Raw genomic sequence first — 115,343 nt, 5'->3', positions numbered from 1 at the left:
AAGGAGACACCTGCCGACGCCGAGGTTATCAGCCATCAGCTGATGCTGCGCGCCGGGATGATCCGCAAGCTGGCCTCCGGGTTATACACCTGGCTGCCGACCGGCGTGCGCGTCCTGAAAAAAGTCGAGAACATCGTGCGTGAAGAGATGAATAACGCCGGTGCCATCGAGGTGTTAATGCCGGTAGTTCAGCCCTCTGAACTGTGGCAAGAGAGTGGTCGTTGGGAACAGTACGGCCCGGAACTGCTGCGCATTGCTGACCGTGGCGAACGTCCGTTCGTGCTCGGCCCGACTCATGAAGAAGTGATCACCGACCTGATTCGTAACGAGCTGAGCTCTTACAAACAGCTGCCGCTGAACTTCTATCAGATCCAGACCAAGTTCCGTGATGAAGTGCGCCCGCGTTTCGGCGTGATGCGTTCCCGTGAATTCCTGATGAAAGATGCTTACTCTTTCCATACTTCTCAGGAATCTCTGCAGGAGACCTACGACGCAATGTACGCCGCGTACAGCAAAATCTTCAGCCGTATGGGCCTGGATTTCCGCGCGGTACAGGCTGACACCGGTTCTATCGGCGGTAGCGCATCCCACGAATTCCAGGTGCTGGCGCAGAGCGGTGAAGATGACGTGATCTTCTCTGATTCTTCAGACTACGCGGCCAACATCGAGTTCGCCGAAGCCGTTGCGCCGAAAGAGCCGCGCGCTGCCGCTACTCAGGAAATGACCCTGGTCGATACGCCGAACGCCAAAACCATCGCCGAGCTGGTTGAGCAGTTCAATCTGCCGATTGAGAAAACGGTGAAAACCCTGCTGGTGAAAGCGGTAGAAGACAGCAAGTCTCCGCTGATTGCCCTGCTGGTTCGCGGCGATCATGAGCTGAACGAAGTTAAAGCGGAAAAGCTGCCGCAGGTCGCCAGCCCGCTAACCTTCGCCACCGAAGAAGAGATCCGCGCGCTGGTGCAGGCGGGCCCCGGTTCTCTGGGCCCGGTTAACATGCCGATTCCGGTAGTTATTGACCGTACCGTTGCCGCAATGAGCGATTTTGCCGCAGGCGCGAACATCGACGGTAAACACTACTTCGGCATCAACTGGGATCGCGATGTCGCGACCCCAGAAGTGGCTGATATCCGTAACGTGGTGGCGGGCGACCCGAGCCCGGACGGCAAAGGGACGCTGCTGATTAAACGCGGTATCGAAGTGGGCCACATCTTCCAACTGGGTACCAAGTACTCTGAAGCGATGAAAGCCTCTGTCCAGGGCGAAGATGGCCGTAACCAGATCCTGACCATGGGTTGCTACGGCATCGGGGTGACTCGCGTGGTGGCAGCAGCCATTGAGCAGAACTTTGACGATCGCGGGATCCTGTGGCCGGAAGCTATCGCCCCGTTCCAGGTTGCGATTCTGCCGATGAACATGCATAAATCCTACCGCGTACAGGAGCTGGCCGAGAAGCTGTATGCTGAGCTAACCGCGTTGGGTATCGACGTGCTGATGGACGACCGTAAAGAGCGTCCGGGCGTGATGTTCGCCGATATGGAGCTTATCGGTATTCCGCACACTATCGTGCTGGGCGACCGCAACCTCGACAACGACGATATCGAATATAAATATCGTCGCAGCGGCGAGAAGCAGCTGATTAAAACCGGTGATATCGTGAACTACCTGGTTAACGCTATCAAAGGTTAACAATCATCTTTGAATGCAAAAGGCCTCGCTTATGCGAGGCCTTTCTTTTTCCACGGGTAACCATTACTGATTACAGTCTTTGCCTGGAATAAATTTAATATTTTTATCCGCCATCAGCGTTTTTACCATCTCGCCGTTATCCGGATTCGCTTCCAGCGTAAAGTGCCCCTCGACCACTAGCAGCACCGGACGAGTATCCGTTCCGCGCGCCGCGGCATAATCACGCTCGAGCTGCGCATTATTCGCGACTGCCACCCGCTTGCCGGTTGCGCAATCGGTAAAGGTCGCGGCATCCGCCATATAAAAGTACATGCCGCGCATCGCCATCGGCGTGATGGGCAGGCTGGCTTTGACGGATTCCAGCGTATAGTTCAGCGTTGACTCGATGGGATTACCGTCGCGATCGAGCATTTCCAGCTTGTCGCCTTTCGCCCGATAGTAAGATTTCTCGCCTTTGCTGTCGGTCAGCACCAGCTTATCGGCCGTGCGCGCCCAGGTACCGTATGAAGCAAAAGAGGAGGGCTCGCGCCTGACGCCCTGGTATCGCTCATTCATCACCCAGGTGCCGTCTTTCTCAAGAAAGAGCGAGGTTTCGATACCTTCGCAGTCTGCGCACGGCAGCACGCCGCGCCAGCTCTGCTGCATCGGCTTTAGCTCTTCCATCGGCGCCGGTTGTAACGTTTCCATCTCCGCACGATGGTTGCAGCCGAATAACGCAAAAAGCGAACAGGCCGCCACGACTGAAAACACGATTTTCTTCACTGTAAATTCCTTATCATCCATTCCACCGGTTCGCCATGCCCTTAATGGCGAACTTTTCCACGCAGCGCTTTAACTGAAGATTTTTGCGCCTTTGAGGCAAGCCGGCGCTCTTTCGACGCTCTGGTCGGTCGCGTCTCCCGACGACTTTTCTGTACTGCGGTTAATTCTTGTATTAAGGCAACCAGGCGCGCAATCGCCGCTTCACGATTCATCTCCTGGCTGCGATATTCTTGAGCCTTAATGATAACCACACCATCGGCAGAAATTAAGTGATGGCTGGAAGTCAGCAGGCGTTCCTTATAAAACTCAGGCAGGCTCGATGCTTTAATATCAAAGCGCAAATGAATAGCCGTCGATGCCTTATTGACGTGCTGACCGCCCGCCCCCTGCGCGCGTATTCCGGAAAGTGAAACCTCATCATCCGCAATCATCACGCTGCGGCTAATCGTAATCATGCGGATGTTTGCCAGGCCGTTAAATGAATTTCAAGATTATTCTTAGCGTCTGATAACCAGATACCGCCGTCCTGAATAGTCGCCTGTAGCGACATCGTCCGATCGGCAAAAGCACTGAGCTGCGCCAGTTGAGTATCATCTAAATACCATACGGTCAGCTTTGAAAACTGTGCCATTTTACTTTTATTTTGCTGCCACCAGATTTCTGCCGCCCGACTATTATAGGCAAACAGCGCGACCTCTTGCGCCCGCGAGCAGGCTTTTTTAATCCGCCGCTCGTCCGGCAGCCCCAGTTCGATCCACAGATCAACGCCCAAATGATCGTTTAGCAGCCAGAGTTCAGCTTCATCATCGGAAGACAAACCGCGGGTAAACTGCAGACGCTCGTCGGCGTATTTAATCCACGCCAGCAAGCGCAGCATCATACGCTCCTGGGTTTCTGACGGATGCTGGGCAAGGGTCAAACTGACATCCAGAAACTGGTTGCGGTCCAGGTCGGCCACGTTCACCGTCGCTTTATAAATCGTCGCTTTCAGCGCCATGAGGAAACTCCTGATAAAAATGGCGTACATTGTAGCGAAACTGGCGGCAAAAGGCTGTCAGCAATCGCAGGATCCCCTTTCATCCTGCTGATATTGCTTAAATGACTATGGTATAGTCACCTTGCTAAACAGAGTTTATCTTCGTAGGCTTAAACTTACATCCCACGGTTAAGTCAGAACGCTGACAGGAGGGCATGTGGACAAATATTGTGAGTTAATACGCAAGCGGTATGCGGAAATAGCCAGCGGGGACCTTGGGTATATCCCGGATGCGCTAGGTTGCGTGTTGAAAGTATTGAATGAGGTTGCGGCGGATCAGGCCCTTGCTGAGTCAGTCAGGGAAAAGGCCGCATATGCGGCGGCAAACTTACTGGTGAGCGATTATGTCAATGAATGATACTTATCAACCCATCAATTGCGATGATTATGACAACCTCGAACTTGCCTGTCAGAACCATCTGGTCCTGGCGCTGGAGCTCAAAGATGGCGAACAGCTGCAAGCGAAGGCCAACGATCTTATCTCACGCAAAAATATCGAGTATCTGGTCGTGGAGCTCGCCGGCGACGTTCGCGAGGTGCGCCTGGATAAAATCGCCAGCTTCAGCCATCCGCAAATCGGTACGGTAGTGGTCAGCGAGTCCTGAAGCAAAACGGGTGGCTCAGCCGCCCGTTTTCATCCATATCAACTGCACGCCTTCACCTTCCTGAACTTTCCCATCGACGGTAATAAACAGACCATCGGCTGCGGCGATTAGCGTTTCGCCGTAAAACAGCAGCGGCGTGGTATCGCGCCGCCAGGGAGCAACGTTCAGCTCCTGCCAGATTTTCTTCAGCTTACGGCCACCGTGGCGACCGACGATATGCAGATGACCGCTAGCGCGAAAGCGAATGGTTACCGCTTCGTCCTGGCGCGGGCCGCGTAACGGGCCGCCGGGCAGGAACCTCAGTTCACCCAGGCCGCCGGGTAACGGCAGCGGCTTAGCGATATCGGGCCACGCCAGTACCGTTTCACTCTGGCCGGGGAGATATTTCACCCAGTACAGCCGCTGCTGGAAGCGACGGACGGTAAATTGCCCAAGCCGCAGGCAGGGAAAAGCATCCTCGCGCGCCATCGCCACTTCACGCCAGATACGCTCCGGCACCTCGCGCGAAGGCATTGGCGCATTGAATCCAGCCAGCCAGCGGCGCAGCAGCGCGGCCCGACGCGGAGCGCTCATGGCCGTCAACGGTTCGATAGCCAACGCGCCATCCTCAGCCACCAGCGTTGCCAGCTCCGCCGCCAGCATTTCATCCAACAGTCGTTCCTGTTCGCCGCACAGGCTGGCGCTGCGCGCCACGGCCTCGGCAAAGTGCGGCCAGCGGGCGTTAAGCAGCGGAACAATCCGCAGGCGGAGAAAATTGCGATCGTAGGCGTCGTCCTGGTTACTTTCGTCTTCAATCCAGCTGAGCTGATGGGCTATCGCCCAACGGTGCAGAGAGTCGCGACTTTCGTTAAGCAGCGGACGCAGCAGTTTCGTTCCGGCAAAATCGGACTCGCAGGCCATTGCCGAGAGCCCGGTGGGACCGCTCCCCCGCTTAAGCGCCAGCAGGAAGGTTTCACACTGATCGTCAAGATGCTGCGCGGTCACCAGCGCTTCGCCAGGCAGCAACGCTGAACGGAAAGCCTGATAGCGCGCTTGACGCGCATGGGCCTCAATCCCCAGCCCCTCATCGGCGAGGACCACCCGTTCAACCAAAAGCGGCACCTGCCACTGCTGACATATTAGCCGGCAGTGCGCCACCCAATCGTCAGCGTTCGCGCTGAGCCCGTGGTGAATATGCATCGCCCGCAGCTGAACGGTGGGATCCTGTTCGCGCCAGCGAACCAGGCGATATAAGAGCACGCTCGAATCCAGGCCGCCGCTAAAGGCCACTAAAAACTGGCGATGCGGTCGGAGCGTTTGCGCAATATCTGGGATCATCATCATGAGAGTACTAACTGAGGAAAGCGTGTCCGGCACGTTACCCGGCAGAACACGCTCTGACAAGAATTACTGCTGATAAATCTCCAGCGGTAGACCGTCCGGATCGTTAAAAAACGTGAATCGCTTACCGGTGAAGGGGTCGATACGAACGCCTTCACAGGCTACGCCATGCGCCTCAAGATGGGCAACGGCGGCATCAACATCGTCGACGCTAAACGCCAGATGGCGTAACCCGCAGGCTTCAGGGCGGCTCGGGCGCGCAGGAGGAAACGGGAAAGAAAACAGTTCAATAACATATTCGCCATTCAGCGCCAGATCGCCCTTCCATGAATCACGCTCTGCACGGTAAAACTCGCCCTGCAGGGTGAACCCCAGAATGTCGCAGTAGAACGCTTTACTCTTTGCATAATCCGTTGCAATGATGGCGATATGGTGAACCCGTTTTAAACCTAGCATGCTCAAACTCCTCCCGTTGAAGCCAACAACGTTACTCGTTCAGTTCGTTATTGCGCAAGCGCTTAGTCATTTTTTAAGACTCGAACCCAGTACACGCCATCTTCATCGCGTTTCGCGCCGTGGATATCGGTTTCGAAGCCTGGATAGTGGCGGCCGATGGAGCACAACATTAATAGAAAATTGAGCACCGCCCGGCTCTCCTCGACGATCATCTCACCGGGCATCAGCAGCGGCACGCCCGGCGGATACGGTAAGATCATATTCGCTGAAATACGCCCGACCAGATTCTCCAGTTCGATGGTTTCCACTTCGCCTTTAATCTGCCGCTGCCAGGCCTGATGCGGCGTCATTTTCATCTCCGGCAGAACGTCAAAGGCGCTCAGCATCAGCTGCGAGAGCTGGTGCTGGCGAATCAGGCGATGGATACCCTGCGCCAGATCCTGAATGCGCATGTTGCGGTAAAAATCAGGATCTTCAGCGTACAGATCCGGCAGCATGTTTTTCACCCGTAAATTGAGATCGTAAGAGCGTTTGAATTCGGTTAACCCGCGCAGCAGCCCCATCGCTCGGGTTTTATCAATGCCGATACTGAAAAGGAACAGCAGATTGTAGGGCCCGGTTTTCTCAACCACCACGCCGCGCTCATCCAGAAACTTCGCCACCAGCGCGGCCGGAATGCCTTCGCTATCCATGTTGCCCTGTTCGTCCATACCGGGCGTCAGAATGGTTACTTTCACCGGATCGAGGAACATATGGTCGTCATCGGCATCCTGAAAGCCATGCCATTGTTCACCGGGGGACACCGGCCAGCACTGTGCTTCCCCTACCTCTTCCGGCTGCCAGATATCAAAGAACCAGCCGTCAGACTCTTCGCGTAACCGCTGCACTTCTTTCCGAAAATCCAGCGCCCGTTCAATCGAACGCTGAATCAGCCGCCTACCGGAATTGCCGCGCAGCATCGCGGCAGCCGTTTCAATGGAGGCAACGATCGGGTAGCTCGGAGAAGTCGAGGTATGCATCATAAAGGCTTCATTGAAGGTGTCTTCATCGTAGCTGCCTTTAATATGAATCAGCGAAGCCTGCGATAGCGCGGCCAGCATTTTATGCGTCGACTGCGTTTCAAAGATCACTTTCCCCGGAATGCGATCGCCGCTCATCCCGCTTTTGCCCTGATAGATCGGATGAAAATGGGTGTAGGGCACCCAGGCGGAATCAAAGTGGATTGACGGTACGTCGAGGGTCTCTTTGATCCAGGTGGTGTTATACAGCAGCCCGTCATAGGTGGAGTTGGTGATCACCGCATGCACGGGCCACCCGGCGCCGCCTGTCGTATTCACCTTTTGCTGAATACTATCGCGGGTAAATTCGCGCTTAGGTATGCCGCCAAGGATCCCCAGCGCATTGCGCGTCGGTTTGAGCCACAGCGGCACCACATCGCTCATCATCAGTAAATGAGCCAACGATTTATGGCAGTTGCGATCGATAAGCAGGGTGCTGCCCGCCGGGGCGGAATACATCCCGACAATTTTATTCGACGTCGAGGTCCCGTTGGTCACCATATAGCTCTGTTCGGCGCCGAAGGCTCGGGCAATATACTCTTCAGCTTCCAGGTGCGGGCCACTATGATCGAGCAGCGACCCCAGTTCCGTCACGGATATGGAGACGTCGGCCTTTAAGGTATTCCCGCCAAAGAAATCGTAAAACAGACAGCCTACCGGGCTTTTTTGGTAAGCCGAGCCGCCCATATGCCCGGGGGTACAGAAGGTATATTTTCCTTCCTGCACATAGTTGAACAAGGCTTTGGTAAACGGCGGGGTAATGTTGTCGAGGTATTCGCGGGTGTATTGACCGATGCGGGTAGCGATCTCTTCCGCCAGCCCCAGCGCGTATTCAAAGAACCATAGCGTCATGCGCAGGTCCTGACTGCTGACGTCCATCGTCGAATGGGCGTTGATAAATGCGTAGAGCGGCAGGTATTCATTTAAGCGATTAATATCGCTGCACAGGTCAACGCTGTATTCATCCCAGTCGAAAATAACCCCACAGATCCGCGGATTATGCTCGATAAATTGCAAAAGATCGGCGCTATTTTGCGGCCAGATGGTCTGGAAGCCTTGCCGTTGCAGGGCGGCTTCCAGTTCTTTGATCGGTTCGTCTTTATAATAGACGCCGTGGGGACCCATGATCGCAATGATATTCACGCTTTCCTCCTGGAATTTACCTAAGGAAAGCATAATAGCACCCCGCCAGCGCTAAGCACTGGCGGATTTATCTCTATTACCGCGCTTTCCAGGCATCGCCCCAGGCTTAACGTGATCCCCTCGGACACGGCGCTTAACATGACAGTTTTATGCTATGCATATTTATCGTTGTTAAATGCCTGCCGGGTCGCAATACCTGGCCGTTGCTGCAGTTTCAGGGGAGACCGGCATCATCCGCTAATCACATTAGCTCTTGTCCCTCTCATCTCAGTCAACAATACATAAAAAAAGGGCCGGAAAATCCGGCCCTTAGAGATAAAAAATGAGATCGATAATCAGGCGTAGCCGTAGCTCATCAAACGCTGATAGCGTCGGTTCAGCAGCTCTTCCTCACTCAGAACGTCGAGATCAGCCAGATCGGCCAGCAGCTGCGCTTTCAGAGAGGCTGCCATCACTTCCGGATTACGATGCGCGCCGCCCAGCGGCTCAGGAATGATGGAGTCAATCAGCTTCAGCTCTTTCAGGCGCGGGGCAACAATACCCATCGCTTCGGCGGCCAGCGGCGCTTTATCGGCGCTTTTCCACAGAATGGACGCACAGCCTTCCGGGGAGATAACGGAATAGGTGCTGTACTGCAGCATATTCACTTTATCGCCCACGCCGATTGCCAGCGCGCCGCCGGAGCCGCCTTCACCGATAACGGTGCAGATAACCGGTACGCTCAGGCGCGACATTTCACGCAGGTTGCGCGCAATCGCTTCAGACTGGCCGCGCTCTTCCGCGCCAACGCCAGGATAAGCGCCAGGGGTGTCGATGAAGGTGATGATCGGCATTTTAAAGCGCTCGGCCATCTCCATCAGGCGCAGCGCCTTACGATAGCCTTCCGGCGCCGGCATACCGAAGTTGCGGCGAATTTTCTCTTTGGTTTCGCGCCCTTTCTGGTGGCCGATAATCATCACCGGACGCCCGTCCAGACGCGCAATGCCGCCAACGATAGCTTTATCGTCAGCATAGGCGCGGTCACCGGCCAGTTCGTCGAATTCGTCGAAAGCCAGGCGGACATAATCCAGGGTGTATGGGCGACGTGGATGGCGAGCCAGTTGCGCAACCTGCCATGCACCAAGATCGGCGAAGATCTTGCGCGTCAGCTCTACGCTTTTTTCACGCAGGCGATGCACTTCTTCATCGATGTTAATATCCAGTTTCTCATCCTGGCGGCTTACCGCTGTCAGAGAATCGATTTTCGCTTCCAGCTCTGCAATCGGCTGTTCAAAATCAAGGAAATTCAGACTCATAGTATTCCTGTATTAGTCAAACTCCAGTTCCACCTGCTCCGAGCCGATCAGGCCACGCAGATCGTTAAGTAAACGATCGCTCGGAGAGACGCGCCATGTTGCGCCAAAACGCAACCGCGCGCGTGCATCCGCCCTCTGATAATAGAGGTGTACTGGAATAGTTCCCGAACGGTGGGGTTCCAGAGACTGACGGAGTCGGTTTAAAAGCTGGTCATCAATTTGCCTGTCCGTCAGCGAGATAGCAAGCCCGCGAGCATATTTTTCCCGGGCTTCGTCAATGTCCATGACTTCACGGGCGGTCATTTTAAGCCCCCCGCTGAAGTCATCAAAGCTGACCTGTCCGCTGACGATAAGTATGCGGTCTTTTTCCAGCAATTGCTGGTATTTATCCAGGGCGTCGGTGAACAACATCACCTCCAGACGCCCGGAACGGTCATCCAGCGTACAGATGCCGATACGATTGCCGCGCTTGGTGACCATGACCCGCGCGGCAATAACGAGCCCGGCCGCCGTGGTCACTTTACCACGATCGGTCGGATGCATGTCTTTGAGTCGTACGCCGCCAACGTAGCGCTCGATCTCTTTCAAATACTGGTTAATCGGGTGCCCGGTCAGATACAGCCCCAGGGTCTCCCTTTCGCCATCCAGCACCACCTGTTCCGGCCACGGTTGACAGTTGGCGTAGGACTGCTCGATTTGCTCCGGCTCTTCCGCCAGCACGCCGAACATATCCGCCTGGCCGATGGCTTCGGCTTTGGCGTGCTGATCGGCGGCCTTCAGCGCATCGCCCAGTGAATTCATTAACGCCGCGCGATGTGGCCCGAGGCGGTCGAACGCCCCGGACATAATCAGTTTTTCCAGCACCCGGCGGTTGAGCTTTTTAATATCCGTTCGCGCGCAGAGATCAAACAGTTCGCGGAAATATCCGCCCTGATTACGGGCTTCAATGATCGCTTCTATCGGGCCTTCGCCGACGCCTTTGATCGCGCCGATACCATAAACGATTTCGCCATCGTCGTTAACGTGGAAATGATACAGGCCGGAGTTAATATCCGGCGGCAGGATTTTCAGCCCCATCCGCCAGCACTCATCCACCAGACCGACGACTTTCTCGGTGTTATCCATATCCGCGGTCATCACCGCAGCCATAAATTCGGCCGGATAGTGCGCCTTTAGCCACAGCGTCTGATAGGACACTAAAGCATAAGCGGCGGAGTGCGATTTGTTAAAGCCATAACCGGCGAATTTCTCCACCAGGTCAAAGATTTTGATCGCCAGCTCACCGTCTACACCGCGCTTCCTCGCCCCTTCTTCAAAGGTGCCGCGCTGCTTAGCCATCTCCTCCGGCTTTTTCTTACCCATCGCACGACGCAGCATATCCGCGCCGCCGAGGGTATAGCCGGAAAGCTCCTGGGCAATCTGCATGACCTGTTCCTGGTACAGGATGATGCCATAAGTTGGCTCCAGTACCGGTTTCAGGCATTCGTGCTGCCACTGCACGTCCGGATACGATATCTCTTCGCGACCGTGCTTACGGTCGATAAAGTTATCCACCATCCCCGACTGCAGCGGCCCCGGACGGAACAGGGCCACCAGCGCGATCATATCTTCGAAGCAGTCGGGCTGCAGACGCTTGATCAGATCCTTCATACCGCGCGATTCAAGCTGGAAAACGGCGGTGGTTTCCGAACGCTGCAGCATATCGAAGCTTTTTTTATCGTCGAGCGGGATCGCGGCGATATCCAGCGGCCCCTCGCCGTTCTTCTCGCGGCGGGCGTTGATCATCTCCAGCGCCCAGTTAATGATGGTGAGCGTACGCAGGCCGAGGAAGTCGAACTTCACCAGCCCGGCATATTCAACGTCGTTTTTATCAAACTGGGTAACCGGATGCTGGCCCGCTTCGTCGCAGTAAAGCGGGGCAAAATCGGTAATTTTAGTTGGCGCGATCACCACCCCACCCGCATGTTTACCGGCGTTACGGGTGACCCCTTCGAGCTTACGCGCCATGTCGATCAGCGCTTTAACCTCTTCGTCCGCCTCATAAATTTCCGGCAGCTGCGGCTCGGCTTCAAACGCTTTCGCCAGCGTCATACCCGGGTCAGGCGGCACCAGCTTGGAAATGCGGTCCACAAAGCCGTACGGATGGCCCAGCACACGGCCAACGTCGCGGATAACCGCTTTCGCCGCCATGGTACCGAAGGTAATAATCTGCGATACCGCATCGCGACCGTACATGTCCGCGACGTGTTCAATCACCTGGTCACGCTTCTCCATACAGAAGTCAACGTCGAAGTCGGGCATGGAGACACGTTCCGGGTTAAGGAAACGTTCGAACAGCAGGTCGAACTCCAGCGGATCGAGGTCGGTAATTTTTAGCGCATAGGCGACCAGCGATCCGGCGCCGGAGCCACGTCCCGGCCCTACCGGCACGCCGTTATCCTTCGACCACTGGATAAATTCCATAACGATCAGGAAGTAGCCAGGGAACCCCATCTGGTTAATTACCTGCAGCTCAATGTCCAGGCGTTCATCATATTCAGGGCGGCGTTTCGTCCGCTCATCCGGATCGGGGAACAGGAATTCCAGGCGCTCTTCCAGACCCTCTTTGGATTTCTTGACCAGATAATCTTCGGTGGTCATATCCCCGGTCGGGAACTGCGGCAGGAAGTACTCACCAAGGCGCACGGTCACGTTACAGCGTTTGGCGATCTCCACGGTGTTTTGCAGCGCTTCGGGAATATCGGAAAAGAGCTCGCACATTTCCTCTTCGCTGCGCATATACTGCTGCGGCGAGTAGTTGCGCGGGCGCTTAGGATCGTCGAGGGTAAAACCGTCATGGATAGCCACGCGGATTTCATGGGCGTCGAAGTCACCCGGCTCAAGGAAGCGAACATCGTTGGTCGCCACCACCGGTAAGCCCCGGGTTTCCGCCAGCCCCACCGCCGCATGCAGATAGGGCTCTTCATCCTGACGGCCGGTGCGAATCAGCTCAAGAAAATAGCAGTCAGGGAAATGTTGTTCATAAAAATCAACGCACTGATCCACCAGCGCCATGTTGCCGCGCAGCAGGCTACGACCCACGTCGCCCATACGCCCGCCGGAGAGCAAAATCAGCCCTTCTTTTAATTCGATCAGCCAGTCGCGATCGATAATCGGGCCCGCCGCGCCGTAGCCGCGCTGATAAGCTTTGGAGATCAGCAGCGTCAGATTCTGATAGCCAGCGTTGTTAGCGGCCAGTACCGTCAGCTGGCTCAGTTCATCGCCAAGCAGATCGCTCTGGACGTGGAAATCGGCCCCTACGATGGGTTTAATTCCGGCGCCGTGTCCCGCTCCGTAGAACTTCACCAGTCCGCAAAGGTTGGTAAAATCGGTGATCGCCAGCGCAGGCATGCCGAGCGCGGCCGCCTTTTTTACCAACGGTCCGGTTTTCGCCAGACCATCGATCATGGAATAGTCGCTGTGCACCCGCAGGTGTACGAAACGTGGTTCAGCCATCTTCAGATTCCGCGTTACTTAATTGCTTGCGTGTCGGTTCAGGACGCCAGGCCCAGCGCGCGCTTCACCGGGCCAAAGCTGCGCCGGTATTGCTCGATTACGCCATGTTCCAGCAGCTTTTGCAGATGAAAAGCGGTGGGATAACCTTTATGTTGCGCAAAGCCGTACTGCGGGAATTCCCGGTCCAGCACGGCCATTTCAGCATCTCGCGTCACTTTAGCCAGAATAGACGCGGCGCTGATTTCCGCCACTCGGCTGTCGCCTTTAACGACCGCCAGTGAAGGTACAGGCAGCGGCGGACAGCGGTTACCATCAATAAGAACAAACTCAGGGGAAATGCTCAAGCCCGCAACGGCGCGCTGCATGGCCAGCATGGTCGCATGTAGAATATTCAGCTCATCGATTTCATGCGGCTCCGCGCGACCGAGGCTCCAGCACAGCGCTTTTTCTTTGATCTCGTCGAATAGCGCAAGGCGCCGCTTTTCGCTGAGCTTTTTCGAGTCGGCAAGGCCCAAAATCGGCTTTGCCGGATCGAGAATAACCGCGGCAGTCACCACCGCGCCAACCAGCGGACCGCGCCCGACTTCATCGACTCCCGCAACCAGATGGGTATGCGGATAAACGAACTCCATCATTTTGCTAACTCCAGTACTGCATCCGCCGCCTGCTCATCAGCGTTGCAGCGGATCTGCTGATGCAGCGCGCGAAAGGTTTCATGCATATCGTGGCTGGTTTTACCGTCGGCCAGCAGCGGCTTCAGCGCCTCGGCCAGCGCCTGCGGCCGACATTCATCCTGCAGCAGTTCTTTAACCAGTTCACGCCCGGCCAGTAAATTCGGCAGCGATACATAGTCGGTTTTAACCAGCCGTTTCGCCAGCCAGAAGGTAAACGGCTTCATCCGATAGCCAACGACCATCGGACACTTAGCCAGCATACATTCCAGCGCAGCCGTTCCGGAAGCCAGCAGCGCGGCATCGCTGGCGATCATCGCATCGCGGGCCCGGCCATCCAGTAGATGTACGGCAAGATCCGGCGCCGTTTCCGCTTTGATACGCTCGAACTGTTCCCGCCGCTTCGCGTTGACCAGTGGGACCACCACTTCCAGATCGGGGTAATACTCTCGCAGGATCTGCGCCGTTTTCAGGAAATCGGCGCTGAGCATCTCAACTTCCGCCCCGCGGCTTCCCGGCAGTAGCGCCAGGCAGTGCACGTTACGATCGATTCCCAGACGGTCGCGCGCCGCGCCTTTGTCCGGATCCAGCGGCATCGCATCCGCCATCGTGTGGCCGATAAACCGGCAGGGAACGTTAAATTTGTCATAAAACGCTTTTTCGAAAGGCAGGAATGCCAGTACCAGATCGGTGGATCTGCCAATTTTGAAAACGCGTTTTTGCCGCCATGCCCATACCGACGGGCTAACGTAATGAATAGTTTTGATGCCCTGCTTCTTCAGATTACCTTCGAGGGTAATATTGAAGTCAGGCGCATCAATGCCGACGAACACGTCCGGCTTGAGCTCGGTCAATCGACGGGTGAGATCGGCGCGAATATGCAGCAGCCGACGCAGGCGACCAAGCACTTCCACAATGCCCATCACCGCCAGCTCTTCCATCTCATACCAGGCCTCGCAGCCTTCCGCCTGCATCAACGGCCCGGCAACGCCGACAAAGCGGGCATCAGGGATGCGGGCTTTGAGCGCGCGGATAAGACCGGCGCCAAGAATATCGCCGGAGGTTTCTCCGGCGACCAGGGCAATCGTCAGGGGACGCGATTCAGCCATTAACGAATCAGGCCGCGCGTGGAGCGGGCAAAAAAGTCGGTAAATGTCTGCACTTCAGGGTACTGCGCCGCCAGCTCGGCGATCTCAGCTTTCGCTTCGTCCAGCGTTTTACCGCTGCGGTACAGCAGCTTGTACGCGTTACGAATCGCTGTGATCGCCTCACGGCTGAAGCCGCGGCGTTTCAGCCCTTCGATGTTGACGCCAAATGGCGTCGCGTGGTTGCCCTGAGCAATCACGAACGGCGGAACGTCCTGCGCTACGCCTGAGCAGCCGCCAACCATTACGTGCGCGCCAATAATGCAGAACTGGTGCACGGCGGTCATGCCGCCGATGATAACAAAATCATCCAGCGAAACATGGCCCGCAAGGGTCGCGTTATTCGCCAGAATACAGCGGTCGCCCAGCGTACAATCGTGCGCCACGTGGGCGTTGATCATCAGCAGGTTATCGCTGCCCACCTTCGTTAATCCACCGCCCTGTACTGTGCCACGATGAATGGTGACGCTTTCGCGGATGCGGTTGCGATCGCCAATTTCCACACGGGTCGGTTCGCCAGCATATTTCAGATCCTGGTTAACTTCACCGATGGAAGCAAACTGATAGATCTCGTTATCGCGGCCAATTTTGGTATGCCCGTTAATGACAACGTGAGACTTCAGTACGGTACCTTCGCCGATTTCGACGTTAGCGCCAACAATACAAAACGGGCCAATGTGGACGTTAGCGCCAATAACGGCGCCATCTTCTACAATGGCGGAAGGATGAATAAAGGCGGTTTTATCAATCACGTATCAGGCCTCCCGGCTACGGGCACACATCATCGTTGCTTCGCAAACCACTTTTCCGTCAACCGTCGCAACGCCCTTGAAACGAGTCAGGCCGCGGCGGGTTTTCTCAAAAGTGACTTCCATAATCATCTGGTCGCCTGGCACGACCGGACGTTTGAAACGCGCTTCGTCAATCCCGGCAAAATAATACAGCTCGCCCGGTTCCAGTTTTCCAACGCTTTTGAATGCCAGAATACCGGTGGCCTGGGCCATGGCTTCGAGAATCAGTACGCCCGGTAAAATCGGCTTACCAGGGAAGTGTCCCTGGAAAAACGGCTCATTTACAGAAACATTTTTAACTGCGCGTAGAAAACGACCTTCTTCAAAATCCAGCACGCGATCGACCAGCAGGAACGGGTAACGGTGAGGCAGAAGTTCCAGAATCTCTTCAATGTGCAGAGTATGAGTGTCAGTAGTCAAAATACTCTTCCTGTCTAAATATCCTAAAAGGCAATAATAACACGGCCTGCGGCAATCTCATGAATGCAACAGGCCGAAAATTTAATGTGGCTGGATGAAGCACTAATCTTGCTGATTAACCTTGCGCTCAATGGCTTTGAGTCGCTTGCTCATATCATCAATATTCAGTACCAGCGCAGCGGTCTTACGCCAGACCTTATTCGGCTGCAGCGGGATACCTGAAGAGTAAACCCCTGGCTCGGTGATAGGACGCATAACCATCCCCATCCCCGTGACGGTGACTTTATCGCAGATTTCCATGTGACCGTTGATCACGCTGGCTCCGCCAATCATGCAGTAGCGGCCAATTTTCAGGCTGCCCGCCATGATGACGCCGCCAGCAACCGCAGTGTTGTCGCCAATCACTACGTTGTGCGCGATTTGACACTGGTTATCAATAATGACGCCATTTCCGATGACGGTGTCGTCCAGCGCACCGCGGTCAATGGTCGTACAAGCGCCAATCTCCACGCGATCGCCGATGATCACGCGACCCAGCTGCGGGATCTTCACCCAGTTGCCGCGATCGTTCGCATAGCCGAAGCCATCCGCGCCAATCACCGTGCTGGACTGGATCAGGCAATTCTCGCCGATCTCAATGTTGTGGTAAACGGTGACGTTGGCCCATAAACGCGAGCCAGCACCTATTTTCGTATTTTTCCCAACGAAGCAACCGGCGCCGATAACCACGTTATCACCGAGGATCGCGCCGGATTCGATAACGGCATTCGGGCCAATGGCGACGTGATTACCCAGCTTAGCCGTGGCATCGATGACCGCGCTGGGCGCGATATCCTGGGCCGGCTGCGGCGTGGTATCAAGAATTTGGGCCATGCGCGCGTAGGTCAGGTAGGGATTACGCACTACCAGCGCGGCGCTATGAGCAAAAGGCAAATCATCCTGCGTCATCACAACGGCAGATGCCTGGCAAACGGCCAGGTGTTCACGGTACTTAGGATTTACCATGAAGGTAATATCGCCCGCCTGTGCGGACTGCATGGACGCAACGCCGGTGATGACGATATCGCCATCACCGTGTAATTCTGCATCCAACTGCTGGGCTAAATCAGCCAGTCGAATTGAAGGCATTACTTATTTAACCTGTTTCAGCACATCAGCGGTGATGTCTTTTACATCGCTGCTGTTGTATGCGACGGCATTAGAGTCAACAACCAGATCGATGCTCTGATCTTTAGCCACGCTCTGCACGGCGCTCTGAATACGAGTCACCAGCTTGCCGCGCTCTTCGTTAGAACGACGTGCGCGATCCTGTTCGAAAGACTGCGCTTTCTGGGAGAAAGTCTGGCGCTGAGCCATAACGTCTTTTTCCAGTTTGGTACGGTCAGAGCCCGCTTTCATGGACTGCAGACGCTGCATTTTAGACTGCAGGTCGCCTTCCATACGCTGCAGCTCGCTCGCGCGGCCTTTAAACTCGTTTTCCAGCGTGTTAGAAACGCCTGTTTTCTGGGCAACCTGTTGGAACAGGCTGTTCATGTTAACCATTGCAATTTTATCTGCCGCCTGAGCGGAAGTAACCATTGCTAAACCCAGACCTGCAGCTAATAACCACTTTTTCACAATTAACTCCTTACCATCCCATGAGTACCCAGGGGTACCGTTATTTGCGTGGCCAGGCGATAACCTCAGTTATCGCCAATAGTCAGCGCTATACTGCAACTGCACTTACATTCCATTGTAGCCAACACCATTACCAGGTTTTACCGATGTTAAACTGGAACTGTTCGGCTTTGTCTCCATCGTACTTTTTAAACGGCTGAGCGTAGGAGAATACCAACGGCCCTAACGGCGACATCCACTGTACTGCGATACCCGCAGACATACGGATATTGCTTGGATCGCTGTAGTCCGGGTAACCGCCATATGCGGCTGAATCCCAGTGAGTATCCCACACGGTACCCATATCCCAGAAGAAGGAAGTACGTACCGAGTTCGCATATTTATCGCTAATAAACGGCGTTGGAGTGATCAGCTCAAGGCTGGCAACCGCCATGGCGTTACCGCCCACCGCATCATCAGACTTACACGGCGCAGATGCGCTGCTCTTACATTCGTTATCGTAGCTGTCGTCGTCGTCATGACGGCTGCTGGCCGGGAAGTAAACCGCTTTCGGACCGATAGTATTGGACTGGAAGCCACGCACGGTGCTTGAGCCGCCGGCGTAGAAGTTCTCATAGAACGGCATCTCTTTACCGCCCAGACCATCGCCATAACCAAAGCGGGTACGACCCAACATGACCCATTTATGATCGTCATCGATCGGTACATAGGTCGCGGTATCCAGCGTCGCTTTATAGTATTCGTTATCCGATCCCGGGATCGTCACTTTACCATTCAGGTTGACGCGTGAACCTTCCGTCGGGAAGAAGCCGCGGTCGAGCTTGTTGTACGTCCAGCCGTAGTTGAAGGTGAAGTCGTCAGCGCTGAACGAGTTTCTGTCGTTCGTGTTGTCCGGGTACTGCCCCATCGAATTCAGATAACGCCACATGGATACCTGAGGCTGCATATTGGACAGCTTGTTATGCACATAGCCCAGACCCGCGCGCAACGTATTGTATTCGTTGACCGGGAAGCCCAGCGTAATGTCTGTACCATAGCTTTTGTTGGTATAGTCAGACAGGTCCGCATCGTTAGCGTCGAAGTCGTTATAGAACACACGACCGCCGAGGCTGACGCCATCCACGGTAAAGTACGGGTTCGTCACCGACAGTTCAGTATAGGTCTGATAGTCGTTTTTGGTGCCGTTAATCCCAACGGAATAGCCGGTACCGAGCCAGTTATCCTGCTGAACGCCGGCCTGGAAGCTGACGCCGCTTTCCGTACCGTAACCGACGCCGAAGTTAAAGCTACCGGTGTTACGTTCTTTAACCTTGTAGACCACGTCAACCTGATCCGGGCTGCCCGGCACGCGCTGCGTATCGGTATCAACCGTCTCAAAGTAGCCTAAACGGTTCAGACGATCTTTACCCTGATCGACCAGGTCGCTACCCAGCCAGGCGCCTTCCATCTGACGCATTTCGCGACGCAGAACGGCATCTTTCGAGGTATCGTTGCCTTCGAAGCGAATTTTACGCACGTAGTAACGATTGCCCGCATCGACGTTAACGTGCAGCTTCACGGTCTTATCGGTATCGCTGATTTCCGGCTGGGACTGAACGCGCGGATAGGCATAGCCGTAGCGACCGAGGAGTTTCTTAATGTCATTCTCCATTTTGGTCACTTTGGTGCCGTTATACAGCTCGCCCGGCTCAACTTTGGTCAGCGCTTCGATTTCTGCCGAATGCCCCGCCAGGTCACCCGTCACCTGCACACCGGAAAGCTTGTACTGATCGCCTTCGGTAATGTTGATGGTGATGTAGATGCCTTTCTTGTCCGGCGTCAGGCTCACCTGCGTGGAGTCAATGTTGAAACGAGCATAGCCGCGATCCAGATAGTAGCTGCGCAGCGTTTCAAGGTCCCCTGCAAGCTTCTGTTTCTGATACTTACGATCGCCAACCACGTTCCACCACGGCACTTCATCGCGCAGCTGGAAGGTCGAAATCAGTTCATCGGTGCTGAATGCATGGTTGCCGACGATATTGATCTGCTGGATTTTCGCCGAGACGCCTTCCTGGAAGACAAGCTTCAGGTCGACACGGTTACGCGGCAGCGGCGTCACGACAGCTTTAACGCTGGCGCTGTACTTACCAACGCTGTAGTAGAAATCCTCCAGCCCCTTTTCGATATCAGCAAGCGTAGTGCGATCGAGGGATTCCCCTACGCGTACGCCGGATGCCTCAAGGTTTTGCTTGAGCATGTCATCTTTCACCGACTTGTTACCGGAGAAAGTGATGCTGGCAATCGTTGGACGCTCTTTCACCTGCACCAGCAGGGTATCACCATCGCGCAGGACGCGAACGTCCTCAAAGTTGCCGGTGGCAAACAGAGCACGGATGGTGTTACTGATATCATCATCGGTTACGGTATCGCCAGGACGCACTGGCATACTGAGGAGGGCCGCACCAACAGCGACACGCTGAAGGCCTTCGAAATGAATGTCCTTCACCACGAACCCGTCAGCACCGTATACGGTTGCGCTGCTAAACAGCAGCGACGCTATGAGCAACTTTTTCATCGCCATCGTTATTATGCGTTCTTCCTAACAAACTCTCTTACAACCGAGAGAAATCATTGAAAAGTGCAAGCCCCATTAACAGCACCAGCAATATTGAGCCAATGCGATAACTAAAGTCTTGAACTCGCTCGGATACCGGTCCGCCTTTCAGCTTTTCAATCGCCAAAAACAGCAGATGTCCCCCGTCAAGAACGGGAAGCGGGAACAGGTTGATTATTCCAAGGTTCACGCTGATCAGCGCAAGAAACATCAGATAATAAATCAGCCCAAATTCCGCTGACATCCCAGCCCCCTGGGCGATAGAAATCGGCCCGCTGAGGTTGTTCAGTTTGACATCACCGGTTATCAATTTGCCCAGCATCCTGACCGTTAACGACATCAGCTGCCAGGTTTTATCCGTGGCTTGAGCGATGGCGGCAAACGGCCCGTACTGACGCACTGTCTTATATTCATCAGGCAGCGGGATGACCTTAGGTACGACCCCTGCAAACCCCTCAGCTTTGCCTTTGGTAGACTTCGTGTCCGGCGTCAAGGTCACCGACAAGGGACTCCCCTGCCGCTCGATGTCCAGAACTAATGCCCTACCTGGATTATCACGCACCAGATTAACAAACGTCATCCACTGCGTTAACGGTTGACCATCGACTTTAACGATCCTGTCGCCCGCTTGCAAACCCGCCTTCTGCGCCGCCGAGCCAGATTGTACTTCAGCCAGGACGGTATCAATCTGCGCGCTGCGGGGTTGAATGCCCAATGAGGCAACCGGATCTTGTTTATCCGGCTCGAACGCCCAGTGCTGCAGATCGAGGATTTTATCCTGGCGTTGATTGGTCCCGAAAGGGGCGACGGTAACTATTGTTTGCCGATCGCCTATCTTCGCCACCAGCGCCATCCGTACTGCATCCCAATCAGGCGTTTCGATGCCATCTATCGCTTTAAGTTCCGTTCCTTTTGCAATTTGTGCTTGCGCGGCGATCGAGTTGGGCGTTATGTCGCCAACGACCGGACGAATGCCCGGGACGCCGATAATAAAGACCAGCCAGTAGGCAAAAATGGCAAAAAGGAAGTTCGCGATGGGCCCTGCGGCGATAACGGCGGCGCGCTGACCAACGGTTTTGTTGTTAAATGCGGCGTGACGCATCTCTGGCGCCACGGGCTCAACGCGTTCGTCGAGCATTTTGACGTAACCGCCCAACGGAATAAGGGCGATAATAAACTCCGTTCCCTGCTTATCAAAACGGCGCCAAAGCGCTTTACCAAAGCCGATAGAGAAACGCTCAACGCGGATACCACAGCGGCGAGCAACCCAGAAATGGCCAAATTCATGGACGGTAATCAGCACGCCCAGGGCAATAATAAAAGCAGCCAAATTCCAGAGAACGCTCAGCATAAAACCTTCCGTCAAATCGTCCTGAAAACCAACAAGAGTAGGCAAGCAAACACGGGCACCGCAGCGGTCAGGCTATCGATACGATCGAGAATACCGCCGTGTCCGGGGATCAGATTTCCGCTATCTTTAATGCCAGCTTCGCGTTTAAACATGCTCTCGGTCAGGTCGCCAAGTACCGAGGCCAGGGCCGCGACAATGGAACATACCAGCAGCACCATCGGCGTCACATCCAGATGAGCCCACCAGCCGTACGCCCAGGAGATAACCGCTGCCGTTAACAGACCGCCGAAAAAACCCTGCCAGGTTTTGCCCGGAGAAACCTTCGGCGCCAGCTTATGCTTACCGAACATTTTACCGAACATATAAGCGCCAGAATCCGCGCCCCAGACCAGAATCATCACGTACAGCAACCACAGCGCGCCGCTGTAATGGTCATCGGCGTAATGCCAGGCCCGAAGCGCCAGCATGCCCCAAAAAAACGGCACGATGGTCAGGACGCCAAAAATCAGACGTAGCGTTTTTGAATGGCGCCAGAAGGCCGCTGAAGCGGGATAGGTCAGCACCAGAAGCAGCGCGACGACCCACCAGCCAAATGATGCCCATAGCGCCCCCTCAACCAGCGGTTGATGAACGTCATAATGATATTCCGGCATCAGGAATAGCATCAGCGCCAGCAGCAGACCGCAAAGCACTGACAGCCAGACTCTCTGCGTCGTTGAAGTGAAGCCGCTAAATTGCCCCCACTCCCACGCGGCAAGCATGCAGACGACTAGCGTAACGATGGCAAAACCCGCGGGCGGCAGCAAAAAAAGCGCCGCTATCACCACGGGAATTAAGACGAAAGCAGAAATCAGGCGATACTTCAGCAAAAGTGACCCCCATCAGGCATTGTTGCCGCCCGGTTCAGTGCCGCCGAAGCGACGCTCTCGATTAACAAAGGCATGGAGTGCACCTTCAAAGTCCTGTTCAGCGAAATCGGGCCAAAGAACATCCGTAAAGTAAAGTTCGGCATAGGCAATTTGCCAAATCAAAAAATTACTAATGCGATGCTCTCCCCCGGTCCTAATAACTAAATCTACGGGAGCCAGTTCATGCATACAGACCTGCTGGCTCAGCATCTCTTCTGTGATTTGCTCGGGCTGAAGCAACCCGTCTTGTACCTGTTTGGCCAGATGACGTACGCCCTGAACGATATCCCAGCGGCCGCCATAGTTCGCAGCAATATTCAGGGTCAAACCGGTGTTGTTCTCCGTCAGCGCCTCGGCTTTGCGAATACGTTCCTGGAGACGCGCGTTGAAGCGCGTGGTCTCGCCAATGATACGCAGGCGCACATTATGCCTGTGCAGACTTTTCACTTCGCTATCCAGCGCCCAGACAAATAGCTCCATCAGCGCACTGACTTCCTGCGCCGGGCGATTCCAGTTTTCACTGCTGAACGCGTATAACGTCAACGCTTCAATACCATTATTCGCCGCGAAAGAAACGGCGCGACGAACAGATTTTGCGCCGGCTTTATGGCCAAAGGCGCGGATCTTTCCTTGCCGTTTTGCCCAACGCCCGTTGCCATCCATAATAATGGCCACATGACGGCACCCATGCGCAGGCAACATTTCGCTGACAGTTTGATTAGCAGACAACATAACGCGTTTTAAGTCCATAATAAGGATTAGCTAAGCTACTAAACACGGGCCACCGGTCAGCGCTGGATACGCATTTTTATCCGGTACCGGAGCTACGGCCAATCGCAGAGAACAACCAAAAGCTTTACGCAAAAAAGCCGTGTCTTGCCACGGCCACCGTAATCTTTCACAACAAAATGCAACGATCGGATGGCGCAGACTATATCACTGAAGCACAGCGCCCACAAATATCACAACGAGTATCAGAATTTGCGCCGCGCGGCCAGGAGCTGACCTGCGCTTACCCGGGCCATCGCATCAATAGCCAGTACTTCATCAATACTTTGCGGCTCATTTAGCGCCTGCAGATCCAGCACCGACTGGTTTATCGCCGCAATATCGGTAAAGCGAATATCACCGTTCAAAAACGCCGCGACCGACACTTCATTCGCCGCGTTCAGCGTCGTGGTCGCCGCCTGACCGACATCAAAAGCCTCCATGGCCAGCTTCAGGCAGGGATAGCGCCCATAATCCGGCGCCGAGAAGCTCAGGTGACTCAATTGACAGAAATCCAGCGGTTTCACCCCAGAATTAAGGCGTTTTGGCCAGCCCATCGTGTGGGCAATCGGCGTACGCATATCCGGCTCGCCAAGCTGGGCGAGGACGCTGCCGTCCTGATAGCGCACCATCGAATGAATCACCGATTGCGGATGGATCAGAACTTCCATTTGCTCCGCAGAGGCGTTAAACAGCCACCGGGCTTCGATATACTCCAGCCCCTTATTCATCATGGTGGCCGAATCGACAGATATTTTGCGCCCCATCGACCAGTTTGGATGCTTACATGCCCGATCGGGCGTCATCGCCGCCAGTTCAGAAATCGCCGTTTCCCGGAAAGGACCGCCGGAGCCGGTGAGCAGAATCGACGCCACGCCGTTCTGGGTTAAATCAGCGTATCCGAGATTATGTTGAATTGGTTCCGGCATACTCTGAAAAATCGCATTATGCTCGCTATCAACCGGTAACAATCGTGCGCCGTACTGCTGCACGGCCTCCATAAACAGACGACCGCAGGTCACCAGCGACTCTTTGTTCGCCAACAGTACCGTTTTACCCGCGCGGATGGCTGCAAGTGTCGGCACCAGGCCCGCTGCGCCGACAATCGCCGCCATCACCTGCTCAACCTCGTCCAGCGCCGCCACCTCAGCCGCCGCCTGCTGGCCGCTCATGACTTCCGTACGGCTACCCTGCTCGCGCAGTTTTGCCCGCAGCAGCTCCGCGCTGTGCGCATCGTCCATTACCGCGTAACGAGGGGAGAATTCCAGGCATTGTTCAACCATACGGTCGACATTTTTCCCGGCGACCAGCGCGGTGATAGAAAAGCTATCAGGATTATGGCGCACCACATCCAGCGTGCTGCAGCCGATAGAACCGGTCGAACCAAGAATGGTTAATTGCTTCATGAGGCGTCCAGAAAAATGAAGACAGGATAAAAAGCAAAACGCCGCCAGCAAACCCTTATGCATCAATTATCGGATAATAGAGCGGAGGCGCCGAGCCTTTGACTTGGCGCCAAAGGCTACAAGGCCAGTCGTCTAAACGCAATCCCGAAAATTGAGCGTACGGTCTCCTGTACGGCGTTTCAGATTTTACGCAGGGCAATGCTCAGACCTGCGTGTCGGCAGAGAATCAGAACTGCATCAGTTCCGCTTCTTTATCCGCCAGCGCCGCATCAACTTTCTTGATAGCAGCGTCAGTCATTTTCTGCACATCTTCCTGAGAGCGGCGATCGTCATCTTCGCTGATCTCTTTCTCTTTCAGAAGCGCCTTGACTTTATCGTTGGCATCGCGACGAACGTTACGTACGGCAACGCGCGCTTGTTCAGCTTCGCCACGCACGATTTTGGTCAGATCTTTACGACGTTCTTCGGTCAGCGGCGGCAGCGGAACGCGGATATCGCTACCCGCAGAGCTTGGGTTCAGACCGAGGTCGGAAGCCATAATCGCTTTTTCAACGGCCGGGCTCATGGAGCGATCGAAGACGTTGATCTTCAGAGTGCGGGAGTCTTCTACCGTTACGCTAGCCAGCTGACGCAGCGGGGTCGGCGTGCCGTAGTATTCCACGATAATGCCATCCAGCAGGCTGGGAGAAGCACGACCCGTGCGTATTTTGCTGATTTGGGTTTTGAACGCTTCGACGCATTTGTCCATGCGTACTTCAGCATCTTTTCTGATATCGCTAATCACGTTACGAATCCTTGAAAACTTGTCTCAGACAGACCAGACGGTCGCCCACTGCAAAAGTGAGCTAAGTATAGTCATGTTTATGCTCAACGTCTTTCAGGCTGCGGGTCAGCCGCAGCATTCCGTCCACAGAGCATGTTGAAAACCATCGGGTCATAAACCCGTAAAAGTAAGGCCGAATATTACCCGTATTTGACGCCGACGGGAATTACTCAGTAATTAATGTGCCTTCTTTTTCACCCATCACCACGCGACGCAGCGCGCCAGGCTTATTCATATTGAATACGCGAATCGGCAGTTTGTGGTCACGCGCCAGGGTAAAGGCCGCAAGATCCATCACTTTCAGCTCTTTATCCAGCACTTCGGTGTAGGTCAGCTGATCGTACATGGTCGCGGAAGGATCTTTGGCCGGGTCGGCGGTAAATACACCGTCAACTTTGGTTGCTTTCAGTACTACGTCGGCTTCAATTTCAATACCGCGCAGGCAGGCAGCAGAATCGGTAGTAAAGAATGGGTTACCGGTACCCGCGGAAAGAATGACCACGCGGTTGTTACGCAGCAGGCTGATAGCTTCCGCCCAGCTATAGTTATCGCACACGCCATTCAGCGGAATCGCTGACATCAGGCGGGCGTTCACATAGGCGCGATGGAGAGAATCACGCATTGCAAGGCCGTTCATGACCGTTGCCAGCATGCCCATGTGGTCGCCCACAACGCGGTTCATACCCGCTTTCGCCAGACCAGCTCCACGGAACAGGTTACCGCCACCAATCACTACGCCAACCTGAATACCCAGCTCAACCAGTTCTTTGATTTCCTGAGCCATGCGGTCAAGTATGCTCGCATCAATACCGAAGCCTTCTGAACCTTGCAGAGCTTCGCCACTTAACTTAAGCAGAATACGTTTGTAGACGGGTTTTGCATTGGTAGCCATGTTTCTTTCCTGAGACTGTCAACGAATGAGATGAGTTAATTCTGGCGACATTGTACGTCGCTTTTCAGCGTACCCACTATAGCGGTTGGCTGAATTTACACATTAGGCGCAAAAAGAAGCCGCCCTCAGGCGGCTCCTTTTGAAAATTAAGACTGCTTGGACATCGCAGCAACTTCTGCTGCAAAGTCAGTCTCAACTTTCTCAATGCCTTCGCCCACTTCAAAGCGGATGAAGCCAGTCACGTCAGCGTTGTGCTCTTTCAGCAGCTGAGCAACAGATTTGCTCGGGTCCATAACGAACGGCTGACCGGTCAGAGAAACTTCGCCGGTGAATTTCTTCATGCGGCCTTCAACCATTTTCTCTGCGATTTCTTTCGGCTTGCCAGACTGCATGGCGATATCCAGCTGAACCTGGTACTCTTTTTCTACCACTTCAGCGGAAACGTCTTCCGGCTTAACGAATTCAGGCTTGCTTGCAGCGATGTGCATAGCCAGCTGTTTAACCAGCTCTTCGCTCGCGCCTTTAGCCGCAACCAGAACGCCGATACGCGCGCCGTGCTGGTAAGAACCCAGAACTTCGCCTTCCAGAGAAGAAACGCGACGGATGTTGATGTTCTCACCGATTTTAGCAACCAGCGCAACGCGTTCTTCTTCGAACTGTGCTTTCAGAACTTCAACGTCAGTGATTTTGCCAGCAACAGCGGCGTCCAGAACTTTGTTAGCAAATGCCTGGAAACCACCATCTTTAGCAACGAAGTCAGTCTGGCAGTTAACTTCCAGAATGATGCCGTAGGTGCCATCGATTTTAGTAATGATCACGCCGTCAGCAGCAACGTTGCCTGCTTTTTTCGCTGCTTTAATAGCACCGGATTTACGCATGTTTTCGATTGCCAGCTCGATGTCGCCGTTCGCTTCAGTCAGCGCTTTTTTGCAATCCATCATGCCTGCGCCAGTACGCTCGCGCAGCTCTTTTACCAGGGATGCGGTAATTTCAGCCATTCTTTATTCCTCGGGAGATGTGATCTGCCCGGTTCCAGGAACCAGACAGATTTGAAAGTGAAAAAGGGGCCGCTAAGAGGCCCCTATTTATACACGGTACTAAATAAGGGTATGCCTTATTATTCAGCTTCTACGAAGCTTTCTTCCGCCTGAGAAGCCAGATCCTGAGAACGGCCTTCACGAACGGTAGCAGCAACAGCGCTCAGGTACAGGCTAACTGCACGGATTGCGTCGTCGTTACCCGGGATAACGAAGTCAACGCCGTCCGGATCGGAGTTAGTATCAACGATAGCAAATACCGGAATACCCAGGTTGTTTGCTTCTTTGATTGCGATGTGCTCGTGGTCAGCGTCGATAACGAACAGCGCGTCCGGCAGGCCGCCCATGTCTTTGATACCGCCCAGGCTGTTTTCCAGCTTGTCCAGCTCACGAGTGCGCATCAGCGCTTCTTTCTTGGTCAGCTTGTCGAAAGTACCGTCCTGGGACTGAGTTTCCAGGTCTTTCAGACGTTTGATAGACTGACGAACGGTTTTCCAGTTAGTCAGCATACCGCCCAGCCAGCGATGGTTCACGAAGAACTGGTCGCAGCTGTTAGCAGCGTCTTTTACCGCTTCGCTTGCAGCGCGCTTAGTACCAACGAAAAGGATTTTGCCTTTACGAGAAGAGATCTTGTTCAGTTCAGCCAGAGCTTCGTTGAACATCGGTACAGTTTTCTCAAGGTTGATGATGTGAACTTTGTTACGCGCGCCGAAGATGAAAGGCTTCATTTTCGGGTTCCAGTAACGGGTCTGGTGACCAAAGTGAACACCAGCCTTGAGCATGTCGCGCATGGAAACAGTTGCCATGTTTAAAACCTCTATAGATAAAAGTTGGGGTTATGCCTCCACGTATCCCATATTACCGACCCCAAAGGGCACCCCGGAATATGTGCCGATACGTGTGTGTTGTTACACAAAGTGAGATTTGTCGCTTCAGTCCATCTTGTGTATCTGAGAATGGAACAGAAGTCCGGCGCGCTTTATACCACAAAACAGGAGCGGAAACCAACTGTTGTTGACGTCGCGTGCTGTTAATGATTCTCAATTTGGCAGCAGGACGCCCGGACTGTTAACATTGTTCAGACATAATCTATTATTGTCGAAAAAATCGACACTGCTGGACACAATCCATGGCTATTTCTATCAAGACATCTGAAGACATCGAAAAAATGCGCGTTGCCGGCCGCTTGGCCGCTGAAGTGCTGGAAATGATCGAACCCTACGTAAAACCGGGCGTCAGCACCGGCGAACTGGACCGTATCTGCAACGATTATATCGTTAATGAACAAAAAGCCGTTTCCGCCTGCCTGGGCTACCACGGTTTTCCAAAATCGGTCTGCATCTCTATTAATGAAGTGGTGTGCCACGGGATCCCGGACGACGGCAAATTGCTGAAAGATGGCGATATCGTCAACATTGACGTCACCGTCATTAAAGATGATTTCCACGGCGATACCTCGAAGATGTTTATCGTCGGTAAACCGACCATTCTCGGCGAGCGCCTGTGCCGCATCACCCAGGAAAGCCTCTATCTGGCCCTCAAAATGGTCAAACCGGGGATTAATCTGCGCGCTATCGGCGCGGCTATTCAAAAATACGTCGAAGCCGAAGGTTTCTCCGTCGTGCGCGAGTACTGCGGCCACGGTATCGGCCGCGGTTTCCATGAAGAACCGCAGGTGCTGCATTACGACTCTCCGGAAACCAACGTGGTGCTCAAACCCGGCATGACCTTTACCATTGAGCCCATGGTCAACGCGGGTAAAAAAGAGATCCGCAGCATGAAAGACGGCTGGACGGTAAAAACCAAAGACCGGAGCTTGTCTGCGCAGTATGAGCATACTATTGTGGTGACAGATAACGGCTGCGAAATACTGACGTTACGCAAGGATGACACCATCCCGGCGATAATCTCGCACAACGAATGATGAAAAGCCGGCGCCAGCCGGCTTTTTTATGACGGGCGTCCTGCCCGTCCCCCCTTGGGCCGCCGCAGGCGACGTTAAAAATCGCTCCCGGCGATTTTTTATGGGCGATAGTTTTTTCTTATGGTGGCGCAATGAGCAACTCTTTATCTAATACTGTCCCCCCTGACCTGTCCGCTCAGCCAGAAAATCCGGGCGAGTGGCCAAAAAGTGATTTCAATTGCGCGACGATTAAGGCGCTTATCGACGCTTTTCAGCGCTGGCTGGGCGAGGCTTTTGATAGCGGTATTGCCGCGGAAAGATTGATTGAAGCACGTACCGAATTTATCGATCAGCTGCTCCAGCGGCTGTGGGTCGAGTACGGTTTCGGTTCCATTAACGACATCGCGCTGGTCGCCGTCGGCGGTTACGGCCGCGGCGAACTGCACCCGCTTTCTGATATCGATCTGCTGATATTGAGCCGCAAAAAGCTCCCCGATGAGCAGGCGCAAAAGGTCGGCGAGCTGCTGACGCTGCTGTGGGATATTAAACTGGAAGTCGGCCACAGCGTGCGCACCCTCGAAGAGTGCCTGCTGGAGGGGCTGTCGGACCTCAGCGTCGCCACCAATCTGATTGAATCGCGTCTGCTTATTGGCGACGTCGCGCTGTTCCTTGAACTACAAAAGCACATATTCAGCGACGGCTTCTGGCCATCGGAAAAGTTCTTTGCGGCAAAAGTTGAAGAGCAGAATGTACGCCATCAGCGCTATCACGGGACCAGCTACAACCTGGAGCCGGACGTGAAAAGCAGCCCGGGCGGCCTGCGCGATATCCACACCCTACAGTGGATCGCGCGCCGCCATTTCGGCGCCACCTCGCTTGATGAAATGGTCGGCTTCGGCTTTCTGACCGAAGCCGAACGCAACGAGCTTAACGAATGCCTGCATCAGCTCTGGCGCATTCGCTTTGCGCTACATCTTGAGCTCAACCGCTACGATAATCGCCTGCTGTTCGACAGGCAGTTCAGCGTCGCCCGCCGTCTGCGCTATGAAGGCGAAAGCAACCAGCCGATTGAGCATATGATGAAGGATTTCTTCCGCGTCACCCGTCGGGTGAGCGAGCTGAACCAAATGCTGATCCAGCTGTTCGAAGAAGCGATTCTCGCGCTCACCGAGGATGAGAAGCCGCGACCGATTGATGATGATTTTCAACTGCGCGGCACGCTTATCGATCTGCGCGATGACACGCTGTTTATCCGTGAACCGCAGGCCATTCTGCGCATGTTCTATACGATGGTGCGCAACAGCAGCATCACCGGCATTTACTCCACCACGCTTCGCCATCTGCGCCACGCCCGCCGTCATCTGACGCAGCCGCTTTGCTACATTCCGGAAGCGCGGACCCTGTTCCTCAGTATGCTGCGCCATCAGGGCGCGGTAAGCCGCGGGCTGCTGCCGATGCACCGCCATAGCGTGCTGTGGGCCTATATGCCGCAATGGTCGCATATTGTCGGCCAGATGCAGTTCGATCTGTTTCACGCCTATACCGTTGATGAACACACCATCCGCGTGCTGCTGAAGCTTGAGAGCTTCGCCAAAGAAGAGACCCGTAGCCGCCATCCGCTGTGCGTGGAACTGTGGCCGCGCCTGACGCATCCGGAGCTGATCCTTATCGCCGCCCTCTTTCACGATATCGCCAAAGGGCGCGGCGGCGACCATTCGATTCTCGGCGCGCAGGACGTACTGAAATTCGCCGAGCTTCACGGCCTTAACTCGCGCGAAACCCAACTGGTCGCCTGGCTGGTGCGCCATCATTTGCTGATGTCGGTTACCGCCCAGCGTCGCGATATTCAGGATCCGGAAGTGATCAAGCAGTTCGCCGAAGAGGTGCAAACGGAAAATCGTCTGCACTATCTGGTCTGTCTGACCGTCGCCGATATCTGTGCCACCAACGAAAACCTGTGGAACAGCTGGAAGCAGAGCCTGCTGCGCGAGCTCTATTTCGCCACCGAAAAACAGCTGCGCCGGGGGATGCAAAACACGCCGGATATGCGCGAGCGGGTGCGTCACCATCAGCTACAGGCGCTGGCGCTGCTGCGGATGGAAAATATCAATGAACAGGCGCTGCACCAAATCTGGAACCGCTGCCGCGCCAACTACTTTGTGCGCCATACGCCAAACCAGCTCGCCTGGCATGCGCGCAATCTACTGAAGCACGATCTCAGCAAGCCGATGATCCTGCTCAGTTCCCACGCCACGCGCGGCGGCACCGAGATTTTTATCTGGAGTCCGGACCGCCCTTACCTCTTTGCCGCCGTTTGCGGCGAGCTGGATCGCCGCAATCTTAGCGTTCACGATGCGCAGATCTTCACCACCCGCGACGGCATGGCGATGGATACCTTTATCGTTCTTGAGCCGGACGGCAGCCCGCTTTCCGCCGACAGGCACGAGATGATCCGCGTGGGCCTGGAACAGACCCTCAGCCAGCGCAGCTGGCAGCCACCGGCGCCCCGTCGTCAGGCGGCGAAGCTGAGGCATTTTTCCGTGCCGACGGAGGTGAATTTCCTGCCGACGCATACCGACCGGAAATCCTTTCTTGAGCTGATTGCTCTCGATCAGCCGGGTCTGTTAGCGCGCGTCGGCCAGGTGTTTGCCGACCTCGGCATTTCGCTCCACGGGGCGCGAATTACGACAATTGGTGAGCGAGTAGAAGATTTATTTATAATCGCCACCGCAGACCGGCGCGCCCTTAATAATGAGCTACAGCAAGAAGTGCAACAACGGTTGACAGAGGCCCTCAATCCAAACGATAAAGGGTAACGTATTTTTTTTAAGTAAATGGAAAGAGTAAACAATGCAGCAATTACAGAACGTTATTGAGTCCGCTTTTGAGCGTCGCGCCGACATCACCCCGGCAAACGTGGATACCGTGACCCGCGAAGCGGTTAACCAGGTGATTTCTCTGCTTGATTCCGGCGCGCTGCGTGTCGCTGAAAAAATTGACGGCCAGTGGGTCACCCATCAGTGGCTGAAGAAAGCGGTTCTGCTCTCTTTCCGTATTAACGATAACCAGGTTATCGATGGTGCGGAAAGCCGCTACTTCGATAAAGTCCCAATGAAGTTCGCGGATTATGATGAAGCGCGTTTCCAGAAAGAAGGGTTCCGCGTCGTTCCGCCAGCGGCCGTTCGTCAGGGGGCGTTTATCGCTCGTAATACGGTTCTGATGCCGTCCTATGTGAACATCGGCGCCTACGTTGACGAAGGCTCCATGGTGGATACCTGGGCGACCGTCGGTTCCTGCGCGCAGATCGGCAAAAACGTCCACCTGTCCGGCGGCGTCGGTATCGGTGGCGTACTGGAGCCGCTGCAGGCTAACCCGACCATTATCGAAGATAACTGCTTTATCGGCGCGCGTTCCGAAGTCGTTGAGGGCGTTATCGTCGAAGAGGGTTCCGTTATCTCTATGGGCGTGTACCTCGGCCAGAGCACCAAAATCTACGACCGCGAAACCGGTGAAGTGTTCTACGGCCGCGTTCCGGCAGGCTCCGTCGTCGTCTCCGGCAACCTGCCGTCAAAAGATGGCAAATACAGCCTGTACTGCGCGGTCATTGTCAAAAAAGTCGATGCCAAAACCCGCGGCAAGGTTGGAATCAACGAACTTCTGCGTACCATCGACTAAGCAGTATGAAAAGCGGGAGGCATCCCGCTTTTTTTATATATTAAGCTGGCGAAGATAGATTTTTTCGTTAATTATTCAAAGATTACGATGATATCAAAGGTACCGTTATGTACGATAATCTGAAAAGTCTTGGTATTACCAATCCAGATGAAATCGATCGCTATAGCCTGCGGCAGGAAGCCAACAACGACATTCTGAAAATCTACTTTCAGAAGGATAAAGGCGAGTTCTTCGCTAAGAGCGTCAAGTTCAAATATCCGCGTCAGCGCAAAACCGTGGTCGCCGACGGCGTGGGCCAGGGGTATAAAGAAGTCCAGGAAATTAGCCCTAACCTACGCTATATCATCGACGAGCTGGATCAAATCTGTCAGCGCGATCGTACCGAAATCGATCTGAAACGTAAGATTCTTGACGATCTGCGTCACCTGGAAAGCGTTGTCACCAATAAGATCAGCGAAATCGAATCCGATCTGGAAAAACTGACGCGCAACAAATAAGTTGAGCCTGTTCCCGGCGTTAATCCTCCCGGCCGGGAACGATATTCTATCTCTGCTCGTCGAGCTGCAGCGCAATATACAGCAGCAGACGATCGTCAAAATTGCCTAAATCCAGCCCCGTCAGCTCAGAAATGCGGTTCAAACGGTATTCCAGCGTATTGCGGTGAATAAACAGCGCCTTTGAGGTCGCCAGCGGCTGCACGTTATGACGAAACCATGCCTGTAAGGTGCGGCGCAGCAGACCGTTGTTATCCATCGCCTTCAGGCGAACCAGCGGGCGCGCCAGTTCATTGGCCTGCCAGCCGCCGCGCAGGCTATCAAGCAGCACCGGCAGCATCAAATCCTGGTAGAAATAGCTGCGGCTCTCCGGCATCCGCTGCTTGCCGACCATCATCGTGGTTCTGGCGGTGCGGTATGAACGGGCGATGCTGCCCGGCCCGGTAAAAAAGTTTCCCAACGCCACGCGAAAACGCAGCTGACCGTTCTCTTTCATCCTGCTGATCAGCTGCTCGACCCGTTTGCAATGATCTTCCGCATCCCAGCGGCCAAAGGCATTCAGCGCGGGTTTCAGCACCACCATTTCCGTCAGCGAGACAATGGCCACCAGATTATTACGGTCCGGCGTGGTCAACGCGGTCTGGAGCTGCTGCAGCTCCGCCATCGCGCTATCGACGCCCAGCTGGCCGCTATCTACTTCTATCATCGCCACCACGCGCGGCTGATTGAGATCGATCCCCAGACGCTGGGCCCACTCGGTCAGCGCCGGGGTATTCTCTTCCGCCTGAATCAGGTTCATGACCAGCTCTTCGCGCAGACGGCTATCCTGGGCGAGAAGATGCATCAACCGCGATTGTTCCAGCATCATCTCGGCGGTCATACAAACCAGTTCCCCGTATTTGCGCAGCGACTCCGGTTCCCCGGTCAGACCGATGACGCCGACAATCTCCCCTTCGAGACGCAGCGGCAGGTTTATTCCCTGACGCACGCCGTGCAGATGTCGGGCAACGGCATCATCAATATCGACAACCCGCCCCTGAGAAAGCACCAGCAGCGCCCCTTCGTGCAATTCACCAATTCGCTCACGGTCTCCGCTGCCGATAATGCGCCCGCGGGCATCCATTACGTTAATATTGGTATCAATAATGCGCATCGTACGCGCCACGATATCCTGCGCCATTTTGGTATCAAGATGCCAGCCAGCCATGTAACCCTCCCGTGAGCAGGCTACCAGCATAAAAGAGTTGGCAAAACGCCGCATTGTGCATTCGCACAAAGGCGGGGCAAGATGTATGGAGTTGTGGAAGATGTCACAGAACGAAAAAGGAAAGGTCCAGCAGCAATAAAAAAGCCCCTTCCCTCCACAAGGAGAAAAGAGGCTTTGCGAACCGTCAAGAATTACTGCATCAGCAGATAAATCGACGTATCGCCGCGCTGGATATTGAGGGCCAGAACCGACGGTTTGGCATCAAAGATTTTGCGCAGGTCGGCGATATTTTTCACCGGCTGTTGGTTAGCGCCAACGATAATATCGCCTTTCTTCAGGCCAATCTGCGCCGCCGGCGTTCCCGCTTTCACATTGCTCACCACAACGCCTTTGTCCTGGCCTTTGTTGCTCATTTCAGCACCTTCAATACCGTTGAAGATAGTGCTTGAATCAACCTGATTCTGATTGCTTTGCTGCAGCTCAACGGTCACCGTCACCGGCTTACCGTCACGCAGCAGGCCAAGCTCGACTTTGCTGCCGATCGGCATGGTGCCCACCTGGGCACGCAGCGCGGCAAAGCTGCTGATCGACTTACCGTTCAGAGTCGTAATCACGTCGCCGGCCTTAATGCCCGCCTTAGCGGCCGCCGAGTTCGGCATCACCTGGCTGACGAAAGCGCCGCGCTGAGCGTCGACTTTCATCGCTTTCGCCAGTTCGGAGTTCAGCTCGGTCCCCATGATACCCAGCTCACCGCGTTTAACCTGGCCAAATTTGACCATCTGATCGGTCAGGTTTTTCACCATGTTGCTCGGAATCGCGAAGCCGATACCAATGTTACCGCCGTCCGGCGCCAGAATCGCGGTGTTGATACCGATCAGCTCGCCGTTGAGGTTAACCAGCGCGCCGCCGGAGTTACCGCGGTTAATCGCCGCATCGGTCTGGATAAAGTTTTCATAATTTTCAACGTTCAGGCCGCTACGACCTAATGCGGAGACGATCCCCGAGGTGACGGTTTCGCCCAGGCCAAACGGGTTACCGATCGCTACGGTGTAATCACCAACGCGCAGAGCGTCAGAGTCCGCCAGCTTAATCGCGCTCAGGTTTTTCGGATCCTGAATCTGAATCAGCGCAATATCAGAACGCGGGTCTTTACCGACCACTTTCGCGTCGAACTTACGTCCATCGCTCAGCTGAACTTTGATCGTGGTGGCGTTATCCACTACGTGGTTGTTGGTGACGACATAGCCTTTAGCGGCATCGATGATCACCCCGGAACCGAGGGCCATAAATTTCTGCTGCTGGCCGCCATCGCTACCCGGCGCGCCGCCCTGCCCGCCGCCCTGACAGAACGGAGAGCTTTGGAACGGAGAACCATCCTGACAGAACGGCGAATTATCGCCAAAGAACTGCTGGAAGTTACGCGGCATTCGCGGCGTATTAACGGTGGTGCTCCCCTCAACGTTAATGCTCACGACCGACGGCATCACTTTTTCCAGCATCGGGGCCAGGCTTGGCATTTGCTGCGCATTAGTCGCCGAAGAAGCTGTTTCCGCCGCGCTCGCAGAGAGAGGGGACAACGCCAGACCTAAACTCAGAGCCAGGGCACTCATTGCTAACGTGGTTTTTTTCATATGTTTCAATCTCGATTTCAGATAACGAATAGTTGCTGTGTTGGTGACTATCAGAGTCATTTTATAGCGCGAAGTTCCGGAATGAAGTTTTGGTAAAAGTAAAAATTTATTGTCCGTCTTTACAAAACTCACCCTTATTCTACGGCCATCAATCGTCGATATTCATCCCATGCATACAAGTCGGTCATTCCGCTGATATAGTCCTGAATGAGACGACAGCGATAATAATATTCCAGCACCGGAAATTCCGGATTATTGCGCGAAATCTTATTTACGGCCTCTATGTAAGCTAACCGATGGCGGGTTGAAAGTTTCTGAAAGAGACGCGATGCAATCGGTAAACTGCGCACCCGCTCTTTTTCCACCAGCAGACTAAATTCATCCAGCGATAATTTTAGCAGCGGCTGGTAGATATCCAACAAACCGCTGATAACGCGATAGCCCTGCAGCTCCAGCTGCTCGACATCAGGATGACTAAATACATGTTTTACCGCAACATTTTTATAAAGCTCAAGCAGTTGGCTGCAATCGCTGTCGTCCTCAAGCAGAGCATGATTAAAATCACCGCTAAAAATCTTCGGCAGATTATCAATAAACCGCCGCGCCGCGTAGGGTACCAGTCTATTGAGCGTATTCACCCGTAAATACATAAAAAACTGATCTTCGGTACTCCGGCTAAGAGAATTCGCACGCGATTTCTCCCAGGCGTTTTCGACAACTTGATTAAACAAAGAGCCTTTTTCGTGAACGCCCCAGGCTTCATAGAGATGCTGATAAAGCTGCTCTACGCTGAAGATGCGTTTTTCTACCGCATCTTCAAGATCGGCGACGCAATATGAGATGTCATCCGCAGCTTCCATAATCCACGTTAATGGGAAGCGATTGTAAGGGGCCAGATCCAGTTCTTTACGTAACCTCGCAATATAGCCCTCTTCGGCTAAATAATAACCAGGTTTTTTCATTAAATAATTGTGGCTGGCTGGCGGTTCCCCGCGCCACCATGCCGGACGCGTATATTTTAGAATACAGCCCACCTGCGCCCAGGTCAGATTCATTCGCATCAGCGTGTGCACTAAGCGAATGCCCTGGGCATTGCCTTCAAACCAGCATAAATCCTGGCGAACCTTGCGTCGGAGCTCGTTCAGTTGGCTATCGCCTTCCTGCAGGCGCAACGCCGCGACCACGCAGCGATCGTCAGTTAATGGCTGGCTGGCCGCATCGCCGGGGAAAAGCCGCTGGCTGAACCAATCGTTAATGGCCGCCTCGCCAAAATGGCCAAAAGGCGGATTGCCGATATCGTGCATCAGGCAGGCCATTTCAACGATGCTTTCGAACGGCCCGGTGAGCTCATCCAGCCCGTAGCTCTCCAGCAGCTTCTGTTCTTTCAGGCGGCTCAGCACTTCTTTAGCGATATAGCGGCCAACCTGTTGAACCTCCAGGGAGTGGGTCAGACGGGTTCGCACCGCGGCGTTGCGCTCCAGCGGGAAAACCTGGGTTTTCTGCTGCAACCGGCGGATCGCCGGAGAGTTGATGATGCGCCCGCGATCGCTTTCGAAAATTCGCAGGATTTCACGCTCCGTCTCAACGCCCTGCGGTGAACGATAGCGGCGACGCCAGTTAATCTTGTTGCGAAAATCGATCTTAGCCATGATCTCCCCCGAGCGAGCAATAACGTTTCCTTCTAAGCGCATGATAGACTATGCCGCTAAAACCCACATATCGCGAGTAAATCTATGAAAATCGGCATTATTGGCGCAATGGAAGAAGAAGTTACCCTTCTGCGCGACAAAATCGACAACCGCCAGACCCTCACTATCGGCGGCAGCGAAATCTACACCGGCCAGCTTCAGGGTATTGACGTCGCTCTGTTGAAATCGGGTATTGGCAAAGTGGCCGCCGCCATGGGTGCGACCCTGCTGATGGAGCACTGCAAGCCGGATGTGATTATTAACACCGGTTCCGCGGGCGGTCTGGCATCAACCCTGAAAGTCGGCGATATCGTCGTTTCCGACGAAACGCGCTATCACGACGCGGACGTCACCGCGTTTGGCTATGAGTATGGCCAACTGCCGGGCTGCCCTGCCGGTTTCAAAGCCGATGATAAGCTGATTGCCGCCGCGGAGACCTGCATCAAGGCGCTGAACCTGAATGCGGTACGCGGACTGATCGTCAGCGGCGACGCCTTCATCAACGGTTCTATTGGCCTCGCAAAAATCCGCCACAACTTCCCGCAGGCCGTTGCGGTAGAAATGGAAGCCACCGCCATCGCGCACGTCTGCCACAACTATGGCGTACCGTTTGTTGTCGTTCGCGCGATCTCTGATGTTGCCGACCAGCAGTCGCACCTGAGCTTCGACGAGTTTCTCGCCGTTGCCGCGAAGCAATCCACCCTGATGGTGGAAAACCTGGTGCAGCACCTGGCCCGTGGCTAAGTCGCTCAACGCGGCGCTTGCCGTCCTGATGCTGCTCGCCCCGGCATGGCTTTTCGCCGCGCCGCGGGTGATTACGCTCTCTCCCGCCAATACTGAACTGGCGTTTGCCGCCGGTATTACGCCGGTTGGCGTCAGCAGCTACTCCGATTATCCCCCTGAAGCCGCAAAAATAGAGCAGGTTTCCAGCTGGCAAGGAATGAATCTGGAACGTATCGTCGCCCTCAAGCCCGACATGGTGCTGGCGTGGCGCGGCGGCAACGCTGAACGTCAGGTGAATCAGCTTAGCTCGCTCGGGATAAAAGTCATCTGGGTCGAAACGTCGACCATTGAAGACATTATCGCAACGCTTCGCCAGCTGGCGCAGTGGAGCCCGCAGCCGGAAAAGGCGCGGCAAGCGGCGCAGAAAATGCAGGACGAGTACCAGACCTTAAAAGCCCGCTATGCGAGCGGGCCGAAAAAACGCGTTTTTTTACAGTTCGGCGCCAGCCCGCTCTTTACCACCAGCAAAGGATCGATTCAGGATCAGGTTCTGACCCTGTGCGGTGGAGAAAACATTTTTGCCGCCAGCCGGGTTCCCTGGCCGCAGGTGAGCCGTGAACAGGTACTGGCAAGGCAGCCTCAGGCCATTGTCATCGCCGGCGACGCCAGTCAACTTCCCGCCGTTGAGCGCTATTGGCAGAATCAGCTAAAAATTTCGTTTATTGCGCTACATGGCGACTGGTTTGAACGCGCGAGCCCACGTATTATCCTCGCCGCAAAACAACTCTGTACTGCGCTCGAGCAGATAAAATAACCACCTGCTAACCCAGGTGCTCAGAACCTATCCCACCAGGCGCAATTGTTGCAGCCAGTCTGGAGGACAGCGCGGAACAACCGCTGCGTACACGCAGTACGTGAGGTTCGTAAGCGCTGACCAGGGCCAAACTGGCAAATGAAATAGCCTGATGGGATAGACTATAAGTGGGAACTGACGATGCTTGTCTATTGGCTGGATATTATTGGCACCGCCGTGTTTGCCATCTCCGGCGTCCTGCTGGCTGGAAAGCTGCGCATGGACCCTTTCGGCGTGCTGGTATTAGGCGTGGTAACTGCGGTGGGCGGCGGGACTATTCGCGATATGGCCCTTGCTAACGGCCCGGTATTTTGGGTTAAAGATCCTACCGATCTGGTGGTGGCGATGGTCACCAGCATGTTCACTATCCTGCTGGTGCGCCAGCCGCGCCGGTTACCCAAATGGGTACTGCCGGTGCTGGACGCCGTTGGTCTGGCGGTGTTTGTCGGTATCGGCGTCAACAAAGCCTTTATTGCCCATAGCGGGCCGCTGGTGGCCGTCTGTATGGGCGTCGTCACCGGCGTCGGCGGGGGGATCATCCGCGATGTGCTGGCGCGCGAAATCCCGATGATACTGCGTACGGAAATCTACGCCACGGCCTGCATCGTTGGCGGCATCGTGCATGCGACGGCGTACTACACTTTTCAGGTTCCGTTAGAAAACGCGGCGATGATAGGTATGGTGGTCACGCTGGTCATCAGGCTGGCGGCAATCCGCTGGCACCTGAAGCTGCCAACTTTTGCGCTTGATGAGAATGGGCGGTAATAAAAGCAAAACGGTAACCTTAACGTTACCGTTTTTCGCGTTGGCTCCCTCTCTCTGTGGGAGAGGCTGGGGGGGCCGCGCTATCTTTAAACGCTGAACGAGGAGCCGCAGCCGCAGGTGCTTTTCGCATTCGGGTTGGTCACGATAAAACGCGAACCTTCCAGACCTTCGGTATAATCGACGGCGCCGCCGACCAGATACTGCAGGCTCATTGGGTCAACCACCAGGCCGACGCCCTGCTTCTCAATAGTCATATCGCCTTCGTTAACCTGATCGTCGAAGGTAAAACCGTACTGGAAACCGCTGCAGCCACCGCCGGTGATATATACGCGCAGTTTCAGGTTGGGATTGTCTTCATCAGCAATCAGGTCTTTTACTTTAATCGCTGCGGCTTCGGTAAACTCCAGCGGCAACGCTACGTCATCACTCATTTTATGCTCCCATTGATACTTCTGACCGGTTAAAGAATAACCCGACCTTTTGAGCCATTATCCAATACCCGAGTAAATCGTTCAAGTATTCTCCCCGCCGACCGGCTGCGCCCTGGCTTCCTGCTCCGCCTTTTGTTTTGCCAGGGTGCGCTGCAGGATTGTCGAGTATAAAGGCTTACCGCCGAGGAATTGTGCCAATAGTGTTGCGCCGAGACAGGTAATAATCATTGGCAAAATGAGCTGATAGTTATCGGTCATCTCCAGCACCAGAACGATGCCGGTCAACGGCGCGCGAACCGAGGCGGCGAGCAGCGCGCCCATACCGGCGATGGCAAAGGTTCCTGCATCCAGATGATACGCCGGAAACAGCGGGGTCGCCGCCATACCAAATGCCGTCCCCAGCAGCGTCCCCAGCGCCAGCATCGGCGCAAAGATACCGCCGGGCGCGCCGGAAGAGAAGCAGAGCAGCGTGGTGATCACCCGCGCGATAAAAATAAACAGTAGCAGGCCAACGGAAAAATTGCCCGCCGCGGCGATAGGGATCAGGTTAAACCCGCCGCCGGACGCCGTTGGCTGAATCAGCCCCAGTACGCCGCAGCTGCCGCCGATCAGGCCGCCAATCAGCACCCACTTTTTGATATTGCCGCCGTGGATCCGCTGGAACATATCCTGGGTACGCAGCACCAGCGTATTAAACAGTGGGCCAATGCAGCCAAAAATCATCCCGAGGATCAAATACAACCACAGGGTGTTGACCGGCGCATTGCTGAGCTTACCAACCTCGATAACCGCTTTATCGCCGTTGAAGATACGGAAAACGATGGTGGCCATAATCACGCCGGTAAATACGGCTTTAATGGAGATCAGGTTGTAGCGAAACTGCGGGCGCATCTCTTCAATAATAAACAGAATCCCGGCGAGCGGCGCGTTAAAGGCGGCGGAGAGCCCCGCCGCGGCGCCGGTGGCCAGAAGCGTATGGCGCGCTTCCGGGCTACGCATGCGGAACACGTCCACCACCATACGCCCAAGGTTGCCCCCAAGCTGGACCATCGGCCCTTCGCGTCCCAGCACCATTCCCGCGCCCAGCGTACCCATGCCGCCGATAAACTTCACCGGCAGCACGCGCCACCAGCGGACGGGACGCAGCTCTTCCAGCGCGCCTTCAATTTCCGGGATCCCGGAGCCGCCCGCTTCCGGCGCAAAACACCGCACGAGGAAATAGCCCACCATTGCCAGCAAAGCGGAGAGTATAAAGGCCAGCGGCCACACCAGAAACCAGTGGTCAGCCACCTCTACCAGCGCGCCAATACGCAGGTTCTGCACCCAGTTGACGCTTTTCTCAAACGCGACGCCGACCAACCCCGCCAGCGTTCCGACAACGGCGGCCATTAATAACACCGCCAGCGGCGTCTTATCACGCTGAATCAACCGACGCACGGCATCGCTGCGGCGAACGCGTACGAACTGATGTGCTGAAGAAGAGGGATTTTCTGCTTTCATGCCATTATCAATGATGAGTAATACAAATAGAAAGAAGGGCATTCTAGCCAACCGGACAAGCGCCGTCGTCAAAAAAATGCGCCGCGACCTCATTGTTTCAATTGGGCAAAACTTTCATAACCTTCCTGGAATAACTTAGAATAGTCGACAAAACATTTTTCACGAACCAGGACCCAGGCAATGAGCAAATCTGAAAATCTGTATAACGCTGCGCGTGAACTTATTCCCGGCGGCGTGAACTCTCCGGTACGTGCCTTCACCGGCGTCGGCGGTACGCCGCTGTTTATCGAGCGCGCAGACGGCGCTTACCTTTACGACGTTGATGGTAAAGCGTATATCGATTATGTCGGTTCCTGGGGCCCGATGGTGCTGGGTCACAACCACCCGGCCATCCGCAACGCGGTCATTGAAGCCGCCGAACGCGGTTTAAGCTTTGGCGCGCCGACGGAGATGGAAGTCAAAATGGCGGCGCTGGTTACCGAACTGGTCCCGACCATGGATATGGTTCGCATGGTGAACTCCGGTACCGAAGCGACCATGAGCGCCATTCGCCTGGCCCGCGGCTTCACCGGCCGTGACAAAATCATTAAGTTCGAAGGCTGCTACCACGGCCACGCCGACTGCCTGCTGGTGAAGGCCGGCTCAGGCGCGCTGACGCTCGGCCAACCGAACTCGCCGGGCGTGCCGGCGGACTTCGCCAAACACACGCTGACCTGCACCTATAACGATCTGTCATCGGTTCGCGCCGCGTTCGAACAGTATCCGCAGGATATCGCCTGCATCATCGTTGAGCCGGTGGCCGGTAATATGAACTGTATCCCGCCGCTGCCGGAGTTTCTGCCGGGCCTGCGCGCGCTGTGCGACGAGTTCGGCGCGCTGCTGATTATCGATGAAGTGATGACCGGCTTCCGCGTGGCGCTGGCCGGCGCGCAGGATTACTACGGCGTGGTGCCGGATCTAACCTGCCTTGGCAAAATCATCGGCGGCGGTATGCCGGTAGGCGCATTCGGCGGTCGTCGTGAAGTGATGGATGCCCTCGCGCCGACCGGCCCGGTTTATCAAGCAGGCACCCTCTCCGGCAACCCCATTGCGATGGCGGCAGGTTTCGCCTGCTTAAGCGAAGTGGCGCAGCCCGGCGTGCACGAGACGCTAACCGAACTGACCAACCAGCTGGCCCAGGGTCTGCTGGACGCCGCTCGCGATGCCGGTATCCCGCTGGTGGTGAATAACGTTGGCGGCATGTTCGGCATTTTCTTTACCGACGCGCCAACCGTGACCTGCTACCAGGACGTGGTCAAATGCGACGTAGAGCGTTTCAAACGCTTCTTCCACCTGATGCTGGAAGAGGGCGTCTATCTGGCGCCGTCGGCGTTTGAAGCGGGCTTTATGTCCATCGCCCACAGCGAAGAAGATATCGACAACACCGTTGCCGCCGCGCGTAACGCCTTCGCGAAGCTGTAACTCTGATTGCCGGGGCTGCTCAGCCCCGGCAATGCCTCTCCGAGGTGCTGCACTCTTTGAAAATCAATAAGCGGCTTATAACATCGCGACGCCCGGCGGGCATCGCGATGCGGAAAAGCTACCGGCTCTGTTTTCTTAACAGATAGATAAAGTACGGCGCGCCGATAAACGTCGACAACAAGCCCGCCGGGATCTGATACGGGAACAGCATCATCCGGCCGCACCAGTCGGCGAACACCAGCAGCCCCCCGCCAATCAGGCCGGAGATCGCCATATGCGGCATCGTACGCCGGAATCCCATCATACGCGCAATATGCGGCGCCATTAATCCCACAAAGCTGAGGGGGCCAATCGTTAGCGTTGCGGCCGCGGTCAAACATGCCGCCAGCAGCAGTAGCCCAATGCGTGACGGCGTCAGCGCCATACCGACCGCCCTCGCCGCCTCGCCGCCCAGCGGCAGAATCGTCAGCCAGCGGCGGCAGAGCGGGGCCAGCGCCAGCAGGATCAGCATCACCACGCCGCTGCGCACCACCAGCTCCGGCGTCGCGCTGTAGGTGGAGCCGGAAATCCACGTCAGGATCTGCGCCATTCGCGGATCGCCGCTGGCCTGCAGCATCATCAGCAGCATGGTAAACGCGGTACTCAGCGCCATCCCCGCCAGCAGCATACGGTGCGGCGAAAATCCGCCGCGCCCGGCGGCAGCCAGGATAACCAGCAGCGTCGCCGCCGCGCCGAGGCTACCGGCGGGCAGCAGCCAGCCAAAGGCGTTGCCCGGCACGAAAAATAGCATCAGCACCACGCCAAACGCCGCGCCCGAGCTGATGCCAAGCACTTCCGGACTGGCCATCGGATTACCGGTTAAGCGTTGGATAATGCAGCCCGCCACCGCCAGCATCACGCCGGCGAACAGCGCCGCCAGAATGCGCGGCCAGCGCCAGGGCATTAGCTGATCCAGTAGCGTTCCGCTGGCCCAGTGCCAGCCCTGCGCGTCGCGGCCGAAAGCCAGCGCCGCGACGATGGCCAGCAGCAGAATCGCCAGCCCGCCCAGCGCGAACCACAGCACATGTTGGCGTTCAGCCAGCACTTTATCGCCACCGTTCATCACCGGCGCACTAATGCTGCGTAGGCGCGGCAGCAGCCATAGCAGCAGCGGCGCGCCAATCAGCGCGGTCACCGAACCGGTGGAGACCTCCATCCACACCCGGGCCAGCCACAGGATGAGCTGATCGGAGAGCCACAGCAGCAGCGCGCCAATCAGGGCCGCCAGCAGCAGGCGCGATAGCAGGCGGCGAGCGCCCAGCATCTTCGCCAGCAGCGGCGCGAACAAACCGATAAAACCAATAATCCCCACCGCATTCACCAACAGGGCGCTGATGATAATCGCCAGAGTCAACGCCCCCAGCCGCGCCAGAGAAAGCGCCAGACCGAGATTGCGCGCCACGCCGTCGTCCAGCCCCATCAGGGTCAGCGGACGCAGCAGCAGCAGGGTCAGAATCGCCCCGCCCAGCAGCTGCGGCCACAGCCGCTGCACCACGCTCCAGTCGGTCTGCGTCAGGGTGCCGGTGCTCCACAGGAACATGCTTTGCAGCTGGTCATGATGGAAGATCGCCATCAGCTGATTAAGCGCGCCGCAGTAGAGACTCACCACCAAGCCTGCCAGAATCAACGTCACCGGCGAGAGGCGTTTGCCCCACGACACGCCAAACACCAGCGCGCCGACAATGCAGGCCCCGGCCAGCGCGGCAAACTGCGACGCCAGCACGCCAGGGATTGCCCATAGCGTGGTGACCGTCATGCCCAGCTGCGCCCCGGTCGCCACGCCGAGCGTCGTCGGCTCCGCCAGCGGGTTACGCAGCACCTGCTGGAACAGCACGCCCACCAGCCCCAGCCCGGCGCCGACCAGCAGCGATATCGCCAGCCGCGGCAGCAGGCTGTAGTGGAACAGCATCTGGGCGATATTATCGATACTCGGCTGCCAGAGCGCCTGTCCCCACTCGCTTCGCGGCAGCGCCACGTTGAGGTTGAACAGCGTCAGCGCAGCAGCGACGATAAGCAGAGTTAACAGCAGAGATGTCGCCAAAGGCGAAATACGCGATCTCACGCCGGGCCTCCCTGAGCATCGGCCAACACGCGGGCAAAATGCATCGCCGATAGCGTCGCGCCATAGAACCACACCGCCGGGACGCGCTGAAAACGCCCTGCGCGAACGAACGGCATCGCTTGCCACAGCGGCGTCGCCGTGAGCTGCGCCATCTCCCGCGCATTGCCGTGATCGAAGCAGATAACGTCGGCGTCTCTGTAGGCCGCCAGCCGGTCAATACCGACGGTGACGCTGCCCCAAAAGGTGGTCTCGCCCTGCCAGGCATTGTTGATGGCAAAGCGGTCGAGCACTTCCTGGAACAGACAGTTCTGCGCAAAGACCAGCACGTGGCGGGTATCAAGCAGGGTAATCATCAGCAGCGGGCGATCGCCGCGACGGGCAAAGCGCGGACGCAGGCTCTCCATCAGCGCGTCAAATTCCGCCAGATGGCGCTTCGCTTCCTGCTGCCTGCCGATCAGGTCAGCCATTTCGCTAAGCGACTGCTGAGCCATCATCAGCGGACGCTTGCCGTCGCTGAAGGTGAATCCTCGTCCGGGCGCAATACGCGCCAGCTTTTCCGCCGACGGGCCATATCCTGCCGACCAGACCAGAAACGACGGCTTCATCTGCGTCAACAGCTCCAGATTGGGTTCGGTGCGCAGCCCAACGTCAATCACCGAATCAGGCAGCGCCGGTTCATTGACCCACAGCCTGTAGTTAGGGATATCGGCAACGCCGTAGGGCGTGACGCCCAGCGCCAGCAGCAGCTCTACCGGCAGCCATTCGAGCGCGACAATACGCTGCGGATCCACTTCCGCCGCCCGCGCGCCGCGCATCTGCCATAGCAGCGGCGACAGCGCCATCGCGGTCAGCAGGCGCCGCCGCGTGATGAATGTGAGGTTTTCCATCAATAGACAAAACTTACTGGCGCTGCGCCAGCCGGATGCGGCAGGATCCCCATCGGGATGCCGTAAATTTGTTCCAGGGTTTCGCTGCGCATCAGCGCCGCGGGCGTTCCCTGAGCGATCATCTCACCGCCGCGCAGCGCAACCAGATAGTCGCAGTAGCGCGCCGCCATATTGATATCATGCAGGACGGCGATCACCGTCAGCCCGCGCTGCTGGCTGAGGCGATGAACCAGCGCCAGCACATCCACCTGGTGGGCGATATCCAGCGCCGAGGTCGGTTCATCAAGCAGCAGGCAGCGGCTATCCTGGGCCACCAGCATGGCAATCCACGCGCGCTGGCGTTCACCGCCGGAGAGGCTGTCCACCAGCCGCTGGGCCAGCGGTTTTAGCCCGACCAGCGCAATCGCCTCTTCCACTTTCTCCCGATCCGCCGCGCCAAAACGCCCCAGCGCCCCGTGCCACGGGTAGCGGCCGATCGCCACCAGCTCACGCACCGTCATGCCTTCCGCCGGTGGCAACTGCTGCGGCAAATAGGCGACTTTGCGGGCAAACGCTTTGCTGCCCCAGCTGTCGAGCGGCTGGCCGTCGAGCAAAATATCCCCATCCGACGGCGGCTGATGGCGGCCAAGCATTTTCAGCAGCGTTGATTTGCCGGAGCCGTTATGGCCAATCAGGCCGGTGACTTTTCCCGCCGGGAAAGTTAACGACAGAGGATGCAGCAGCGTTCGGCCGGGCACGCGGAAGGTCACGCGGTCCAGTGAAAACGTCGTATCGGAGTGCGGAATGTTTTCCTGCATAACGGAACCTGGTCAGAGGCGCGGCGAACCGCGCCCGTTAAGTGGTTAGAAACGGAAAGTCGCGGTCGCCACAACCTGGCGTTCAGCGCCCCAGTAGCAGGCGTATTCGCTGTAGCAGCTGGAAACGTATTCGCGATCGAACAGGTTGTTGACGTTGACCCCGATCGACGAACCCGGTAGACCAAAGCGCGCCAGATCATATTTCACGGTAGCATCCATTAACGCGTAGCCCGCGACGTTGAAGGAGTCGTCTTTTTTTCCCGTCGAAGTATTGTTTTTGTAATAGCTTACCGTTGAACCGACATAGCGCGCCCCGGCGCCCACCGTCAGGCCGCTCAGCGCGGTTTCGTGGAAGGTGTAGTCTGCCCACAGCGACGCCATATTGCGCGGCACTTCCGCCGGACGCTTGCCGTTAAAGGTGGTGTCATGCTGGTACTGGGCGTCGGTATAGGTATAGGAAGCCGTTACGTTGACGTTGGCGTTAACCGCCGCTTTCGCCTCCAGCTCAATCCCGCGTGAGCGGATTTCGCCCGTCTGGATACTGAACGAGGAGTTGTTCGGATCCGCCGTCAGGTTTTTATCTTTGGTCAGTTGATATACCGCGGCGGTCAGCACAACCGGCATATCCTTCGGTACGTACTTCACGCCGGCTTCGTACTGTTCGCCGTGGGAAGCATCGAAGGGTTTGCCATCCCGCGACGATCCGGAAACCGGCTCAAAGGACTGGCTGTAGCTGAAGTATGGCGAGATACCATTATCAAACAGATAGTTAATGCCGCCGCGCCAGGTGAACTGCTGATCGTGATTTTTGGCGAGGGTATTCGCAGGGCGCGTCAGGGTGGAAGCCATCGCATAGTCGTAGCGGCCACCCAGCGTCATCACCCACTTATCCCACGCCATCTGATCCTGCGCGTACAGGCCGGTCTGCTCCATGCGGTTCAGCACCGAATAGGGGAAGTTAACGCTGACGTCTGGATTGCCATACTGCGGGTTCTGCATGTCAATCGCGGAAGCCGTCCCGTAGTCGGCCTTAACATCATTACGCATGCGCGAATAATCCACGCCGGTTAACAGAGTGTGCCCTACCGCGCCGGTTGCGAAATCAGACTGCAGCTGGGTATCAACGGTGAACGTATTGAGATGCTCATCGGAGCGAACATACGCGCGGTTGATTTTGCCTGTCGGCGTATATCCGTTGCCGTAGACTGAACGATACAGGGTATGGACATCCGCATAACGCAGATTCTGACGCACGGTGAAAGTGTCATCAAACTGGTGCGAGAAGCTGTAGCCGACCATCTGCTGACGGCGAGACATCTTATTATTCGCTTCGCCTTCGTTGAAGTCCGTCGGCAGCTTGTGCGCCTTACCGTTGGCGTCGTAATACGGCACCACTGTCCCTTCACGCGGCAGCCAGCCGTAATACCCGGCATAGGGATCGCTCTGGAAATTACTCAGGAAAGTGAAGTCCGTTTTGTCATCCGGACGCCAGCTAAAGGAGGGCGCGACCGCATAGCGGGTCGATTTCGCCATCTGCTGCTGGGCATCCTGGCTGCGACCCAAACCGGTCAGGCGATACGACCACACCCCGTCATCATCAATGGCATCGCTGAAATCAAACCCCGTCTGCCACAGATTGTCGGTACCCATTTTAAACTGGATTTCTTTCAGCGGCTCAGTGGTCGGTCGCTTGCTGACCATGCTGACGATACCGCCAGGGTTGCTGTTGCCGTACAGCACCGACGTTGGCCCACGCATCACTTCAACACGTTCAAGGAAATAGGGGTCCATCGACACTTCAGAATAGTTATTCCCCTGCAGCTTCATCCCATCCAGATACTGGTTGGTGTTCACCGTCGTCGACGTGGTGAAGCCGCGAATCGTCACTACGTCATAGGTGGTTGAGCTGCCGCGAGTCGAGAATACGCCCGGCGTATAGGCCAGCGCTTCTTTAACCGTCGTCGGCTGCTTCATCTCCATTTCCTGGCGGGTCACTACGGAAATAGACTGCGGCGTTTTTTCGATGGGTGTATCGGTTTTTGTTGCGGTCGCCGAATGTTTCGCCGCGATGGTCGCTGCCGGTCCCCAGGCGCTCTCCTGCGGGGCCGGAGCGGCGGTTACGGTGATGGTTTCTTCTTTCGGTTCAACTGCCGCCTGTGCATAAACAGACATGCCGCTAACCGCCGTGGCTACTACAGCTGCGATTTTACGCAGCGAGTGATTTGGCTGAGCAGTTTTAAGACGCGCCATGGGTATATCTCTAATAGAAGTGAATGATAACGTAAACGAGAATTATTATTATAACGGCTGACATAATAGGCGAAACGATCGCGGCAAGGCAAGAAATATGCCCCTGACGAAATATCAAAGGATGAATAAATAACCAGACGGTAAGTGTGGAGTTAAGCGGGTGTTAATTAATTTATCGATATAAAAAGGCCCCCTAATACTGAGGTATTAGAGGGCCACTATTTTAGCATCCATTTAAACGACGAAGCGTCGGCTTAAAGGATGAAGCGGAACGTTAATTACTGCCGAACATATCCTTAATCCAGCCCGCGACGCCATCGCTCTTCTCCTGCTTCGGCGGTTGCTGCTGCTGGTTTTGCTGCTGTTGCGGCTGCTGCCCGGACTGGTTGAACGGATTATTCGCCTGCTGCTGCTGGAGCTGCTGCTGTTGGATCTGTTCGCCCTGGCGGCACAGCGCGTCCGGCGTGGTGGTCCATACCGGCAGCGAGCGCATGCCGCCGCTGCAGACAAAGTTACCGCTGCCATCGACGCCCATATCCACCACGTCTTCCGGCGGCGTCAGCACCAGCGGGGTCGGGGTCTGGTTTGCCAGATAGCGCTGGTAAATGGACATTGCGCCGCTGGCGCCGTACAGCTTGGTCGGCTGGTTATTATCGCGACCCACCCAGGTAATGGTCACCTGACCACCGTCAATACCGGCAAACCAGGTATCAACGTTGTTGTTGGTGGTCCCGGTTTTACCCGCCAGATGCAGGCCCGGATACTTCGCGCCCAGCTGGCGACCGGTACCGCGCTGCACAACCTGCTGCATGGTCCATAGCGTCATGTAAGCCGCCTGGGCCGGCACCGCGCGCTCCGCCTGCGGATAGCTCTGATAGAGCACGGTACCATCTTCGGCGATAACGGAACGCAGCGCTGACAGCGGCGCGCGGTTGCCCCCGCTGGCGATGGTCTGGAACGCCTGCGCCACTTCAATCGGCGTCAGGTTCAGCGCCCCCAGCAGCATCGACGGAACCGCGTTCAGCTGATTCTTCGGCGCGCCCAGTTTAGTCCAGGTATCGACCACCGCCGGCAGGCCCAGCGCCATCCCGAGGTTCACCGTCGGCACGTTCATCGAACGCGTCAGCGCATCGACCAGCATCACCTTACCGCTATCGCTGTAGCGACGGTCGTCGTTCTGCGGCGACCACGTCTGGCCATTAGACAGGCGAATCGAGATAGGCGCATCGGCAATCCAGGTATTGAGGCGATACTGGTTCGGCTGGCTTAGCGCGGTCAAATAGGTCGCCGGTTTTGCCAGTGAACCAATTGAACGGCGCGCCTGCATTGCGCGGTTATAGCCGGCAAACTGCGGCTCCGCCCCGCCGACCATCGCCCGCACCTCGCCGGTGAAGCGATCGACGACCACCATCGCGGTTTCCAGATCCGGCAGCTTACGCTGTTTCTTCAGCGCCGGAATACCTTCCGTCGCCGCCTTTTCCGCCGCATCCTGCGCGACTGAGTCGAAGGTGGTGAAGATCTTCACGCCGGAGAGATCTTTCACTTTGTCGCCCAGTTTCGCCTGCAGCTCCTGGCGCACCATCTGCATAAACGCCGGCTGCGGAGAGATAACCCCGCCGCGCGGCTGTACGCCCAGCGGACGCGCGCTCAGCATGTCATACAGCTCTTGATCGATAACCTGCTGCTGCTGCAGCAGACGCAGCACGAGGTTGCGTCGCTCCAGCGCCAGTTTTGGGTTACGCCATGGGTTGTAGACCGACGCGCCTTTTACCATCCCCACCAGCAGCGCCTGCTGATCGAGGCTCAGCTCTTCCACCGGACGGCCAAAGTAATAGAGGCTCGCCAGCGGGAAGCCGCGGATCTCGTTATCGCCGCTCTGACCGAGATACACTTCGTTCATATACAGCTCAAGGATACGATCCTTGCTGTAGCGGGCATCAACGATCAGCGCCATATAGGCTTCGTTAGCCTTACGCCAGTAGGAACGTTCGCTGGAGAGGAACAGGTTCTTCACCAGCTGCTGGGTCAGCGTACTCGCCCCCTGCACCGTACGCCCGGCGGTCAGGTTCGCCAGCACCGCGCGGCCAATCGAGTAGAGGCTGATGCCGTCGTGTTCGTAGAAATGGCGGTCTTCCGTCGCCAGCAGGGTATCGACCAGCAGATCCGGGAAGCCGTTGCGCTTAACAAACAGACGCTGTTCGCCGTTGGCCGATTGCAGCATGGTGATCAGGCGCGGATCGAGACGGAAGAAACCGAACTGGCGGTTATTATCCATATTCTCGATGGTATCCAGGCGATCGCCGTTGAAGGTCAGACGCGCGCGCACCTGTCCTTCTTTACTGTCCGGGAAATCGAACGGACGGCGGATCATCTCGATGCTGTTGGCCTGTACCGTATATTCGCCCGGGCGCGTCATCGCGCTCACCTGGCGATACTGCGTGGCGTTAAGCAGACGCACCATTTCGTTTTTGCTGATCTGCATATCCGGCTCAAGGTTGACCATCCGGCCATAGACCGCGGCGGGCAGATCCCAGACTTTACCGTCAATGCGGCTACGGATTTTCTGATCGAGGTAGACGCCATAGGCGGCAATCAACACCGCGCAGACGACCCCAATCTTAATCAGCAGCCATAGCCAGGCCCGTTTACGACGAGGGGGTTTACCGCCTTTGCCTTTTCCTTTCCGCGGCATCGGTTTTTCATCCTCATAGTCATCATCGTAATCGTCGTCGTAGTCCTCTTCCCGAACCCGACGGCGAGTTACCTTTTGTTTTGCCGGGCGCGAGGGTCTCCCCTTACGTCCGATCGGCTCGCGGTCATCTCCCGCCATGCTTTTTCTCCGCAACTTACAGGCGTAAAAGCCTGATTCTCAATGTTTCCCCGATTGGGGGAAAGAAGAAATCTCTCAAATTGACGCCCGACCGTTTTGGCTTTCAGGCGACCATTTATGAACTGCGCGACGCGTTATCATGTCGCTCGCATGATTTTCACTTTAAAAATTCACCATACAAATCACATTGTTACCGGCTTCATCGACAGAATAGTTCGGGACACGGAACTGATTGTCCAGGCGATACAGGATAGCACTAAACCGTGACATTCTTAACCAGCATTTTACATGCTCATCAGGTAACAAAAGGGAAATTATTATGTTTTTTAACAACATAAACATGTCCGCCCGTCTCCTTCTGCATACCGCCAAAAGAAAGCGGAACGGTAACGCCGGAAAATAGTATTTCCGCCAGCAAAAAGAAATAACGCAGATGAAAGAAAAAGAAATTTAAAAGCGCGCAATGATAAAAACGCGAGCGGCTTAACATTGATAATTTGGCAGATTTTCTGATGACTACGGATAAATATTTGTTAAACTGTCAGCCAATTAATTTTTCCGATTAATATATTATGCGCAACTTTATTCTATTTCCGCTGATGGCGGCCGCCCTGCTCTCAGGTTGTCAGCAAAATCGCCCGACAACCCTCAGTCCTGCCGTGAGCGGTCAGGCCCAGCTAGAGCAGCTTGCCTCCGTCGCCGCCGGGGCGCGCTATCTGAAGAATAAGTGCAACCGCAGCGATCTGCCCGCCGATGAAGCGATTAACCGTGCGGCAATAAACGTGGGTAAAAAGCGCGGATGGGCGAATATTGACGCGAATCTTTTAAGCCAGCGCAGCACGCAGCTATATCAACAGCTCCAGCAGGACAGTACCCCGGAAGCGACAAAATGCAGCCAGTTTAATCGCCAGCTGGCGCCCTTTATTGATAGCCTGCGCGACAATAAATAGCGCTTATTTATATTCCGCCAGCGCTATTTTATTCTGCCTGCGGACTCTCCTCAATCGCCCCGCCCGGCCAGTCATCCAGCGCCGCGAGGGTAAACGTTTTACCGTTGAAGCTAAATACGGTGAGGTCCTGCTGAATCTGCTCGATAACCAGGTTCGCCAGCGGCGAGTCGCCCTCCTTCCAGGACTGTCCGTTTAATACAATGCTGCGTTTATCCGCCAGTGAAGCGTAGACGTGCGCGCTGTAGCGCAGAGGCGGCAGGTTATCTTCATCTATCGCTATTTCCGGTTCAGCCTGAATTTCGGGCCCGGCGTTAACCGGCGCCACGGCAGCTTTGACCGCCGGTTGGTTCAGCGGGACTAACGCCGCATGGGCTACCGACTGCCTCATCGGCTGCGGCTCGGGCTTGTTCCGCCACTGCTCGCCGCCGAACCATCCGAGCGCAATCAGCAGCGCGGCGTACAGCGGTACGGTCACGTAGGGGATCTGCACCATTCTTCCTACCGCCGCCGGGGGCTCGGACTGCGGGTACGGCTCTTGCGGGCGAACAAGCACCGGCTTCTCCTTAATCAAGACACGCCATCCCGGCCCGGGGTTTTGACGCCGCGGGCCGGGAGGTTAAGGTTTTACTTACTGCTTACCGGCAGCCCGGCGCCCTGGGCTTCGCCCTGCGGCAGTTCCAGCACCGCAACGGACCAGGCCGGCAGAGTGACGGTGCCATCAGCGGCAATCTGCACGCCGTTTGCCAGCGAGTTTTCGCCCGCCGTCTGCTGGATCGCGCTCAGCTGCAGCGTTTCACCGGCAAACTCATTCAGCGTGCGGCTTTCCGGCGCGGCGTTAATCGCCACCACCAGACCGTCAAGGCGGCTATCCAGGCTGGCGCCCGCTTTCATCCCGTCATCCACGGTCATCACCAGCAGACCGGCCTGTTGGTCGGAACCGGTATTACGGAAATCAACGCGCTTCATTACCGCGCTGCCATCGCCCAATGTGAACAACGGCGAGGATTTCCGCAGCTCGGTCAGCTCCTGGTAGAACGCGGTCATCTGCTTCAGCTCCGCTTCGCCCGGGGTGGCAACCATCTCTTTGACGCGAGTAATCACCTCATAGTTGCTGCCGTCATCGCTGATGCGCGGCATACCAACGTTGTAGTTATTATCCTGCAGGGAATAATCCACGCGGTTGAACCAGTCGCCGGAGTCGTAGGAGTCGCGGGTAAAGGATTTCGAACGCAGCAGTTCAGAGCCCTGCTGATCGAACGCGATCCCCTGCCCCAGCATCACCGTCGCCAGCGAAACGGCCTGCATGCGAACGCGGGTCGCCAGATCGGCTTCCTGGGACGCTTTGTAGCTGATCATGTCCCACAGCGTCTGGTTGTCGTGTTTCGAAACATAGTTGACGACTTCCGTCGGGTCTGCGGCGTAGCCGCCAGGCGCGCCGTTATAGTCAATTTCGCTGCCTTTCTTCGCCGCGCCGTCTTTGTCGATCATCACAAAGTCAGCGAGGTTACCGGCCATCCCCAGACGGGTCAGATCGGCCAGATGGCGGACCTGGTCATCGCTCAGGCTGGCGAGTTCGTTTGGCAACACGCCCGCGCCGCTGCCGATGCCCTGGTTCTGACGCAGCGCATCGCCGGAATCGAACGGGCCGCCGCCGCGCACGGAATCGCGCAGGCGATCGGAGAACGTGCCGATACCGGTACCTTTCAGGTTGATCTGCGAGGCGATTTCAAAACGATCGCTCTGGTTAGAGTCCCAGCCTTCGCCGAAGAAGTAGATATCCGGGTTCAGGGCCTTAATGCGCTCCCACGCCGACAGAATTTGCGCTTTCGGGTGATAGCCCATCAGGTCGAAGCGGAAACCATCGATTTTATAATCGGTGGTCCATACCGCCAGCGAGTCGGCGATCAGCTTGGCGAACATCCGATGCTCCGGCGCGGAGTCGGAACAGCAGGTGGCGGATTCGACGCTGCCGGTGGTTTCATTCAGACGCTGATAGTACCAGGGTACGATCTTATCCAGTACCGACGTGCGATCGGTCGGACCCGCGGCGTTGGTGTGGTTGTAGACCACGTCCATAATGACGTTCATCCCCAGATCCTGCTTGATCGCCTGAATCATGGTGCGGAACTCTTTGATGCGCGTCGTGCCTTCCGGATCGGTCGCGTAGGATCCTTCCGGAACCGTGTAGTGGAACGGATCGTAGCCCCAGTTGTAGGAGTCGGTCTGCGCCACCAGCGTATTCAGCGCCTGCACCTGCGGATTATCCTGGCTATCGCTCTGCTTAAGCTGATTCAGTACCTCTTCCACCGTGGAGCCGCTGTCGCAGTATCCGGCGAACTCGCTGCTTTTCACCGCGCTGTTCACTTCACACAGGCGACTGAACGGTTGCTGAATATCGGCGACCTTGTCGCTGAACTCGTTCACCGTCGCCAGATCGAAGACCGGCAGCAGCTCAACGTGCGTCACACCTGAAGCGGAGAGCGTCTTCAGATGCTGCACCATATTGCTGTCGCCGGCGGTCAGCGCAAGGTATTTACCGCGCAGTTCGGCCGGAACGGTCTGGTCCCAGGCGGAGAGATCGCGAATATGCGATTCATGGATCGTCATCTTCGCTAAATCCGCTTTCGTCTTCTGGGCGTGCGGCATCGTCAGGTTGTCCCAGCCGTCAGGCTTCAGGGCGCTGTCGTTGAGATCGACCACCTGGCTGTACTCCGAGTTGGTCGACAGGCTATGCGCATACGGGTCGGTGACTTCGTACTGTTCAACCTTACGCGACTGCGGGTGATAAACCGTCATCGCATAGCGGTAGAACGCGCCTTTCAGATCGCTGCCGCCCTGCCATGACCACGCGCCGGAAGCGCTGTCGCGGGTCATAGGATGGCTGCCAATGACTTTCTTATCGGCGCTGTAGACCACCACATCCACCTGCTGGGCAGTCGGCGCCCAAACGCGGAAGGTGACGCCGCCGTCGGCCAGCTGCGCGCCGTAGCTCAGGGCTTCCGCCGCTTCGGCATAGGCGTCATCCAGGACGCCCGCCGTCTGCACCTGGGTGGCGGAAATCAGGATCCCGTCCTCTGCGGCGGCAATGGCGACCGTTTCGCCCTGCAGCAGCTCGTCCACGTTGGCGTTGTCCGGCAGCTTAAAGGCCGCATAGCTGGAAAGGTGCGGGAAGCGCATGCTGACCTGCTGGCTGACGGTAGTCGGCGTCAGCTTCAGGTAGCGGTCGGTAAATTTGCCTTCGCCGTCGGCCGCCACTTTACTGCTGCGGCTGTAGTAGAGGCGCACGATGGGCTTATCCTGCCCGCCCGGCCACAGCAGCGTATTTTTGTCGACCCAGTGGGCTTCGGCCAGCGCGACGCCAAAAGCGGCGCGGAAGGCGTCGGCGCGGGAGTCATAGACCGCGCTGTTACCGGCAATCACCGATACCGTACGATCGGTGAAGTCGCCAAACGCCACCCGCAGGTCGCTATCGATCAGCTTATCGGTGCCGTCGCGAACGATGACGTTGATACAGCCGCTCTCTTTGTTGAGCGGGATCACCCAGTACGGGCCATATTTATCGCTGCCGCTCGGCGTGGTGCTGACGTCATTCCAGTCGGCCACCGGCGCGCTCAGCGCGTCGCAGGTTTCATTGTTCCAGAGATAGAGGTTTTTGCTGCTGTAGTCCGCCGCGCTACTGCTGGTGATCCCGGCAATATCCACCAGGTGGATGACCGCCTGGTTTTCTACTGCCGTGACCGCTTCGCCGGGCACCGCAACGTCAGGTAAACGTACAACCACATCCTGATTACCAGGAGTGTCGGGATTTCCAGAGGAAGAAGAAGAGGATCCGTTATCGCAGCCGCTAAGTAAAACCAGCGATCCCAGAACCAGGGCATTACGGGTATATCTGAGCATTCGATAGTCCCTATACATGCTGATTAAATTATATGAAGTGTTATATACGCGAAACTATTCCTGGCGCACTTAAGCCCCATGAAGAAATGACGAGCATATCTTTAAAGCGTCGATAATTAGATATTCTTGCTCTCTTAGGTTCAATCATCCATTCACTCCTCCTCCGGGGGCGTAGGCGGCCGGAGGAGAAAAAATAAAAAGGGAATGACGACCGCAATAGCCAAACTCTTTATGATTCGCAGCGACCTACGCAGATTCCCGCAATAAGCACGCTCAAAAATAAAAAATGCCCCACCCATATCGGTAGGGCGGTACCTTTTGCTGAGGGAAATAGAATGAGCAAAGGAATAAAAATGCATAATTCCGTGATGAGATTAACAATACCAAATAAAAAAATAATTAATTACGCGCCTCATATTGTGACCTCCATCATATTATTTTTTATCTGCCAGCAGCTCGCGCAATTAACCTGGAAAATAATTCTCCCGGTAAACTTTACGGATAACGCATTGAGCTCTGCCGATATGACGTCGCCCGCAGCCCCCTCCGCGGAAACGGCGCTGCCGCGCTTTACGCTGTTTGGCCTTGCGGAGAAAACCTCCGCCTCCGCGCCCGGCGGCAACCTCGACCAGGCGCCCGTTTCGGCGCTCAAACTGCGCGTTACCGGCCTGCTCGCCAGCACCGACCCGTCCCGCGCCATCGCTATCATGATGAAAGGGAATCAACAGGTTAGCCTCGGTATTGGCGATAATACGCCGGGCGGAGAGGCGAAAATCGTCGCCATTTTCCCCGACCGCCTGATTGTTAATTACCGCGGCAGAAATGAGGCTATCCCGCTGTTTAACGACCCGCCCGCCGTCGGCAAAAATAGCGCCGCGCCGCCAGCCCGCCACCTGGCGCAGGAGCTCCGGGCGCAGCCGCAAAATATTCTTCATTACCTCAATATTTCGCCGGTCATGGTTAACGACAAACTCAGCGGATATCGCCTGAACCCGGGCAAAGACCCGGCGCTATTTCGCCAGTCGGGTCTCCGGGAAAACGATCTGGCGATAGCCCTCAACGGTCTGGATTTACGCGATAAAGAGCAGGCCCGCCAGGTATTAGCCCAGCTGCCGGAATTAACTGAAATAACCCTTACCGTTGAACGCGACGGCCAGAAAAACGATATTTATCTAGCCCTGAGGGATGAATAATTGATCATCGCCAACGTTATCCGCTCATTTTCCCTGACGCTGCTGATATTCGCCGCGCTGTTATTCAGACCGGCCGCGGCGGAAGAGTTTTCCGCCAGCTTCAAGGGCACCGATATTCAGGAATTTATCAATACGGTGAGTAAAAACCTGAATAAAACGGTCATTATCGATCCCAGCGTGCGCGGCACCATTACCGTGCGCAGCTACGATATGCTCAACGAAGAACAATATTATCAGTTCTTCCTCAGCGTCCTTGATGTCTACGGTTTCGCCGTAATTAATATGAATAACGGCGTCCTGAAAGTGGTGCGTTCGAAAGACGCGAAAACCGCCGCGGTGCCGGTGGCGAGCGATGCCGCGCCGGGTATTGGCGATGAGGTCGTCACCCGCGTCGTGCCCCTGACCAACGTCGCCGCCCGCGATCTGGCGCCGCTGCTGCGCCAGCTCAACGATAACGCCGGCGCGGGCAGCGTGGTGCACTATGAGCCTTCCAACGTTCTGCTGATGACCGGTCGCGCGGCGGTGATTAAACGCCTGCTGACCATTGTTGAGCGCGTCGATAACGCCGGAGACCGCAGCGTGGTGACCATTCCGCTGTCCTGGGCCTCCGCCGCCGATGTCGTCAAGCTGGTGACCGAACTCAACAAAGACACCAGCAAATCGGCGCTGCCCGGCTCAATGGTGGCCAACGTAGTGGCCGATGAACGCACCAACGCGGTGCTGGTCAGCGGCGAGCCCAACTCTCGCCAGCGGATCATCGCCATGATCAAGCAGCTCGACCGCCAGCAGGCAACGCAGGGCAATACCAAGGTTATCTACCTGAAATACGCCAAAGCCTCCGATCTGGTTGAGGTACTGACCGGAATCAGCAGCACGATTCAGAGCGAAAAGCAGGCCGCGAAGCCGGTGGCGGCGCTGGATAAAAATATCATTATCAAAGCCCACGGCCAGACCAACGCCCTGATTGTCACCGCTGCCCCGGACGTGATGAACGATCTTGAACGGGTAATCGAGCAGCTGGATATCCGCCGCCCGCAGGTGCTGGTGGAGGCGATCATCGCCGAAGTACAGGACGCTGACGGCCTGAACCTCGGCATCCAGTGGGCCAATAAAAACGCCGGCATGACCCAGTTCACCAATAGCGGCCTGCCGATATCCACCGCTATCGCCGGGGCCAACCAGTACAACAAAGACGGCACCGTCAGCAGCTCGCTGGCCAGCGCCTTAAGCTCCTTCAACGGTATTGCCGCCGGCTTCTACCAGGGCAACTGGGCGATGCTGTTAACCGCCCTCTCCAGCAGCACCAAGAACGATATTCTCGCCACGCCGAGCATCGTTACCCTCGACAACATGGAAGCCACCTTTAACGTCGGCCAGGAGGTCCCGGTACTCACCGGCTCGCAAACCACCTCCGGCGATAACATCTTTAATACCGTCGAGCGCAAAACCGTCGGCATCAAGCTAAAGGTGAAGCCGCAAATCAACGAAGGCGATTCGGTCCTGCTGGAGATCGAACAGGAGGTCTCCAGCGTGGCGGACGCCGCCTCCAGCACCAGCTCGGATCTCGGCGCGACCTTCAATACCCGTACGGTCAATAACGCGGTGCTGGTCGGCAGCGGCGAAACGGTGGTCGTCGGCGGCCTGCTGGATAAAAGCGTCTCCGACACCGCCGACAAAGTGCCGCTGCTCGGCGATATTCCGGTCATTGGCGCGCTGTTCCGTTCCACCAGCAAAAAGGTCTCCAAGCGCAACCTGATGCTGTTTATCCGCCCGACGGTGATCCGCGACCGCGACGAGTACCGCCAGGCCTCATCCGGGCAGTACACCGCTTTTAACGACGCCCAGAGCAAACAGCGCGGCAAAGAGAACAACGACGCGATGCTGAATCAGGATCTGCTGGAGATCTACCCGCGCCAGGATACCGCCGCGTTCCGTCAGGTCAGCGCCGCTATCGACGCGTTCAATCTGGGAGGCAATCTATGACCCCCGCCGCTGAACGACGCCCGCTGCTCCCCTTCGGCTACGCCCGCGCGCACAGCGTGATGCTCCTGAGCAGCGGCGAAAGCTGCGAGGTTTTCTGCCTCGCCGCTACCGCGCCGCAGGCGCTGCTGGAAGCCCGCCGGGTCGCTGCGATGCCGTTCCGCCTCGAACGGCTGGAAGAAGAGGCGTTCGAAAAGCTGCTGGTACTGAGCTATCAGCGCGACTCCGCCGAGGCCCGGCGCATGATGGCCGATATCGGCAACGAGCTGGATCTGTATACCCTTGCCGAAGAGCTGCCGGACACCGACGACCTGCTGGACAGCGAAGACGACGCGCCGATTATCCGCCTGATTAACGCCATGCTCACCGAGGCCATCAAAGAGAAAGCCTCGGATATTCATATCGAAACCTATGAGCGCCACCTGCAAATTCGCTTTCGCGTCGACGGCGTCCTGCGCGAAATCCTGCGCCCCCAGCGCCGACTCGCCGCACTGCTGATCTCGCGCATTAAGGTGATGGCGAGCCTGGATATCGCCGAAAAGCGCATTCCGCAGGACGGGCGCATGGCTCTGCGCATTGGCGGACGCGCCGTCGACGTGCGCGTCTCTACCCTGCCGTCGAGCTACGGCGAGCGCGTGGTGCTGCGTCTGCTCGACAAAAATAGCGTCAATCTCGACCTGCTGACCCTCGGGATGACTCCCGCCCTGCTGCGGCAGGTGGATGGGCTGATCGCCCGCCCGCACGGCATCGTGCTGGTGACCGGGCCGACCGGTTCGGGAAAAAGCACCACCCTCTACGCCGCGCTGAGCCGCCTCGACGCGCGCGAGCGCAACATCATGACCATTGAAGACCCCATCGAATATGAGCTGGAGGGCATCGGTCAGACCCAGGTTAACGCGAAAGTCGACATGACCTTTGCCCGCGGGCTGCGCGCCATTTTGCGCCAGGACCCTGACGTGGTGCTGGTGGGCGAAATCCGCGACGGCGAGACGGCGCAAATCGCCGTTCAGGCCTCGCTAACCGGCCATCTGGTGCTCTCGACGCTGCACACCAACAGCGCGCTGGGGGCCATCTCGCGCCTGCAGGATATGGGCGTGGAGCCTTTTCTGCTCTCCACCTCGCTGCTGGCGGTGATGTCGCAGCGGCTGGTGCGCCGGCTCTGCCCACATTGTCGCCAGCAGGAACCGGCAAACGCCGACGCCGCCCACCAGATGGAGATCGCCCCCGGCACGGCACTCTGGCAGCCCCGGGGCTGCGCCGAGTGCGGTTTTACCGGCTATCGCGGACGCACCGGCATCCATGAACTGCTGCTGGTGGACGATCGCGTACGCATGGCTATCCACCGCGGCGAAAATGAGGTGACGCTGATCCAACAGCTGGGGACGGATTATATGACCCTGCGCCGCGCCGGGCGGGAAAAGGCGCTGGCTGGGATCACCAGTTGGCAAGAGGTGCTAAGGGTCACCGAGCAGCCGATCGCGGAGGCTTCCTGAAATGGCGCTGTTTCGTTACCAGGCCCTCGACGAACAGGGCAAACCCCGGCGCGGCGTCCAGCAGGCGGACTCCGCCCGCCACGCGCGCCAGCTGCTGCGGGAAAAGGGCTGGCTGGCGCTGGACATCGACCCGGCAGCCAGCGGCGGCAGACCATCGCGCTTTATGCGCCGCACCAGCGCCCGCGATCTCGCCCTCGTCACCCGCCAGCTGGCGACGCTGGTCGCCGCCGCGATCCCGCTGGAAAAAGCGCTCGACGCGGTGGCCCAGCAGAGTGAAAAACCGCAGCTGAAAACGCTGATCGCCGGCGTGCGCGGCAAAGTGCTGGAAGGCCATTCGCTGGCGGAAGCGATGCGCGGCTACCCGGGCTGCTTTGACGCGCTCTACTGCGCGATGGTCGCCGCCGGAGAAGCTTCAGGCCACCTCGACGGCGTGCTGAACCGGCTGGCGGACTACACCGAGCAGCGCCAGCAGCTGCGCGCCCGCCTGCTGCAGGCGATGATTTACCCCATCGTGCTGACCCTGGTGGCGGTCAGCGTGATCGTCATTCTGCTGTCGACGGTGGTGCCGAAGGTCGTCGAGCAGTTTATCCACCTTAAGCAGGTGCTGCCGTTTTCCACCCGCCTGCTGATGGCGATGAGCGATATGCTGCGCGCCGCCGGGCCGTGGCTGCTGCTGGCGATTTTGCTCCTCATTCTCCTGCTGCGCTACCTGCTGCGGCAGCCGGCAAAGCGGCTGGCCTGGCACAGGCTGCTGCTGCGCCTGCCGTTAATTGGCCGGGTCGCGCGCAGCGTTAACAGCGCCCGCTACGCCCGCACCCTGAGCATCCTCAACGCCAGCGCCGTTCCGCTGCTGCTGGCGATGCGCATCAGCGCGGATGTGTTGAGCAACGCCTGGGCGAAGCGCCAGCTGGAAGCCGCCAGCGACGCGGTGCGCGAAGGCGTCAGCCTGCATCGCGCGCTCGAAATGACCCAGCTTTTCCCGCCGATGATGCGCTACATGGTCGCCAGCGGCGAACGGAGCGGCGAGCTCAACAGCATGCTGGAGCGCGCGGCGGACAACCAGGACCGGGATCTGAGCGCACAAATTCAGCTGGCCCTCAGCCTGTTTGAACCCCTGCTGGTGGTGGCGATGGCCGGCATGGTGCTGTTTATCGTCCTCGCCATCCTGCAGCCGATACTGCAGCTCAATACCTTGATGAGTATGTGATTGTTCTAATGGAGAAAAATATGCAACGACAGCGCGGATTCACCTTACTGGAAATCATGGTGGTGATTGTTATCCTCGGCGTGCTCGCCAGCCTCGTGGTGCCCAACCTGATGGGCAACAAGGAAAAGGCCGACCGGCAAAAAGTGGTCAGCGATCTTGTGGCGCTCGAGGGCGCGCTGGACATGTACAAACTGGACAACAGCCGCTATCCCACCACCGAGCAGGGGCTGCAGGCGCTGGTCAGCGCGCCATCCGCCGAGCCGCACGCGCGCAACTATCCCGAAGGCGGCTATATCCGCCGTCTGCCGCAGGACCCCTGGGGCAGCGATTACCAGCTGCTGAGCCCCGGCCAGCATGGTCAGGTGGATATTTTCAGCCTCGGGCCGGACGGCGTGCCGGAGAGCAATGACGATATCGGCAACTGGACGATCGGGAAGAAATAGTGCGACAGCGCGGCTTTACGTTGCTGGAGATGATGCTCATTTTGCTGCTGATGGGGGTCAGCGCGGGCATGGTGCTGCTGGCTTTCCCCGCCTCGCGCGACGATAGCGCGGCGCAGACGCTGGCGCGCTTTGAAGCGCAGCTGCGCTTTGTCCAGCAGCGCGGGCTGCAAACCGGCCAGTTCTTTGGCGTCTCGGTGCACCCAGACCGCTGGCAGTTTCTGGTTCTGGAGGCCCGCGATGGCGCCGATCCGGCCCCCGCCGACGACGGCTGGAGCGGCTATCGCTGGCTGCCGCTGCGCGCCGGACGCGTCGCCACTTCGGGCAGCATCGCCGGGGGCAAGCTGAACCTCGCTTTGGCGCAGGGCGAAGCCTGGACGCCGGGCGACAATCCCGATGTGCTGATCTTTCCCGGCGGCGAGATGACGCCGTTCCGGCTGACCCTCGGCGAGGCGCCGGGTATCGCGTTTAACGCCCGCGGCGAAAGCCTGCCCGAACCGCAGGAGGCGCAATGAAAAAGCAGTCCGGTATGACGCTGATTGAAGTCATGGTCGCCCTGGTGGTCTTCGCTCTCGCCGGGCTGGCGGTGATGCAGGCGACGCTCCAGCAAACCCGCCAGCTGGGACGCATGGAGGAGAAAACCCTCGCTAGCTGGCTGGCGGACAATCAGCTGATACAGCTCCGGCTGGAAAACCGCTGGCCCGCGCTGAGCTGGTCGGAAACCACGCTGCAGGCGGCAGGCGTCAGCTGGCACATTCGCTGGCAGGGGGTGGAGACCGATCTGCCTCAGCTGCGGGCGCTGGACGTCGAGGTTCGCCACGCCAAAAGCGATAAGACGCCCGTCTCTTCGCTGCGCACCTACGTGACATCGCCATGATCCGGCGCTCAAGCGGCTTTACCCTCGTCGAAATGCTGCTGGCGCTGGCCATTCTCGCCGCGCTCAGCGTCGCCGCGGTCACGGTGCTGCAAAACGTGATGCGCGCCGATACGCTCACCCGCGATAAGAGCGGGCGCATGCAGGCGTTACAGCAAACGTTCAGCCAGATGGCGGCGGACTTTAGCCAAATCATTCCCCGCCGCAGCCGCGACAGTGCAAGCCTGTTTTTTGCCGGGCGCTTTCAGCTCGGCAGCGATGACGGGGCGATCGCCTTTAGCCGCAACGGCTGGCCCAATCCTTTGGGGCTCCTGCCGCGTTCGGAAATTCAGAACGTCAGCTACCGCCTGCGCGGCAGCCAGCTGGAACGTCTGAACTACGACCAGCAGGACCCGCTGCCCGGTAGCCAGCCAACGGTGACTATTGTGCTGCGCGACGTGCGGGCGTTTGGCCTGCGTTTTTACGCCAGCGGCCGCTGGCAGGACGAATGGCAGCAGGCGCAGACGCTGCCGCAGGGGCTGGAAGTCACCCTGACGCTGGAGCCGTACGGCGAGATCCGCCGGCTGTTTCTGCTTACGCCGGGAGACAGCCGATGAACCACCGCCAGCGCGGCGTCGCCCTGCTCATGGTGCTGCTGATCCTCGCCCTGATGATGGTGCTGGCGAGCGCCATGACCGAGCGCAGCGCCCGGATGTACCAGCAGACCGCCACCACCCTCGATAACCTGCAGGCCAAATGGTACGCGCTGGGGGCGGAAACCCTGGCGGCGGCGCTGCTGCAACGCGACGCGCTCGACTCGCCGAACCAGACCCACCTGGCGCAGAACTGGGCCCAGCAGGGGCGCCGCTTCACGGTCAATGACGGCGAGATCTACGCCACGATTACCGACGCTCAGGCCTGCTTCAACCTCAACGCCATTAACCAGCGCGGCGACGACGAAAGCGCCGCAGTACCTTACCCCGCACAGATCTTTACCCGCCTGCTGGAAAACCTCGGCAGCGAGCCGCTGCGCGCCTTACAGCTCACCGCCGCCCTGCGCGACTGGGTCGATGACGACCGCCAGCCGCTGCTGAACGGCGCGGAAGACGAGGTCTATATGGCGCAATCCCCCGGCTATCTGACCGGCAATCAGCCGCTGCAGGACGTCAGCGAGCTGCGTCTGCTGGCCGGGATGGACGCCGCGCTCTATCAGCGCCTGCTGCCCTACGTCTGCGCCCTGGCGGACGAGACGCTGCAGGTGAACGTCAATACCCTGCAGCCCGATCGGGCCGCGCTGCTGGCGGCGCTGTTCCCCGCTGAACTCACCCTCGTCGAAGCCCGGCAGCTGCTGCAGGCCCGCGCGGCCACCGGCTGGAGCAGCGTCGCCGCCTTCCTGTCGCAGCCGGCATTACAAAAAACCGATACCGCCGCCGCGCGCCCGTGGCTGGCGGTTCACAGCGAGCGTTTTATCGCCACCTTCAGCGTAGTGATGGGCAACGCCCGCTATCAGCAACGCAGCCTCCTGCAAAAGCAGGGGCGTACCTTCGGCGTCGTCCAGCGGCGCTACGGAATCTACTGGGTAGCCGATGAATAACCACCATACCTCTTCCGCCGCCGTGCTGATTATTCGCCTCAATCCCGATGCCGCGACGGCGATATGGCGGCTGGCCGCGCCGGGCGACACGGCGCAGACTGGCGAGTGGCATCCTGATGCTGGCGATCCGACGCTCAGCCTGCTGGCGCAGCGCCATCCGGCCTGGGTACTGGTGCCCGCCAGCGATTGCGCATTTCATCGCGTCGCTCTGCCCGCCGGGGCGCGCAGAAGACCGCAGCAGGCGCTGGCGTTTTTACTCGAAGAACAGCTGGCGACGGAAGTTGAGGAGAGCCACTTTGCCTTGCTCCACCAGCACAAAACCGACTGCGCCGTGGCGGTGGTCGGGCGGGAAAAGATGCGCGCCTGGCAGGCCTGGTGCGACAGCCTCGGGCTGAGCGTACTGGCCCTGACGCCGGATGTCCTGGCGCTGCCGCACAGTCCCACCGGCTGGAGCGCCGTACGCTGCGGCGAGCAGTGGCTGTTTCGCTGTGATACGTGGGGCGGAATGGCGGTGGAAACCGTATGGCTCGACCAGCTGCTGACCCACTGGCAAGACCTCGCGCCCATCGCCTGCTACTCGCCGCCGCCGGATATCGCCGCGCCGTGGCAGCCTCTCCCGGCGCAGGATCTGCTGCAGCTGGCGGCGGCCAATCCCGATGCGCGCAGAATCTGCTTACGCCAGGGCGATTTTGCCGCAAAACGCCGCCGGCAGCCGACGCCACGACGCTGGCGCCCGGTAATCGTCGCGGCGCTGGCGCTACTGCTGCTGTGGAGCAGTAATTGCCTCCACGATCATCTCATGCTGGGACAGCAGGCCGACGCCGCCGTGCAGGCCAGCCGTGATTTTTACCGCCAGTGGTTCAAAACGGAAAAGAACGTCGTCAACCCGCGCCTGCAAATGCAGCAGCATCTGCGGCAGATGAAAAACGCGGGCGCCCGGCCGGCGCTTATCTCGCGGCTCGGCGCGCTGCAGCAAATCATCGACGACACGCCGGGCATCCGCCTGCGGACGTTGAGCTTTGACGCCGCGCGCAACGCGCTGCAGCTGGAGATATCCGCCGTTTCCTCGCAGGCCCTGGAGCAGTTCAGCCAGCGGGCGCGGGCGAGGTTTCGCGTGCAGACCGGCGAGATGAAGCCGCGCGCCGACGGTATTGAAGGGCGCCTGACGCTGGAGGGGAACGATGCATAACCTGCTCGCCTTATGGCAACAGCGTACGCGCCGCGAACGGCGTCTGCTGCTGGGGATGGCCGTGGTACTGCTCATCGGCCTGGTCTATTACATGTTATGGCAGCCGTGGCAAAACCGCGAGGCGCAGTGGCGGCAAACGCTGGCCAGGGAGCAGGCCAGCCTGCAGTGGATGCGCCAGCAGACGCCCCTTCTCCGTCAGCTTCGCAATCAGAAGCCGCCCACCGCGCCGGAAGAACCCTCGACGGTGATTATGCGCGAAACCGCCCGTCACGGTCTCACCATCGTTCGCCTGCAGCCGCAGGGCTCCCGCCTGAGCCTTACCGTGCAGCCCGCCGATTTCCAGGCGCTGATGGCATGGCTGGACGCGCTGGGGCAGGCGGGGATGACCACCGCCACCCTGGCGGTGACCGCCGTAGCGCAGCAGCCCGGCTGGGTGACCGTCAATACGCTGGTGCTGGAGCGCAGCGATGAAAAATAGACTCACTATCGGCCTGCTGCTGGCGGCGATCTATCTCTTCTGGCTGCTGCTCAGCGCGCCGGCGCGTCTGCTGGCCCTGGCGCTGCCGGACGGCGCGCGGCTCGCGCAAACGTCGGGCACCCTGTGGAAGGGAGAAGCCCTTCAGGCCAGCTGGCGCGGCGTTGAATTAGCCTATTTACGCTGGGAGTTTGGCTTCTCGACCTGGCTTCCCGGCTGGCATATCCGTTTTAACGATCCCTCCGGCCTGCGCGGCCAGGCCTGGCTGCACGGCCTGAACGAGTTTGTGGTGCGCGAGGGACGGCTCGTGATTCCGGCCCGTTTAATCAGCCAGCGGCTGGCGCTGGGTATGCCGCTGGAAGCCCGCGGCCAGCTGGCGCTGACGCTGCCGGAGGCCAGCTTTAACGCCAACGGCTGCCGGCGGATAGCCGCGAGCGCCGTGCAGTGGCAAGATGCGGCGCTCAGCTCCCCCGCCGGGTTGCTCGAACTGGCCCAGGTCAACGGCAAATTAAGCTGTACCCCGGCGGGTGCGCTGGCTGTCGCCCTGACCCAGGACTCCCATCAGCTTAGCCTCACCGGACAGGGCGTTCTGACGCCCGACGGGCGCTATACGTTTAACGGTACGCTGCAACCTCGTCAGGCGGCCCCGGCGCTGCTGACGCTGCTGGTCGCGCAAAACGGCCGTAAAGATGAGCAGGGACGCATACCGTGGCGGTGGCAAGGAGAGTGGCTATCCGAGGAGAAAAAATAATGGTCGAAAACATCGCGTTATTACCCGAGTTCGCCGCGCAATACCCGTTTCTCTGGGGCAGCTTTTTATTCCTGTCCGGACTGGCGTTCGGCAGCTTTTTTAACGTCGTTATCCACCGTCTGCCGCTGATGATGGAGCAGGCAGAGGGAATCAATCTCTGTTTTCCCGCGTCGTTCTGTCCGCAGTGCCGTGAGCCCATCGCCTGGCGGGACAATATTCCGCTGCTGGGCTTCCTGTTTCTTAAGGGGCGTTCGCGCTGCTGCGGGCAGCCGATCTCGCCTCGCTATCCCCTGATGGAGCTGGCGACCGGCGCGCTGTTTGTGCTGGCGGGATACCTGATGGCGCCGGGCGTGCCGCTGCTGGGCGGGTTGATTTTATTGTCGCTGCTGCTGATCCTCGCCGCCATCGACGCGCAAACGCAGCTGCTGCCGGACGGGCTGACGCTACCGCTGATGTGGGCCGGGCTGTTGTTCAATCTTAGCGCGACTTACGTGCCGCTGGCGGAGGCGGTCGTGGGCGCGATGGCCGGGTATTTATCGCTGTGGTCGGTGTACTGGGTATTCCGTCTGCTGAGCGGTAAAGAGGCGCTGGGCTACGGCGATTTCAAACTGCTGGCGGCGCTCGGCGCGTGGCTCGGCTGGCAGGCGCTGCCGCAGACGCTGCTGCTGGCTTCCGCCAGCGGCCTGGTCTGGACGCTGCTGCAGCGCCTGATAACCCGGCAGTCGCTCCAGCAGCCTTTGGCCTTCGGGCCCTGGCTGGCGCTGGCGGGCGGCGGCATCTTTTTGTGGAGCCAAATTTACCCCCCCATCTTCCCGGTGGCGCTGCGCTGACCGGGCTACGGGTTCCCCGCCGTCTGCGGGCCGGTAGCCCGGACAGGTGCGCCAGCACCGCCTCCGGGAAGCCGTACCCACCGAGGCTTCGCATACTCCCCCCCGGTGGCGGCTGACGCCTTACCGGGGCTACGGGTTCCCCGCCGTCTGCGGACCGGTAGCCCGGACAGGTGCGCCAGCACCGCCTCCGGGAAGCCGTACCCACCGAGGCTTCGCATACTCCCCCCTGGTGGCGGCTGACGCCTTACCGGGGCTACGGGTTCCCCGCCGTCTGCGGACCGGTAGCCCGGCCAGGTGCGCCAGCACCGCCTCCGGGAAGCCGTTCCTACCGAGGCTTCGCATACTCCCCCCCGGTGGCGGCTGACGCCTTACCGGGGCTACGGGTTCCCCGCCGTCTGCGGACCGGTAGCCCGGACAGGTGCGCCAGCACCGCCTCCGGGAAAATAACCGGTTACGAATATTTTTTGGTGCGCCGGGTCGGGGCGGTATTGGCCGGATCGTCCGGCCAGACGTGCTTCGGATAGCGCCCTTTCATCTCTTTTTGCACCTCGCGGTAGCTCCCCTGCCAGAATGCGCCTAAATCGCGGGTGATCTGCAGCGGGCGCTGCGCCGGCGACAGTAGCTCCAGCACCAGCGGCACCCGCCCCTGGGCGATAGTCGGGGTCGTCGCCTCGCCAAACATCTCCTGCATCCGCACCGCCAGCGCCGGAGGGTTATCATCGTGATAACGAATCGCGATGCGGCTACCGGTCGGCACCGTATAGTGCGTGGGTAGCTCGCTGTCCAGCTTCTGGCGCAGCGGCCACGGCAGCCAGTTTTGCAGCGCCTGACGCACATCCAGCGCCTTCAGCGCGCGCAGAGAATGGACGCCCGTCATCTGCGGTAACAGCCACTGCTCAAGCGATGCCAGCAGCGATGCCTCATCAACGGCTGGCCACGCCTCCTCCGGCAGCCACTGCGCCGCGCAGTGCAGGCGCAAACGCAGCTGCTCCGCCTCCGGCGTCCAGTTGAGCACGCTCAGCCCCTTTTCGCGGATGCCGTTGAGCATCGCCTGATGCAGCTCCTCTTCCGACGGCTTCGCCAGCGGTTGAGTTTTAATCACCAGCCGTCCGATACAGGTACGCCGCCAGGCCTTCAGCGTGCCTAACGCCTCATCCCACTCGACGATATCGGAGCGCTGGACCAGCGCCGGACACCGCTCAATCAGCGCGTTAATCTCTACCGGCAGCGCCAGCAGGATCCGCGCATCCGGCGATGAACTTCCCTGCAGCAGCAGCGGCGCGATCAGCCACTCGTGGCGGCCCAGCGCATCGTCGGCGTCGAGCATCGCCCCCATTCCGTTGGCCAGCTGATAGCGCCCCTCCTGGCCGCGACGATGGGCGATACGGTCGGCAAAAGCGGAGGCCAGCAGCGCCGCGATTCTGTCGGCGTCAGGCTGACCGCCGCGCACCGCCAGCCGTTTTATCAACTGCTGCGCCCGCTGCTGCCAGTTGCCCTGCTGACGGGCAAACGCCGCGCTAAGATCGCTATTGCCGCCGCGCGGCGGCTCTTCCAGGATCGCCGCCAGCTTAGCCGCCGTGGCGGCGCCATCGGCATCCTCCGCCGCGGTCAGCATCGCCGCCAGACGCGGATCGTTGCCCAACGCCGCCATTTTGCGCCCGTGCGACGACAGCCGCTCGCCTTCCAGCGCAGAAAGGTCGGTGAGCAGACGCCGGGCCGCCGCCAGATTAACCGCAGGCGGCAGATCCAGCCAGCTAAGCTGCGCCGGGTCCTGGCATCCCCACTGCAACAACTCCAGCAACAGTGAAGACAGGTCGCTTTGCAGGATTTCCGGATCGCCCTGCGCCGCCGCGCGCTCGGCCTGCTCTTTAGCAAGCAGATGCAGACAGATCCCCGGTTCCAGACGCCCGGCGCGTCCGGCGCGCTGGGTCATTGAGGCCTGGCTGATGCGCTGCGTGACCAGGCGGGTAAGCCCGGTGCGGGCGTCAAAGCGGGCGACGCGCTCCTGGGCGCTATCTACCACCAGACGAATCCCCTCAATGGTCAGACTGGTTTCGGCGATATTGGTCGCCAGCACCACCTTGCGCATCCCGACGGGCGCAGGCAGTATCGCCTTGCGCTGCTCACTCAGCGGCAGCGCGCCGTACAGCGGGCACAGCACAACATCGCTCGCCACCCGCTCCGCCAGCCGCTCCTGTACCCGTTGGATCTCGCCGACGCCGGGCAGAAACAGCAGCATTGAACCGTTTTCGCTACGCAGCAGTTCCGCGGCGGCAATCGCCACCGCCTCGTCAAAACGCTGATGGGTCGCCAGCGGCTGAAAACGCCGCTCAACCGGAAACGCGCGCCCTTCGGAAACGATAACCGGCGCCTCCGGCAGCAGACGCTGCAGGCGCTCATTATCGAGCGTCGCCGACATAATCAGCAGCTTGAGATCGTCGCGTAGCCCCTGCTGGACGTCGAGCAGCAGCGCCAGCGCCAGATCCGCCTGCAGGCTGCGCTCGTGGAACTCATCGAGGATCGCCAGCCCCACGCCGCTCAGCTCCGGATCGCGCTGGATCATCCGCGTCAAAATACCTTCCGTCACCACTTCGAGGCGCGTGTTCGGCCCGACGCAGGTCTCGGCGCGCATGCGGTAGCCCACGGTCTCGCCGGGCTTCTCCCCCAGCAGTTCCGCCAGCCGCTGCGCCACGTTACGCGCCGCCAGCCGCCGCGGCTCCAGCAGGATAATGCGCCCGTTAATTTTACCCTGCGCGAGGATTTGCAACGGCAGCCAGGTGGATTTCCCGGCGCCGGTTGGCGCATTAAGCAGAACCTGCGGCGCATGCCGCAGAGCAGAAAGAAGTTCAGGGAGGACGGCGGCAACCGGCAATGAGGACACGAAGCGCTCCGGAGGTTAACATTTGCGGGCAAGCATTGTAGCATCCCGGTAATTCATTACCGAGTCTCTATCATGTCCGAGCCGAAAAGGCTGTTTTTCGCCCTTGAACTTCCCGCAGAAGTTCAGCGGCAGATCGTTCACTGGCGCGCCGCCAGCTTTCCCGAAGATGCTGGTCGACCGGTGACGGCGGCAAACCTCCATCTGACGCTGGCGTTTCTTGGCGAAGTGAGCGCGGATAAGCAGCGGGCGCTGTCAGCGATGGCCGAACGAATTCGCCAGCCGGGCTTTACCCTGATCCTTGACGATGCCGGGCAGTGGCTGCGTTCGCGAGTGGTGTGGCTGGGCACTCGTCAGCCGCCGCGCGGAGTTCTGCAATTAGCGAATATGCTGCGCGCCCAGGCCGCCCGCAGCGGCTGCTATCAGAGCCCGCAGCCGTTTCATCCGCATATCACCCTGCTGCGCGACGCGCGCCACGCGGTGGCTATTCCGCCGCCCGGATTTCGCTGGGCGTTTGCGGTCAACGAATTTGTACTCTACGAATCCAGCTTTAGCCGCGGCCGCACCCGCTACAAGGCGCTGGAACGTTACCCTTTCGACAAGGAAAGCTGATGCTGTTTACTCCCCCGCTACGGTCCGCCACCCTCATTAAACGTTACAAACGGTTTCTCGCCGATGTGATCACCCCCGACGGTCGCGAGCTGACCCTGCACTGTCCCAACACCGGCGCCATGACCGGCTGCGCCGCGCCGGGCGATACCGTCTGGTATTCCACTTCAGATAATCCTAAACGCAAATATGCCCACACGTGGGAAATAACCGAAACCGTAGAAGGTGCGACAATTTGTGTTAATACTCTACGTGCTAACACGTTGGCGAAAGAGGCGATTCTGGCGGGAAATATTCCCGAGCTTTTGGGCTATAACACGCTGAAAAGCGAAGTGAAGTATGGTGATGAAAACAGCCGCATTGATATTCTGTTACAAGCAGATGACCAACAAAACTGCTATATTGAAGTGAAATCGGTTACGTTGGCGGAAAAGGAATACGGTTACTTCCCCGATGCGGTTACCGAACGCGGCCAGAAGCACCTGCGGGAGCTGATGAGCGTGGCGGCAGCGGGCGATCGGGCGGTGATTTTGTTCGCCGTGCTGCACTCGGCGATCGACCGTTTCTCACCCGCGCATCATATTGATGCCAGATACGCACAGCTATTGATTGAGGCGCAAAACAAGGGGGTGGAAATTCTCGCGTACAAGGCGGAACTTTCTACCGAGATGATGACTCTGAATAAGCCGATTACCGTGGTGTTAACCCCCGGTAAATAAACGGCTAAATAGTATTCGGGTCGCGAGCGCAAATACGCTTTTCCTCACAGGGTTGTCAAGTGTAACGTTTAGATAATTGCTATCCGGAAAAGCATCTGCTATTTATAGCGGCCTGATTTTTCCCCCAACACGGGGATCGATAGTGCGTGTTAAGGAGAAGCAACATGCAAGAAGGGCAAAACCGTAAAACATCGTCCCTGAGTATTCTCTCCATCGCTGGGGTGGAGCCGTACCAAGTGAAGCCGGGCGAAGAGTATATGAACGAAGCCCAGCTGGCGCACTTCAAGCGCATTCTTGAAGCGTGGCGTAATCAACTTAGGGATGAAGTGGATCGCACCGTAACGCATATGCAGGATGAAGCTGCTAACTTCCCGGACCCGGTAGACCGTGCCGCTCAGGAAGAAGAGTTCAGCCTGGAGCTGCGTAACCGCGACCGCGAACGTAAATTGATCAAAAAGATCGAGAAAACGCTGAAAAAAGTCGAAGACGAAGATTTCGGCTTCTGTGAATCCTGTGGCGTCGAGATTGGTATCCGTCGTCTGGAAGCGCGTCCGACCGCTGACCTGTGCATTGATTGCAAAACGCTGGCGGAAATTCGCGAAAAACAGATGGCAGGCTAATTCACTTCGCTGGCACATCTCTGGCGGGAGCTTTCTCCCGCCCTGATGCTTTAGTCATATCATGAAAGATTCACACTACATCGGGCGCTTTGCTCCCTCACCTTCCGGCGAACTCCACTTCGGTTCATTGATTGCCGCGCTTGGCAGCTATCTGCAGGCTCGGGCTCAGAACGGTATCTGGCGCGTGCGCATTGAAGATATCGATCCGCCGCGGGAAGTTCCCGGCGCCGCGGACACCATTCTTCGTCAATTAGAACGCTACGGCCTGCACTGGGACGGAGAGGTACTCTGGCAGTCAAAACGCCACGAAGCCTATCGCGAGCACCTCGCCTGGCTGCGCGAGCAGGACCTCTGCTATTACTGCACCTGCACCCGCGCGCGCATCCACGGCATTGGCGGTATTTACGACGGCCACTGCCGCGATTTACGCCTCGGCGCGGAAAACGCCGCTCTGCGTCTGCGGCAAACGCGTCCGGTCCTCGAATTTTATGACCGACTGCGCGGCACGATCGTCGCCGATGAGCCGCTGGCGCGGGAAGATTTCATTATCCACCGCCGCGATGGGCTGTTCGCCTATAATCTGGCGGTGGTAGTGGACGATCATTTTCAGGGCGTCAGCGAAATCGTCCGCGGCGCCGATCTTATCGAGCCGACGGTGCGGCAAATATCGCTTTATCAGCATTTTGGCTGGCAGGCGCCGGACTATATCCATTTGCCGCTGGCCCTCAACGCGCAGGGCAATAAACTGTCGAAGCAAAACCACGCTCCGGCGCTGTCTGAAGGCGATCCGCGCCCGGAAATTGTGCGGGCGTTAACGTTTCTTAATCAGGATGTCATTCAGGAATGGCAGACGCTCAGTATTGAGGATTTACTCGAGTACGCGATAGCGAACTGGCGGCCGGAGCAAATCCAGCATTCTCAAATGCGTTCCGCTGAGCTATGATTAGCCGCTATTTTTTTGTCCTGAAGTCCGTCTGACACTACGAGGTGTACCATTTTTACCCGAGTCGCTAATTTTTGCCGTAAGGTGCTAAGCCGTGAAGAGCGCGAGGCAGAAGCCGCCGTCGAACAATTACATATGACGGTTATTCCGCGCGAGCAGCATGCAATTTCCCGCAAAGATATCAGTGAAAATGCCCTCAAGGTCATGTACAGACTTAACAAGGCGGGCTATGAATCGTGGCTGGTCGGCGGCGGCGTACGCGATCTGCTGCTGGGCAAAAAACCTAAAGATTTTGACGTTACCACTAATGCGACCCCGGAACAGGTCCGTAAGCTGTTCCGCAACTGCCGCCTGGTAGGCCGCCGCTTCCGCCTGGCGCACGTGATGTTCGGGCCGGAAATTATCGAAGTCGCCACCTTCCGCGGCCATCATGAAGGCCACACCACCGATCGCATCACCTCCCAGCGCGGCCAGAACGGTATGCTGCTGCGCGACAACATCTTCGGTTCGATTGAAGAAGATGCCCAGCGCCGCGACTTTACCATCAACAGCCTCTACTACAGCGTGGCGGATTTCACCGTCCGCGACTACGTCGGCGGCATGAAAGATCTGCAGGATGGCGTCGTCCGTCTGATCGGCGATCCGGAAACCCGCTATCGCGAAGATCCGGTGCGCATGCTGCGCGCGGTGCGTTTTGCAGCGAAGCTCAGTATGAGCATCAGCGAAGAGACCGCCGAGCCGATCCCGCGCCTGGCGACGCTGCTGCACGATGTGCCGCCGGCGCGTCTATTTGAAGAAGTCCTGAAGCTGCTGCAGGCCGGCGACGGTTATGAAACCTACATCCTGCTGCGCGAATATAATCTGTTCCAGCCGCTGTTCCCGACCATTACCCGCTACTTTACCGAGCGCGGCGATAGTCCAATGGAGCGCATCATCAGCCAGGTGCTGAAGAATACCGATACCCGCATTCGCAACGATATGCGCGTTAATCCGGCGTTCCTGTTCGCGGTGATGTTCTGGTATCCGCTGCTGGAAACCGCGCAGAAAATCGCGCAGGAGAGCGGACTGGCCTACTACGATGCCTTCGCGTTGGCGATGAACGACGTGCTGGACGAGGCCTGCCGCACGCTGGCCATCCCGAAACGTATTACTACCCTGGTGCGCGATATCTGGCAGCTTCAGCTGCGGATGTCCCGCCGTCAAGGTAAACGCGCGTGGAAGCTGATGGAGCATCCAAAATTCCGCGCCGCCTACGATCTGCTGGAGCTGCGCGCCGGCGCCGAAAACAGCAGCGAGCTGCAGCGTCTGACCAAATGGTGGGGCGAGTTCCAGGTCGCCGCGCCGCCGGATCAGAAAGATATGCTGGATGATTTAGGGGACGATCCGGCCCCGCGCCGCCGCCACCGTCGTCCGCGCAAACGCGCGCCGCGCCGCGAAGGTAGCGCATGACGCTCGTCTATATCGCGATTGGCAGCAATCTGGCCTCTCCGCTGGAGCAGGTCAACGCTGCCGTTAACGCGCTGGCGGACATACCCGATAGCCGGGTAATAAGCGTTTCCTCTTTCTACCGCACGCCGCCCCTGGGGCCGCAGGATCAGCCTGACTACCTCAACGTCGCCGTCGCGCTGGAAACCGCGCTGACCGCAGAAGCGCTGCTCAACCACACCCAGCGTATTGAACTGCAGCAGGGCCGCACGCGTAAAGCCGAACGCTGGGGACCGCGCACGCTGGACCTCGACATCATGCTGTTTGGCGATGACGTGATTAGCAGCCCGCGCCTGACCGTACCGCACTACGATATGAAAAACCGCGGTTTTATGCTGTGGCCGCTGTTTGAAATCGCCCCCGAGCTGCGTTTCCCCGACGGTACGGCATTACGGGCTGTTCTGGCAAATCTCGGCGCAGAAAAACCCGCCCTCTGGTAATAACCCTTCTTTTTTAGCAATTACGGCGATCGTGGTAATCGGTTGCCTAAAACCATTGCCCCCCTGAATGCTGCTGTTAGAATGCCGGTTAAAATGACTTTCATCATCAGGAAACGTTATGAAACCGACCACTATCGCCCTGCTGCAGAAATGTAAACAGGAGAAGAAACGCTTCGCCACTATCACCGCCTACGACTACAGCTTTGCAAAGCTGTTCGCCGATGAGGGTATAAACGTGATGCTGGTCGGCGATTCGCTGGGCATGACGGTGCAGGGCCACGATTCCACCCTGCCGGTGACCGTTGAAGACATCGCCTATCACACGCGCGCGGTACGCCGCGGCGCGCCGAACTGTCTGCTGCTCGCCGACCTGCCGTTTATGGCTTACGCCACACCGGAACAAACCTTCGAGAACGCCGCTATCGTCATGCGCGCGGGAGCCAACATGGTCAAAATCGAGGGCGGCGCCTGGCTGGCGGATACCGTGAAAATGCTTGCCGAGCGTGCGGTACCGGTGTGCGGACACCTCGGTCTGACCCCGCAGTCGGTGAATGTCTTTGGCGGGTATAAAATTCAGGGCCGCGGCGATGCCGGGCAAGTTCTGCTTGATGATGCGCTGGCGCTGGAAGCGGCGGGCGCGCAGCTGCTGGTGCTGGAGTGCGTACCGGTTGAACTGGCGAAACGCGTCACCGAGGCGTTAACCATCCCGGTGATTGGTATCGGCGCGGGCAACGTCACTGACGGACAAATCCTCGTGATGCATGACGCTTTTGGTATTACCGGCGGTCATATTCCAAAATTCGCCAAAAATTTCCTTAGCACAGCGGGCGACATGCGCGCCGCGGTACGGCAATATGTTGCCGAAGTGGAGTCCGGCGTGTATCCGGGCGAAGAACACAGTTTCCATTAAGGAGTGTTGTTGTGCTGATTATTGAAACCCTGCCGCTGCTGCGCCAGCATATCCGCCGTTTACGCCAGGAGGGCAAGCGCATTGCGCTGGTTCCCACCATGGGCAACCTGCACGATGGCCATATGAAGCTGGTTGATACCGCTAAAGCCAGCGCGGATGTCGTGGTGGCAAGTATCTTCGTCAACCCAATGCAGTTTGACCGCGCCGAGGATCTGGCGCGCTATCCGCGTACCCTGCAGGACGATTGCGAAAAGCTGAACAAACGGAAGGTCGATTTGGTCTTCGCGCCTGCCGCGGCGGAAATCTACCCGCAGGGTACCGAAAGCCAGACTTACGTCGATGTCCCGGGGCTGTCGACGATGCTTGAGGGCGCCAGCCGTCCAGGCCACTTCCGCGGCGTTTCCACTATCGTCAGTAAGCTGTTCAACCTGATCCAGCCGGACGTCGCCTGCTTCGGCGAAAAAGACTTCCAGCAGCTGGCGCTGATCCGCAAAATGGTCGCGGATATGGGCTACGACATCGAGATTATTGGCGTACCGATTATGCGCGCGAAAGACGGGCTGGCGCTGAGTTCGCGCAACGGCTATCTCAGCGCAGAGCAGCGCAAAATCGCGCCGGGGCTGTATAAGGTGATGAATCGCGCGGCGGAGAAACTGGCGGCCGGCGAGCGCAACCTTGACGAAATTATCGCGATTGCCGGGCAGGAGCTGAACGAAAAAGGCTTCCGCGCCGATGATATCCAGATCCGCGACGCCGATACGCTGCTCGATTTGACCGAAAACAGCCAGCGCGCGGTGATCCTGATGGCGGCGTGGCTCGGCGAAGCACGTTTGATCGACAACCAGATAGTGGCGCTCGCTCGGTAGACACGGGTTAAAAATCGGGCAATACTGCCAGGAATTTCCTCAAGGCGGACGTCACGCCCGCTTTGTTATCGTTAAGCTTTAAAGGTAGACGTTATGATTCGTAATATGCTGCAGGGCAAACTCCACCGCGTTAAAGTCACGCAGGCCGACCTGCACTATGAAGGCTCCTGCGCTATTGATCAGGATTTCCTGGATGCGTCCGGCATCCTGGAAAACGAGGCTATTCATATCTGGAACGTGACCAACGGTAATCGTTTCTCCACCTACGCCATCGCCGCGGAGCGCGGTTCGCGAATTATCTCCGTTAACGGCGCCGCGGCGCACTGTGCGAGCGTCGGTGATATTCTGATTATCGCCAGCTTCGTTATGATGCCTGACGAAGAAGCCCGCGCCTGGCAGCCGAAAGTGGCCTATTTTGAAGGCGAGAACGAAATGAAGCGCCAGGCAAAAGCTATTCCGGTACAGGTTGCCTGATCTACCCCTGCGGCTGGTTGCTTATCAGCCGCGACATGGTTTCCAGCGAATCCGTTCTTAATACATACAGCCTTTTCAATAAGAACGGATTATCCCCCGGTTTCACCTTTCCTCTTACCGTCGTCACCGCCAGATGAAAACCAGCGTCATTCGCCGCCTGAACCGCCGTGGCGTTATAGCCGCCAAACGGGTAAGAGAGATACTGTACGTGCGGATTAAACTGCGCCAGCGCCCGCCGCGAATGCTCAAAATCAAACAGAATATTGTGATAGCTGCGGCTGAGCAGAATTGGATGACGATCGGTATCAACCCGATGGAGAAAATGGGTATGCGACTGCACGTCAAAAACGTCCTGAATCTGTTTTAGCTCGGAAATACTCATAAACTGCAGCGATTTCGGCGCCCATTTCTGCGGATGGCGCTTAATGCGCGACGAGATAATAAAAGCCGTGGCGTGAAAGCCATACTGCTTGAGGATCGGGTACGCGTAGCGGTTGACCGACTTCAGCCCATCGTCAAAGGTGATCACCACCGAGCGCGCCGGTAGGTTCACTTTATTACGCAGATAGCCCTCAAGCTGATACATACTCAGCGTGGTATAGCCCTGGTCGCGTAGCCAGGTCATCTGGTTGCTGAAGGCGCGAACGGAAGTCGTTGTTGAGGTATGGCGAAAGCGGGTGTTTTCTTCGTCACGAAGAATATGGTGGTAGGTAAGGATGGGGATGCCGTTATCTTCCTGGGCATCAAGGCTGCTCACCCACGCCAGCCGGTTGCCGATGCGAATCTGAAACCAGGTTTGATTCAGCCGATCTTTAAGCTTGCTGATAATCGGGTAACGCAAATTACTCGCCAGGGTGCCAAAGGGCGCGCTGCCAACGGCGGGGGCATCATATACCGGCGTATCTTTCCAGGTCATGAGGTTTTGGTTGCTCAGGGATTTATGCAGATCGCCCAGGCTGTCCTCAACCCGCTGCTTCCCCTGTACCGGCTCCAGGTGGCCTTTATCAATAAAGCCGGTCGCAAAGCCAAAATTAAACTCATAGTAATCCGCCGCCGTCGGCACTACCGCCAGAATCTGTCCTGCCCGCACGTTGCCGACGCTCACTACCTGATTGCCCACCTGTGCCCAGATATCGGCATCTTCGGTCGTCTGCATATAACGTGCCGGGACACCCTGCTGGCTTAACAAACTGGCTGAGGCGCCGAGCGTCGTGAACAGGAGAAGTAAAGCAAGAATTCGGGCAAACATGCGCATCGAACCAGTAGACAAGAACTGCCGTCATTGTAACAAAAGCATCATCAATACCAATGCTTAATTCCCGTACGGCTCATGCAGTAGTCGAAAAGGCGGATTTTTTTGCTGCTGATGCCAGAGGCTGCTCACCGCAGGACCTCCGGCGCTGACAATCGCGTGGCGGAAGGCTTCACTACTGAGGGACGGACGTAGCAGATACATACTTTCCAGTAATGGGTAGCTGATACCAGAAATCACTTCGCAGTGGGTGTGCTTGTGGCTCATCAGCGCAGCGACGCGATAAGGCGCCGCGCCGGTTTTATCAGTCAGAAAAATGACCCCTTTCCCGCCGTCAGTTTCGTGCAGCGCGTCGCACATCATGCGGCTCAGCATATTGCTGCTGAGATTACGCCAGTAGTTAACCGCCCGACACTGCGTCAGCGGCCCAAACTTTTTCTCCAGACGATCCAGCATCTCCTGCGCCAGTTCGTCATGACAGGTAATCACCCAACCTAACATCGCCTACCTCCTTAGCAGGCAAACAATTTAGCAAGGGAAGCGATAAATATCGGTGATGACAATCAAAATTGTTTGCTGGCGCTTCGCTTAACTGCGCAGCGAAGCGCCATGAACGGCTAAATTAGCTGCGCAGCCCGCGCCCGCGCTGGATCAGATACCAACACAAAATATAAAACGCGACGATAAACACCACCAGCACGCCGAAGGTTGTGGCGAGCGGAACATCGTTAATGCCGAGGAAGCCGTAGCGGAAGCCGCTGATCATGTAGACAATCGGGTTCAGATGCGACAGGCCTTGCCAGAACGGCGGCAGCAGGGTCAGCGAATAAAAAACCCCGCCGAGGTAGGTCAGCGGCGTCAGCACGAAGGTCGGAATGAGGCTGATATCATCAAAGGTTTTGGCAAACACCGCGTTCAGCAGACCAGCCAGCGAAAATAACACGGCGGTCAGCACCAGAGTCAGGGCGACAAATACCCATGAGTGAACCTGGAACGGAACGAAAAACAGCGAAATCGCCGTCACCAGAATCCCGACGCACAGACCGCGGGCAACGCCGCCGCCCACATAGCCGGCGATCACCACATGGGTGGGGACCGGCGCGACCAGCAGTTCTTCAATATTGCGCTGAAATTTCGCGCTGAAGAATGATGAAGCGACATTGGCGTAGGCGTTGGTGATCACCGCCATCATAATCAGGCCCGGCACGATAAACTGCATATAGGTAAAACCATGCATTTCACCGATGCGCGAGCCGATCAGATTGCCAAAAATGACAAAGTAAAGGGTCATCGTAATGACCGGCGGCACCAGCGTCTGGATCCAAATACGCATAAAGCGATGGATCTCTTTGGTCCAGATGCTTTTCAGCGCGACCCAATAAAGCTGCATCATGCTGATTCTCCTTTCCGATCGTGTACCAGCGTGACAAACAGCTCTTCCAGACGGTTAGCTTTGTTACGCATACTTAATACCTGTATTCCCTGCGCGCTCAATTGCGTAAATACGCTATTAATCCCCTGCTCGCGCAGCACCTCAACCTCCAGCGTCGACGTATCAACCAGACGATACTGATAGCCTTCCAGTACCGGTAATGGGCTTTTGGGAGCCAGATCGAGAATAAAGGTTTCTGATTTCAGCTTGGAAAGCAGCGCCTTCATCGAGGTGTTTTCCACCAGCTCGCCGTTCTGAATAATACCGATATTGCGACACAGCATTTCGGCCTCTTCCAGATAGTGGGTCGTCAGAATGATCGTGGTGCCTTTATCATTCAGATCTTTCAGGAATCCCCACATCGAACGACGCAGCTCAATATCCACTCCCGCCGTTGGCTCATCGAGAATCAGCAGCTTCGGTTCATGCATCAACGCGCGGGCAATCATCAGGCGGCGCTTCATGCCCCCGGAGAGCATCCGCGCGCGTTCGTTGCGCTTTTCCCAAAGATCGAGCTGTTTGAGGTACTTTTCGCTACGGGCGATGGCTTCTTTGCGCTCAACGCCGTAGTAGCCCGCCTGGTGAATCACAATCTGCTGCACGGTTTCAAAGGGGTTAAAGTTGAACTCCTGCGGCACCAGGCCGAGCTGGCGCTTGGCGTTCACCACATCCTTTTGCAGGTCATAGCCAAACACGTTGACCTCGCCGGAGGTTTTGTTCACCAGCGAACTGATAATGCCGATAGTGGTGGATTTTCCCGCGCCGTTCGGCCCCAGGAGCGCGTAAAAATCGCCCGCTTCTACCTGAAGATCGATTCCGCGCAGCGCCTGAACCCCGCCGGGGTAGGTTTTTTTGAGCTGTTTTAGTTCCAGAGCAATGGTCATTAAATGTCTCTTCTCGTGTCGTGACACGCGATGGGTTGTTTTAAAAAATGTGAGGTTAACCTATATTAGCGCAACGCACTTACTTGGTTACAGGCCCGTAAACATCCATGAACGATATAGATACACTCATCAGCAACAATGCACTATGGTCAAAAATGCTGGTGGAGGAAGACCCCGGTTTCTTTGAGAAACTGGCACAGGCGCAGAAGCCGCGCTTTCTGTGGATTGGATGTTCCGATAGCCGCGTCCCCGCTGAACGTTTGACCGGCCTGGAACCCGGCGAGCTGTTTGTACACCGTAACGTCGCCAACCTGGTGATTCATACCGACCTGAACTGCCTTTCCGTGGTGCAGTACGCGGTCGATGTACTGGAAGTCGAACACATCATCATCTGCGGCCACTACGGCTGCGGCGGCGTGCAGGCGGCGATTGAAAATACCGAGCTAGGCCTTATCGACAACTGGCTGCTGCATATTCGCGATATCTGGTTTAAGCACAGCTCGCTGCTGGGGGAAATGCCCGAAGAGCGCCGCCTTGATACGCTGTGTGAATTGAATGTGATGGAGCAGGTTTACAACCTTGGCCATTCAACGATTATGCAGTCGGCGTGGAAGCGTGGACAGAAAGTGACAATTCACGGCTGGGCCTACGGCATTCACGACGGCATGTTACGCGATCTTGACGTGACCGCCGTCAGCCGCGAAACGCTGGAACAGCGCTATCGCCATGGAATTTCCAACCTTAAAAGCAAGCACGTCAATCACAAGTAATTCACGCGCCCCTCTTAATATCCCGGATAAGCCGGGATAGATAATCCGCGTTACTCGTCCAGCAGCGTCACTTTGCCGATATACGGCAGGTGGCGGTAGCGCTGAGCATAGTCGATGCCGTAACCCACCACGAACTCGTCCGGGATCGCAAAACCGACAAACTCAACCGGCACCTTCACTTCGCGGCGGCTTGGCTTATCGAGCAGCGTACAAATCGCCAGCGATTTCGGTTCACGCAGGCTGAGGATTTCGCGCACTTTTGACAGCGTGTTGCCAGAGTCGATGATGTCTTCCACGATCAGCACATCTTTACCGCGGATATCCTCATCCAGGTCTTTGAGGATTTTGACGTCACGGGTGGTGGACATGCCGCTACCGTAGCTGGAGGCGGTCATAAAATCGACTTCATGCGGTACCTGAACTTCACGGCACAGGTCGGCCATAAACATAAATGAGCCACGCAACAGCCCCACCAGCACCATTTCGCTGCCGCTATCTTTGTAGTGCTCGTTGATTTGGCGACCGAGCTCAGCAATACGGGCTTTGATCTCGGTTTCCGGGATCATCACTTCTACAGTATGTTTCATAAAACTAACCATTTGATTCTTAATGTAAATCATCAACTCCGCTGCGATTGCACCGACGTTGACCGGCAAGCCACGCAGTATACCAGCAAAAAGAAATATGCGATGCAGTGATTAATAAAGCCCATTTTGTGATTCCGATCACACTTGTTAAATCCTATAATTAATTGCAGTTAAAAAATTAACAAACAAACGAGTGTCCTTCTATGGCAGAAACAAAATCTCAACAATCACGGCTACTCGTGACGCTGACGGCTCTTTTTGCAGCGTTCTGTGGCCTGTATCTCTTAGCAGGCGGGGCCTGGCTGGTCGCCCTCGGCGGCTCATGGTACTACCCTGTCGCAGGTCTGGTGATGCTGGCCGTCACCGTCTTGCTGTTCCGCGGTAAGCGTTCTGCGCTTTGGCTGTACGCCGCGCTGCTGCTTGCCACCATGATCTGGGGCGTATGGGAAGTTGGCTTCGACTTCTGGGCGCTGACTCCGCGTAGCGACATTCTGGTCTTCTTCGGCATCTGGCTTATTCTGCCGTTTGTCTGGCGTCGCCTGCCGATTCCCTCCTCTGGCGCCGTTGCCGGGCTGGTTGTCGCCCTGCTGATTAGCGGCGGCATCCTTACATGGGCTGGCTTCAACGACCCGCAGGAGGTCAACGGTACGCTGAGCGCTGATGCAACGCCAGCGGCACCAATTTCCGAGGTGGCCGATGGCGACTGGTCGGCGTATGGCCGCAACCAGGAAGGCCAGCGCTACTCGCCGCTGAAGCAGATTAACGCCGATAACGTGAAGAACCTGAAAGAGGCATGGGTATTCCGTACGGGCGATCTCAAGCAGCCTAACGATCCGGGTGAAATCACCAATGAAGTCACGCCGATTAAAGTTGGCGACACGCTCTATCTGTGTACCGCCCACCAGCGCCTGTTCGCGCTTGATGCGGCCACCGGTAAAGAAAAGTGGCATTTCGATCCGCAGCTCAACGCGGACCCGTCTTTCCAGCATGTGACCTGCCGCGGCGTTTCATATCATGAAGCCAAAGCGGATAACGCGCCGGCGGATGTGGTTGCCGACTGCCCGCGCCGCATTATTCTTCCGGTCAACGATGGCCGCCTGTTCGCCATCAATGCCGAAACCGGTAAGCTGTGTGAGTCCTTCGCTAATAAAGGCATTCTCAACCTGCAAACCAATATGCCAGTCACCACGCCGGGCATGTATGAACCCACTTCACCGCCGATTATTACTGATAAGACAATCGTCATCGCCGGCGCCGTGACCGATAACTTCTCCACCCGCGAGCCTTCAGGCGTTATTCGCGGCTTTGATGTGAATACCGGTAAACTGCTGTGGGCCTTTGATCCGGGCGCGAAAGATCCCAACGCGATTCCTGATGATGAACATCATTTCACCCTGAATTCACCAAACTCCTGGGCACCGGCGGCCTATGACGCGAAGTTGGATCTGGTCTACCTGCCTATGGGCGTGACCACCCCGGATATCTGGGGCGGCAACCGTACGCCCGAACAAGAGCGCTATGCCAGCTCCATCGTGGCGCTGAACGCCACGACCGGTAAACTGGCGTGGAGTTACCAGACCGTTCATCACGATCTGTGGGATATGGATATGCCGTCGCAGCCGACGCTGGCGGACATTGACGTGAACGGCAAAACCGTGCCGGTGATTTACGCTCCGGCAAAAACCGGTAATATTTTTGTCCTCGATCGCCGTAACGGTGAGCTGGTCGTCCCGGCACCGGAAAAACCGGTTCCGCAAGGGGCGGCGAAAGGTGACTACGTCGCGAAAACTCAGCCGTTCTCCGACCTGAGCTTCCGACCGAAGAAAGACCTGACCGGCGCGGATATGTGGGGCGCCACCATGTTCGACCAGCTGGTGTGCCGCGTTATCTTCCATCAGCTGCGCTATGAAGGGATTTTCACTCCACCGTCAGAACAAGGTACGCTGGTCTTCCCGGGTAACCTGGGGATGTTCGAATGGGGCGGTATCTCCGTCGATCCGAACCGCCAGGTGGCGATTGCTAACCCAATGGCGCTGCCGTTTGTCTCAAAACTGATCCCTCGCGGACCCGGTAATCCGATGGAGCAACCAAAAGACGCCAAAGGTTCGGGTACCGAGGCCGGTATTCAGCCGCAGTACGGCGTTCCTTACGGCGTCACGCTCAACCCGTTCCTGTCACCGTTCGGTCTGCCCTGCAAACAGCCAGCATGGGGCTATATCTCCGCGCTGGATCTGAAAACCAACGAAGTGGTGTGGAAAAAACGTATCGGTACGCCACAGGATAGCCTGCCGTTCCCGATGCCGGTTAAGCTCCCGTTCACCATGGGTATGCCGATGCTGGGCGGCCCAATTTCGACGGCCGGCAATGTGCTGTTTATCGGCGCGACCGCGGATAACTATCTGCGCGCTTACAATATGAGCAACGGCGAGAAGTTATGGCAGGCACGTCTGCCGGCTGGCGGTCAGGCGACGCCGATGACCTATGAAGTGAATGGCAAGCAGTACGTTGTCATCTCTGCGGGCGGTCACGGTTCGTTTGGCACGAAGATGGGCGACTATATCGTCGCTTATGCTTTACCGGACGACGCGAAGTAAAAAAAGAAGGCCCGGTTTCCGGGCCTTCTCTCTATGGTACGTCTCTCTCTTTTCGCGCCAGGCGAGCCCGCTTAGACGAGCTACACCGTAAATCCAAGCATCATCCCCGTATCTTCATGCTCCAGCAGATGGCAGTGCGCCATATAGGCATGTTCTTTCGGCGCATCGTGATCAAATTTCACCAGCACTTCACTGACATCGCCTTCCACCCTGACGGTATCTTTCCAGCCGCTCCGGTGGGGTGCCGGCGCTTTACCGTTTTCGGACAAAATACGGAACTGAGTACCGTGAATATGGAAAGGATGCAACATCATGTCGCCTTTGCCGGAAATCACCCACCGCTCATACTGCCCTTTCGCCGCCGCAAACAGGGGAACATTCATATCAAAGGCTTTACCGTTGATTCGATTCGCATTATGGAAATCAAAACCTTGATGACCGTGCTTCATCTGCGCCATGCCGCCATGATTCATGTTTCCGTGATTCATATTCCCCATATCGCCATGATTCATCATCATGCCATGGTCCATGCCGGACATCGCCTGGTCGCCATATTTTTGCATCAGCGCCTGCATCCCCATCATATCGAGCATCGGATCCATAGAGAGCTGCAGAGTACGCTGAGTAAACCCCTGAAGGGAGGGCAGCGCTGGCATAGCGGCCAGAACATCCGGCAGCTTACCGGAAGCCTGGATAGTCAGTGGCTGCACGCGTAATACCGGCTGCGGCCGATCAAACGGAGCAATCGCCATCCCCATCTGGTTAACCGGTAGCGTAATTAAATCAAAGGGTTTCCCGTCAGTGGTATCCACCAACACTTCGAAACGCTCCCCCATCAGCACCGGCAGCTCGTTGACTTTCACCGGCTCAGCCAGCAGACCGCCATCGCTTGCCACCACGTACATGGGCCGCTTATCGCTGGTGGCGAAATTCAAAGAACGCGCATTACAACCGTTAAGCAGACGCAACCGTAGCCAGCCGCGAGGCGCGGCATGCTCCGGGTAAAGCGCCCCGTTAGTCAGCAGCGTATCGCCAAACCAGCCAACGGCTGCGCTCATGATATCGAGCTGATAATCAATCTCTCCCGCTGCGGTGAACTTTTTATCCTGCACAATCACCGGGACATCATCAATTCCCCACTGCTTTGGCAAGAGCAGCTTTTCGCTTTCCGCATCAGAAATCAGTACCAGCCCGGCCAGCCCCATCGCGACCTGTCTGCCGGTTTTGCCATGTTGATGAGGATGGAACCAACAGGTCGCCGCCCGCTGCGTTGGAGTAAAGGTCACCGTGCGGGAGCCTCCGGCGGCAATCACGCCGTGGGGACCGCCGTCAACGGCGCCGGGAACCTCCAGACCGTGCCAGTGTACGGTGGTCTCCTCCGCCAGCCGGTTATGAATATCGATGGTTGCCTGCTCCCCCTGCTTAAGCTGTAGGGCCGGGCCCAGCAGATTACCGTTATAGCCCCAGGTGGTCGCAAGATGAGAGCCGAACTGCGTTTTTCCGGCCTGGATGATCAACGAGATGCGATTGCGCGCGTCGGCGGTAAGTAGCTCCGGTACAGGCAACGATGGACGACTGGCGGCGAAAACCGAGCGACTCCATAGCGGCAATGCGCTGGCTACGCTTACCGCAGCGGTTAGTTTAAGAAACTCACGACGTTGCATTTTCACATCCTTTTTATTCTGCTGGTGAATAATTGAGCTTAAACCCTCCCCCAACAGGAAGGTCAAGTAGAAGAGTAAGAATAAAGCTCGGCGCAGTGTAACGAAGTATGCTAACGTTGTTCGTCCGTGATTCAATGGTAGAAAAAATGAAGACGCTTTTCAGAACAATAGTGCTTGGCAGCCTGCTCACTCTCTCCGCCAATAGCTATGCATTAAGCGAGTCCGAAGCGGAGGATATGGCTGATTTAACGGCAGTATTCGTCTTTCTGAAGAACGACTGCGGTTATCAAAATCTGCCCAACACGCAGATTCGCCGCGCCCTGGTCTTTTTTGCTCAGCAGAACCAGTGGGATTTAAGCAATTACGACAGCTTCAATATGAAAGCGCTGGGTGAAGATAGCTACCGGGACCTCAGCGGAATCAAAATCCCCACCACCAAAAAATGTAAAGCGCTGGCGCGTGACTCACTTAGCCTGCTTGCTTACGTGAAATAATCCCCCTCATTTCAAAAAATCGGTAGCCGTGAGAATACGGCTATGATGCGCCGTAATAATAGCGGCTCAATTAACTACGCGCTTTAATTTATATCTCAATTCATAGAATTCACTAACAATTCAAACTTAATTCATTAAGAGTTTGACTCATCACTAAAACAAATATAATAAATAGACTTTCAAAAACAAAACTCTAATATTGCAATCTTCTTTTTTGCACACTATTATCGCCCAATAACACCCCTTTTTATCAATGGAATGAAACCTTGAACATATCCTTATTTACACGCATAGCGCCTCTGGCCGTCATTTTATTAGTGGGCTGTAATTCAACGCAGTCCAGACAATCCGCCAGATTAATGAAACCATTATCTGATACGACATTAAGCCAACAACAAACGGAACAGCAGAGAGTCGCAGATGAGCAAGCGCGTTTAGACTCCTGCCGTAAGGCTCTTGAGTCTCTGAAAGAAGTGAATCCAAAGCAGGCAGACAAACTCGGTAATGAGTTCACCGCCCTGCTGAGCGCTGCAACCCAATATAATTCTGTCCGCAGTAAAGTCGCTGAACCGACAAAACAGGGAATCGATTCGATGTACCAGTTCAAATCAATCAAGCTATGCGCTGATATTGAAAAGGCATTGATAGATAGTCTTGTTAAACGTGGTGAAAATGTTCAGCTATGAACGGGAAAATAGCTAAAAACTTCAATTCGGTATCGCTGGCAGCAGTGTTTGTGCTGGCGCTATTGCCGGACGCCTTTGCGGAAAAAGATGCACTGATAAGCGTCACGACGAGTTCAAGCAGCGACGCTTCAGGCCCTGCATTTTTAAATTACGCTAAAGAGCAGCAGGCGCAGGAAAGTCGTGAGCCTGTTAAGCCCGTGGAGGAAAAAAGCAATAAAACAAAAACAACCAATAAAAAAAGCGTTCAGAGTACCAATGATATCTCCCGCCAGGCTGCAATAATTTCTCAAAAAGATAAACTCATCCGCCAGCTTCGACAGCAGCTGGAAGCTAAACCTGTGACGATTAATGCCGCAGCAGATAACCAAAAAGAGCTGACTGATAAAATTCAGCTGCTTGAGAAAAAATTAGCGGCTGCTGTAGCCGAAAAACAACGATTAATAGATAAAGAGCTAACGGCCGCAGCTGAAATAAAACAGAGCGTGGGCCAGCGTAACGCCTCCGAAAATAAAATAGTGCAGCAAGAAAAAAGGCTATTATTAGTAGAATCCGCAAAACAAAAAGCCGAGCTGCAGCTGACTGAGGCAACCGCTGAAAAACAGGCACTGATAAAGAAACTCGCCGCGGCGGAAACGGAAAAGCAAGATACGGCCTCCAGGCTCACGGCTGCTGCATCAGACAAACAAGCGCTCATTAGCAAGCTCGCTGCCGCTGAGTCAGCTCAGGGGCAAATGCGCACAAAACTCACCGCGGCTGACGCCGCCCGGCAGGCGCTACAAACGAAGCTGGAGGCGGCTGAAACAGACCATAAAGTCGTGCTCGCGAAGCTCGCCGCCTATGAAACGAAAGAAAAGGATTTAACGACAAAACTGGCGGCTGCAGGGGTAGAAAAACAGGCGCTCACGGCTAAACTGGATTCCTTTATCATCAGCAAGCAGCAGTCATCCCTTCAGGAGGATGCCGCCGATAAAGATAAAGCCCAACTACAAGCCAGCGCAGATGAAATTACCCGACTAAAAACCATGTTAGCTGATGCCGAAGCTAAAAAACCAGCGGCTATCGACCTTGCGAAAGCGCCCCTGCAGCAGGCTTACGCTATTGGCGTATCGATGGGCGCTGAAGTGCTACAGCTCTTATCCACCCGGGATTCCCAGGGCGTAAAAATGAGCAAAGATACCGTACTGCAGGGGATCCAGGATTCTTTTTCCGGAAATATCGCCCTTGATGAGAAAGCGCGCAATAAAGCTTTGTTCGATGTATCTAAAAAAGTCTTTCAGAACCTGAAGAAGATCGAACAGCAAACGCTTAGCGAAGGAAAGAAATATCAGCAAAAGTTCGCGCAGCAAAAAGGAGTGGTATTGAAAGATGGCGTTTACAGTCGCATAGATTATGCCGGTAAGGGCAAGATTCTCGATAGCGACATCGTTACCGTCACCATCAAAGAAACGCTTACTGACGGAACCGTCATTAACGATATGGAGGCGGAGGGTAAAGTGTGGTCTCAGTCCCTGAAATCTTATCCTCCACTGTTCCTTGGGCCCATAAAGCGGCTGGGAAATCACGGCGCTATTACGGTCGTGATCCCTCCCGAGCTCGCCTACGGCAGCGAAGGCAAACCGCCTAAAATCCCGCCGGGAGCGACCATGGTCTATTCGCTCAGAATCGTTGACGCCACTGCAGCACAACCGCAGGCTAAAAAACCCTGATCCTAACGCCTCCCGCCAGGGCGGCGTTCGCCATTTTCTTACCACGCCTCATTTGCTGAAATATCCGCCGTGCATCATCTTCTATAGTTGGCTATGATGTTGCGCCCATTTTAATGGGTGTAACAGATGTTAACAAAGGAGGATCTGCCCGTGGCCGATAGCAATCTGTGGCATGAAACGCTGCACGACCATTTTGGTCAGTATTTCAGCGTTGATAACGTTCTGTATCATGAGAAAACCGAGCATCAGGATTTAATCATTTTCGAAAACGCGGCGTTTGGTCGCGTGATGGCGCTGGACGGGGTGGTACAAACCACCGAGCGTGATGAGTTCATCTACCATGAAATGATGACCCATGTTCCGCTAATGGCCCACAGTCAGGCGAAACATGTGTTAATTATCGGCGGCGGCGATGGCGCCATGCTGCGCGAAGTCTCTCGCCACGGCAATGTCGAAAGCATCACTATGGTAGAAATTGACGCTGGCGTGGTGTCGTTCTGTCGTCAGTATCTGCCTAATCATAACGCTGGCTCGTACGACGATCCGCGTTTTACGCTGGTCATTGACGATGGCGTCAATTTTGTTAACCAAACGGCGCAAACGTTTGACGTCATTATCTCCGATTGCACCGATCCTATCGGTCCCGGCGAGAGCCTGTTCACTTCCGCATTTTATGAAGGCTGCAAACGCTGCCTCAATCCTGGCGGGATTTTCGTCGCTCAGAACGGCGTCAGCTTCCTGCAGCAGGATGAAGCCGTCGATAGCCATCGCAAGCTCAGTCATTACTTTAGCGATGTGAGCTTCTATCAGGCGGCGATTCCAACCTATTACGGCGGCATTATGACCTTCGCATGGGCCACGGACAACGAAGCCCTGCGCCACCTTTCCAGCGAAATCATCCAGGCCCGCTTTCATAAATCGAACCTGAAGTGCCGTTATTACAATCCGGCAATTCACGCGGCGGCATTTGCTTTACCGCAATATTTACTGAATGCGCTATCCACCGTTAAGTAAGGGGGTGATCTAAATTGAAAAAATTGAAGCTGCACGGCTTTAACAATCTGACCAAAAGCCTGAGTTTTTGCATCTATGATATCTGCTACGCGAAAACGGCAGAGGAGCGCGATGGCTACATCGCCTATATTGACGAACTCTACAACGCCAACCGCCTGACAGAAATTTTGTCCGAGACCTGTTCAATTATCGGCGCAAATATTCTTAACATTGCGCGTCAGGATTATGAGCCTCAGGGCGCCAGCGTGACGATCCTGGTCAGCGAAGAGCCTATCGATCCGCAGCTTATCGATCAGACCGAACATCCGGGCCCGCTACCGGAAACCGTTGTGGCGCATCTCGATAAAAGCCATATCTGCGTTCATACCTACCCGGAAAGCCATCCTGAAGGCGGGCTGTGCACCTTCCGTGCCGATATTGAAGTCTCAACCTGCGGGGTCATTTCACCGCTGAAGGCCCTGAATTATCTGATTCACCAGCTAGAATCCGATATTGTCACCATTGACTATCGCGTTCGCGGTTTTACCCGCGATGTGAACGGCATGAAGCACTTCATCGATCATGAAATTAACTCCATTCAGAACTTCATGTCCGAGGATATTAAGTCTTTGTATGACATGGTGGACGTGAACGTTTACCAGGAGAATATCTTCCATACCAAGATGCTGCTTAAGGAATTCGACCTTAAGCACTATATGTTTCACACCAGGCCGGAAGATTTAACCGAAGAAGAGCGCAGGGTCATCACTGACCAGCTGTGGAAAGAGATGCGTGAAATTTACTACGCAAGAAATATACCGGCGGTGTAACGCCCGGCGGAGCACGGAGGCTCCGCCAGACTTAGCGCTGCTGCATAAACTCACGATAGGCGGCAACGACCTGTAAAAAATCTTCAATACCGCACAGCGAGAGGCTTTCTTCGTCGTAGTAGCTCATCCCCTCTTCTATCTCATCGCCGGAAAAATCCAGCTGATTGGCGCGGATCATCACTTCTTCACCATCCAGCCATAATGTGTATTCATGACCGGCACGCTGCCAGGAACGTTCGCTGCCTTTGACGGTGCGCGCGGCCTGCTCGACTTCATCAAGCAGGGTAAGGTTATCTTTGACCTCTTCGTTGAACCAGTGGCCGATAGCCTCATGATCCATCGACATTCGCACCTTTACCACTCCGGTAATATCGCGCAGAAATTCGTAATCCATAGTCTTTTCCTCTGCAAGGGCAGTGCGTCACCGCTGCACTGTACCCATAGCGTCATTATCGCAGCAGTAAGGGAGAAAAAAAGCGTCGCGGACGGAGGGATTGGAAATAAAAATGCCCGGTGACGCAAAGTTCACCGGGCATTGAGGGGATTATGTACCGCTCTGACCTAGCGCATTACACCGCGGTCTGGAAAATAACCCCGTCAGCCTTCTCAGTGTACTGACCCAACTGGTCGAAGTTCAGATAGCGGTAGGTATCCGCCGCGGTTTTATCCACCTGAGCCACGTAGGTCTGGTACTCTTCCGGCGTCGGCAGCTTACCGATAAGCGCGGCGACTGCCGCCAGCTCCGCAGAGGCCAGGAAGACGTTAGCGCCGGTACCTAAACGGTTCGGGAAGTTACGGGTTGAAGTAGAAACCACCGTCGCACCGTCAGCAACGCGCGCCTGGTTACCCATGCACAGGGAGCAGCCAGGGATTTCAATACGCGCGCCGCTCTTACCAAACACGCTGTAGTAACCCTCTTCAGTCAGCTGCGCGGCATCCATACGGGTTGGCGGCGCTACCCACAAACGGGTCGGCAGTTGACCTTTGTGGTTGTCCAGCAGCTTACCAGCCGCGCGGAAGTGGCCGATGTTGGTCATGCAGGAACCGATAAACACTTCATCGATCTTCTCACCCTGCACGTCGGACAGCAGACGCGCATCGTCCGGATCGTTCGGCGCGCAGAGGATTGGCTCTTTGATATCGGCCAGATCGATATCGATCACCGCCGCATATTCTGCATCCGCATCCCCTTCCAGCAGTTCAGGTTCCGCCAGCCATTTTTCCATGCCCTGAACGCGACGTTCCAGCGTACGGCGGTCGCCGTAGCCTTCCGCGATCATCCACTTCAGCAGGACGATGTTGGAGGTCAGATACTCAACGATCGGCTCTTTGTTCAGCTTGATCGTGCAGCCTGCAGCCGAGCGCTCTGCGGAGGCATCGGTCAATTCAAACGCCTGCTCAACTTTCAGATCCGGCAGACCTTCGATCTCCAGAATGCGGCCGGAGAAGATGTTTTTCTTACCTTTCTTCTCAACGGTCAGCAGGCCCTGTTTGATCGCATACAGCGGGATGGCGTGCACCAGATCGCGCAGGGTAATGCCCGGCTGCATTTTGCCTTTAAAGCGCACCAGCACCGATTCCGGCATATCCAGCGGCATGACGCCGGTCGCGGCGGCAAACGCCACCAGGCCAGAACCTGCCGGGAAAGAGATACCAATCGGGAAACGGGTATGCGAATCACCGCCGGTACCGACGGTATCCGGCAGCAGCATACGGTTCAGCCAGGAGTGGATAACGCCATCGCCAGGACGCAGCGATACGCCGCCGCGGTTCATAATAAAGTCCGGCAGCGTGTGGTGCGTGGTGACGTCAACCGGCTTAGGATAAGCGGCGGTATGGCAGAAGGACTGCATCACCAGGTCGGAAGAGAAGCCCAGGCACGCCAGGTCTTTCAGCTCGTCACGGGTCATCGGACCGGTGGTGTCCTGAGAGCCTACGGAGGTCATCTTCGGTTCGCAGTAAGCGCCCGGACGAACCCCGGCTACGCCGCAGGCGCGGCCAACCATTTTCTGCGCCAGAGAGTAGCCGCGGCTGCTTTCCGCCACGTCTTTCGCCTGACGGAATACCTCGCTGTGCGGCAGGCCAAGCGCTTCACGCGCTTTGGTGGTCAGGCCACGACCGATGATTAGCGGGATACGGCCGCCTGCGCGTACTTCGTCGATCAGCACGTCGGTTTTCAGCTCGAAGGTCGCCAGCAGTTCGCCGGTTTCGTGGTTACGTACTTCACCTTTGAACGGATAAACGTCAATCACGTCGCCCATATTCAGGTTGTTTACATCCACCTCAATCGGCAGCGCGCCGGCATCTTCCATGGTATTAAAGAAGATAGGCGCAATTTTGCCGCCGAGAACCAGACCGCCGCCGCGTTTGTTCGGCACGTTCGGAATATCGTCGCCCATAAACCACAGCACCGAGTTGGTGGCGGATTTACGCGATGAACCGGTACCCACGACATCGCCGACGTACGCCAGCGGGAAACCTTTTTGCTGCAGTGCTTCAATCTGCTTAATCGGGCCGACGGCGCCTGGCTGATCCGGGTCGATGCCTTCACGGGCGTTTTTCAGCATTGCCAGCGCGTGCAGCGGAATGTCCGGGCGGGACCAGGCATCAGGAGCCGGAGACAGGTCATCGGTGTTGGTTTCGCCGGTGACTTTAAAAACGGTCACGGTGATTTTGTCAGCCAGCTGAGGACGGCTCAGGAACCACTCAGCGTCAGCCCAGGATTGCATCACCTGTTTGGCATATTCATTGCCCGCTTTGGCTTTCTCTTCAACATCGTAGAAGTTGTCGAACATCAGCAGGGTGTGGGACAGCGCTTTCGCGGCAATCGGCGCCAGTTTTGCGTCGTCCAGCGCGTCAATCAGGGGATGAATGTTGTAACCGCCCTGCATGGTGCCCAGCAGTTCGACAGCTTTTTCACGGGTAACCAGTGGAGAAGTTGCATCGCCTTTGGCGATCGCGGCAAGGAATCCGGCTTTAACATAGGCGGCTTCGTCGACGCCCGGCGGTACGCGGTTAATTAACAGGTCTAACAGGAATTCTTCTTCACCCGCTGGCGGGTTTTTCAGCAGTTCTACCAGCGCGGCCATTTGGGTTGCATCTAAGGGTTTCGGTACAATCCCCTCGGCGGCACGCTCAGCTACGTGCTTACGGTATTCTTCTAGCACGACGGTTCTCCTCGCTCTCATTGTAAAATGCGGTAGGCGATTCTCTTCACGCTCCTGTGAGACAGCAGTTTGTAGGGTAAATGCCCGATACCGCGTCGGCAGCATAGCAGGATTTTGGCGGGGTGTTAATCTGTTTACAAAAAAGCAACATTAAAAATTAGCTGAATCGTTAAGGGCAGAATATTGCAGGTTTTCTGTCAGTTTAGCGGTATATAAAATTAATTCTGTTACACATCATTGTCCAAAAACCCAACTAAAATCAAAAACGCAAATTCGCGATCTTTATACTCAGGCAATCCCCCGCTTGACGACAATACTCTGTCAAAACGGGCCAATCTTTGTGCCGGGAGTCCTTATGACGCTGCCTTTCAAACCCCATCTGCTCGCGCTGCTTTGCAGTGCCGGACTATTAGCCGCTGCGGGTACGCTCTACGTTAAAAGCCGGGAACCGCAAACGGCCCCCGAGCCACCCGCCGTTGCGCAGACGGCGCAGACCACCGCCGCCGCTCAGCCGGTTACCGCAACCTATACCCCCGCGCAAATAGACCAGTGGGTCGCGCCGATCGCGCTCTATCCGGACAATCTCCTGTCCCAGGTGCTGATGGCTGCGACCTATCCGAGTAACGTCGTTCAGGCGGTGCAGTGGTCGCAGGATAATCCCGCAATGAAGGGGGATGCGGCGGTACAAGCGGTGGCAAGCCAGCCCTGGGATCCCAGCGTAAAATCGCTGGTCGCCTTCCCTTCCCTGCTCGCGTTAATGGGAGAAAACCCGCCGTGGATAGAAAACCTGGGTAACGCATTTCTCGCCCAGCCGCAGGACGTCATGGATTCGGTGCAGCGCTTACGCGCCATCGCCCAGCAGACCGGAACGCTAAAATCTACGCCGCAGCAGAAAGTCATCACCGCCACAAACGCTGCGGCAACGTCGACAACCAGCACCTCCCGCAGCAGCAGCGCCGTGACATCCTCCCCTCCCGCCCAGGTGATTAAAATCGAATCCGCCGATCCGAACGTGGTGTACGTGCCGGCCTATAACCCTTCTGTAGTTTACGGCGCCTGGCCTAACACGGCCTACCCGCCGGTCTACCTGCCGCCGCCTCCGGGTGAACAGTTCACCGATAGCTTCGTCAAAGGTTTTGGCTATAGCCTCGGCGTCGCCACCACCTACGCCCTGTTCAGCAGCATCGACTGGGATGATGACGATCGCCATCATGACGATGACGATCACCACCACGATGATGATCATCACGGCGGCTACTCGCACAACGGCGATAATATCAATATCAACGTCAATAATTTCAACCATATCACCGGGCAGACTCTGCCGGGTAATCACGCTAACTGGCAGCATAATCCAACCTGGCGCGGCAATATTCCGTACCCGAACAACAACATCGCGCAGCATTATCATCAGACCAATGTTCCCGGCGGGCTTAGCGCTACCCAACATCAACCCGTCGATCGTAACGCGCAGCGTCAGGCGGCTATGACTCAGCTACAGCAGCGTACCGGGCCTGCGGCTGCCGCGGATAACTCGCTTGCTCGCGCGCCGTCCCGCGATGCCCAGCGTCAGCTCGCATCGCAGCAGCTGCATCAGGTGACCCAGCGCAATAACTACCGCGGCTATGACGCCACGCCGGCGGTTAAACATAACGCCGTACAACAGCAGCATCGGGAAGCGGTAAAATCGCAAATTCAGCATCCAACGGCGCAGCAGCAACAGCGCCGCGAACAGCTGCGGACCACAACGCCCGCACAACGTCAACAGAAGCTGAATGACCTGCACGCCAATGCCCTGAGCGGTAACGATATCCGCTCTCCTTCCTGGCAGTCGCAGCAGGCGCGCGGCCTGCAGAGCCGTCATATCTCGGGTTTAAGCAGCGAGCAGCGCAGCGCGGCCAGAGAACAGCTTTCTGAACATCATGAACTGCGCCGCCGCTGAGGATAATCAGATGAAAAAATTATTAACAATGACTCTGCTGGCCCTGGCGCCCGCCATATCGTTGGCTCAACAGCAGTTTTCCTCTCCGCAACAGGCCGCCAGCGCGCTGGCCGAGGCGATCGGCAAGCATGATGAATCGGCGCTCAACGGGCTGCTCGGCGATAGCTGGCAGCAGTTTTTACCGCCGGATGGCATTGCCCCTGACGCCGTCGATCGCTTTCAGCGTGACTGGAAAGTGAGCCATCGTATCGTTCAGCAACAGGATAGCGCCTGGCTGGAGGTAGGTCAGGAAGCATGGCGGCTACCGATCCCCATAATTCAGGATAAGAGCGGCTGGCGTTTTGATATGGCCGCTGCTGAAGATGAGATCCTGACTCGCGCGATTGGCCGCAATGAGCTGTCAGCCATTCAGGCAATGCATGCTTACGTTGATGCCCAGCAGGATTTCTATCGATTAAACCACGCCTGGGCGCAGAAGATTATCAGCAGCGATGGCAAGAAAGATGGCCTCTACTGGCCAGCCGCTCCCGGCGAAGCCCCCAGCCCGTTAGGACCGGCGTTTAGTCCCGTAGAACCCGGCGAGGGCTATCACGGCTATCGTTTCCGCATAATTAAAGACGGCGAGAATCAGGGCGCCGCCCTGCTGGCATGGCCGGTGGAATGGGGAAAGACCGGCATCATGAGCTTTATGGTTAACCAAAATGATGAGGTTTATCAGGCTAATTTAGGTGATGAAACGCCAAGCAAGGCGCGGGCGATTTCTCAGTTTTCGCCTGACTCCGGCTGGCAGGCCATCCATCAATAGTAAAATGCCCGGCGCGATATGGCGCTGCCGGGCAGTATCACTACGTTGGCTTAGCCCTGATGAGGCATCAGAGACGGGTAGCCGGCAAAAGCCGGTTTAGTGCTGGTCAACGCCGCTTCATCAGCGCTGATGCTACCGGAGTTCGCCGCCCATACGCCTTCGCTGGTCTTCGTTATTTGCTGATGCTGTATATTCAAATCCTGGCCCATAGCGGCAATATGGGTGCTTTCGGTACCGCCGCTGTTATCAGCCCAGGGAATCGCGGCATCCGCCGCGCAGGCCATACCAGAAACCAACGTTGCAGCCAGGAGAGTGGTGGTTAAAAGCCTTTTCATCGCATACCTCACATATAGTTGACTACCTATAAGTTTACATAGTTACTATTTTCCAGGAATTAATAAGGTGTGCAATTTTATTAACGGCGACACAGTTCTAAACATCACCGATAAAAAAAGCGGCTCACTGAGCCGCTTTTTGATTTTGCCTGAAAGAAAAACTTACTTTTTCTTCGCTTTCGCGTTCGGCAGGTCGGTGATGCTACCTTCGAAGACTTCTGCCGCCAGGCCAACGGACTCGTGCAGAGTCGGGTGAGCGTGGATGGTCAGCGCGATATCTTCAGCGTCACAGCCCATTTCGATCGCCAGACCGATTTCACCCAGCAGCTCGCCGCCGTTGGTGCCGACAATTGCTCCGCCGATAACGCGATGAGATTCTTTGTCGAAAATCAGTTTGGTCATACCGTCAGCGCAGTCGGAAGCGATAGCACGGCCAGAAGCAGCCCACGGGAAGGTGGCGGTTTCGTAGCTGATGCCTTTCTCTTTCGCTTCTTTCTCCGTCAGGCCAACCCATGCAACTTCCGGCTCGGTATAGGCGATGGACGGAATCACTTTCGGATCGAAGTAGTGCTTCATGCCGGCGATAACTTCGGCAGCAACGTGGCCTTCGTGAACGCCTTTGTGCGCCAGCATCGGCTGACCGACGATATCGCCGATAGCGAAGATATGCGGCACGTTGGTACGCAGCTGTTTGTCAACGCGGATAAAGCCACGCTCGTCAACTTCAACGCCTGCTTTACCGGCATCGAGGTTTTTACCGTTCGGCACGCGACCGATAGCCACCAGCACGGCGTCATAGCGCTGCGCTTCAGCCGGGGCTTTTTTGCCTTCCATGGAAACGTAGATACCGTCTTCTTTCGCTTCAACGGCGGTCACTTTGGTTTCCAGCATCAGGTTAAATTTCTTACTGATGCGCTTGGTGAAGACTTTCACCACGTCTTTATCTGCTGCCGGGATCACCTGGTCGAACATTTCAACCACGTCAATCTCTGAACCCAGCGCATGGTATACGGTACCCATTTCCAGACCGATGATACCGCCGCCCATAACCAGCAGGCGTTTTGGTACGGTTTTCAGCTCCAGCGCATCGGTGGAGTCCCATACGCGCGGATCTTCATGCGGAATGAACGGCAGTTCGATCGGACGGGAACCCGCCGCGATGATAGCGTTGTCGAAGTTGATCACGGTTTTGCCGTTTTCGCCTTCCACTTCCAGGGTGTTAGCGCCGGTAAATTTACCCAGACCGTTAACCACCTTCACTTTACGCCCTTTGGCCATGCCAGCCAGACCGCCGGTCAGCTGAGTGATGACTTTTTCTTTCCAGGTGCGAATCTTGTCAATGTCGGTTTTCGGCTCACCGAAAACGATGCCGTGTTCGGCCAGCGCTTTCGCTTCTTCGATAACTTTAGCAACGTGCAGCAGTGCTTTAGAAGGGATACAGCCGACGTTCAGGCAAACACCGCCGAGGGTGCTGTAACGTTCTACGATGACGGTTTCCAGACCTAAATCAGCGCAACGGAAGGCAGCAGAATAACCTGCGGGGCCTGCCCCAAGTACCACGACCTGAGTTTTGATTTCAGTACTCATCATGACCTCTGTAATTTGTATCCGGCGGGTCTGACGCTATTGTTTTTACGCCCATGTCCACCGGGACGTTCTATCCGCAAGCATTTTACAAAATTGTTAACAATTTTGAAACAACAAACGGCAAACGATTTTGTCCTTTATTGCTGGTAACTTCAAAACGGATAAGAGATTACCAGAAAAAAGCCGGCCGTCAGGCCGGCTTTTCGCTTACATCACCAGGCGGCGAATGTCGCTCAGCATATTGTTGATGATGGTGATAAAGCGCGCACCATCAGCACCGTCGATCACGCGGTGGTCGAAGGACAGAGAGATCGGCATCATCAGACGCGGCACGAACTCTTTACCATTCCATACCGGCTCCATCGCGGATTTAGACACACCGAGGATAGCCACTTCCGGCGCGTTCACAATCGGCGCGAAGTGGGTGGTACCCAGGCCGCCGATGCTGGAGATAGTGAAGCAACCACCCTGCATTTCGCCAGCGGTCAGCTTACCATCACGCGCTTTCTTAGAAATCACGGTCAGTTCACGAGACAGCTCGGTAATGCTCTTCTTGTTCACGTCTTTAAAGACCGGAACAACCAGACCATTCGGGGTATCAACCGCCACACCGATGTTGATGTATTTCTTCAGCGTCAGACGCTGAGCATCTTCAGACAGGGAGCTGTTGAAGCGCGGCATCTGCTCAAGCGCCGCGGCAACGGCTTTCATGATGAAGACAACCGGAGTGAATTTCACGTCCAGCTTACGCTTCTCAGCTTCGGCGTTCTGCTGTTTACGGAACGCTTCCAGATCGGTGATATCGGTTTTGTCGAAGTGCGTAACGTGCGGGATCATCACCCAGTTACGGCTCAGGTTAGCGCCAGAGATCTTCTGGATGCGGCCCAGTTCAACTTCTTCCACTTCACCAAACTTGCTGAAGTCCACTTTCGGCCACGGCAGCATGCCCGGGATACCGCCGCCGGTAGCAGCAGGCGCGGCTTCAGCGCGTTTAACCGCTTCTTTCACGTAGGCCTGAACGTCTTCGCGCAGGATACGGCCTTTACGACCGGAACCTTTCACTTTCGCCAGGTTGACGCCGAACTCGCGCGCCAGACGACGAATCAGCGGCGTTGCGTGAACGTAAGCGTCGTTTTCAGCAAACTCAGATTTGCCTTCCGCTTTTGCAGCAGGCGCTGCGGCAGGTTTAGCCGCCTGAGCCGGTGCTGCAGCAGGAGCCGGAGCGGCTGCGGCCGGAGCCGCGGCAGGCGCAGCGCCTTCCACTTCGAAGACCATGATCAGAGAACCGGTGGAAACTTTGTCGCCGGTGCTGATTTTGATCTCTTTCACGGTACCCGCGAACGGCGCCGGCACTTCCATGGAAGCTTTGTCGCCTTCAACAGTGATCAGTGACTGTTCAGCGGCAATTTTATCGCCCACTTTTACCATCACTTCGGTCACTTCAACTTCATCACCGCCGATATCCGGAACGTGAACTTCTTTAGAACCCGAAGCTGCCGGTGCAGCAGCAGCCGGAGCGGCTTCCGCTTTTGCCGGAGCTGCGGCAGGCGCTGCGCCCGCCACTTCGAAGATCATGATCAGGGAACCCGTGGACACTTTGTCGCCGGTGTTGATTTTGATCTCTTTCACGGTGCCCGCGAACGGCGCCGGTACTTCCATAGAAGCTTTGTCGCCTTCTACGGTAATCAGGGATTGTTCAGCGGCGATGGTGTCGCCCACTTTGACCATGATTTCCGTGACTTCAACTTCATCACCGCCGATATCCGGTACATGAACTTCTTTCGCGCTGGCGGCTGCCGGTGCTGCGGCGGCCGGAGCGGCTTCTTTCTTCTCTTCCTGCGCAGGTGCAGCGGCTGCTGCACCATCGGCGGAATCGAAAATCATGATCAGTTTACCGGTCTCGGTTTTGTCGCCGACGGAGACTTTGATCTCTTTAACGACGCCAGCCTGCGGAGACGGAACTTCCATAGAGGCTTTGTCGCCTTCTACGGTGATCAGCGACTGTTCAGCTTCAACTTTGTCGCCCACTTTGACCAGAATCTCGGTGATTTCAACTTCATCAGCCCCGATGTCCGGTACTTTGATTTCGATAGCCATTATTCTTTTACCTCTTACGCCAGACGCGGGTTAACTTTATCTGCATCGATGTTGAATTTAGTGATGGCTTCAGCAACCACTTTCTTATCGATTTCGCCACGTTTAGCCAGTTCGCCCAGCGCTGCTACCACCACGTAGGAAGCGTCAACTTCGAAGTGGTGACGCAGGTTTTCACGGCTGTCAGAGCGACCGAAGCCGTCGGTACCCAGTACGCGGTAATCATCGGCCGGTACGTAAGTACGAACCTGCTCAGCGAACAGTTTCATATAGTCAGTCGATGCGACTGCCGGAGCGTCGTTCATCACCTGAGCAATATACGGAACGCGCGGCGTTTCCAGCGGGTGCAGCATGTTCCAGCGTTCACAATCCTGGCCATCGCGCGCCAGTTCGGTGAAGGAGGTGACGCTATAAACGTCAGAACCTACACCGTAGTCGTTAGCCAGGATCTGCGCGGCTTCACGAACGTGACGCAGGATAGAACCGGAGCCCAGCAGCTGAACTTTACCTTTGCTACCTTCAACGGTTTCGAGTTTGTAGATACCTTTACGGATACCTTCCTCGGCGCCTTCCGGCATGGCCGGCATGTGGTAGTTTTCGTTCAGCGTGGTGATGTAGTAGTAAACGTTCTCTTGTTTCTCACCGTACATACGCTCCAGACCATCGTGCATGATGACCGCAACTTCGTACGCGTAAGACGGATCGTAAGAGATACAGTTCGGGATGGTCAGAGACTGAATATGGCTATGGCCATCTTCGTGCTGCAGACCTTCGCCGTTCAGCGTCGTACGACCGGAAGTACCACCGATCAGGAAGCCGCGAGCCTGCTGGTCGCCGGCCTGCCAGCACAGGTCGCCGATACGCTGGAACCCGAACATGGAGTAGTAGATGTAGAACGGGATCATCGGCAGGTTGTTGGTGCTGTAGGAGGTCGCAGCAGCCAACCAGGACGCGCCTGCACCCAGTTCGTTGATACCTTCCTGCAGAATCTGGCCTTTCTCGTCTTCTTTGTAGTATGCAACCTGCTCACGGTCCTGCGGGGTGTACTGCTGGCCGTTCGGGCTGTAGATACCGATCTGACGGAACAGACCTTCCATACCAAAGGTACGCGCTTCATCGGCAATGATCGGCACGAGGCGGTCTTTGATGGATTTGTTCTTCAGCATCACGTTCAGGGCACGAACGAACGCGATAGTGGTAGAGATCTCTTTATTCTGCTCTTCCAGCAGCGGCCCGAAATCTTCCAGAGTCGGCAGCTCCAGCTTCTCATCGAAGTTCGGCTGACGGCTCGGCAGATAGCCGTGCAGTTTCTGACGCTGGGCGTGCAGATAGGTGTGCTCTTCGGAACCTTCCGGGAAGGTCACGTACGGCAGTTTTTCGATATCCGCATCGGCAACCGGCACGTTGAAACGATCGCGGACGTAGCGAACGCCATCCATGTTCATTTTCTTAACCTGGTGGGCGATGTTTTTACCTTCAGCGGTGTCACCCATGCCGTAACCTTTAATGGTATGGGCGAGGATAACGGTAGCTTTGCCTTTGGTTTCCTGCGCTTTTTTCAGTGCAGCATAGACTTTCTTCGGATCGTGGCCGCCGCGGTTGAGGGCCCAGATCTGCTCGTCAGTCCAGTCGGCAACCAGCGCTGCGGTTTCCGGATATTTACCGAAGAAGTGCTCACGCACGTAGGCGCCATCTTTGGATTTGAAGGTCTGGTAGTCACCGTCAACGGTCTCTTCCATCAGCTGGATCAGTTTACCGCTGGTGTCTTTACGCAGCAGTTCGTCCCAGCGTCCGCCCCAGATAACCTTGATAACGTTCCAGCCAGCACCACCAAAGATGCCTTCCAGTTCGTTAATGATCTTGCCATTACCGGTAACCGGGCCGTCAAGACGCTGCAGGTTACAGTTGATAACGAAAACCAGGTTGTCCAGTTTCTCACGGGTCGCGATGGTGATCGCGCCTTTGGATTCCGGTTCGTCCATCTCACCGTCGCCCAGGAAGGCGTAAACGGTTTGTTTGGAAGTATCTTTCAGACCACGATGTTCCAGATATTTCAGGAACTTAGCCTGATAAATCGCGCCGATAGGGCCCAGGCCCATAGAAACGGTCGGGAACTGCCAGAATTCCGGCATCAGTTTCGGGTGCGGATAAGAGGACAGACCTTTACCGTGAACTTCCTGACGGAAGTTGTTCATCTGCTCTTCAGTCAGACGACCTTCCAGGAAAGCACGCGCGTAGACGCCCGGAGAGATGTGGCCCTGGAAGTAAACCAGGTCGCCGCCGTCCTGCTCGTTGCGTGCGCGGAAGAAGTGGTTAAAGCACACTTCGTAGAAGGTTGCGGAAGACTGGAAGGAAGCCATGTGGCCGCCCAGTTCGAGATCCTTTTTCGATGCGCGCAGAACGGTCATGATGGCGTTCCAGCGGATCGCAGAACGGATACGACGTTCCAGATCCAGATTCCCCGGGTATTCCGGTTCATCTTCAACGGCAATAGTGTTTACGTAACCGCCGGTCGATGCGCCAGCAGCCACTTTCACCCCGCCTTTGCGGGCTTCAGAAAGGAGTTGGTCAATAAGATACTGAGCGCGCTCAACACCTTCTTCACGGATGACCGATTCGATCGCCTGTAGCCAGTCGCGAGTTTCGATCGGATCCACGTCATTGGGTAAACGTTCTGACATGGGGGGTATTCCTTATCTATCTAATCGTTGATTAATCTGGAACCTGTCCCATTGAATTCTCGCCAGAGAATGCAATAAGACAGGTTCTGCGTTTAGTTGCCGCGCTCTAAAAATGGCGCTTAAGAACCGGAGTTCTCATCTTTTCGTTGCTGTAAACGACGCAGCGAGCGTTCACGACGGCTCTGCTCACGGCTACGATCCAGCAAAATTTCCTCAATGAACGCCAAGTGACGATGCGAGGCTTCACGCGCCTGCTCCGGTTCCCCGGCGATTATCGCCTCAAAAATTCGAGTACGATGATTGCTGACCTGCGGGAGCATCTCCCGACGGGCGTACAACAATTCAAAATTCTGGCGAACGTTCTGGGCCAGCATCGGCTCCATACAGCGTAGTAGATGGAGCAGCACCACATTGTGCGCCGCTTCGGTGACGGCAATTTGATACTGGACGACGGCATCGGATTCGGCGTCAAGATCGCCGGACTGCTGAGCCCGTTCAATGGCCTGATGCAGCTCGCGAATACGTTCGCGGTCTTCATCGTTGCTGCGCAGCGCTGCGTAATAAGCCGCAATGCCTTCAAGCGCGTGACGGGTTTCCAGCAGATCGAATTGGGATTCAGGGTGGTCGGACAGTAGCTCTACCAGCGGGTCGCTGAAGCTCTGCCACAGGCGGCTTTGTACAAACGTTCCGCCCCCCTGGCGACGAAGCAACAAGCCCTTAGCTTCGAGGCGTTGAATAGCCTCACGGAGCGAGGGACGGGAAACGTCGAACTGTTTTGCCAGTTCACGCTCTGGCGGGAGTTTTTCACCGGGGCGCAACGTCCCCTCAAGGATTAAAAACTCCAGCTGCTGCTCTATCACATCGGATAGTTTTGGTTGGCGGATCTTGCTGTAGGCCATATTCCCTGTCTCTGCCATTAGCCCGGAGTCAATTGGTCTTACCAATTCATAGTTCGTATCGCTAAAGTAACAAAGTATTCACCTTCTGTCCATACAGGTTTTGATTGAAATCATTAAACCTGGCACGTTTTAACAACCTTACAGAAATAACATTTCATAAATGTAACTTTGCACAAATGTTGTGTTTACTCACAAAGAGGTAGCGTTAACTTAATCGAAACGAAAAATTACGCTATCTGAACCGATTCAACTCACCAACTAATGAATATAAATTCAATAAAAGCGACTAAATGGCAAAGAAGAGGTAGGAGCGGAATATTGAGGTGTGATTTACAAATGGTTTCTTTTTGCTCGCTTCGTCATCATCCCTTCATAAAGCAGGTGCATTCAGCGGCGCTTATCACTATTCTGCATGATACGAAAGGCCTTTTTATGAATTCCCTCTCCGCCTTGCGTAAAGAAATAAATACATCATCGGAATTTGATAATTACACAAACACAACAATATGTGCGTTGCATCACTCGGGGCAAAACGGAGCTCAGGCCCGCTGAAATTTCACTGACTATGCTATCAGGCAGGGATGGACAGCGAAGAAGTCACCTGAAGGATGACGCGGACAAACATAATAACCATAACCACACACGAGGTTTCATGATGGAAGGTCAACAGCATGGCGATCGGCTAAAGCGCGGCCTTAAAAACCGCCATATTCAGCTTATTGCGCTGGGAGGCGCTATCGGTACCGGCTTGTTTCTCGGTAGCGCATCCGTCATCCAAAATGCAGGTCCCGGTATTATTCTGGGCTACGCAATTGCCGGTTTTATTGCCTTCCTGATTATGCGTCAGTTGGGCGAGATGGTCGTTGAAGAACCGGTGGCCGGTTCATTTAGTCATTTTGCCTACAAATACTGGGGCGGCTTTGCGGGCTTCGCTTCCGGCTGGAACTACTGGGTTCTTTACGTGCTGGTCGCGATGGCCGAGCTGACCGCGGTCGGGAAATACGTTCAGTTCTGGTGGCCGGAAATTCCTACCTGGGTTTCTGCGGCCATTTTCTTTATCGCCATCAACGCGATCAACCTGACTAACGTCAAAGTGTTTGGCGAAATGGAGTTCTGGTTCGCTATCATTAAAGTTGTCGCCGTCGTGGCGATGATCCTGTTCGGCGGCTGGCTGCTGTTTAGCGGCAACGGCGGCCCGCAGGCCACCGTACGCAACCTGTGGGAGCAAGGCGGATTCCTGCCGCACGGCTTCACCGGGCTGGTGATGATGATGGCGATTATTATGTTCTCGTTCGGCGGTCTGGAGCTGGTGGGTATTACCGCCGCAGAAGCGGATAACCCGGAACAAAGCATTCCAAAAGCCACTAACCAGGTTATCTACCGTATTCTGATTTTCTATGTGGGCTCGCTGGCCGTTCTGCTTTCGCTGCTGCCATGGAGCCGCGTGACCGCCGATACCAGTCCGTTCGTCCTGATTTTCCATGAGCTGGGCGATACCTTTGTCGCTAACGCCCTGAATATCGTGGTCCTGACCGCGGCGCTTTCGGTGTATAACAGCTGCGTTTACTGCAACAGCCGTATGCTGTTCGGCCTGGCCCAGCAGGGTAACGCGCCAAAAGCGCTGATGAGCGTCGATAAACGCGGCGTGCCGGTCAACACTATTCTGGTCTCCGCACTGGTGACCGCGCTGTGCGTCCTGATTAACTACTTCGCGCCGGAATCGGCGTTTGGTCTGCTGATGGCGCTGGTAGTTTCTGCCCTGGTGATCAACTGGGCGATGATCAGCCTGGCGCATATCAAATTCCGTCGCGCTAAGCAGCAGCAGGGCGTGGTGACCCGCTTCCCGGCGCTGCTGTATCCGCTGGGCAACTGGATTTGCCTGCTGTTCATGGCGGGAGTACTGGTGATCATGCTGATGACCCCTGGCATGGCGATCTCCGTTTACCTTATTCCGGTATGGATTGCCGTTCTCGGCGTCGGCTACCTGTTTAAGCAGAAAACGGCCAGCACCATTAAAGCATAATCATACATCTCCTGAATCTGTGCCCGCCCGCCGCTGGCGGGCACAGCGCATTGTTATCTGCTTCACACTTTCCCCCTGATAACCGATTTATCCATATCGTTAACCCTTTCCTACAACGCATTTATTTATTACCCGACTAATAATTCTCTCCATACCGCAACGGGGAGATCGCCGCGATGAATGGCAATAAGCTTTCAGTTAAAGAGAAAATAGGCTACGGGATGGGTGATGCCGGATGCAATATCATCTTCGGTGCCATCATGCTGTTTGTTAACTATTTTTATACGGATATTTTTGGCCTCGCACCTGCGCTGGTGGGTGTATTACTGCTCTCTGTACGCGTTATTGATGCGGTTACCGATCCGATTATGGGGGCGATGGCCGACCGTACCCGCAGCAAATATGGCCGTTTTCGTCCATGGCTGCTGTGGATTGCCTTCCCGTACGCGCTGTTCAGCGTCCTGATGTTTACCACGCCGGAGTGGACGTACAATAGCAAGGTTATCTATGCTTTCGTCACCTACTTCCTGCTCTCGCTAACCTATACCGCGATTAACATCCCCTACTGCTCACTGGGTAGCGTGATTACGAATGACCCGCAGGAACGCGTGGCCTGCCAGTCCTATCGCTTCGTGATGGTCGGTATTGCCACTCTTCTGCTATCCCTGACGCTGCTGCCGATGGCGGACTGGTTCGGCGGTGAGGATAAAGCCAAAGGCTACCAGATGGCGATGACCGTGCTGGCGTTTATCGGTATGTGCATGTTCCTGTTCTGCTTTGCCACCGTTCGTGAGCGCGTAAAACCCGCAGTCCAGACCAACGACGAGCTGAAAAAAGATCTGAAAGACGTCTGGAAAAACGACCAGTGGGTTCGCATCCTGCTGTTAACGCTGTGCAACGTCTGTCCGGGCTTTATTCGCATGGCCGCCACCATGTACTACGTCACCTGGGTTATGCAGCAAAGCACCCACTTCGCCACGCTGTTTATCAGCCTTGGCGTGGTCGGGATGATGATCGGTAGTATGCTGGCGAAAGTTCTGACCGACCGCTGGTGTAAACTGCAGGTGTTTTTCTGGACCAATATCGTCCTGGCCGTTTTCTCCTGCGCGTTCTATTTCTTCGACCCGCACGCCACCATGATGATTATGGCGCTCTACTTCCTGCTGAATATCCTGCATCAGATCCCCTCACCGCTGCACTGGTCGCTGATGGCCGACGTTGACGACTACGGCGAATGGAAGACCGGCAAACGCATCACCGGTATCAGCTTCTCCGGCAACCTGTTCTTCCTGAAGGTCGGTCTGGCTATCGCCGGCGCGATGGTTGGCTTCCTGCTCTCCTGGTACGGTTACGATGCTGGCGCGAAACAGCAAAGCGCATCCGCGATTAACGGTATCGTACTGCTATTCAGCGTTATCCCCGGCGTCGGCTATCTCATTACCGCGGGAGTGGTGCGTATGCTGAAGGTTAACCGCGAATTTATGAGGCAAATTCAGTCTGACCTCGAGAAACGCCGGGTCAACTATAGCGAGCTCAATGACTATCAGGAACTGAAAACCGGCGAACATGTAAGGAAAGCGTAATGAAAAACTGGCCGAATCCATTTATTGAACAACGCGCGGACCCGTATATTCTGCGCCATCAGGATAGCTACTACTTTATTGCCTCGGTGCCAGAGTACGACCGTCTGGAAATCCGTCGCTCAGCAACCCTTGAAGGCTTGCGCGACGCGCAGCCGGTGGTCGTCTGGCGTAAACCGGACAGCGGCCCGATGAGCCAGCTCATATGGGCGCCGGAGCTGCATGAGATTGACGGAAAATGGTACATCTACTTTGCGGCAACCCACACGCACGATCTGGATGCGCTGGGGATGTTCCAGCACCGCATGTTCGCCCTGGAATGCGCGGACAGCGACCCATTAACCGGTAAATGGCAGGAAAAAGGGCAGATTAAAACGCCGCTTGATACCTTTGCGCTGGATGCCACGACTTTCCGCCATCAGGGTAAGCAGTGGTATCTGTGGGCGCAAAAAGATCCTGAAATTAAAGGCAATACCAACCTCTATCTGGCTGAACTGGAAAATCCGTGGACGCTAAAAGGTCAGCCGGTCATGCTGAGTCAACCCGAGTTCGACTGGGAGTGCCGAGGTTTTCTGGTGAACGAAGGCCCGGCGGTACTGTTCCACGGAGACAAGCTGTTCGTCAGCTATTCCGCCAGCGCCACCGACGAAAACTACTGCATGGGCTTACTGTGGATAGACGTTAGCGCCGACCCGCTCCGGCCGGAAAACTGGCATAAAGCGCCGCAGCCGGTATTCCGCACCAGTTATGAGAATCGTCAGTATGGGCCCGGACACAATAGTTTTACGCAGACGCCGGAGGGAGAAGATGTGCTGGTGTACCACGCGCGTAACTACACCGAAATCGAAGGCGACCCGCTGTACGATCCAAATCGTCATACGCGCCTGAAGCTTATTCGCTGGCAAGAAAACGGGATGCCTGATTTTGGCATCCCGGCAGCAGACACGTATTAAGAGTCATGCCTGCCCGCCAACGGGCAGGCGCTTAAATCAGCGTACCGTAAATGGTCAGCAGCGCCATAATCACCACCACCACCAGCGATGTTTTCTTCGCCATAGAGACCGCCGCCTTCGGCGTGGCCACTTTATCCACGTGCGGCTCACGCGCCAGCGAATACTGCGCCAGACGCGTCAATACCTGATACTGAGAAGAGTGGCGGTCGCCCAGCGAGGCAAACCACGCCGGTAAGGCTTTTTCCCCGTGTCCAACCAAAGCGTACACCACGCCGACCAGGCGTACCGGAACCCAATCGACCACGTGCAGAATACCGTCGATACCCGACTGTAAGCGATGGCGCGGCGTCTGATAACGCGCCAGCCACGTTTGCCAGGCCCGCAGCGTACAGTAGGCGATCAGGGTTAACGGCCCCCACGGCCCGCCGACCACAAACCAGAACAGCGGAGCAAGATAGTAGCGGTAGTTAATCCACAGCAGCGCATTTTGCAGCTCGCTCAGATACTCACGCTGGTCGCAGCCGGGCGGTACGCCGTGGATCAGGGTAAGTTCACTGGCCATGGCGTCGCAGGCGCGGCTATCATCGCGCGCCGCGGCCTTCAGGTAGGCGTGATAGTGCAAACGGACTTTACCTGCGCCGATGCACAGCAGGCCCAGCAGGATCCAGAACACCAGCAGCGGAACGTTAAACAGCTGCCCCTGCAGCAGGCGCTGAATAATAAACACCACTGCCGCCGCCGCGACCGTCATCAGTACGGTTGTCAGCAGGGAATAATGCTTTATCCGGCGAAACAGCACTTCCAGCCGATGATCGAGCTGCCAGTGCTCGCCCAGCTTAAACAAGCGCTCGGCAATGAGGACTAACAGCGTAGTGAACAACGTCATGGCATCTCCTTATTCTGACGATGGGGTTAACAGACCGCGAAATTTTACCCAGTCAAAAGCCGGGCCGGGATCCGTTTTACGCACTGGCGCAATATCGCTATGGCCGGTGATATTGTCGGCTATCGCCGGATAGAGCGGGATAAGCTGACGGGTAACGGCTGCCAGCTGCTGATACTGCGCGTCGGTATAAGCCAGCTCGTCGGTCCCTTCCAGCTCAATGCCTATCGAAAAATCGTTGCAGCGCTCGCGCCCGTGATAGCTTGAAACACCCGCGTGCCACGCGCGCTTGTCGAAAGGCACATACTGCACGATTTCACCATCGCGGCGAATCAGACAATGCGCCGAAACGCGAAGATGGGCAATCTCGGCAAAGAAAGGATGGGCATGGGGATCGAGCGTACCGCTGAACAGGGCATCAATCCACGGGCCGCCAAATTCGCCGGGCGGTAGGCTTATATTGTGCACCACCAGCAAAGAGGGAGTTTCATTATCCGGACGACTATCTTGATGCGGCGAAGGTACCCGACGCGCCTCGACCAGCCATCCCCCGTTCAACTGCATGTTGAGTCTCCTTTTACTAGCTTATGCATTCGCGGCACCGCGTCCAACAAATCCCCGGCATCATACGCCCTGTCGCTCAGCGGACTAACGCCAAAAGCTGAAACCGCCGGCAAAATGAAGCGGATGTGGTACAAAAACGTTGTTCAGGTTAGCATGTTTCCCACTTCTGAATCTTATCTATCTGGAGCTTTATCATGACGCCTCGTCGCTACAATCCCGACCGCCGCCGTGACGCGCTGCTGGAGCGTATTAATCTTGATATTACCGATGCCGTCGCCCAATCCCTGCGGGAAGATTTAGGCGGTGAAGTGGATGCGAATAACGACATTAGCGCACAATTATTGCCGCAGGACGCGCGCTCGCATGCGGTCGTGATCACCCGCGAAGATGGCGTATTTTGCGGTAAACGCTGGGTAGAAGAAGTCTTTATTCAGCTTGCGGGCGATGACGTTAACTTCACCTGGCATGTTGCAGATGGCGATGCGGTAAAAGCAAACCAGCCGCTGTTTGAGCTGGATGGCCCTTCGCGTATTCTGCTCACCGGCGAGCGCACCGCGCTTAATTTCGTGCAGACGTTGTCCGGGGTGGCGAGTGAAGTCCGCCGCTATGTCGATCTGCTGGCGGGCACCAAAACTCAGCTGCTCGATACGCGCAAAACGCTGCCGGGTCTGCGCACGGCGCTGAAGTACGCGGTCTTATGCGGCGGCGGTGCCAACCATCGCCTGGGCCTCTCCGATGCCTTTCTGATTAAAGAGAATCATATTATCGCTTCCGGCTCGGTACGGCAGGCGGTTGAAAAAGCGTTCTGGCTACACCCTGATGTGCCGGTAGAAGTGGAAGTCGAAACCCTTGAAGAGCTGGACGAAGCGCTGAAAGCCGGCGCCGACATCATTATGCTCGACAACTTCACTACCGACCTGATGCGCGAAGCGGTCAAACTCACCCAGGGTCAGGCGGCGCTGGAAGTCTCCGGCAACGTCACATTCGATACCATCCGTGAATTTGCCGAAACCGGCGTCGACTACATCTCCGTTGGCGCGTTGACGAAACACGTGCGCGCCCTCGACCTCTCTATGCGTTTTCGCTAATCCCTCTGCCCCGGTTTTCACTTTATGCCGGGGCTCGCTTTTGCGAACTGACTCGCATGCCAATAATCCCTCCATGCAAGCGGCCCAAAAAGCCTGGAACCCGGCTTCCTTAGGCGAAATCTGCGGCTCGTATCGCTAAAAAAAGCCCGGCAAAGTGCTCCCGAAGATAACAAGGAGCAACTTATGAACAAACAACATGGCTTTACCCTCATCGAACTCATGGTGGTCATCGGGATCATCGCCATTCTCAGCGCAATCGGCATTCCGGCCTATCAGAACTACCTGCGAAAAGCGGCGCTTACCGACATGCTACAAACCTTCGTCCCTTTCCGTACCGCCATTGAGCTATGCGCGCTGGAGCACGGCGGATTAACCCCCTGCGATGGCGGAAGCAATGGGATCCCCTCCCCCGCAACCACCCGCTACGTCTCCGCTATGACCGTAGCGACGGGCGTTGTCACGCTCACCGGCCAGGAAAGTCTCAATGGCCTGAGCGTCACCATGACGCCGTCCTGGGATAACGCTAACGGTATCACCGGCTGGCAGCGCGTTTGTAATATTACCGGCGATAGCGCACTCAAGCAGGCCTGTGAAGATGTGTTCCGTTTTAACTGAGGGGGCGGCAATGAAAACTGAACAATTGATTCCCCTGTGCCAGCGCTACAAGGCATTGCTGCTCGATAGCGATGAACACACCATTGCCATCGCCGTAGTCGATGCCCCTGCACCGGAACTCATGGAAGCCCTGCGCTTCGCGACTCAGAAAAGGATTGATATCGAATGCTGGAGCCAGGACCGGATGGACAAACGGCTGCAGACGCCGGGAATATCAACGCTCGCCCCACCTGTTGAAGCCTCAGCCAGCGTCGTTGAACAGGTGAATAACCTTCTCGAACAAGCCCTGCGCCAGCGCGCGTCTGATATTCATATCGAACCCGGCGACGATCGCCTGAGAATTCGCCTGCGGGTAGACGGCGTACTCCATTCTCTTGCGCCGCTAGCCGCGGAGCTCGCCGCCCCAATCACCGCCCGACTTAAGGTGCTCGGTAATCTGGATATCGCCGAACATCGGGTACCGCAGGACGGTCAGTTCACCCTCACGCTCTCCGAGCGTCCGATCTCGTTTCGGATCGCCACGCTTCCCTGCCGCGGAGGGGAGAAAATCGTTCTGCGTTTACTACATCAGGTTGAACAAGCGCTGGACCTGGAGGCGCTGGGGCTCTCCTCCCAGCAGCTTGCCGCCTTCCGCTCGGCGCTAAACCAACCCCAGGGCCTGATGCTGGTTACCGGTCCGACGGGAAGTGGGAAAACCGTCACTTTATACAGCGCGCTACAGGCGCGGAATCGCGACGAGGTCAATATATGCAGCGTTGAAGATCCGCTAGAGATCCCCATCGTGGGGATGAATCAGACGCAGATTAACCCCCGGGCGGGTTTAACCTTTCACAGTGTACTGCGCGCCCTGCTCCGTCAGGATCCTGATATCGTAATGGTGGGAGAAATACGCGATGCGGAAACCGCTGAAATCGCGATAAAAGCAGCGCAGACCGGGCACCTGGTGCTCTCAACGCTGCACACCA

The 115,343-nt window shown here is 56.5% G+C and carries 101 protein-coding genes (2 of these 101 cut by a window edge); 49 read left to right on the top strand and 52 right to left on the bottom strand.

Translation table 11 applies throughout. The features are described 5' to 3' along the window. On the top strand, window positions 1–1,686 hold the 3' portion of the coding sequence (proS, locus tag KOSB73_RS07580) for a proline--tRNA ligase (protein WP_049085791.1). 33 nt of this gene lie to the left of the window's left edge; 1,686 of the gene's 1,719 nt are visible here — the last part of the coding sequence; the start codon falls outside the window, past its left edge; the stop codon is at window positions 1,684–1,686. A gap of 63 nt (window positions 1,687–1,749) precedes the next feature. On the opposite strand, the gene nlpE is transcribed toward proS, so the two are convergent. From nlpE to KOSB73_RS07565, 3 genes are read right to left on the bottom strand one after another with little or no spacing between them, the layout of a single operon-like run. After that, a complete protein-coding gene (nlpE, locus tag KOSB73_RS07575; protein WP_098140354.1) occupies window positions 1,750–2,448 on the bottom strand; it encodes an envelope stress response activation lipoprotein NlpE in 699 nt (232 codons plus the stop codon). Window positions 2,449–2,489: 41 nt separating this feature from the next. Further along, window positions 2,490–2,903: an alternative ribosome rescue aminoacyl-tRNA hydrolase ArfB gene (gene arfB / locus KOSB73_RS07570; RefSeq protein WP_004137972.1), complete on the bottom strand. Its 414-nt coding sequence runs from the start codon at window positions 2,901–2,903 to the stop codon at window positions 2,490–2,492. Beyond that, window positions 2,900–3,445, bottom strand: coding sequence for a YaeQ family protein (locus KOSB73_RS07565; protein WP_004137974.1), 546 nt, complete (start codon window positions 3,443–3,445; stop codon window positions 2,900–2,902). Before KOSB73_RS07565 ends, arfB begins: the two co-directional genes overlap by 4 nt. A 196-nt stretch (window positions 3,446–3,641) precedes the next feature. Here KOSB73_RS07565 and KOSB73_RS07560 point away from each other — a divergent pair, with 196 nt between their 5' ends. Then, entirely contained in the window at window positions 3,642–3,842 is a 201-nt protein-coding gene (locus KOSB73_RS07560; RefSeq protein ID WP_004098778.1) for a YaeP family protein, read from the top strand. After that, window positions 3,829–4,089 carry a Rho-binding antiterminator gene (gene rof / locus KOSB73_RS07555; RefSeq protein ID WP_004137976.1) on the top strand — a complete coding sequence of 87 codons (261 nt, stop codon included), beginning with the start codon at window positions 3,829–3,831 and terminating at the stop codon, window positions 4,087–4,089. Before KOSB73_RS07560 ends, rof begins: the two co-directional genes overlap by 14 nt. A 15-nt stretch (window positions 4,090–4,104) precedes the next feature. Here rof and tilS read toward each other — a convergent pair whose 3' ends face one another. The 20 genes from tilS to rpsB form a co-directional block, all read right to left on the bottom strand. Then, window positions 4,105–5,406: a tRNA lysidine(34) synthetase TilS gene (tilS, locus tag KOSB73_RS07550; RefSeq protein ID WP_049085793.1), complete on the bottom strand. Its 1,302-nt coding sequence runs from the start codon at window positions 5,404–5,406 to the stop codon at window positions 4,105–4,107. A gap of 69 nt (window positions 5,407–5,475) precedes the next feature. Next, window positions 5,476–5,865 (bottom strand): VOC family protein, encoded by a 390-nt coding sequence (locus tag KOSB73_RS07545; protein WP_004137980.1) that lies wholly within the window; start codon window positions 5,863–5,865, stop codon window positions 5,476–5,478. Between the two features lie 62 nt (window positions 5,866–5,927). Continuing rightward, on the bottom strand, window positions 5,928–8,066 hold the full coding sequence (locus KOSB73_RS07540; protein ID WP_004137982.1) for a lysine decarboxylase LdcC: 2,139 nt from the start codon (window positions 8,064–8,066) through the stop codon (window positions 5,928–5,930). A gap of 335 nt (window positions 8,067–8,401) precedes the next feature. After that, complete coding sequence (gene accA / locus KOSB73_RS07535; RefSeq protein WP_004137983.1) at window positions 8,402–9,361, bottom strand: acetyl-CoA carboxylase carboxyl transferase subunit alpha; 960 nt, start codon at window positions 9,359–9,361, stop codon at window positions 8,402–8,404. 12 nt (window positions 9,362–9,373) lie between these two features. Next, on the bottom strand, window positions 9,374–12,856 hold the full coding sequence (gene dnaE / locus KOSB73_RS07530; RefSeq protein WP_004137985.1) for a DNA polymerase III subunit alpha: 3,483 nt from the start codon (window positions 12,854–12,856) through the stop codon (window positions 9,374–9,376). 38 nt (window positions 12,857–12,894) lie between these two features. Next, window positions 12,895–13,491 (bottom strand): ribonuclease HII, encoded by a 597-nt coding sequence (rnhB, locus tag KOSB73_RS07525; protein WP_004129122.1) that lies wholly within the window; start codon window positions 13,489–13,491, stop codon window positions 12,895–12,897. After that, window positions 13,488–14,636, bottom strand: a complete 1,149-nt coding sequence (gene lpxB / locus KOSB73_RS07520; protein ID WP_004137990.1) for a lipid-A-disaccharide synthase — start codon at window positions 14,634–14,636, stop codon at window positions 13,488–13,490. The genes rnhB and lpxB overlap by 4 nt, the downstream gene beginning before the upstream one ends. Then, window positions 14,636–15,424, bottom strand: a complete 789-nt coding sequence (gene lpxA / locus KOSB73_RS07515) for an acyl-ACP--UDP-N-acetylglucosamine O-acyltransferase (RefSeq protein ID WP_004137991.1) — start codon at window positions 15,422–15,424, stop codon at window positions 14,636–14,638. Before lpxA ends, lpxB begins: the two co-directional genes overlap by 1 nt. A gap of 3 nt (window positions 15,425–15,427) precedes the next feature. Further along, complete coding sequence (gene fabZ, locus KOSB73_RS07510; RefSeq protein WP_004098761.1) at window positions 15,428–15,883, bottom strand: 3-hydroxyacyl-ACP dehydratase FabZ; 456 nt, start codon at window positions 15,881–15,883, stop codon at window positions 15,428–15,430. A gap of 102 nt (window positions 15,884–15,985) precedes the next feature. Then, the gene (lpxD, locus tag KOSB73_RS07505; protein WP_004872009.1) at window positions 15,986–17,011 is read right to left on the bottom strand and encodes a UDP-3-O-(3-hydroxymyristoyl)glucosamine N-acyltransferase; all 1,026 of its coding nucleotides are present in this window, start codon (window positions 17,009–17,011) and stop codon (window positions 15,986–15,988) included. Window positions 17,012–17,014: 3 nt separating this feature from the next. After that, on the bottom strand, window positions 17,015–17,500 hold the full coding sequence (gene skp / locus KOSB73_RS07500; protein WP_004098757.1) for a molecular chaperone Skp: 486 nt from the start codon (window positions 17,498–17,500) through the stop codon (window positions 17,015–17,017). 130 nt (window positions 17,501–17,630) lie between these two features. After that, window positions 17,631–20,060 carry an outer membrane protein assembly factor BamA gene (gene bamA, locus KOSB73_RS07495; protein ID WP_004872013.1) on the bottom strand — a complete coding sequence of 810 codons (2,430 nt, stop codon included), beginning with the start codon at window positions 20,058–20,060 and terminating at the stop codon, window positions 17,631–17,633. Window positions 20,061–20,091: 31 nt separating this feature from the next. Next, on the bottom strand, window positions 20,092–21,444 hold the full coding sequence (gene rseP, locus KOSB73_RS07490; protein ID WP_004872016.1) for a sigma E protease regulator RseP: 1,353 nt from the start codon (window positions 21,442–21,444) through the stop codon (window positions 20,092–20,094). Window positions 21,445–21,455: 11 nt separating this feature from the next. Beyond that, on the bottom strand, window positions 21,456–22,313 hold the full coding sequence (gene cdsA, locus KOSB73_RS07485) for a phosphatidate cytidylyltransferase (RefSeq protein ID WP_004872017.1): 858 nt from the start codon (window positions 22,311–22,313) through the stop codon (window positions 21,456–21,458). A gap of 12 nt (window positions 22,314–22,325) precedes the next feature. Further along, window positions 22,326–23,084 carry a (2E,6E)-farnesyl-diphosphate-specific ditrans,polycis-undecaprenyl-diphosphate synthase gene (gene ispU, locus KOSB73_RS07480; RefSeq protein ID WP_004129109.1) on the bottom strand — a complete coding sequence of 253 codons (759 nt, stop codon included), beginning with the start codon at window positions 23,082–23,084 and terminating at the stop codon, window positions 22,326–22,328. 242 nt (window positions 23,085–23,326) lie between these two features. After that, complete coding sequence (ispC, locus tag KOSB73_RS07470) at window positions 23,327–24,526, bottom strand: 1-deoxy-D-xylulose-5-phosphate reductoisomerase (RefSeq protein WP_004872018.1); 1,200 nt, start codon at window positions 24,524–24,526, stop codon at window positions 23,327–23,329. A 226-nt stretch (window positions 24,527–24,752) separates the two neighbouring features. Beyond that, window positions 24,753–25,310 (bottom strand): ribosome recycling factor, encoded by a 558-nt coding sequence (frr, locus tag KOSB73_RS07465; RefSeq protein ID WP_004098748.1) that lies wholly within the window; start codon window positions 25,308–25,310, stop codon window positions 24,753–24,755. A 205-nt stretch (window positions 25,311–25,515) separates the two neighbouring features. Further along, on the bottom strand, window positions 25,516–26,241 hold the full coding sequence (gene pyrH, locus KOSB73_RS07460; protein ID WP_004872019.1) for a UMP kinase: 726 nt from the start codon (window positions 26,239–26,241) through the stop codon (window positions 25,516–25,518). A 146-nt stretch (window positions 26,242–26,387) separates the two neighbouring features. Further along, a complete protein-coding gene (gene tsf, locus KOSB73_RS07455) occupies window positions 26,388–27,239 on the bottom strand; it encodes a translation elongation factor Ts (protein ID WP_004098746.1) in 852 nt (283 codons plus the stop codon). Window positions 27,240–27,358: 119 nt separating this feature from the next. Then, window positions 27,359–28,084 (bottom strand): 30S ribosomal protein S2, encoded by a 726-nt coding sequence (gene rpsB / locus KOSB73_RS07450; RefSeq protein ID WP_003856207.1) that lies wholly within the window; start codon window positions 28,082–28,084, stop codon window positions 27,359–27,361. Window positions 28,085–28,407: 323 nt separating this feature from the next. Between rpsB and map the strand changes: the two genes are divergently transcribed. From map to KOSB73_RS07430, 4 genes are all read left to right on the top strand, one after another. Continuing rightward, window positions 28,408–29,202: a type I methionyl aminopeptidase gene (gene map / locus KOSB73_RS07445; protein ID WP_004872025.1), complete on the top strand. Its 795-nt coding sequence runs from the start codon at window positions 28,408–28,410 to the stop codon at window positions 29,200–29,202. Between the two features lie 131 nt (window positions 29,203–29,333). After that, window positions 29,334–31,997 carry a bifunctional uridylyltransferase/uridylyl-removing protein GlnD gene (gene glnD, locus KOSB73_RS07440; protein ID WP_024360359.1) on the top strand — a complete coding sequence of 888 codons (2,664 nt, stop codon included), beginning with the start codon at window positions 29,334–29,336 and terminating at the stop codon, window positions 31,995–31,997. Window positions 31,998–32,031: 34 nt separating this feature from the next. Next, complete coding sequence (dapD, locus tag KOSB73_RS07435) at window positions 32,032–32,856, top strand: 2,3,4,5-tetrahydropyridine-2,6-dicarboxylate N-succinyltransferase (protein ID WP_004872026.1); 825 nt, start codon at window positions 32,032–32,034, stop codon at window positions 32,854–32,856. A gap of 107 nt (window positions 32,857–32,963) precedes the next feature. Continuing rightward, complete coding sequence (locus KOSB73_RS07430; protein WP_004098742.1) at window positions 32,964–33,353, top strand: DUF3461 family protein; 390 nt, start codon at window positions 32,964–32,966, stop codon at window positions 33,351–33,353. Between the two features lie 46 nt (window positions 33,354–33,399). Here KOSB73_RS07430 and cdaR read toward each other — a convergent pair whose 3' ends face one another. The 3 genes from cdaR to dgt all read right to left on the bottom strand — a co-directional run bounded on the left by cdaR (window position 33,400) and on the right by dgt (window position 37,837). Then, window positions 33,400–34,557, bottom strand: a complete 1,158-nt coding sequence (cdaR, locus tag KOSB73_RS07425; protein ID WP_004098741.1) for a DNA-binding transcriptional regulator CdaR — start codon at window positions 34,555–34,557, stop codon at window positions 33,400–33,402. A gap of 191 nt (window positions 34,558–34,748) precedes the next feature. Beyond that, window positions 34,749–36,188: a serine endoprotease DegP gene (gene degP / locus KOSB73_RS07420; protein ID WP_004098740.1), complete on the bottom strand. Its 1,440-nt coding sequence runs from the start codon at window positions 36,186–36,188 to the stop codon at window positions 34,749–34,751. A gap of 134 nt (window positions 36,189–36,322) precedes the next feature. Further along, window positions 36,323–37,837, bottom strand: coding sequence for a dGTPase (gene dgt, locus KOSB73_RS07415; protein WP_024360358.1), 1,515 nt, complete (start codon window positions 37,835–37,837; stop codon window positions 36,323–36,325). Window positions 37,838–37,921: 84 nt separating this feature from the next. Here dgt and mtnN point away from each other — a divergent pair, with 84 nt between their 5' ends. The 3 genes from mtnN (at window position 37,922) to KOSB73_RS07400 (ending at window position 40,217) form a co-directional block, all read left to right on the top strand. Beyond that, on the top strand, window positions 37,922–38,620 hold the full coding sequence (mtnN, locus tag KOSB73_RS07410) for a 5'-methylthioadenosine/S-adenosylhomocysteine nucleosidase (RefSeq protein ID WP_024360357.1): 699 nt from the start codon (window positions 37,922–37,924) through the stop codon (window positions 38,618–38,620). Continuing rightward, window positions 38,613–39,413 carry a vitamin B12 ABC transporter substrate-binding protein BtuF gene (gene btuF, locus KOSB73_RS07405; protein ID WP_004872042.1) on the top strand — a complete coding sequence of 267 codons (801 nt, stop codon included), beginning with the start codon at window positions 38,613–38,615 and terminating at the stop codon, window positions 39,411–39,413. Before mtnN ends, btuF begins: the two co-directional genes overlap by 8 nt. 180 nt (window positions 39,414–39,593) lie before the next feature. Then, window positions 39,594–40,217, top strand: a complete 624-nt coding sequence (locus KOSB73_RS07400) for a TRIC cation channel family protein (protein WP_004129095.1) — start codon at window positions 39,594–39,596, stop codon at window positions 40,215–40,217. A gap of 86 nt (window positions 40,218–40,303) precedes the next feature. Here the strand turns inward: KOSB73_RS07400 and erpA are convergent, their stop codons facing one another. Together erpA and clcA are read right to left on the bottom strand one after the other, a co-directional pair. Continuing rightward, window positions 40,304–40,648 (bottom strand): iron-sulfur cluster insertion protein ErpA, encoded by a 345-nt coding sequence (gene erpA / locus KOSB73_RS07395; protein ID WP_004098733.1) that lies wholly within the window; start codon window positions 40,646–40,648, stop codon window positions 40,304–40,306. A gap of 81 nt (window positions 40,649–40,729) precedes the next feature. Further along, on the bottom strand, window positions 40,730–42,148 hold the full coding sequence (clcA, locus tag KOSB73_RS07390) for a H(+)/Cl(-) exchange transporter ClcA (protein WP_098067563.1): 1,419 nt from the start codon (window positions 42,146–42,148) through the stop codon (window positions 40,730–40,732). Window positions 42,149–42,328: 180 nt separating this feature from the next. Between clcA and hemL the strand changes: the two genes are divergently transcribed. After that, the gene (gene hemL, locus KOSB73_RS07385) at window positions 42,329–43,609 is read left to right on the top strand and encodes a glutamate-1-semialdehyde 2,1-aminomutase (RefSeq protein ID WP_004129093.1); all 1,281 of its coding nucleotides are present in this window, start codon (window positions 42,329–42,331) and stop codon (window positions 43,607–43,609) included. 118 nt (window positions 43,610–43,727) lie between these two features. Here the strand turns inward: hemL and fhuB are convergent, their stop codons facing one another. The 5 genes from fhuB to mrcB form a co-directional block, all read right to left on the bottom strand. Next, a complete protein-coding gene (gene fhuB / locus KOSB73_RS07380) occupies window positions 43,728–45,710 on the bottom strand; it encodes a Fe(3+)-hydroxamate ABC transporter permease FhuB (RefSeq protein WP_049085788.1) in 1,983 nt (660 codons plus the stop codon). Next, window positions 45,707–46,597, bottom strand: a complete 891-nt coding sequence (gene fhuD, locus KOSB73_RS07375) for a Fe(3+)-hydroxamate ABC transporter substrate-binding protein FhuD (RefSeq protein ID WP_049085787.1) — start codon at window positions 46,595–46,597, stop codon at window positions 45,707–45,709. The genes fhuB and fhuD overlap by 4 nt, the downstream gene beginning before the upstream one ends. Continuing rightward, a complete protein-coding gene (gene fhuC, locus KOSB73_RS07370; RefSeq protein WP_024360353.1) occupies window positions 46,597–47,394 on the bottom strand; it encodes a Fe3+-hydroxamate ABC transporter ATP-binding protein FhuC in 798 nt (265 codons plus the stop codon). Before fhuC ends, fhuD begins: the two co-directional genes overlap by 1 nt. A gap of 45 nt (window positions 47,395–47,439) precedes the next feature. Then, window positions 47,440–49,644: a ferrichrome porin FhuA gene (gene fhuA, locus KOSB73_RS07365; RefSeq protein WP_064342191.1), complete on the bottom strand. Its 2,205-nt coding sequence runs from the start codon at window positions 49,642–49,644 to the stop codon at window positions 47,440–47,442. Between the two features lie 274 nt (window positions 49,645–49,918). Further along, on the bottom strand, window positions 49,919–52,474 hold the full coding sequence (gene mrcB / locus KOSB73_RS07360; protein WP_004872057.1) for a bifunctional glycosyl transferase/transpeptidase: 2,556 nt from the start codon (window positions 52,472–52,474) through the stop codon (window positions 49,919–49,921). Between the two features lie 572 nt (window positions 52,475–53,046). On the opposite strand from mrcB, the gene pulS reads away from it, so the two are divergent. Further along, on the top strand, window positions 53,047–53,424 hold the full coding sequence (pulS, locus tag KOSB73_RS07350) for a GspS family T2SS pilot lipoprotein variant PulS (RefSeq protein WP_024360350.1): 378 nt from the start codon (window positions 53,047–53,049) through the stop codon (window positions 53,422–53,424). A gap of 28 nt (window positions 53,425–53,452) precedes the next feature. Here the strand turns inward: pulS and gspB are convergent, their stop codons facing one another. Continuing rightward, a complete protein-coding gene (gene gspB / locus KOSB73_RS07345; RefSeq protein ID WP_004872074.1) occupies window positions 53,453–53,977 on the bottom strand; it encodes a type II secretion system assembly factor GspB in 525 nt (174 codons plus the stop codon). A gap of 71 nt (window positions 53,978–54,048) precedes the next feature. Beyond that, the gene (gene pulA, locus KOSB73_RS07340; protein ID WP_049131664.1) at window positions 54,049–57,321 is read right to left on the bottom strand and encodes a pullulanase-type alpha-1,6-glucosidase; all 3,273 of its coding nucleotides are present in this window, start codon (window positions 57,319–57,321) and stop codon (window positions 54,049–54,051) included. 353 nt (window positions 57,322–57,674) lie between these two features. Here pulA and gspC point away from each other — a divergent pair, with 353 nt between their 5' ends. From gspC to KOSB73_RS07275, 13 genes are read left to right on the top strand one after another with little or no spacing between them, the layout of a single operon-like run. Further along, window positions 57,675–58,514, top strand: a complete 840-nt coding sequence (gene gspC, locus KOSB73_RS07335) for a type II secretion system protein GspC (RefSeq protein ID WP_098140350.1) — start codon at window positions 57,675–57,677, stop codon at window positions 58,512–58,514. Continuing rightward, window positions 58,515–60,497 carry a GspD family T2SS secretin variant PulD gene (pulD, locus tag KOSB73_RS07330; RefSeq protein ID WP_098140349.1) on the top strand — a complete coding sequence of 661 codons (1,983 nt, stop codon included), beginning with the start codon at window positions 58,515–58,517 and terminating at the stop codon, window positions 60,495–60,497. Continuing rightward, complete coding sequence (gene gspE, locus KOSB73_RS07325; protein WP_064411316.1) at window positions 60,494–61,987, top strand: type II secretion system ATPase GspE; 1,494 nt, start codon at window positions 60,494–60,496, stop codon at window positions 61,985–61,987. Before pulD ends, gspE (KOSB73_RS07325) begins: the two co-directional genes overlap by 4 nt. Window position 61,988: 1 nt before the next feature. Next, window positions 61,989–63,194: a type II secretion system inner membrane protein GspF gene (gene gspF / locus KOSB73_RS07320; protein WP_098140348.1), complete on the top strand. Its 1,206-nt coding sequence runs from the start codon at window positions 61,989–61,991 to the stop codon at window positions 63,192–63,194. A 20-nt stretch (window positions 63,195–63,214) separates the two neighbouring features. Further along, window positions 63,215–63,637 (top strand): type II secretion system major pseudopilin GspG, encoded by a 423-nt coding sequence (gene gspG / locus KOSB73_RS07315; RefSeq protein ID WP_004098709.1) that lies wholly within the window; start codon window positions 63,215–63,217, stop codon window positions 63,635–63,637. Further along, window positions 63,637–64,149 (top strand): type II secretion system minor pseudopilin GspH, encoded by a 513-nt coding sequence (gspH, locus tag KOSB73_RS07310; RefSeq protein WP_098140347.1) that lies wholly within the window; start codon window positions 63,637–63,639, stop codon window positions 64,147–64,149. Before gspG ends, gspH begins: the two co-directional genes overlap by 1 nt. Further along, window positions 64,146–64,511 carry a type II secretion system minor pseudopilin GspI gene (gene gspI, locus KOSB73_RS07305; RefSeq protein WP_098140346.1) on the top strand — a complete coding sequence of 122 codons (366 nt, stop codon included), beginning with the start codon at window positions 64,146–64,148 and terminating at the stop codon, window positions 64,509–64,511. Before gspH ends, gspI begins: the two co-directional genes overlap by 4 nt. Continuing rightward, on the top strand, window positions 64,508–65,104 hold the full coding sequence (gene gspJ / locus KOSB73_RS07300; RefSeq protein WP_024360342.1) for a type II secretion system minor pseudopilin GspJ: 597 nt from the start codon (window positions 64,508–64,510) through the stop codon (window positions 65,102–65,104). Before gspI ends, gspJ begins: the two co-directional genes overlap by 4 nt. After that, window positions 65,101–66,081: a type II secretion system minor pseudopilin GspK gene (gene gspK / locus KOSB73_RS07295; protein WP_098140345.1), complete on the top strand. Its 981-nt coding sequence runs from the start codon at window positions 65,101–65,103 to the stop codon at window positions 66,079–66,081. The genes gspJ and gspK overlap by 4 nt, the downstream gene beginning before the upstream one ends. Next, window positions 66,074–67,270, top strand: coding sequence for a type II secretion system protein GspL (gspL, locus tag KOSB73_RS07290; protein ID WP_098140344.1), 1,197 nt, complete (start codon window positions 66,074–66,076; stop codon window positions 67,268–67,270). Before gspK ends, gspL begins: the two co-directional genes overlap by 8 nt. Beyond that, window positions 67,263–67,748, top strand: coding sequence for a type II secretion system protein M (locus tag KOSB73_RS07285; protein WP_064342183.1), 486 nt, complete (start codon window positions 67,263–67,265; stop codon window positions 67,746–67,748). The genes gspL and KOSB73_RS07285 overlap by 8 nt, the downstream gene beginning before the upstream one ends. After that, window positions 67,738–68,496: a type II secretion system protein N gene (locus tag KOSB73_RS07280; RefSeq protein ID WP_098140343.1), complete on the top strand. Its 759-nt coding sequence runs from the start codon at window positions 67,738–67,740 to the stop codon at window positions 68,494–68,496. The genes KOSB73_RS07285 and KOSB73_RS07280 overlap by 11 nt, the downstream gene beginning before the upstream one ends. Continuing rightward, window positions 68,496–69,326 (top strand): prepilin peptidase, encoded by an 831-nt coding sequence (locus KOSB73_RS07275; RefSeq protein WP_049088225.1) that lies wholly within the window; start codon window positions 68,496–68,498, stop codon window positions 69,324–69,326. Before KOSB73_RS07280 ends, KOSB73_RS07275 begins: the two co-directional genes overlap by 1 nt. A 5-nt stretch (window positions 69,327–69,331) precedes the next feature. On the opposite strand, the gene KOSB73_RS30625 is transcribed toward KOSB73_RS07275, so the two are convergent. Further along, on the bottom strand, window positions 69,332–69,544 hold the full coding sequence (locus KOSB73_RS30625) for a hypothetical protein (RefSeq protein WP_133116563.1): 213 nt from the start codon (window positions 69,542–69,544) through the stop codon (window positions 69,332–69,334). Between the two features lie 233 nt (window positions 69,545–69,777). Continuing rightward, window positions 69,778–72,207 carry an ATP-dependent helicase HrpB gene (gene hrpB, locus KOSB73_RS07270; protein WP_049085605.1) on the bottom strand — a complete coding sequence of 810 codons (2,430 nt, stop codon included), beginning with the start codon at window positions 72,205–72,207 and terminating at the stop codon, window positions 69,778–69,780. A gap of 72 nt (window positions 72,208–72,279) precedes the next feature. Between hrpB and thpR the strand changes: the two genes are divergently transcribed. The 9 genes from thpR to panD all read left to right on the top strand — a co-directional run bounded on the left by thpR (window position 72,280) and on the right by panD (window position 79,270). Then, window positions 72,280–72,816 (top strand): RNA 2',3'-cyclic phosphodiesterase, encoded by a 537-nt coding sequence (thpR, locus tag KOSB73_RS07265; RefSeq protein ID WP_004872093.1) that lies wholly within the window; start codon window positions 72,280–72,282, stop codon window positions 72,814–72,816. Next, a complete protein-coding gene (gene sfsA / locus KOSB73_RS07260; protein ID WP_024360334.1) occupies window positions 72,816–73,532 on the top strand; it encodes a DNA/RNA nuclease SfsA in 717 nt (238 codons plus the stop codon). The genes thpR and sfsA overlap by 1 nt, the downstream gene beginning before the upstream one ends. 164 nt (window positions 73,533–73,696) lie before the next feature. Continuing rightward, the gene (gene dksA / locus KOSB73_RS07255; protein ID WP_004098689.1) at window positions 73,697–74,152 is read left to right on the top strand and encodes an RNA polymerase-binding protein DksA; all 456 of its coding nucleotides are present in this window, start codon (window positions 73,697–73,699) and stop codon (window positions 74,150–74,152) included. Between the two features lie 61 nt (window positions 74,153–74,213). Further along, window positions 74,214–75,095: a tRNA glutamyl-Q(34) synthetase GluQRS gene (gene gluQRS, locus KOSB73_RS07250; protein WP_024360333.1), complete on the top strand. Its 882-nt coding sequence runs from the start codon at window positions 74,214–74,216 to the stop codon at window positions 75,093–75,095. A gap of 51 nt (window positions 75,096–75,146) precedes the next feature. Further along, on the top strand, window positions 75,147–76,544 hold the full coding sequence (pcnB, locus tag KOSB73_RS07245; protein ID WP_071830632.1) for a polynucleotide adenylyltransferase PcnB: 1,398 nt from the start codon (window positions 75,147–75,149) through the stop codon (window positions 76,542–76,544). Beyond that, window positions 76,541–77,020 carry a 2-amino-4-hydroxy-6-hydroxymethyldihydropteridine diphosphokinase gene (gene folK / locus KOSB73_RS07240; RefSeq protein WP_004872100.1) on the top strand — a complete coding sequence of 160 codons (480 nt, stop codon included), beginning with the start codon at window positions 76,541–76,543 and terminating at the stop codon, window positions 77,018–77,020. Before pcnB ends, folK begins: the two co-directional genes overlap by 4 nt. Before the next feature lie 118 nt (window positions 77,021–77,138). Beyond that, complete coding sequence (gene panB, locus KOSB73_RS07235) at window positions 77,139–77,930, top strand: 3-methyl-2-oxobutanoate hydroxymethyltransferase (protein WP_004098680.1); 792 nt, start codon at window positions 77,139–77,141, stop codon at window positions 77,928–77,930. Window positions 77,931–77,941: 11 nt separating this feature from the next. After that, complete coding sequence (panC, locus tag KOSB73_RS07230; protein ID WP_004872105.1) at window positions 77,942–78,796, top strand: pantoate--beta-alanine ligase; 855 nt, start codon at window positions 77,942–77,944, stop codon at window positions 78,794–78,796. A 93-nt stretch (window positions 78,797–78,889) separates the two neighbouring features. Next, the gene (gene panD, locus KOSB73_RS07225; protein ID WP_004129045.1) at window positions 78,890–79,270 is read left to right on the top strand and encodes an aspartate 1-decarboxylase; all 381 of its coding nucleotides are present in this window, start codon (window positions 78,890–78,892) and stop codon (window positions 79,268–79,270) included. Between the two features lies 1 nt (window position 79,271). Here the strand turns inward: panD and KOSB73_RS07220 are convergent, their stop codons facing one another. From KOSB73_RS07220 to KOSB73_RS07205, 4 genes are all read right to left on the bottom strand, one after another. Beyond that, window positions 79,272–80,525 (bottom strand): polysaccharide deacetylase family protein, encoded by a 1,254-nt coding sequence (locus tag KOSB73_RS07220; RefSeq protein ID WP_049085606.1) that lies wholly within the window; start codon window positions 80,523–80,525, stop codon window positions 79,272–79,274. Between the two features lie 57 nt (window positions 80,526–80,582). Then, on the bottom strand, window positions 80,583–81,023 hold the full coding sequence (locus KOSB73_RS07215) for a PTS sugar transporter subunit IIA (protein ID WP_004872110.1): 441 nt from the start codon (window positions 81,021–81,023) through the stop codon (window positions 80,583–80,585). A gap of 121 nt (window positions 81,024–81,144) precedes the next feature. Beyond that, a complete protein-coding gene (locus KOSB73_RS07210) occupies window positions 81,145–81,915 on the bottom strand; it encodes an ABC transporter permease (RefSeq protein WP_004129040.1) in 771 nt (256 codons plus the stop codon). Then, the gene (locus tag KOSB73_RS07205; RefSeq protein ID WP_004872112.1) at window positions 81,912–82,838 is read right to left on the bottom strand and encodes an ABC transporter ATP-binding protein; all 927 of its coding nucleotides are present in this window, start codon (window positions 82,836–82,838) and stop codon (window positions 81,912–81,914) included. Before KOSB73_RS07205 ends, KOSB73_RS07210 begins: the two co-directional genes overlap by 4 nt. 107 nt (window positions 82,839–82,945) lie before the next feature. On the opposite strand from KOSB73_RS07205, the gene can reads away from it, so the two are divergent. Then, window positions 82,946–83,608, top strand: a complete 663-nt coding sequence (can, locus tag KOSB73_RS07200) for a carbonate dehydratase (RefSeq protein WP_004129036.1) — start codon at window positions 82,946–82,948, stop codon at window positions 83,606–83,608. A 50-nt stretch (window positions 83,609–83,658) separates the two neighbouring features. Here can and hpt read toward each other — a convergent pair whose 3' ends face one another. Then, a complete protein-coding gene (gene hpt / locus KOSB73_RS07195; protein WP_014227950.1) occupies window positions 83,659–84,195 on the bottom strand; it encodes a hypoxanthine phosphoribosyltransferase in 537 nt (178 codons plus the stop codon). 203 nt (window positions 84,196–84,398) lie between these two features. On the opposite strand from hpt, the gene KOSB73_RS07190 reads away from it, so the two are divergent. Continuing rightward, entirely contained in the window at window positions 84,399–86,789 is a 2,391-nt protein-coding gene (locus KOSB73_RS07190) for a glucose/quinate/shikimate family membrane-bound PQQ-dependent dehydrogenase (RefSeq protein ID WP_004872116.1), read from the top strand. Between the two features lie 80 nt (window positions 86,790–86,869). On the opposite strand, the gene cueO is transcribed toward KOSB73_RS07190, so the two are convergent. Continuing rightward, window positions 86,870–88,453, bottom strand: a complete 1,584-nt coding sequence (gene cueO / locus KOSB73_RS07185; RefSeq protein ID WP_004872119.1) for a multicopper oxidase CueO — start codon at window positions 88,451–88,453, stop codon at window positions 86,870–86,872. Window positions 88,454–88,599: 146 nt separating this feature from the next. Here cueO and KOSB73_RS07180 point away from each other — a divergent pair, with 146 nt between their 5' ends. The 5 genes from KOSB73_RS07180 (at window position 88,600) to speD (ending at window position 93,162) form a co-directional block, all read left to right on the top strand. Next, the gene (locus KOSB73_RS07180; RefSeq protein ID WP_004872121.1) at window positions 88,600–88,947 is read left to right on the top strand and encodes a YacC family pilotin-like protein; all 348 of its coding nucleotides are present in this window, start codon (window positions 88,600–88,602) and stop codon (window positions 88,945–88,947) included. Window positions 88,948–89,213: 266 nt separating this feature from the next. Further along, the gene (locus KOSB73_RS07175; RefSeq protein ID WP_024360328.1) at window positions 89,214–89,633 is read left to right on the top strand and encodes a hypothetical protein; all 420 of its coding nucleotides are present in this window, start codon (window positions 89,214–89,216) and stop codon (window positions 89,631–89,633) included. After that, window positions 89,630–91,339 (top strand): FKBP-type peptidyl-prolyl cis-trans isomerase N-terminal domain-containing protein, encoded by a 1,710-nt coding sequence (locus tag KOSB73_RS07170; RefSeq protein ID WP_098140342.1) that lies wholly within the window; start codon window positions 89,630–89,632, stop codon window positions 91,337–91,339. Before KOSB73_RS07175 ends, KOSB73_RS07170 begins: the two co-directional genes overlap by 4 nt. Window positions 91,340–91,489: 150 nt before the next feature. Further along, window positions 91,490–92,353 (top strand): polyamine aminopropyltransferase, encoded by an 864-nt coding sequence (speE, locus tag KOSB73_RS07165; protein ID WP_064411304.1) that lies wholly within the window; start codon window positions 91,490–91,492, stop codon window positions 92,351–92,353. Window positions 92,354–92,367: 14 nt separating this feature from the next. Beyond that, a complete protein-coding gene (gene speD / locus KOSB73_RS07160) occupies window positions 92,368–93,162 on the top strand; it encodes an adenosylmethionine decarboxylase (protein WP_004872133.1) in 795 nt (264 codons plus the stop codon). A gap of 31 nt (window positions 93,163–93,193) precedes the next feature. On the opposite strand, the gene yacL is transcribed toward speD, so the two are convergent. Further along, window positions 93,194–93,556: a protein YacL gene (gene yacL, locus KOSB73_RS07155; protein WP_004129024.1), complete on the bottom strand. Its 363-nt coding sequence runs from the start codon at window positions 93,554–93,556 to the stop codon at window positions 93,194–93,196. A 175-nt stretch (window positions 93,557–93,731) separates the two neighbouring features. Next, window positions 93,732–96,329 (bottom strand): bifunctional aconitate hydratase 2/2-methylisocitrate dehydratase, encoded by a 2,598-nt coding sequence (gene acnB, locus KOSB73_RS07150; protein ID WP_024360326.1) that lies wholly within the window; start codon window positions 96,327–96,329, stop codon window positions 93,732–93,734. Between the two features lie 355 nt (window positions 96,330–96,684). Here acnB and KOSB73_RS07145 point away from each other — a divergent pair, with 355 nt between their 5' ends. Next, the gene (locus KOSB73_RS07145; protein ID WP_098140341.1) at window positions 96,685–98,271 is read left to right on the top strand and encodes a DUF3300 domain-containing protein; all 1,587 of its coding nucleotides are present in this window, start codon (window positions 96,685–96,687) and stop codon (window positions 98,269–98,271) included. Window positions 98,272–98,281: 10 nt separating this feature from the next. Further along, complete coding sequence (locus KOSB73_RS07140) at window positions 98,282–99,076, top strand: DUF2950 family protein (protein WP_024360324.1); 795 nt, start codon at window positions 98,282–98,284, stop codon at window positions 99,074–99,076. A 50-nt stretch (window positions 99,077–99,126) separates the two neighbouring features. On the opposite strand, the gene KOSB73_RS07135 is transcribed toward KOSB73_RS07140, so the two are convergent. From KOSB73_RS07135 to pdhR, 5 genes are all read right to left on the bottom strand, one after another. Continuing rightward, the gene (locus KOSB73_RS07135; RefSeq protein WP_004872139.1) at window positions 99,127–99,411 is read right to left on the bottom strand and encodes a hypothetical protein; all 285 of its coding nucleotides are present in this window, start codon (window positions 99,409–99,411) and stop codon (window positions 99,127–99,129) included. A gap of 162 nt (window positions 99,412–99,573) precedes the next feature. Further along, the gene (lpdA, locus tag KOSB73_RS07130; protein WP_004098637.1) at window positions 99,574–100,998 is read right to left on the bottom strand and encodes a dihydrolipoyl dehydrogenase; all 1,425 of its coding nucleotides are present in this window, start codon (window positions 100,996–100,998) and stop codon (window positions 99,574–99,576) included. Window positions 100,999–101,205: 207 nt separating this feature from the next. Beyond that, the gene (aceF, locus tag KOSB73_RS07125; protein ID WP_004872140.1) at window positions 101,206–103,095 is read right to left on the bottom strand and encodes a pyruvate dehydrogenase complex dihydrolipoyllysine-residue acetyltransferase; all 1,890 of its coding nucleotides are present in this window, start codon (window positions 103,093–103,095) and stop codon (window positions 101,206–101,208) included. A 14-nt stretch (window positions 103,096–103,109) separates the two neighbouring features. After that, the gene (gene aceE, locus KOSB73_RS07120; RefSeq protein ID WP_049090141.1) at window positions 103,110–105,773 is read right to left on the bottom strand and encodes a pyruvate dehydrogenase (acetyl-transferring), homodimeric type; all 2,664 of its coding nucleotides are present in this window, start codon (window positions 105,771–105,773) and stop codon (window positions 103,110–103,112) included. A gap of 119 nt (window positions 105,774–105,892) precedes the next feature. Continuing rightward, a complete protein-coding gene (pdhR, locus tag KOSB73_RS07115) occupies window positions 105,893–106,672 on the bottom strand; it encodes a pyruvate dehydrogenase complex transcriptional repressor PdhR (protein ID WP_004098632.1) in 780 nt (259 codons plus the stop codon). 652 nt (window positions 106,673–107,324) lie between these two features. Between pdhR and aroP the strand changes: the two genes are divergently transcribed. The 3 genes from aroP to KOSB73_RS07100 all read left to right on the top strand — a co-directional run bounded on the left by aroP (window position 107,325) and on the right by KOSB73_RS07100 (window position 111,228). Then, window positions 107,325–108,695 (top strand): aromatic amino acid transporter AroP, encoded by a 1,371-nt coding sequence (gene aroP / locus KOSB73_RS07110; RefSeq protein ID WP_098067371.1) that lies wholly within the window; start codon window positions 107,325–107,327, stop codon window positions 108,693–108,695. Window positions 108,696–108,871: 176 nt separating this feature from the next. Continuing rightward, the gene (locus KOSB73_RS07105) at window positions 108,872–110,278 is read left to right on the top strand and encodes a glycoside-pentoside-hexuronide (GPH):cation symporter (protein WP_004872145.1); all 1,407 of its coding nucleotides are present in this window, start codon (window positions 108,872–108,874) and stop codon (window positions 110,276–110,278) included. Further along, window positions 110,278–111,228 carry a glycoside hydrolase family 43 protein gene (locus tag KOSB73_RS07100; protein ID WP_024360321.1) on the top strand — a complete coding sequence of 317 codons (951 nt, stop codon included), beginning with the start codon at window positions 110,278–110,280 and terminating at the stop codon, window positions 111,226–111,228. Before KOSB73_RS07105 ends, KOSB73_RS07100 begins: the two co-directional genes overlap by 1 nt. A 31-nt stretch (window positions 111,229–111,259) precedes the next feature. On the opposite strand, the gene ampE is transcribed toward KOSB73_RS07100, so the two are convergent. After that, a complete protein-coding gene (gene ampE / locus KOSB73_RS07095; RefSeq protein ID WP_024360320.1) occupies window positions 111,260–112,114 on the bottom strand; it encodes a beta-lactamase regulator AmpE in 855 nt (284 codons plus the stop codon). Between the two features lie 9 nt (window positions 112,115–112,123). Next, window positions 112,124–112,675, bottom strand: coding sequence for a 1,6-anhydro-N-acetylmuramyl-L-alanine amidase AmpD (ampD, locus tag KOSB73_RS07090; protein ID WP_004872150.1), 552 nt, complete (start codon window positions 112,673–112,675; stop codon window positions 112,124–112,126). A 194-nt stretch (window positions 112,676–112,869) separates the two neighbouring features. On the opposite strand from ampD, the gene nadC reads away from it, so the two are divergent. The 3 genes from nadC to gspE (KOSB73_RS07075) all read left to right on the top strand — a co-directional run. Next, entirely contained in the window at window positions 112,870–113,763 is an 894-nt protein-coding gene (nadC, locus tag KOSB73_RS07085) for a carboxylating nicotinate-nucleotide diphosphorylase (RefSeq protein WP_004872153.1), read from the top strand. A gap of 183 nt (window positions 113,764–113,946) precedes the next feature. Then, window positions 113,947–114,378, top strand: coding sequence for a prepilin peptidase-dependent pilin (ppdD, locus tag KOSB73_RS07080; protein WP_004872155.1), 432 nt, complete (start codon window positions 113,947–113,949; stop codon window positions 114,376–114,378). 10 nt (window positions 114,379–114,388) lie between these two features. Beyond that, window positions 114,389–115,343: the 5' portion of a type II secretion system protein GspE gene (gene gspE, locus KOSB73_RS07075; RefSeq protein WP_024360319.1), read on the top strand. It continues 431 nt past the right edge of the window; 955 of the gene's 1,386 nt are visible here — the first part of the coding sequence; it begins with the start codon at window positions 114,389–114,391; the stop codon falls past the right edge of the window.

Origin of the sequence: Klebsiella grimontii (assembly GCF_900200035.1) — a bacterium.
GTDB lineage: Bacteria > Pseudomonadota > Gammaproteobacteria > Enterobacterales > Enterobacteriaceae > Klebsiella > Klebsiella grimontii.
Note: the sequence above shows the minus strand (reverse complement) of the source record. Positions and strands in the feature narration are given on the sequence as shown.

Bases quoted from the DNA above. Each gene is read 5' to 3' on its own strand.
- arfB (WP_004137972.1), bottom strand. From the start codon at position 2,903: ATGATTACGATTAGCCGCAGCGTGATGATTGCGGATGATGAGGTTTCA.
- KOSB73_RS07565 (WP_004137974.1), bottom strand. From the start codon at position 3,445: ATGGCGCTGAAAGCGACGATTTATAAAGCGACGGTGAACGTGGCCGAC.
- rof (WP_004137976.1), top strand. From the start codon at position 3,829: ATGTCAATGAATGATACTTATCAACCCATCAATTGCGATGATTATGAC.
- tilS (WP_049085793.1), bottom strand. From the start codon at position 5,406: ATGATCCCAGATATTGCGCAAACGCTCCGACCGCATCGCCAGTTTTTA.
- KOSB73_RS07545 (WP_004137980.1), bottom strand. From the start codon at position 5,865: ATGCTAGGTTTAAAACGGGTTCACCATATCGCCATCATTGCAACGGAT.
- accA (WP_004137983.1), bottom strand. From the start codon at position 9,361: ATGAGTCTGAATTTCCTTGATTTTGAACAGCCGATTGCAGAGCTGGAA.
- dnaE (WP_004137985.1), bottom strand. From the start codon at position 12,856: ATGGCTGAACCACGTTTCGTACACCTGCGGGTGCACAGCGACTATTCC.
- rnhB (WP_004129122.1), bottom strand. From the start codon at position 13,491: ATGATGGAGTTCGTTTATCCGCATACCCATCTGGTTGCGGGAGTCGAT.
- lpxB (WP_004137990.1), bottom strand. From the start codon at position 14,636: ATGGCTGAATCGCGTCCCCTGACGATTGCCCTGGTCGCCGGAGAAACC.
- lpxD (WP_004872009.1), bottom strand. From the start codon at position 17,011: ATGCCTTCAATTCGACTGGCTGATTTAGCCCAGCAGTTGGATGCAGAA.
- bamA (WP_004872013.1), bottom strand. From the start codon at position 20,060: ATGGCGATGAAAAAGTTGCTCATAGCGTCGCTGCTGTTTAGCAGCGCA.
- rseP (WP_004872016.1), bottom strand. From the start codon at position 21,444: ATGCTGAGCGTTCTCTGGAATTTGGCTGCTTTTATTATTGCCCTGGGC.
- ispU (WP_004129109.1), bottom strand. From the start codon at position 23,084: ATGTTGTCTGCTAATCAAACTGTCAGCGAAATGTTGCCTGCGCATGGG.
- ispC (WP_004872018.1), bottom strand. From the start codon at position 24,526: ATGAAGCAATTAACCATTCTTGGTTCGACCGGTTCTATCGGCTGCAGC.
- pyrH (WP_004872019.1), bottom strand. From the start codon at position 26,241: ATGGCTACCAATGCAAAACCCGTCTACAAACGTATTCTGCTTAAGTTA.
- tsf (WP_004098746.1), bottom strand. From the start codon at position 27,239: ATGGCTGAAATTACCGCATCCCTGGTAAAAGAGCTGCGCGAGCGTACT.
- rpsB (WP_003856207.1), bottom strand. From the start codon at position 28,084: ATGGCAACTGTTTCCATGCGCGACATGCTCAAGGCTGGTGTTCACTTT.
- map (WP_004872025.1), top strand. From the start codon at position 28,408: ATGGCTATTTCTATCAAGACATCTGAAGACATCGAAAAAATGCGCGTT.
- glnD (WP_024360359.1), top strand. From the start codon at position 29,334: ATGAGCAACTCTTTATCTAATACTGTCCCCCCTGACCTGTCCGCTCAG.
- dapD (WP_004872026.1), top strand. From the start codon at position 32,032: ATGCAGCAATTACAGAACGTTATTGAGTCCGCTTTTGAGCGTCGCGCC.
- KOSB73_RS07430 (WP_004098742.1), top strand. From the start codon at position 32,964: ATGTACGATAATCTGAAAAGTCTTGGTATTACCAATCCAGATGAAATC.
- cdaR (WP_004098741.1), bottom strand. From the start codon at position 34,557: ATGGCTGGCTGGCATCTTGATACCAAAATGGCGCAGGATATCGTGGCG.
- degP (WP_004098740.1), bottom strand. From the start codon at position 36,188: ATGAAAAAAACCACGTTAGCAATGAGTGCCCTGGCTCTGAGTTTAGGT.
- dgt (WP_024360358.1), bottom strand. From the start codon at position 37,837: ATGGCTAAGATCGATTTTCGCAACAAGATTAACTGGCGTCGCCGCTAT.
- mtnN (WP_024360357.1), top strand. From the start codon at position 37,922: ATGAAAATCGGCATTATTGGCGCAATGGAAGAAGAAGTTACCCTTCTG.
- KOSB73_RS07400 (WP_004129095.1), top strand. From the start codon at position 39,594: ATGCTTGTCTATTGGCTGGATATTATTGGCACCGCCGTGTTTGCCATC.
- erpA (WP_004098733.1), bottom strand. From the start codon at position 40,648: ATGAGTGATGACGTAGCGTTGCCGCTGGAGTTTACCGAAGCCGCAGCG.
- clcA (WP_098067563.1), bottom strand. From the start codon at position 42,148: ATGAAAGCAGAAAATCCCTCTTCTTCAGCACATCAGTTCGTACGCGTT.
- hemL (WP_004129093.1), top strand. From the start codon at position 42,329: ATGAGCAAATCTGAAAATCTGTATAACGCTGCGCGTGAACTTATTCCC.
- fhuD (WP_049085787.1), bottom strand. From the start codon at position 46,597: ATGGAAAACCTCACATTCATCACGCGGCGGCGCCTGCTGACCGCGATG.
- fhuC (WP_024360353.1), bottom strand. From the start codon at position 47,394: ATGCAGGAAAACATTCCGCACTCCGATACGACGTTTTCACTGGACCGC.
- fhuA (WP_064342191.1), bottom strand. From the start codon at position 49,644: ATGGCGCGTCTTAAAACTGCTCAGCCAAATCACTCGCTGCGTAAAATC.
- mrcB (WP_004872057.1), bottom strand. From the start codon at position 52,474: ATGGCGGGAGATGACCGCGAGCCGATCGGACGTAAGGGGAGACCCTCG.
- pulS (WP_024360350.1), top strand. From the start codon at position 53,047: ATGCGCAACTTTATTCTATTTCCGCTGATGGCGGCCGCCCTGCTCTCA.
- pulA (WP_049131664.1), bottom strand. From the start codon at position 57,321: ATGCTCAGATATACCCGTAATGCCCTGGTTCTGGGATCGCTGGTTTTA.
- gspC (WP_098140350.1), top strand. From the start codon at position 57,675: ATGCATAATTCCGTGATGAGATTAACAATACCAAATAAAAAAATAATT.
- gspE (WP_064411316.1), top strand. From the start codon at position 60,494: ATGACCCCCGCCGCTGAACGACGCCCGCTGCTCCCCTTCGGCTACGCC.
- gspF (WP_098140348.1), top strand. From the start codon at position 61,989: ATGGCGCTGTTTCGTTACCAGGCCCTCGACGAACAGGGCAAACCCCGG.
- gspG (WP_004098709.1), top strand. From the start codon at position 63,215: ATGCAACGACAGCGCGGATTCACCTTACTGGAAATCATGGTGGTGATT.
- gspI (WP_098140346.1), top strand. From the start codon at position 64,146: ATGAAAAAGCAGTCCGGTATGACGCTGATTGAAGTCATGGTCGCCCTG.
- gspJ (WP_024360342.1), top strand. From the start codon at position 64,508: ATGATCCGGCGCTCAAGCGGCTTTACCCTCGTCGAAATGCTGCTGGCG.
- gspK (WP_098140345.1), top strand. From the start codon at position 65,101: ATGAACCACCGCCAGCGCGGCGTCGCCCTGCTCATGGTGCTGCTGATC.
- gspL (WP_098140344.1), top strand. From the start codon at position 66,074: ATGAATAACCACCATACCTCTTCCGCCGCCGTGCTGATTATTCGCCTC.
- KOSB73_RS07285 (WP_064342183.1), top strand. From the start codon at position 67,263: ATGCATAACCTGCTCGCCTTATGGCAACAGCGTACGCGCCGCGAACGG.
- KOSB73_RS07280 (WP_098140343.1), top strand. From the start codon at position 67,738: ATGAAAAATAGACTCACTATCGGCCTGCTGCTGGCGGCGATCTATCTC.
- KOSB73_RS07275 (WP_049088225.1), top strand. From the start codon at position 68,496: ATGGTCGAAAACATCGCGTTATTACCCGAGTTCGCCGCGCAATACCCG.
- KOSB73_RS30625 (WP_133116563.1), bottom strand. From the start codon at position 69,544: ATGCGAAGCCTCGGTGGGTACGGCTTCCCGGAGGCGGTGCTGGCGCAC.
- thpR (WP_004872093.1), top strand. From the start codon at position 72,280: ATGTCCGAGCCGAAAAGGCTGTTTTTCGCCCTTGAACTTCCCGCAGAA.
- sfsA (WP_024360334.1), top strand. From the start codon at position 72,816: ATGCTGTTTACTCCCCCGCTACGGTCCGCCACCCTCATTAAACGTTAC.
- dksA (WP_004098689.1), top strand. From the start codon at position 73,697: ATGCAAGAAGGGCAAAACCGTAAAACATCGTCCCTGAGTATTCTCTCC.
- gluQRS (WP_024360333.1), top strand. From the start codon at position 74,214: ATGAAAGATTCACACTACATCGGGCGCTTTGCTCCCTCACCTTCCGGC.
- folK (WP_004872100.1), top strand. From the start codon at position 76,541: ATGACGCTCGTCTATATCGCGATTGGCAGCAATCTGGCCTCTCCGCTG.
- panB (WP_004098680.1), top strand. From the start codon at position 77,139: ATGAAACCGACCACTATCGCCCTGCTGCAGAAATGTAAACAGGAGAAG.
- panD (WP_004129045.1), top strand. From the start codon at position 78,890: ATGATTCGTAATATGCTGCAGGGCAAACTCCACCGCGTTAAAGTCACG.
- KOSB73_RS07220 (WP_049085606.1), bottom strand. From the start codon at position 80,525: ATGCGCATGTTTGCCCGAATTCTTGCTTTACTTCTCCTGTTCACGACG.
- KOSB73_RS07215 (WP_004872110.1), bottom strand. From the start codon at position 81,023: ATGTTAGGTTGGGTGATTACCTGTCATGACGAACTGGCGCAGGAGATG.
- KOSB73_RS07210 (WP_004129040.1), bottom strand. From the start codon at position 81,915: ATGATGCAGCTTTATTGGGTCGCGCTGAAAAGCATCTGGACCAAAGAG.
- KOSB73_RS07205 (WP_004872112.1), bottom strand. From the start codon at position 82,838: ATGACCATTGCTCTGGAACTAAAACAGCTCAAAAAAACCTACCCCGGC.
- can (WP_004129036.1), top strand. From the start codon at position 82,946: ATGAACGATATAGATACACTCATCAGCAACAATGCACTATGGTCAAAA.
- hpt (WP_014227950.1), bottom strand. From the start codon at position 84,195: ATGAAACATACTGTAGAAGTGATGATCCCGGAAACCGAGATCAAAGCC.
- KOSB73_RS07190 (WP_004872116.1), top strand. From the start codon at position 84,399: ATGGCAGAAACAAAATCTCAACAATCACGGCTACTCGTGACGCTGACG.
- cueO (WP_004872119.1), bottom strand. From the start codon at position 88,453: ATGCAACGTCGTGAGTTTCTTAAACTAACCGCTGCGGTAAGCGTAGCC.
- KOSB73_RS07180 (WP_004872121.1), top strand. From the start codon at position 88,600: ATGAAGACGCTTTTCAGAACAATAGTGCTTGGCAGCCTGCTCACTCTC.
- KOSB73_RS07170 (WP_098140342.1), top strand. From the start codon at position 89,630: ATGAACGGGAAAATAGCTAAAAACTTCAATTCGGTATCGCTGGCAGCA.
- yacL (WP_004129024.1), bottom strand. From the start codon at position 93,556: ATGGATTACGAATTTCTGCGCGATATTACCGGAGTGGTAAAGGTGCGA.
- KOSB73_RS07145 (WP_098140341.1), top strand. From the start codon at position 96,685: ATGACGCTGCCTTTCAAACCCCATCTGCTCGCGCTGCTTTGCAGTGCC.
- KOSB73_RS07140 (WP_024360324.1), top strand. From the start codon at position 98,282: ATGAAAAAATTATTAACAATGACTCTGCTGGCCCTGGCGCCCGCCATA.
- KOSB73_RS07135 (WP_004872139.1), bottom strand. From the start codon at position 99,411: ATGAAAAGGCTTTTAACCACCACTCTCCTGGCTGCAACGTTGGTTTCT.
- lpdA (WP_004098637.1), bottom strand. From the start codon at position 100,998: ATGAGTACTGAAATCAAAACTCAGGTCGTGGTACTTGGGGCAGGCCCC.
- aceF (WP_004872140.1), bottom strand. From the start codon at position 103,095: ATGGCTATCGAAATCAAAGTACCGGACATCGGGGCTGATGAAGTTGAA.
- aceE (WP_049090141.1), bottom strand. From the start codon at position 105,773: ATGTCAGAACGTTTACCCAATGACGTGGATCCGATCGAAACTCGCGAC.
- pdhR (WP_004098632.1), bottom strand. From the start codon at position 106,672: ATGGCCTACAGCAAGATCCGCCAACCAAAACTATCCGATGTGATAGAG.
- aroP (WP_098067371.1), top strand. From the start codon at position 107,325: ATGATGGAAGGTCAACAGCATGGCGATCGGCTAAAGCGCGGCCTTAAA.
- KOSB73_RS07105 (WP_004872145.1), top strand. From the start codon at position 108,872: ATGAATGGCAATAAGCTTTCAGTTAAAGAGAAAATAGGCTACGGGATG.
- KOSB73_RS07100 (WP_024360321.1), top strand. From the start codon at position 110,278: ATGAAAAACTGGCCGAATCCATTTATTGAACAACGCGCGGACCCGTAT.
- ampE (WP_024360320.1), bottom strand. From the start codon at position 112,114: ATGACGTTGTTCACTACGCTGTTAGTCCTCATTGCCGAGCGCTTGTTT.
- ampD (WP_004872150.1), bottom strand. From the start codon at position 112,675: ATGCAGTTGAACGGGGGATGGCTGGTCGAGGCGCGTCGGGTACCTTCG.
- nadC (WP_004872153.1), top strand. From the start codon at position 112,870: ATGACGCCTCGTCGCTACAATCCCGACCGCCGCCGTGACGCGCTGCTG.
- ppdD (WP_004872155.1), top strand. From the start codon at position 113,947: ATGAACAAACAACATGGCTTTACCCTCATCGAACTCATGGTGGTCATC.